General features: G+C 60.5%; 100 protein-coding genes, 2 tRNA genes and 6 pseudogenes (2 of these 108 running past the window's edge). 66 read left to right on the plus strand and 42 right to left on the minus strand.

Annotated elements, in window-relative coordinates; all coding sequences use genetic code 11:
• The 8 genes from ACERZ8_RS12540 to ACERZ8_RS12575 form a co-directional block, all read right to left on the minus strand.
• Window positions 1–602, minus strand: the 5' end (the start) of a protein-coding gene (locus ACERZ8_RS12540) for a hypothetical protein (protein WP_407592518.1). Its footprint begins 1,957 nt before the window's first position; 602 of the gene's 2,559 nt are visible here — the first part of the coding sequence; its start codon is at window positions 600–602; its stop codon lies off the left edge, out of view.
• 152 nt (window positions 603–754) lie between these two features.
• Window positions 755–2,047 (minus strand): O-acetylhomoserine aminocarboxypropyltransferase/cysteine synthase family protein, encoded by a 1,293-nt coding sequence (locus ACERZ8_RS12545; RefSeq protein WP_407592519.1) that lies wholly within the window; start codon window positions 2,045–2,047, stop codon window positions 755–757.
• A gap of 143 nt (window positions 2,048–2,190) precedes the next feature.
• On the minus strand, window positions 2,191–2,595 hold the full coding sequence (locus ACERZ8_RS12550) for a hypothetical protein (RefSeq protein WP_407592520.1): 405 nt from the start codon (window positions 2,593–2,595) through the stop codon (window positions 2,191–2,193).
• A 141-nt stretch (window positions 2,596–2,736) separates the two neighbouring features.
• Window positions 2,737–3,747, minus strand: a complete 1,011-nt coding sequence (locus tag ACERZ8_RS12555; RefSeq protein ID WP_407592521.1) for a hypothetical protein — start codon at window positions 3,745–3,747, stop codon at window positions 2,737–2,739.
• A 71-nt stretch (window positions 3,748–3,818) separates the two neighbouring features.
• A complete protein-coding gene (locus ACERZ8_RS12560; protein WP_407592522.1) occupies window positions 3,819–4,082 on the minus strand; it encodes a hypothetical protein in 264 nt (87 codons plus the stop codon).
• Window positions 4,079–4,834, minus strand: coding sequence for a hypothetical protein (locus ACERZ8_RS12565; RefSeq protein WP_407592523.1), 756 nt, complete (start codon window positions 4,832–4,834; stop codon window positions 4,079–4,081). The genes ACERZ8_RS12560 and ACERZ8_RS12565 overlap by 4 nt, the downstream gene beginning before the upstream one ends.
• Window positions 4,831–5,895, minus strand: a complete 1,065-nt coding sequence (locus tag ACERZ8_RS12570) for a Rieske 2Fe-2S domain-containing protein (RefSeq protein WP_407592524.1) — start codon at window positions 5,893–5,895, stop codon at window positions 4,831–4,833. Before ACERZ8_RS12570 ends, ACERZ8_RS12565 begins: the two co-directional genes overlap by 4 nt.
• A complete protein-coding gene (locus ACERZ8_RS12575; protein ID WP_407592525.1) occupies window positions 5,892–6,263 on the minus strand; it encodes a hypothetical protein in 372 nt (123 codons plus the stop codon). Before ACERZ8_RS12575 ends, ACERZ8_RS12570 begins: the two co-directional genes overlap by 4 nt.
• 239 nt (window positions 6,264–6,502) lie before the next feature.
• Between ACERZ8_RS12575 and ACERZ8_RS12580 the strand changes: the two genes are divergently transcribed.
• From ACERZ8_RS12580 to ACERZ8_RS12595, 4 genes are all read left to right on the plus strand, one after another.
• Window positions 6,503–7,468, plus strand: coding sequence for a glycine betaine ABC transporter substrate-binding protein (locus ACERZ8_RS12580; protein WP_407592526.1), 966 nt, complete (start codon window positions 6,503–6,505; stop codon window positions 7,466–7,468).
• A gap of 85 nt (window positions 7,469–7,553) precedes the next feature.
• Window positions 7,554–8,588 carry an ABC transporter permease gene (locus tag ACERZ8_RS12585; RefSeq protein ID WP_407592527.1) on the plus strand — a complete coding sequence of 345 codons (1,035 nt, stop codon included), beginning with the start codon at window positions 7,554–7,556 and terminating at the stop codon, window positions 8,586–8,588.
• Window positions 8,589–8,597: 9 nt separating this feature from the next.
• On the plus strand, window positions 8,598–9,635 hold the full coding sequence (locus ACERZ8_RS12590; protein ID WP_407592528.1) for a betaine/proline/choline family ABC transporter ATP-binding protein: 1,038 nt from the start codon (window positions 8,598–8,600) through the stop codon (window positions 9,633–9,635).
• Window positions 9,636–9,797: 162 nt separating this feature from the next.
• On the plus strand, window positions 9,798–12,833 hold the full coding sequence (locus ACERZ8_RS12595) for a patatin-like phospholipase family protein (protein WP_407592529.1): 3,036 nt from the start codon (window positions 9,798–9,800) through the stop codon (window positions 12,831–12,833).
• 6 nt (window positions 12,834–12,839) lie between these two features.
• Here the strand turns inward: ACERZ8_RS12595 and ACERZ8_RS12600 are convergent, their stop codons facing one another.
• The 6 genes from ACERZ8_RS12600 to ACERZ8_RS12625 form a co-directional block, all read right to left on the minus strand.
• Complete coding sequence (locus ACERZ8_RS12600) at window positions 12,840–14,747, minus strand: HEAT repeat domain-containing protein (RefSeq protein ID WP_407592530.1); 1,908 nt, start codon at window positions 14,745–14,747, stop codon at window positions 12,840–12,842.
• Window positions 14,744–15,706, minus strand: coding sequence for an nSTAND1 domain-containing NTPase (locus ACERZ8_RS12605; RefSeq protein ID WP_407592531.1), 963 nt, complete (start codon window positions 15,704–15,706; stop codon window positions 14,744–14,746). Before ACERZ8_RS12605 ends, ACERZ8_RS12600 begins: the two co-directional genes overlap by 4 nt.
• 20 nt (window positions 15,707–15,726) lie before the next feature.
• A complete protein-coding gene (locus ACERZ8_RS12610; RefSeq protein WP_407592532.1) occupies window positions 15,727–16,524 on the minus strand; it encodes an nSTAND1 domain-containing NTPase in 798 nt (265 codons plus the stop codon).
• Complete coding sequence (locus ACERZ8_RS12615; RefSeq protein WP_407592533.1) at window positions 16,506–16,745, minus strand: hypothetical protein; 240 nt, start codon at window positions 16,743–16,745, stop codon at window positions 16,506–16,508. The genes ACERZ8_RS12610 and ACERZ8_RS12615 overlap by 19 nt, the downstream gene beginning before the upstream one ends.
• A complete protein-coding gene (locus ACERZ8_RS12620) occupies window positions 16,742–18,502 on the minus strand; it encodes a toll/interleukin-1 receptor domain-containing protein (protein ID WP_407592534.1) in 1,761 nt (586 codons plus the stop codon). Before ACERZ8_RS12620 ends, ACERZ8_RS12615 begins: the two co-directional genes overlap by 4 nt.
• 164 nt (window positions 18,503–18,666) lie before the next feature.
• Window positions 18,667–19,569, minus strand: coding sequence for a peptidoglycan-binding protein (locus ACERZ8_RS12625; protein WP_407592535.1), 903 nt, complete (start codon window positions 19,567–19,569; stop codon window positions 18,667–18,669).
• A gap of 205 nt (window positions 19,570–19,774) precedes the next feature.
• Here ACERZ8_RS12625 and ACERZ8_RS12630 point away from each other — a divergent pair, with 205 nt between their 5' ends.
• The gene (locus ACERZ8_RS12630) at window positions 19,775–21,454 is read left to right on the plus strand and encodes an adenylate/guanylate cyclase domain-containing protein (RefSeq protein WP_407592536.1); all 1,680 of its coding nucleotides are present in this window, start codon (window positions 19,775–19,777) and stop codon (window positions 21,452–21,454) included.
• Between the two features lie 6 nt (window positions 21,455–21,460).
• On the opposite strand, the gene araD is transcribed toward ACERZ8_RS12630, so the two are convergent.
• Window positions 21,461–23,191 carry an L-arabinonate dehydratase gene (araD, locus tag ACERZ8_RS12635; protein WP_407592537.1) on the minus strand — a complete coding sequence of 577 codons (1,731 nt, stop codon included), beginning with the start codon at window positions 23,189–23,191 and terminating at the stop codon, window positions 21,461–21,463.
• 250 nt (window positions 23,192–23,441) lie between these two features.
• On the opposite strand from araD, the gene ACERZ8_RS12640 reads away from it, so the two are divergent.
• The 7 genes from ACERZ8_RS12640 to ACERZ8_RS12670 all read left to right on the plus strand — a co-directional run bounded on the left by ACERZ8_RS12640 (window position 23,442) and on the right by ACERZ8_RS12670 (window position 34,821).
• A complete protein-coding gene (locus ACERZ8_RS12640) occupies window positions 23,442–27,047 on the plus strand; it encodes a molybdopterin cofactor-binding domain-containing protein (RefSeq protein ID WP_407592538.1) in 3,606 nt (1,201 codons plus the stop codon).
• Window positions 26,933–27,997 carry a molybdopterin cofactor-binding domain-containing protein gene (locus ACERZ8_RS12645; RefSeq protein WP_407592539.1) on the plus strand — a complete coding sequence of 355 codons (1,065 nt, stop codon included), beginning with the start codon at window positions 26,933–26,935 and terminating at the stop codon, window positions 27,995–27,997. The genes ACERZ8_RS12640 and ACERZ8_RS12645 overlap by 115 nt, the downstream gene beginning before the upstream one ends.
• 27 nt (window positions 27,998–28,024) lie before the next feature.
• Window positions 28,025–29,017 (plus strand): nucleoside hydrolase, encoded by a 993-nt coding sequence (locus ACERZ8_RS12650; RefSeq protein WP_407592540.1) that lies wholly within the window; start codon window positions 28,025–28,027, stop codon window positions 29,015–29,017.
• Between the two features lie 43 nt (window positions 29,018–29,060).
• Window positions 29,061–29,804, plus strand: a complete 744-nt coding sequence (locus ACERZ8_RS12655) for a substrate-binding periplasmic protein (protein WP_407592541.1) — start codon at window positions 29,061–29,063, stop codon at window positions 29,802–29,804.
• A gap of 81 nt (window positions 29,805–29,885) precedes the next feature.
• Entirely contained in the window at window positions 29,886–30,638 is a 753-nt protein-coding gene (locus ACERZ8_RS12660) for a substrate-binding periplasmic protein (RefSeq protein WP_407592542.1), read from the plus strand.
• Between the two features lie 57 nt (window positions 30,639–30,695).
• Window positions 30,696–33,758, plus strand: coding sequence for a response regulator (locus ACERZ8_RS12665; protein WP_407592543.1), 3,063 nt, complete (start codon window positions 30,696–30,698; stop codon window positions 33,756–33,758).
• A 10-nt stretch (window positions 33,759–33,768) separates the two neighbouring features.
• Entirely contained in the window at window positions 33,769–34,821 is a 1,053-nt protein-coding gene (locus ACERZ8_RS12670; protein WP_407592544.1) for an adenylate/guanylate cyclase domain-containing protein, read from the plus strand.
• On the opposite strand, the gene ACERZ8_RS12675 is transcribed toward ACERZ8_RS12670, so the two are convergent.
• The 4 genes from ACERZ8_RS12675 to ACERZ8_RS12690 form a co-directional block, all read right to left on the minus strand.
• Window positions 34,818–35,492, minus strand: a complete 675-nt coding sequence (locus ACERZ8_RS12675) for a dimethylsulfonioproprionate lyase family protein (protein WP_407594262.1) — start codon at window positions 35,490–35,492, stop codon at window positions 34,818–34,820. The two genes, ACERZ8_RS12670 and ACERZ8_RS12675, sit on opposite strands and share 4 nt — an antisense overlap.
• A 183-nt stretch (window positions 35,493–35,675) precedes the next feature.
• Entirely contained in the window at window positions 35,676–39,008 is a 3,333-nt protein-coding gene (carB, locus tag ACERZ8_RS12680; protein ID WP_407592545.1) for a carbamoyl-phosphate synthase large subunit, read from the minus strand.
• Between the two features lie 203 nt (window positions 39,009–39,211).
• Window positions 39,212–39,586 carry a hypothetical protein gene (locus tag ACERZ8_RS12685; protein ID WP_407592546.1) on the minus strand — a complete coding sequence of 125 codons (375 nt, stop codon included), beginning with the start codon at window positions 39,584–39,586 and terminating at the stop codon, window positions 39,212–39,214.
• A gap of 157 nt (window positions 39,587–39,743) precedes the next feature.
• On the minus strand, window positions 39,744–40,508 hold the full coding sequence (locus ACERZ8_RS12690) for an alpha/beta fold hydrolase (protein WP_407592547.1): 765 nt from the start codon (window positions 40,506–40,508) through the stop codon (window positions 39,744–39,746).
• A gap of 196 nt (window positions 40,509–40,704) precedes the next feature.
• Here ACERZ8_RS12690 and ACERZ8_RS12695 point away from each other — a divergent pair, with 196 nt between their 5' ends.
• The 7 genes from ACERZ8_RS12695 to ACERZ8_RS12725 all read left to right on the plus strand — a co-directional run bounded on the left by ACERZ8_RS12695 (window position 40,705) and on the right by ACERZ8_RS12725 (window position 48,135).
• Window positions 40,705–40,962, plus strand: coding sequence for a hypothetical protein (locus ACERZ8_RS12695; protein WP_407592548.1), 258 nt, complete (start codon window positions 40,705–40,707; stop codon window positions 40,960–40,962).
• Window positions 40,963–41,718: 756 nt separating this feature from the next.
• A complete protein-coding gene (locus tag ACERZ8_RS12700) occupies window positions 41,719–43,035 on the plus strand; it encodes an ABC transporter substrate-binding protein (RefSeq protein ID WP_407592549.1) in 1,317 nt (438 codons plus the stop codon).
• Window positions 43,036–43,164: 129 nt separating this feature from the next.
• Entirely contained in the window at window positions 43,165–44,028 is an 864-nt protein-coding gene (locus tag ACERZ8_RS12705; RefSeq protein ID WP_407592550.1) for a carbohydrate ABC transporter permease, read from the plus strand.
• A gap of 18 nt (window positions 44,029–44,046) precedes the next feature.
• Window positions 44,047–44,877 (plus strand): carbohydrate ABC transporter permease, encoded by an 831-nt coding sequence (locus ACERZ8_RS12710; RefSeq protein WP_407592551.1) that lies wholly within the window; start codon window positions 44,047–44,049, stop codon window positions 44,875–44,877.
• Between the two features lie 11 nt (window positions 44,878–44,888).
• A complete protein-coding gene (locus ACERZ8_RS12715) occupies window positions 44,889–45,893 on the plus strand; it encodes an ABC transporter ATP-binding protein (protein WP_407592552.1) in 1,005 nt (334 codons plus the stop codon).
• A complete protein-coding gene (locus ACERZ8_RS12720; RefSeq protein WP_407592553.1) occupies window positions 45,890–46,654 on the plus strand; it encodes an L-iditol 2-dehydrogenase in 765 nt (254 codons plus the stop codon). Before ACERZ8_RS12715 ends, ACERZ8_RS12720 begins: the two co-directional genes overlap by 4 nt.
• On the plus strand, window positions 46,654–48,135 hold the full coding sequence (locus ACERZ8_RS12725) for a mannitol dehydrogenase family protein (RefSeq protein WP_407592554.1): 1,482 nt from the start codon (window positions 46,654–46,656) through the stop codon (window positions 48,133–48,135). The genes ACERZ8_RS12720 and ACERZ8_RS12725 overlap by 1 nt, the downstream gene beginning before the upstream one ends.
• Before the next feature lie 166 nt (window positions 48,136–48,301).
• Here the strand turns inward: ACERZ8_RS12725 and ACERZ8_RS12730 are convergent.
• Window positions 48,302–48,385 (minus strand) — tRNA-Tyr (locus ACERZ8_RS12730).
• 120 nt (window positions 48,386–48,505) lie between these two features.
• On the opposite strand from ACERZ8_RS12730, the gene rlmB reads away from it, so the two are divergent.
• The 3 genes from rlmB (at window position 48,506) to ACERZ8_RS12745 (ending at window position 50,295) form a co-directional block, all read left to right on the plus strand.
• Complete coding sequence (gene rlmB / locus ACERZ8_RS12735; protein ID WP_407592555.1) at window positions 48,506–49,282, plus strand: 23S rRNA (guanosine(2251)-2'-O)-methyltransferase RlmB; 777 nt, start codon at window positions 48,506–48,508, stop codon at window positions 49,280–49,282.
• A gap of 71 nt (window positions 49,283–49,353) precedes the next feature.
• On the plus strand, window positions 49,354–49,599 hold the full coding sequence (locus ACERZ8_RS12740; RefSeq protein ID WP_407592556.1) for a hypothetical protein: 246 nt from the start codon (window positions 49,354–49,356) through the stop codon (window positions 49,597–49,599).
• 222 nt (window positions 49,600–49,821) lie between these two features.
• Window positions 49,822–50,295, plus strand: coding sequence for a CoA-binding protein (locus ACERZ8_RS12745; RefSeq protein WP_407592557.1), 474 nt, complete (start codon window positions 49,822–49,824; stop codon window positions 50,293–50,295).
• Between the two features lie 15 nt (window positions 50,296–50,310).
• Here ACERZ8_RS12745 and ACERZ8_RS12750 read toward each other — a convergent pair whose 3' ends face one another.
• Together ACERZ8_RS12750 and ACERZ8_RS12755 are read right to left on the minus strand one after the other, a co-directional pair.
• Window positions 50,311–50,715, minus strand: coding sequence for a DUF2147 domain-containing protein (locus ACERZ8_RS12750; protein WP_407592558.1), 405 nt, complete (start codon window positions 50,713–50,715; stop codon window positions 50,311–50,313).
• Window positions 50,716–50,881: 166 nt separating this feature from the next.
• Window positions 50,882–51,262 (minus strand): DUF2147 domain-containing protein, encoded by a 381-nt coding sequence (locus tag ACERZ8_RS12755; RefSeq protein WP_407592559.1) that lies wholly within the window; start codon window positions 51,260–51,262, stop codon window positions 50,882–50,884.
• A 134-nt stretch (window positions 51,263–51,396) separates the two neighbouring features.
• Between ACERZ8_RS12755 and hisA the strand changes: the two genes are divergently transcribed.
• Entirely contained in the window at window positions 51,397–52,116 is a 720-nt protein-coding gene (gene hisA / locus ACERZ8_RS12760) for a 1-(5-phosphoribosyl)-5-[(5-phosphoribosylamino)methylideneamino]imidazole-4-carboxamide isomerase (protein WP_407592560.1), read from the plus strand.
• A gap of 2 nt (window positions 52,117–52,118) precedes the next feature.
• Here the strand turns inward: hisA and ACERZ8_RS12765 are convergent, their stop codons facing one another.
• A complete protein-coding gene (locus ACERZ8_RS12765) occupies window positions 52,119–52,571 on the minus strand; it encodes a DUF302 domain-containing protein (RefSeq protein WP_407592561.1) in 453 nt (150 codons plus the stop codon).
• Between the two features lie 231 nt (window positions 52,572–52,802).
• Between ACERZ8_RS12765 and hisF the strand changes: the two genes are divergently transcribed.
• The 6 genes from hisF to ACERZ8_RS12795 all read left to right on the plus strand — a co-directional run bounded on the left by hisF (window position 52,803) and on the right by ACERZ8_RS12795 (window position 59,806).
• Complete coding sequence (hisF, locus tag ACERZ8_RS12770; protein ID WP_407592562.1) at window positions 52,803–53,564, plus strand: imidazole glycerol phosphate synthase subunit HisF; 762 nt, start codon at window positions 52,803–52,805, stop codon at window positions 53,562–53,564.
• Entirely contained in the window at window positions 53,561–53,869 is a 309-nt protein-coding gene (locus ACERZ8_RS12775; protein WP_407592563.1) for a phosphoribosyl-ATP diphosphatase, read from the plus strand. The genes hisF and ACERZ8_RS12775 overlap by 4 nt, the downstream gene beginning before the upstream one ends.
• A 145-nt stretch (window positions 53,870–54,014) precedes the next feature.
• Window positions 54,015–57,461, plus strand: a complete 3,447-nt coding sequence (locus ACERZ8_RS12780) for a pyruvate carboxylase (protein WP_407592564.1) — start codon at window positions 54,015–54,017, stop codon at window positions 57,459–57,461.
• The gene (locus ACERZ8_RS12785; protein WP_407592565.1) at window positions 57,458–58,123 is read left to right on the plus strand and encodes a phosphotransferase enzyme family protein; all 666 of its coding nucleotides are present in this window, start codon (window positions 57,458–57,460) and stop codon (window positions 58,121–58,123) included. Before ACERZ8_RS12780 ends, ACERZ8_RS12785 begins: the two co-directional genes overlap by 4 nt.
• Window positions 58,124–58,233: 110 nt before the next feature.
• Entirely contained in the window at window positions 58,234–59,382 is a 1,149-nt protein-coding gene (locus ACERZ8_RS12790; protein WP_407592566.1) for an MFS transporter, read from the plus strand.
• Window positions 59,383–59,422: 40 nt separating this feature from the next.
• Window positions 59,423–59,806 (plus strand): VOC family protein, encoded by a 384-nt coding sequence (locus ACERZ8_RS12795; protein WP_407592567.1) that lies wholly within the window; start codon window positions 59,423–59,425, stop codon window positions 59,804–59,806.
• Here the strand turns inward: ACERZ8_RS12795 and ACERZ8_RS12800 are convergent.
• From ACERZ8_RS12800 to ACERZ8_RS12810, 3 genes are all read right to left on the minus strand, one after another.
• Window positions 59,803–60,288: a hypothetical protein gene (locus ACERZ8_RS12800; protein WP_407592568.1), complete on the minus strand. Its 486-nt coding sequence runs from the start codon at window positions 60,286–60,288 to the stop codon at window positions 59,803–59,805. The two genes, ACERZ8_RS12795 and ACERZ8_RS12800, sit on opposite strands and share 4 nt — an antisense overlap.
• Before the next feature lie 87 nt (window positions 60,289–60,375).
• On the minus strand, window positions 60,376–61,266 hold the full coding sequence (locus ACERZ8_RS12805) for a YHYH protein (protein ID WP_407592569.1): 891 nt from the start codon (window positions 61,264–61,266) through the stop codon (window positions 60,376–60,378).
• Between the two features lie 93 nt (window positions 61,267–61,359).
• On the minus strand, window positions 61,360–61,644 hold the full coding sequence (locus tag ACERZ8_RS12810; RefSeq protein ID WP_407592570.1) for a hypothetical protein: 285 nt from the start codon (window positions 61,642–61,644) through the stop codon (window positions 61,360–61,362).
• Between the two features lie 166 nt (window positions 61,645–61,810).
• On the opposite strand from ACERZ8_RS12810, the gene ACERZ8_RS12815 reads away from it, so the two are divergent.
• Both ACERZ8_RS12815 and ACERZ8_RS12820 read left to right on the plus strand, forming a co-directional pair.
• Window positions 61,811–61,885: transfer RNA gene (locus ACERZ8_RS12815), tRNA-Gly, on the plus strand.
• A 925-nt stretch (window positions 61,886–62,810) separates the two neighbouring features.
• Window positions 62,811–64,709 carry an acyltransferase family protein gene (locus tag ACERZ8_RS12820; RefSeq protein WP_407592571.1) on the plus strand — a complete coding sequence of 633 codons (1,899 nt, stop codon included), beginning with the start codon at window positions 62,811–62,813 and terminating at the stop codon, window positions 64,707–64,709.
• A gap of 199 nt (window positions 64,710–64,908) precedes the next feature.
• Here the strand turns inward: ACERZ8_RS12820 and ACERZ8_RS12825 are convergent.
• The 3 genes and pseudogenes from ACERZ8_RS12825 to ACERZ8_RS12835 all read right to left on the minus strand — a co-directional run.
• Window positions 64,909–65,580 (minus strand): annotated as a pseudogene (locus tag ACERZ8_RS12825) (IS3 family transposase); the annotation flags it as partial.
• Between the two features lie 63 nt (window positions 65,581–65,643).
• Window positions 65,644–65,895: a hypothetical protein gene (locus tag ACERZ8_RS12830; protein WP_407592572.1), complete on the minus strand. Its 252-nt coding sequence runs from the start codon at window positions 65,893–65,895 to the stop codon at window positions 65,644–65,646.
• Window positions 65,892–66,131, minus strand: coding sequence for an Lrp/AsnC ligand binding domain-containing protein (locus ACERZ8_RS12835; protein WP_407592573.1), 240 nt, complete (start codon window positions 66,129–66,131; stop codon window positions 65,892–65,894). Before ACERZ8_RS12835 ends, ACERZ8_RS12830 begins: the two co-directional genes overlap by 4 nt.
• Before the next feature lie 157 nt (window positions 66,132–66,288).
• Here ACERZ8_RS12835 and hisB point away from each other — a divergent pair, with 157 nt between their 5' ends.
• Together hisB and hisH are read left to right on the plus strand one after the other, a co-directional pair.
• Window positions 66,289–66,861, plus strand: coding sequence for an imidazoleglycerol-phosphate dehydratase HisB (hisB, locus tag ACERZ8_RS12840; RefSeq protein ID WP_407594264.1), 573 nt, complete (start codon window positions 66,289–66,291; stop codon window positions 66,859–66,861).
• On the plus strand, window positions 66,858–67,499 hold the full coding sequence (gene hisH, locus ACERZ8_RS12845) for an imidazole glycerol phosphate synthase subunit HisH (RefSeq protein WP_407592574.1): 642 nt from the start codon (window positions 66,858–66,860) through the stop codon (window positions 67,497–67,499). The genes hisB and hisH overlap by 4 nt, the downstream gene beginning before the upstream one ends.
• Here the strand turns inward: hisH and ACERZ8_RS12850 are convergent.
• The gene (locus tag ACERZ8_RS12850; RefSeq protein ID WP_407592575.1) at window positions 67,496–68,635 is read right to left on the minus strand and encodes an alpha-hydroxy acid oxidase; all 1,140 of its coding nucleotides are present in this window, start codon (window positions 68,633–68,635) and stop codon (window positions 67,496–67,498) included. The two genes, hisH and ACERZ8_RS12850, sit on opposite strands and share 4 nt — an antisense overlap.
• A 133-nt stretch (window positions 68,636–68,768) precedes the next feature.
• Between ACERZ8_RS12850 and ACERZ8_RS12855 the strand changes: the two genes are divergently transcribed.
• The 3 genes from ACERZ8_RS12855 to ACERZ8_RS12865 all read left to right on the plus strand — a co-directional run bounded on the left by ACERZ8_RS12855 (window position 68,769) and on the right by ACERZ8_RS12865 (window position 71,974).
• Window positions 68,769–69,251: a hypothetical protein gene (locus ACERZ8_RS12855; RefSeq protein ID WP_407592576.1), complete on the plus strand. Its 483-nt coding sequence runs from the start codon at window positions 68,769–68,771 to the stop codon at window positions 69,249–69,251.
• A gap of 87 nt (window positions 69,252–69,338) precedes the next feature.
• Window positions 69,339–70,940: an ATP-dependent helicase gene (locus tag ACERZ8_RS12860; RefSeq protein WP_407592577.1), complete on the plus strand. Its 1,602-nt coding sequence runs from the start codon at window positions 69,339–69,341 to the stop codon at window positions 70,938–70,940.
• Window positions 70,937–71,974, plus strand: coding sequence for a 3'-5' exonuclease (locus ACERZ8_RS12865; RefSeq protein WP_407592578.1), 1,038 nt, complete (start codon window positions 70,937–70,939; stop codon window positions 71,972–71,974). Before ACERZ8_RS12860 ends, ACERZ8_RS12865 begins: the two co-directional genes overlap by 4 nt.
• 580 nt (window positions 71,975–72,554) lie before the next feature.
• On the opposite strand, the gene ACERZ8_RS12870 is transcribed toward ACERZ8_RS12865, so the two are convergent.
• A complete protein-coding gene (locus ACERZ8_RS12870) occupies window positions 72,555–72,788 on the minus strand; it encodes a DUF1127 domain-containing protein (RefSeq protein ID WP_407592579.1) in 234 nt (77 codons plus the stop codon).
• 225 nt (window positions 72,789–73,013) lie between these two features.
• On the opposite strand from ACERZ8_RS12870, the gene ACERZ8_RS12875 reads away from it, so the two are divergent.
• The 8 genes and pseudogenes from ACERZ8_RS12875 (at window position 73,014) to mraY (ending at window position 82,481) form a co-directional block, all read left to right on the plus strand.
• Entirely contained in the window at window positions 73,014–74,087 is a 1,074-nt protein-coding gene (locus tag ACERZ8_RS12875) for an Mrp/NBP35 family ATP-binding protein (protein ID WP_407592580.1), read from the plus strand.
• A gap of 747 nt (window positions 74,088–74,834) precedes the next feature.
• Window positions 74,835–75,326, plus strand: coding sequence for a division/cell wall cluster transcriptional repressor MraZ (mraZ, locus tag ACERZ8_RS12880; RefSeq protein ID WP_407592581.1), 492 nt, complete (start codon window positions 74,835–74,837; stop codon window positions 75,324–75,326).
• A 1-nt stretch (window position 75,327) separates the two neighbouring features.
• Window positions 75,328–76,292, plus strand: a pseudogene (gene rsmH / locus ACERZ8_RS12885) (16S rRNA (cytosine(1402)-N(4))-methyltransferase RsmH).
• Window positions 76,292–76,648 (plus strand): cell division protein FtsL, encoded by a 357-nt coding sequence (gene ftsL / locus ACERZ8_RS12890; protein ID WP_407592582.1) that lies wholly within the window; start codon window positions 76,292–76,294, stop codon window positions 76,646–76,648. Before rsmH ends, ftsL begins: the two are co-directional and overlap by 1 nt.
• Window positions 76,645–78,432 carry a peptidoglycan D,D-transpeptidase FtsI family protein gene (locus ACERZ8_RS12895; RefSeq protein WP_407592583.1) on the plus strand — a complete coding sequence of 596 codons (1,788 nt, stop codon included), beginning with the start codon at window positions 76,645–76,647 and terminating at the stop codon, window positions 78,430–78,432. Before ftsL ends, ACERZ8_RS12895 begins: the two co-directional genes overlap by 4 nt.
• A 33-nt stretch (window positions 78,433–78,465) precedes the next feature.
• Entirely contained in the window at window positions 78,466–79,941 is a 1,476-nt protein-coding gene (locus tag ACERZ8_RS12900; protein WP_407592584.1) for a UDP-N-acetylmuramoyl-L-alanyl-D-glutamate--2,6-diaminopimelate ligase, read from the plus strand.
• A complete protein-coding gene (locus ACERZ8_RS12905; RefSeq protein ID WP_407592585.1) occupies window positions 79,938–81,386 on the plus strand; it encodes a UDP-N-acetylmuramoyl-tripeptide--D-alanyl-D-alanine ligase in 1,449 nt (482 codons plus the stop codon). Before ACERZ8_RS12900 ends, ACERZ8_RS12905 begins: the two co-directional genes overlap by 4 nt.
• A 12-nt stretch (window positions 81,387–81,398) precedes the next feature.
• Window positions 81,399–82,481 (plus strand): phospho-N-acetylmuramoyl-pentapeptide-transferase, encoded by a 1,083-nt coding sequence (gene mraY, locus ACERZ8_RS12910; RefSeq protein WP_407592586.1) that lies wholly within the window; start codon window positions 81,399–81,401, stop codon window positions 82,479–82,481.
• Window positions 82,482–82,642: 161 nt separating this feature from the next.
• Here mraY and ACERZ8_RS12915 read toward each other — a convergent pair whose 3' ends face one another.
• Window positions 82,643–84,289 carry a capsular polysaccharide export protein, LipB/KpsS family gene (locus tag ACERZ8_RS12915; protein ID WP_407592587.1) on the minus strand — a complete coding sequence of 549 codons (1,647 nt, stop codon included), beginning with the start codon at window positions 84,287–84,289 and terminating at the stop codon, window positions 82,643–82,645.
• A 579-nt stretch (window positions 84,290–84,868) separates the two neighbouring features.
• Between ACERZ8_RS12915 and murD the strand changes: the two genes are divergently transcribed.
• Window positions 84,869–86,263, plus strand: coding sequence for a UDP-N-acetylmuramoyl-L-alanine--D-glutamate ligase (murD, locus tag ACERZ8_RS12920; RefSeq protein WP_407592588.1), 1,395 nt, complete (start codon window positions 84,869–84,871; stop codon window positions 86,261–86,263).
• 238 nt (window positions 86,264–86,501) lie between these two features.
• On the opposite strand, the gene ACERZ8_RS12925 is transcribed toward murD, so the two are convergent.
• Window positions 86,502–87,677 carry a BaiN/RdsA family NAD(P)/FAD-dependent oxidoreductase gene (locus ACERZ8_RS12925; RefSeq protein ID WP_407592589.1) on the minus strand — a complete coding sequence of 392 codons (1,176 nt, stop codon included), beginning with the start codon at window positions 87,675–87,677 and terminating at the stop codon, window positions 86,502–86,504.
• Between the two features lie 218 nt (window positions 87,678–87,895).
• On the opposite strand from ACERZ8_RS12925, the gene ACERZ8_RS12930 reads away from it, so the two are divergent.
• The 14 genes and pseudogenes from ACERZ8_RS12930 to ftsA all read left to right on the plus strand — a co-directional run bounded on the left by ACERZ8_RS12930 (window position 87,896) and on the right by ftsA (window position 98,293).
• Window positions 87,896–88,501 (plus strand): DUF922 domain-containing protein, encoded by a 606-nt coding sequence (locus ACERZ8_RS12930; RefSeq protein ID WP_407592590.1) that lies wholly within the window; start codon window positions 87,896–87,898, stop codon window positions 88,499–88,501.
• A 284-nt stretch (window positions 88,502–88,785) separates the two neighbouring features.
• Window positions 88,786–89,951, plus strand: a pseudogene (gene ftsW, locus ACERZ8_RS12935) (putative lipid II flippase FtsW).
• A complete protein-coding gene (locus tag ACERZ8_RS12940; protein WP_407592591.1) occupies window positions 89,948–91,045 on the plus strand; it encodes a UDP-N-acetylglucosamine--N-acetylmuramyl-(pentapeptide) pyrophosphoryl-undecaprenol N-acetylglucosamine transferase in 1,098 nt (365 codons plus the stop codon). The pseudogene ftsW and the gene ACERZ8_RS12940 overlap by 4 nt, the downstream one beginning before the upstream one ends.
• A complete protein-coding gene (gene murC, locus ACERZ8_RS12945) occupies window positions 91,042–92,448 on the plus strand; it encodes a UDP-N-acetylmuramate--L-alanine ligase (RefSeq protein ID WP_407592592.1) in 1,407 nt (468 codons plus the stop codon). The genes ACERZ8_RS12940 and murC overlap by 4 nt, the downstream gene beginning before the upstream one ends.
• 5 nt (window positions 92,449–92,453) lie before the next feature.
• The gene (locus ACERZ8_RS12950; RefSeq protein ID WP_407592593.1) at window positions 92,454–92,774 is read left to right on the plus strand and encodes a hypothetical protein; all 321 of its coding nucleotides are present in this window, start codon (window positions 92,454–92,456) and stop codon (window positions 92,772–92,774) included.
• Entirely contained in the window at window positions 92,771–93,040 is a 270-nt protein-coding gene (locus tag ACERZ8_RS12955; RefSeq protein WP_407592594.1) for a hypothetical protein, read from the plus strand. Before ACERZ8_RS12950 ends, ACERZ8_RS12955 begins: the two co-directional genes overlap by 4 nt.
• Window positions 93,037–93,300, plus strand: coding sequence for a DUF2484 family protein (locus tag ACERZ8_RS12960; protein ID WP_407592595.1), 264 nt, complete (start codon window positions 93,037–93,039; stop codon window positions 93,298–93,300). Before ACERZ8_RS12955 ends, ACERZ8_RS12960 begins: the two co-directional genes overlap by 4 nt.
• Window positions 93,297–93,545: a DUF2484 family protein gene (locus ACERZ8_RS12965; RefSeq protein ID WP_407592596.1), complete on the plus strand. Its 249-nt coding sequence runs from the start codon at window positions 93,297–93,299 to the stop codon at window positions 93,543–93,545. Before ACERZ8_RS12960 ends, ACERZ8_RS12965 begins: the two co-directional genes overlap by 4 nt.
• Complete coding sequence (locus ACERZ8_RS12970; RefSeq protein ID WP_407592597.1) at window positions 93,542–93,814, plus strand: hypothetical protein; 273 nt, start codon at window positions 93,542–93,544, stop codon at window positions 93,812–93,814. The genes ACERZ8_RS12965 and ACERZ8_RS12970 overlap by 4 nt, the downstream gene beginning before the upstream one ends.
• A gap of 26 nt (window positions 93,815–93,840) precedes the next feature.
• Window positions 93,841–94,134 carry a hypothetical protein gene (locus ACERZ8_RS12975; RefSeq protein WP_407592598.1) on the plus strand — a complete coding sequence of 98 codons (294 nt, stop codon included), beginning with the start codon at window positions 93,841–93,843 and terminating at the stop codon, window positions 94,132–94,134.
• 16 nt (window positions 94,135–94,150) lie between these two features.
• A complete protein-coding gene (gene murB / locus ACERZ8_RS12980; RefSeq protein WP_407594265.1) occupies window positions 94,151–95,068 on the plus strand; it encodes a UDP-N-acetylmuramate dehydrogenase in 918 nt (305 codons plus the stop codon).
• A 136-nt stretch (window positions 95,069–95,204) separates the two neighbouring features.
• A complete protein-coding gene (locus ACERZ8_RS12985; RefSeq protein ID WP_407592599.1) occupies window positions 95,205–96,086 on the plus strand; it encodes a D-alanine--D-alanine ligase in 882 nt (293 codons plus the stop codon).
• The gene (locus ACERZ8_RS12990) at window positions 96,074–96,949 is read left to right on the plus strand and encodes a cell division protein FtsQ/DivIB (RefSeq protein ID WP_407592600.1); all 876 of its coding nucleotides are present in this window, start codon (window positions 96,074–96,076) and stop codon (window positions 96,947–96,949) included. Before ACERZ8_RS12985 ends, ACERZ8_RS12990 begins: the two co-directional genes overlap by 13 nt.
• A 9-nt stretch (window positions 96,950–96,958) precedes the next feature.
• Window positions 96,959–98,293 carry a cell division protein FtsA gene (gene ftsA, locus ACERZ8_RS12995; protein ID WP_407592601.1) on the plus strand — a complete coding sequence of 445 codons (1,335 nt, stop codon included), beginning with the start codon at window positions 96,959–96,961 and terminating at the stop codon, window positions 98,291–98,293.
• On the opposite strand, the gene ACERZ8_RS13000 is transcribed toward ftsA, so the two are convergent.
• A complete protein-coding gene (locus ACERZ8_RS13000) occupies window positions 98,294–99,055 on the minus strand; it encodes a VPLPA-CTERM sorting domain-containing protein (protein ID WP_407592602.1) in 762 nt (253 codons plus the stop codon). It lies immediately after the preceding gene.
• 565 nt (window positions 99,056–99,620) lie between these two features.
• Between ACERZ8_RS13000 and ftsZ the strand changes: the two genes are divergently transcribed.
• The 5 genes and pseudogenes from ftsZ (at window position 99,621) to ACERZ8_RS13025 (ending at window position 106,797) form a co-directional block, all read left to right on the plus strand.
• A complete protein-coding gene (gene ftsZ, locus ACERZ8_RS13005) occupies window positions 99,621–101,243 on the plus strand; it encodes a cell division protein FtsZ (RefSeq protein ID WP_407592603.1) in 1,623 nt (540 codons plus the stop codon).
• Window positions 101,244–101,439: 196 nt separating this feature from the next.
• Window positions 101,440–102,364, plus strand: a pseudogene (lpxC, locus tag ACERZ8_RS13010) (UDP-3-O-acyl-N-acetylglucosamine deacetylase).
• A 97-nt stretch (window positions 102,365–102,461) separates the two neighbouring features.
• Window positions 102,462–103,328 (plus strand): outer membrane protein assembly factor BamD, encoded by an 867-nt coding sequence (locus tag ACERZ8_RS13015; protein ID WP_407592604.1) that lies wholly within the window; start codon window positions 102,462–102,464, stop codon window positions 103,326–103,328.
• A 40-nt stretch (window positions 103,329–103,368) separates the two neighbouring features.
• Window positions 103,369–105,016 (plus strand): annotated as a pseudogene (gene recN / locus ACERZ8_RS13020) (DNA repair protein RecN).
• 92 nt (window positions 105,017–105,108) lie between these two features.
• The gene (locus ACERZ8_RS13025; RefSeq protein WP_407592605.1) at window positions 105,109–106,797 is read left to right on the plus strand and encodes a chloride channel protein; all 1,689 of its coding nucleotides are present in this window, start codon (window positions 105,109–105,111) and stop codon (window positions 106,795–106,797) included.
• A gap of 239 nt (window positions 106,798–107,036) precedes the next feature.
• Here ACERZ8_RS13025 and ACERZ8_RS13030 read toward each other — a convergent pair whose 3' ends face one another.
• The 5 genes from ACERZ8_RS13030 to cobS all read right to left on the minus strand — a co-directional run bounded on the left by ACERZ8_RS13030 (window position 107,037) and on the right by cobS (window position 112,873).
• On the minus strand, window positions 107,037–107,381 hold the full coding sequence (locus ACERZ8_RS13030; RefSeq protein ID WP_407592606.1) for a DUF427 domain-containing protein: 345 nt from the start codon (window positions 107,379–107,381) through the stop codon (window positions 107,037–107,039).
• 74 nt (window positions 107,382–107,455) lie between these two features.
• Window positions 107,456–109,246, minus strand: coding sequence for an aminopeptidase P family protein (locus ACERZ8_RS13035; RefSeq protein ID WP_407592607.1), 1,791 nt, complete (start codon window positions 109,244–109,246; stop codon window positions 107,456–107,458).
• A gap of 46 nt (window positions 109,247–109,292) precedes the next feature.
• Entirely contained in the window at window positions 109,293–111,170 is a 1,878-nt protein-coding gene (gene cobT, locus ACERZ8_RS13040) for a cobaltochelatase subunit CobT (protein ID WP_407592608.1), read from the minus strand.
• Window positions 111,167–111,871 carry an aspartate/glutamate racemase family protein gene (locus ACERZ8_RS13045; protein ID WP_407592609.1) on the minus strand — a complete coding sequence of 235 codons (705 nt, stop codon included), beginning with the start codon at window positions 111,869–111,871 and terminating at the stop codon, window positions 111,167–111,169. Before ACERZ8_RS13045 ends, cobT begins: the two co-directional genes overlap by 4 nt.
• A gap of 15 nt (window positions 111,872–111,886) precedes the next feature.
• Window positions 111,887–112,873 (minus strand): cobaltochelatase subunit CobS, encoded by a 987-nt coding sequence (cobS, locus tag ACERZ8_RS13050; protein ID WP_407592610.1) that lies wholly within the window; start codon window positions 112,871–112,873, stop codon window positions 111,887–111,889.
• Window positions 112,874–113,063: 190 nt separating this feature from the next.
• Between cobS and ACERZ8_RS13055 the strand changes: the two genes are divergently transcribed.
• Complete coding sequence (locus ACERZ8_RS13055; RefSeq protein ID WP_407592611.1) at window positions 113,064–113,525, plus strand: hypothetical protein; 462 nt, start codon at window positions 113,064–113,066, stop codon at window positions 113,523–113,525.
• Here the strand turns inward: ACERZ8_RS13055 and ACERZ8_RS13060 are convergent.
• Window positions 113,518–114,143: pseudogene (locus ACERZ8_RS13060) on the minus strand (J domain-containing protein). The gene ACERZ8_RS13055 and the pseudogene ACERZ8_RS13060 overlap by 8 nt on opposite strands.
• Window positions 114,144–114,217: 74 nt before the next feature.
• On the opposite strand from ACERZ8_RS13060, the gene ACERZ8_RS13065 reads away from it, so the two are divergent.
• Entirely contained in the window at window positions 114,218–114,475 is a 258-nt protein-coding gene (locus ACERZ8_RS13065; RefSeq protein WP_407592612.1) for a BolA family protein, read from the plus strand.
• A gap of 9 nt (window positions 114,476–114,484) precedes the next feature.
• On the opposite strand, the gene ACERZ8_RS13070 is transcribed toward ACERZ8_RS13065, so the two are convergent.
• Together ACERZ8_RS13070 and ACERZ8_RS13075 are read right to left on the minus strand one after the other, a co-directional pair.
• Window positions 114,485–114,679, minus strand: a complete 195-nt coding sequence (locus tag ACERZ8_RS13070) for a hypothetical protein (protein WP_407592613.1) — start codon at window positions 114,677–114,679, stop codon at window positions 114,485–114,487.
• A gap of 365 nt (window positions 114,680–115,044) precedes the next feature.
• A protein-coding gene (locus ACERZ8_RS13075; protein WP_407592614.1) for a thioesterase family protein crosses the window boundary here: on the minus strand, window positions 115,045–115,343 show its 3' portion. 175 nt of this gene lie beyond the right edge of the window; 299 of the gene's 474 nt are visible here — the last part of the coding sequence; the start codon falls outside the window, past its right edge; the stop codon is at window positions 115,045–115,047.

The following is a 115,343-nucleotide window of genomic DNA, read 5'->3' on the forward strand; positions in this document are numbered from 1 at the left end:
GTTTCCGTATGTATGACCTCGGTGGGCTCATCGACCGGCGCATCAGCTTCGGGCGGTTTTTCGACGATGACGACGCGGACGCCGTCGGGTTTCACTTCTGTGCCGGGTGGCAAAGCCTTGGCCGCATGTGCGGTCGGGCCAAAGAACGGCTCGCCCAGAAAATCCGCACCTTCACCGGCGGCGACAAAACTGACTGGCGCAAACCCGTGCTGAACGGCGAACCCTTCGGCCTCTTGCAGCGTTTCGCGCGCCACTGCGGCGATGTGCGTGGCGTCGCCATCGGGCGAAATGTCAAAGGACAGCGCATCAACCGGATAGGGGGTCGCGCCATCAAGGGCCGCGCGCGCGGCTTTCTTGCGTGCGGCATCATCCTGTCCGGGGGTCCGGATCGTCAGGTAGCGCACCTGTTCATCAGGGATGATCAGCTTGGTTGTGACGGGGGCGCTGCCAATCTCGTCAGCCGATTTGCGCAAGTCTGCAAGGGCACCCGCCAATTCAGGATCGGACACCGACACTTCGCCAAGAAGATGCCATCCACCGGCTGCACGCTGCAGCAGGCGTATCCCGTCAAAGGACAAGGAAAGCGCAAAGTTCGGCTTCATGTTCAGCCTTTTAGCAATTTCGGTGCTGGGATGAAACGCACCTGTCTGTCCTCCTTAAGATAAAGCAGGACTTTGCCCATGCAAAGAAAAAGCCGTGTGTTCTGATCAAACATGCGCGTGCGCCCGGGGGCGGGCACACGTGGAGTTGCGTCTTAGCTTGAGGCTTTGGACAGAGCCTGATCCAGATCCGCGATCAGGTCATCCACGTCTTCGGTGCCGATGGACACGCGCACCACTTCGGGGGCGGCCCCGGCGGCGCGTTGCTGGTCGGCTGTCAACTGGCGGTGCGTGGTTGAGGCCGAGTGGATGATGAGCGAGCGTGCATCCCCGAGATTGGCCACGTGGCTGAAGATTTCCAGCGCGTTCACCAGCTTGATACAGGCGTCATAGCCGCCCTTGACCGCAAAGGTGAACAGACCGCCTGCGCCGCGCGGACAGATCTTGGCCACGCGATCATAGTAGGGCGAGGATTTGAGACCGGCATAGGTCACATAATCGACCCGGTCATCCTTTTCGAGCCAGTTGGCGATCTTGACGGCATTTTCGACATGCCGCTCCATGCGCAAAGACAGCGTTTCGGTGCCCATCAGCGTGTAATGCGCCGCCTGCGGGTTCATTGTCATGCCCAGATCGCGCAGGCCAATGGCGATGCCGTGGAAGGTGAAGGCAAGGGGGCCGAACGTCTCGTGAAATTTCAGCCCGTGATAGGCCTGCTCGGGCTGGGACAGCGACGGGAATTTGTCATTCGCGGACCAGTCGAATGTGCCGCTATCGACAACGCAGCCCCCGGTGACCGTGCCGTTGCCGGTCAGGTATTTTGTGGTGGAATGCACAACCAGCGTCGCCCCGTGTTCGATGGGGCGGCAGAGGTAGGGCGTGGCGGTCGTGTTGTCGACGATCATCGGGATTTCGGCGGCATCGGCGATTTTCGCGATCGCGTCCAGATCGGTGATGTAGCCGCCGGGGTTGGCGATGGACTCGCAGAACACCGCGCGGGTGTTGTCGTCGATGGCAGCCTTGACCGCGTCCAGATCGTCAAAGTCGACAAATGTCGCCTCCCACCCGAAGCGTTTGATGGTGTGGCTGAACTGTGTGACTGTGCCGCCATAAAGACGGGTCGAGACGACGACATTCTTGCCGGGCGACATCAACGGAAAAAGGGCCATGATCTGCGCAGCGTGCCCGGAGGAACAGCACACGCCCCCCACGCCGCCTTCGAGGGTGGCGATGCGTTCCTGCAAAACGGCGACTGTGGGGTTGGTCAGGCGGGAATAGATGTAGCCGACTTCCTGCAGGTTAAAGAGGGCCGCGGCATGTTCGGCATCGCGGAAAACATAAGCGGTTGTCTGATAGATCGGCGTCTGGCGGGCGCCAGTGGCGGGGTCAGGCCGTGCGCCCGCGTGAATCTGAAGCGTATCAAAGCCGTATTTTGGACCATCGGTCATGTCTTGGGTTCCTTTGCCATAAGGCGCTGTGATTGCGCCATCGATAGGCAAAGGTGACGGTCTGGGCAAGGCGATCACGCAAATTTGGACCGCGCCCCGTCAGGATGCGCCGGGAAATCGCCGTTGTGTGCGTGCGCGCCTGCTCAGGCGATCTTGGCCATCGCAAAGCTGGCCGACACTTCGGGAAAGGCCATGGCCTTGTATTCCACCAGTTCAATCTTCGGGAACAGCGCGGAGTCATCGCGGTAGAGCACGTAATGCACCTGGCTTGTCCGCAAGCAGGTGCCTGACTGGTCAAAGTGATCCCACTCGATCCAGACATTGGAATACCCGTTCACGGGGACGCCTTCGGCCAGAACGCGGGGCACGATGTTGGTAATTCCAGCACGCACCGTGGCGTCGCGGTAAAGCGTCAGCGCCTCTTTCATCGTGCAGGGCGCCCCAAACACCTGTAATGTGTCATGCGCATAAAACGGATTGGGAAAGACGAAGTGTTCGGTCACTGCATCCAGCCGGTTTTCGATAAAATTCCGAGCGAGATTGTCCATAAATCTCTTGGTAATGCTGGCCATGAGAGCCCCCCAGGAAACGATTTTTTGACTTGACGATAAAATAGCACAACCGGTGAAGAATTTCACCTGCGTAAACACAAGTCAGGCGTGTAGAGGCCAGTTACGTCGCGTCAGATGCTAGCGCATCCAGAACCCGTTGGACTTGATCCGGTTTCGGATCGCCTGTTCCTTGCGTGGCATATTGTCCTGATCGAAAAGCGCGCGTACTTTTTCGCCGCGCCCCTGAAAAACCATACGCTTGATCGGGTCGTAACCTTTGAGCACTTTCTTGATCTTGTTGGGGCTGGACACTTCTTCGAGCGTGTCGATGACTCGCTGATCTTCGCGCGCGTAAAGAAGCGGCAGCACCCGGTAGTGGCAAGTGACCGGCCCGTCGAGATAGGCATGCACTGCACTGTCGCGCCCACCGCCCAAGGCGTGGATCACGAGGGGCAGTGCGACCTGATCCAGCCATGGATCGAGCGACTGACAGACCAGCGCATCGGGTGGCGTGTCGCGGATAAAAAGCGCGTAGTCGAGGAACTTTTTGCCAAAGACATGCGGACATTCCCCGAAAAAGAATCCCGCATTGAAATAGAGATACCGCTTCCAGTATTCGTCCGGTTCGCTCAGATCGAGGCTGCTTTCAAAATCCAGATCAAAGGCGTCGTAAAGCGATTTCCAGATCTCGGTATAGCCCGGCCCGTAGAGCTCCAACTGTGGCCACGTGTCGGTGCGGCGCATCGATGCAGTGGGCCGCGCGAAATCGAAAGGCACATCCGACAACTCGCCCGTGATCAGTGTGTCGCTGTCAAAGAAGACAAACGGCTCACCCTTGGGCAAGGCGGTCAGCATTTCGATCTTGTTGCCGGGGGGATAGCTTTTGCCAAAATGCTTTGAGGCGAAGGGTACGATTTCCGCCCCCAGATCCTCAAGTGCGGCCCGCACGTCTACCGCATCAATGCGCGGGTCCTTGGGCCAAAGCGGGCCGGGCTGCGGTTCGGCGATCAGCACGCGCCCTTTGAACTTCGGGCTTTTGGCGCGCAGGGAGGCCACGAACAGCAGCGCCTCGTAGCTCAGCCGCCCGGATTGCCCCACAAGGGCAATATTAAAGGATTTTGCCGCCTTTTTTGCGGTTTTGCCTGCCATTATGCCTGCTCTGCATCTGGATCATTTGCCCTATCTATACCCGCATAAGTGTTACGATAAAGCACTGTTGTCTATTCCGGCGGCGGGTTGAGCAGATCATAGAGCTTTTGCAGCACAGTGAGCACGAGGAACGCCCCCACCGCCCAGATCAGCAATTCGAAGGGCGCGAAATCGGTTCCGCGCAGCCACTGCCCCAACAGGCTGCCTTGCGGGCGCAACGCCTCGATCCCGAACAGCCCGCTGCGCGGCCAGAGCGAGAACGTCCAGAATCGCGACAAATAGAAGAACACAGCCGCCACGCAGATCACAATGGCCATCCAGATCAGGCGTTTCATTCTGTCACCTCGATCGTGTCAGTGTCGATTTCCCAGACCAGCAAATCGCCGCGCTTGGTGATTTCGCCCTCGGCGGTGATGAATTGCGCGACGTAGTCATAGGCGGCGCGGGGCAGGCGGGTGCCGTCCGGGCCGGTCACCAGCAGGAACTCTTCGCCCAGCACAGGTTGAGAGGACACGAAGATGGGCGGCACATCGCCCAGCAGGCAGAGGTTGGCGCAGGCCTTGTGGGCCAGTCCGCGCCCGGGCCGCATGGCACCCGCAAGGCATTTGCCGTCACAGATTTCGCCCGTCAGTTGCCAGCGCCCCTGCGGTTCGGCGGCCACCTCGGGGGCGTCACCTTCGGCGGCTTTTAACCCGTTGCGCCCGCCGCGCAGCTGCAACATGTAAAGATCACCGCGTTCCAGCACGACGCCCGAAACTTCGGCCAACTGCCCATTCAGCGGCATCGCGCGGCTGTCCACGCCGGATTTTCCGCCCGCTGTCATCAGGAAACTGTCACCCGGTTTGATGCGGTCATTGCCTTGGGTCACGTGGATGACCGGGTAGGGGGTCATTTCGACCACGCCCGTCACAGTCTGGCGCCCGTAGTCAAAGCGGAACGCGCCGGGGCCGGGATCGTCCTGTGCCGCGCCAAGGAAGTAGCCCGTAGCCGCCAGTCCGGCGACCAGCATAATGCAGACGGACCAGAGGAACACCCGCAAAGGGCCCGGGGCAGGCAGGTAACCGACGAAGAAGGGCTTGTCGCTCATGCCGGTTCTCCTTGGGGCGTGATGGGTGCGGGCAGGGGCAGGGGGTCGACATAGGTGCCGGGCGGGTTGGCGTCCGGGTGCACCTCGACCATGCCGTTTTCCAGCCGCAGGCGGTAGGTCGGCACCATTTCGGTGAAGGGCGCAGGCGAGCGGCCCGAGCGGACATCGTATTGAAACCCGTGCCACGGGCAGGTCACGAGGCAATCGATGACTTTGCCCTCACCCAAGGGGCCGTTCTGGTGCGCGCAGGCGTTCGAGATGGCGGACAGCTGTCCTTCCATCAGATAGACGGCGACGCGGTCCCCATTGGGCAGGCGGGTGATCTTGGCAAATCCGTCGCGGAATGCGTCAGGCCGTGCCACTTCGATCCAAGCCCCATCGCGCGCCGCAACATCCCCGCGTTCGGACCACCACGCCGCTAGGTGCAGCACGATGACGGCGGCGGCGCCGCCGATGAAGATCACGGTAAAGACGTGGTTCTGCTGGTCCAGCAAAATGCCAAGGCTGATATGGGCCGCGACCGAGAAATAGGCCGCATAGATCAGGTAATGCAGCCGCTTCCACACCGGTGGTGTCAGGAATTTGAGCCAGAAGTCATGGCTGGTCGTGGCAAGGATCAGCAGGCAGATCAGTGCAAAAATCCCAAAGACTTCAAAGGGAAAGCCCGCGATCTGGCCGAAACTTGAGTTCGCGTAAAGCAGGCCGACATATTTGTTCGAACTGGAAAAGTTGAAGTACCAGTTGAGGATGTAGCCGGCATGGGTGATGGCCACAAAGGTGGTCATGACGCCGAAATGCCTGCGATTGTAGAGCAACGGCAAGAAGCGTGTGTCGAGACGCGCCAAGGGACCGATGCACAGGATGATGGTCAGCATCACAAAGGCACAGGCGCCAAAGGCACGCGCGTTGTGGATCTGGGGATTGATCGCAGGGTCGTGGCCCAGAGCGTCCGGCGTGATGTATAGAAAGACCCACAGGAACGCGGCCACCCCGGCCAGCATCACGCCATCATAAATCCATTTGTTCCGGTTCCATTGAACGGGGGTGTATTTGACGCTCATTGCCCCGCTCCATCGCTCAGTTGCACGGGCACTGCGTCCGCTGGCCATGTCTGGCGGACCGACAGGCCGGTGATGATGATAACGACGATGGCGATGCTCATCAGGATGACGGTGGGTCCGTACCATGCGCGCACGGCGCGGTAGCGGGGCGCCCATCCGGCAGCTTCGGTTTCGATCTGCCACCAGCGCCACAACACAAGCGGCCAGATCAGCAAGACACCGGGGATCAGAAGCGGGCGAAAGATATAGGCCCCGCGCGCGTCTTCATCGATGCGGTCCATGCCGATGGTCAGAAAGACGGCGGCAACAATCGCACCGATGATGCCCCATGCCTGCATTCCCATCACAAGGGCCTGTGCAATATCCATGATGCGCCTTCCGTTCGTCCCGATATTGGTGCGACCCTACAAAGGCACAGGGCCGGACCCAAGTGCAAACTGTCAGTTGACCCTGACAGGGCGAAAAAGTGATCACGGCGCGCGTGCCACGGTGCATTTGACCCCTCCGATGGCGCGTGGCTGCAATTGGACTGTTACCTTGTGGTCGTTTGGGTCTATCACTTGGGCCATCTTGTTGCGATTATTCGAACAGAACAGGGAGCATACACATGAAAAAACTCGCATTTGCCGCCACACTGATGATGGGAACGTCTGCCGCGTCCATCGCCGCCGCCGATTGCGGCGAGGTGTCGATCACTGAAATGGACTGGGCCTCGTCGGCTGTGGTGACCTATGTCGCCAAGTTCCTGCTGGAGCAGGGATATGGCTGTGCCGTCAGCACGGTGCCGACCACAACCGAACCTGCCATGGCCTCGGTTGCCGAGACGGGCGAGCCTGACATTCTGACCGAACTCTGGACCAGCTACACCTCTGTCTATGAAGAGTTGCGCGATGAAGGCAAACTGGTCGAGCTGTCCAAGGTGCTGTCGGACGGCGGTGTCGAGGCGTGGTGGATCCCCGCCTATCTGGCCGAGGAACATCCAGAACTGACCACGCTGGAAGGCATCAAGGCCAACCCCGAACTGGTCGGTGGTTTGTTCCATGACTGTCCGTCGGGCTGGGGCTGTGACATCACAAACAACAACAATTTCAAGGCCGCAGGTCTGGGCGAGGCCGGGGTCGAGCGGTTCCAGCATGGATCGGGCGAGACGCTGGCCACGGCCATCGCTGCGGCTGCCGAGGCCAAGGAGCCATGGTTTGGCTACTACTGGGCGCCCACATCCGTTCTGGGCAAGTACCCGATGGTGCAGGTCGAGCTGCCCGCCTACGACCCAGACACCCATATCTGCAACGGGCTTGAGGATTGCGCGACACCCGGTCTGTCCTCTTACCCCGTGTCCAACGTGGTGACGGCGGCCACACAGGCCTTTGTTGACCGGGAACCCGAGGCAGCAGAGTTGATGAAGAATCTGACCTTCACAAATGCCCAGATGGGCGACGTGCTGGCCTGGCAGGAAAACAATCAGGCCTCTTACGAAGAGGCGGCGGTGTATTTCCTGACCACCTACAAGGACACATGGGGCGGCTGGTTGAACGATGACGCCCGCGCCAAACTGTCCGCGCTTTTGCAGTAAGCGTTGAAACCTGCCGCGCGCGGCCAATGCTGCGCGCGGGAACCTATGACAAGCCCGACAACGGGCGGCAGAACGGGGACATTGCGTGGCGCGCTACGATTCACTTTTTGACACACTTGGCCTGCGGGACTGGTGCGATGCAGACAAGGCCGATGCGCCGCTGTCCATGGCGCAGTTGCTGGCGCAGGCGCAGGGCGGCGAAGAGGCTGCCGAAACCGGCGGACTGCCGTTCCCGTCGCTGGACACGTTGCACGAAAGCTGTGCCCGGATCGGGCAAACCCGCGATCTGACCGAAGGGTTGGAGAACGGGTTCCTGTCCATCCGATCTGAGTTGAAATTCGTGCTCGACCCAATCACGCAGCCGCTGTCATGGATGCTGGATGGCACGCTGTTCGTGTTCGAATCCGCACCGTGGTGGGTGATGATGCCTGCGCTGCTGCTGCTGACCTGGGTCGTCAGCCGGTCGCGCAGCGTGACGGCCTTTGTCGCTTTTGTTCTGCTGTTCTTTGCCTTTATCGACCACTACGAGGTCGCGATGCAGACGCTGGCGATTGTGTTTGTGTGCACCGGCATTTCCGTGCTGTTCGGGGTGCCCATCGGCATCGGGATGAGCAAGTCGAACACCGCACAACGCAGCATCGTGCCGATCCTCGATCTGCTGCAGACATTGCCGACATTTGTCTATCTCATTCCGTTGATCTTTCTGTTTTCCGTCACGGAATCAAAGCTGTATGGCATTGCCATCATCCTTTACGCGATCGTGCCGGTGATCCGTCTGACGGACCTTGGCATCCGCCTTGTGGACAGGGACGTGATCGAGGCGGCCAATGCGTTTGGCCTGACGGCATGGCAAAAGCTGACGCGGGTGGAACTGCCCCTTGCCATGCCAAACATCATGGCGGGCGTGAACCAGACCATCATGATGAGCCTTGCGATGGTGGTGATTGCGTCGCTTGTGTCGGCCCCCGGTCTGGGCGTGCTTGTCCTGCGCGGCATTCGCGCGCTTGATCTGGGCGTCGGCATTGTTGCGGGCCTTGGCATCGTCTTGCTGGCCGTGGTGCTGGATCGCGTGTCCAAGGCCGCGCTGAACCGCGTCGACACACGCGCCAAGTCGAAATAGGGGCCTGCCATGACTGCCAAAGTCGCAATTCGCGGCCTCTACAAGATTTTCGGACCCAATGACAAAGCCCTGGTGTCACTGGTGCAGGACGGTATGGACAAGGCGACGCTGCTGGATCAGCACCGTCACGTGCTGGGCCTGCGCGACATCAATGTCGATATGCAACCCGGTGAAATCACGGTGATCATGGGGCTGTCCGGGTCGGGCAAGTCCACCCTGATCCGCCATCTCAACCGGTTGATCGACCCGACGGCGGGCGAAATCCTTGTTGATGGCACCGATGTGATGTCACTGGATGCGGACGCGTTGCGCAAGATGCGTCAGCAACGCATGTCGATGGTGTTCCAGAAATTCGCGCTGTTGCCGCACAAGACGGTGCTGGAAAATGCGCAATTGCCGCTGAGTGTGCAGGGGGCTGATGCCGAAACGCAGGACGCCGAGGGGCGCAAATGGCTGGCCCGGGTCGGCCTTGACGGGTTCGAAGGGCGCTATCCGGCGCAACTGTCCGGCGGTATGCAGCAACGCGTTGGGATTGCGCGCGCGCTGACGGCCAACACCGACATCATGCTGATGGACGAGGCGTTTTCGGCCCTTGATCCCCTGATCCGCACCGACATGCAGAACCTGTTGCTGGAGCTGCAGAAAGAGCTGCAAAAGACCATCATCTTCATCACCCATGACCTTGATGAAGCGTTGAAACTGGCCGACCACCTTGTGATCCTCAAGGACGGCGCGGTGGTGCAGCAGGGCGAGCCGCAGGGCATATTGCTCAACCCCGCCGACCCCTACATCGAAGACTTTGTGAGCGACATCAACCGGGCGCGCGTTTTGCGTGTGCGTTCTGTGATGCGCCCGCTGAGCGGCGCAAAGTTCGACGGGGATGTGCCTGCGAATGCCAATCTTGAAGACATGATCGCCCTGTCGGATGGTGACACGCGCCTGATCTACCGGGTGATGGATGGTGACGAGGCCGTGGGCCAGTTGGACATGAAGGATCTGGTCAAGGCGCTGGTGCCCCGCATTTCGGGCAGCGACACGGCGGCCTGACCGGGCAGAATGGCCGAAAATCTTTGGTGATCTGCGCAAAGCGTGTTTACACTTTCCATCGACGCGTGTGCTGATCCATTGCCTGATCGCGGCGTGCCATGACGCATTTCACGCCTGAATTTGAGACCGGGCACAAGCATTAAGACGCCAAGGATTTTTGATATGTGTGCTGATACGCCGCCAGAGGACCCGACCGACCCCGACCCCAACACCGTTGCAGCCCATGTCTACCTGACGGAAATCCTTACCCGCGTCTCTACGCAGCGGCTGCATTTCAGTGAAGGTGATGAAAAGGGCGCGCTTGACAGTCTGTATGAGCTGTTCGGGCTGGCGCGCAAGGTCATCGCGGACAATGCCGGGTGCGTTGAATTCTCTGAAAAGACAGTTGCCTTTCTGAACGGCGAATTCCGCGGGTTCATGGCAAAATGGCACCGCAAGCGTCTGGAAGGGGAGTTGGACACACGCGACGGTGCAGTCGAGTTTCGCACGGCGTTGCGTGGCATTCAGGATGAGTTCCGTGATTTCGCGACTGTCCTGCACCGGATGGCTTACCGGACGGACCTGCCCGTATTTCCTGCTGACCGCATGACACCGGGCTTTCCCGACGCACCACTCGTCTACGGCATTCCCAAGGACGACACGATCCCCAAAGAGGCGGGAGACAAAGACCCCAAGCATATTGTCGATCGCATCAATGCCTCGGAGACTGCAGCCATCGAGAAACGGCGGGCGCTTTATGAGACAGAGGCGGAAACCACCACTCAGAACCCGCAAGTGGGCAACGCCTCGAAAACTGACGATAAGAAAACTGGCGATGAACCGTTAGAGCTGAGCGACGTGTCGGGCCTTGCCTTGTCGGGTGGCGGCATCCGGTCTGCGAGTTTTAGTCTTGGTGTGGCGCAGGTGCTGGCCGAGAACGAAAAGATCATGAATAGCATCGATCTGATGTCGACGGTGAGCGGTGGTGGTTTCACTGGGGCCTTTCTGGCGCGCCGTATCGCCGAGAGCGGTACGAAAGAGGTCGCCAACCCCGAAGGCCCGGATACGGAGGCTGTGAAGTACCTGCGCAAAAGGGCCAATTACCTCATCACGGGAAATACGCTCAAGACCATTGGGCTGATCTTTAACCTGTTGGCAGGCATGGTCCTGAACTGGACTGCGCCCGCGGCATTGATCGCGGTTCTGGTGTCGATGATGCACCTTGTGGACGTGTTTGAACCACCGACGCTATGGGTCGGTCTCGTTGCGCTTGTTTTCTTGGGCATTGCCGCATTGACCAAGGCAAGAGTGTCCATGTCTGTTGAATGGATACGGGATTTCGGCATCTGGGTTTGTTCGCTTGTTGCAGTCGGTCTGCTTGCCATTGTTCTGGTTGACTTCGACTACGTCAGTCTGGTGATGTTCAGCGCGGTTTCGGTCACGTTGGCCTTTCTGGCCTATGCCTGGCTTCCGTATGAATTGGGCAAGTTGCGCCCCGTTGTCATGTGGGTTTTCGGTTTGGCATCGGTGTTTCTGCTTGGTCTGATTGTGGTGCATTGGGGCTACGTCCAATTTGTCGACATGGTGGAAAACGGAGGGGTGGGGGCCAGCGTGTCGATTGCCACCATCGCGGCGGCGCTGCCCGCCTTGTCCCGTGTGTTGCCAATGCTGGGCAAACCGTGGGTGCGCATGATCGGCAACCGGATCGTCATGATCATCGCCTCGATTGCGGTACCGGTGCTGGCGCTGATGTTTGGCTATGCGCTTTACTATCTTGGGACGTCCAAAGGCATTGTTGTGTCCGACTGGGCACCGGATGCAAAAGTCACGCCGGGCCTTTTTGTCCTGATGTGTATCGCGGGCGTATTGGTGGTGACGGCGCTTATCGCGGCAGTGCTGCCCGCCTTGTCCCGTGTTTTGCCAATGCTGGACAAACCGAAGGTGCGGGGGATCGCCAACCGGATCGTCATGATCATCGCCTCGATTTTGGCGCCGTTGCTGGCGCTGATGTTTGGCTATGCGCTTTACTATCTTGGGACGTCGAAGGGCATTGTTGTGTCCGACTTGGCCCCGGACGCAAAAGTCACGCCGGGCCTTTTTGTCCTGATGTGTATCGCGGGCGTCCTGGTGGCCACGGCGCTTGCGGTGATCAATATCAATGTAACGGGACCGCACTGGCTCTATCGAGAGCAGCTTGCCAAAAGCTTTGTGCGGCTGAACGAGGACGGTACACTGGACGTGCCGCTGTCCGACCTCGATCCAGATCAGCGCGCGCCCTATCTGCTGCTCAACGCCGTGGTGAACCTGCCCAACAGCGAAGCGATCGAGATGCGCGAACGGCGAGGCGACTTCTTTGTCTTTTCAAAGAACTGGTGCGGGTCGCCCGTGACGGGGTATCGCCGCACTGCGAATTGGCGGCGCTGGTATCAACAGGAGATCGATCTGGCGACGGCTGTTGCGACATCCGGCGCGGCCGTGGCACCGCATATGGCGCTGTTGTCGATGTCCTCGGCCCGTGCGCTGTTGTCCTTCCTCAACATTCGGCTTGGGTTTTGGGTGCGCCGCCCCGATGTGAACCAGGACGGCCCCGAGGGCACCGGCGGACGCCCGGGTGCGTGGATGCTGCTGCGTGAGATGTTCGGTTTTGGTCTCGACGAACATCGCCAATGGTTGATGCTGACGGATGGCGCGCATCTTGAGAATTCAGCGATTTACGAGCTGTTGCGCAGACGTTGCAAGTTCATCGTTGCAGTGGACGCGAGCGCGGAAGCCGCGGGTGGTTTTTCGACAATCCTGACAGTTGTGCGCCACGCCGCGGTGGATTTCGGCGTGCGCATCCACACCGACCTCAAAGAGTTGCGCGCAGACCCGGACACCGGGATGTCGCGCGCGCATGGCGTGCTGTGCGAGATCGACTATCCGGCTGTGGATGGCAAGCTTGAGGGCAAGGGCCTGCTTTTGATCATCAAGCTGTCGATGACGGGCAATGAAAGCGAGTTGATCAACGCCTATCGCCACGCCTATCCCGCGTTTCCCAATGTTTCGACAGCCGATCAGTTCTTTGACGAACACCAGTTTGAAGCATTCCGCGAGTTGGGTGTGCATGCGGCAAAATCGCTTCTGAAGCCCGCACTTGTGGGCGAAGGGCGCGACGTGGACAGCGTGGGTGACTGGTTGACCCGGCTCTACCAGCGCATTCCGCCGGAGCGCGATGGCTGAGGCGGGTCAGAAACTGGGGCCCGACTTTTTATCCACGGGCGCTGGGTTGGGCGCCCAATTGTAGACGGCACTGAACATCAGATCAGAGGCCGTCCCGTCCTGATTGTTGCGGGTTTCCATGTCCAGCGACAGAACTGTGTTCACCAGATAAGCGATCCTGGTCTGAAAATGGGACACCACGCTGTCCATGTTCACCTTGCGGGCGGGCACATCTGCAATCAGCGTGTTGCTGGCGCGTCTGATCTCGCCTTCGAAAAGTTCCGGATCGCTCCACGACCGTTCATCAATCATTGTGCCGTTCAGCCAGATGACCACATCGGTCTGACGTTCGTTCCGCGTCGCGGTCACCGACACGGCTAGGTAGCCCGGCGACGTTGCCTCGAATATGATCCGGCTCGTGCGGTCGAACACGACGGTCTGGCCAAGATTGACGGGCCTCGAAAACTCGATGACATCTGACAGTTGATAAAGCTGATTGGCGATGGTTTCAAAAGCGATCAGTTTTTCCGAGGGCAGGTTGGACACATAGACCGCGTCCAAAAGGCCGTCTGCCTGCGTCCGCAACAACCGGAAAGATGCGCTTGGGGTTATCTTTGGCAGCATTTCCTCGATGTAGGAAACGACCTGCCGGTTGCCGCCTTCCTCCGCGATGTCGACCATCAAGACTTGCAGCGCTGCTTTGATCTCGGAAACAAGGTGCTGACCCTCTTCCGACAGCGCGGGCGCTGTTGAATTGCCATTTCCGTCGATGCCCGCCAACTGGATGACCGTGCTTTCGCCACGCCCGGGCGGAGCCACCCCGGTTGCCGGAGCAATTGCGACGACGACAATGAATGCGGATGCCAGACCGGCAAACGACATCCAGTGCAACTTGTTATAGATCACCGATCTTGGCGTTTCGCCGGTCTGCGTCACCTGATTGCCGAAGCTGCCCTGATGGATGGCCATGAACAGCGACATCGGAACGATCATCGTCAAAAGCCCGCTCATGATGTTGCCGTACTCGTACCATCGCGGCGCAATCGCATCCAAAATCCACAAAAGGATCGAATAGACCGCCACAAGGACGCCCATGGCCACGAGACACAGCAACAGCGGATAGGCCAGCCGTTGCCTGACATGCGTCGCCACGTTCAGGGCCAGACGCACGAGGAAGAGCGGAAGAACGATGTAAAGGAGTATTGGCCCGAAAAACTGGGCATCAAGCGTTTCTCCGAACGCAACGCTGAGCAACCATATCAGGATGATCGGGACTGCGGCGAACTTCACCACGGTCATCGCGTCGACATAGGCAATCACGCTGCGCCGGAACGCCAGCGTGGGCGGTGCAAACATGACGGCCAGCGGTATCCCGGCCAGCACGATGCTGATCGCGCCGATGAACGGCAATCCCCACGACAATTCACTGTGCGGATTGCGCACAAGCAGCGCGAACATGATCATCGTCAGAGCGACAGCCGCAATAATCGAGATGAGCATGTGCCGGTTCAAAAGGCGCGCGCCGAGGCCGAACTCGTTCTTTCTGGACAAGAGCAGCCGACGGTTCAGTTTCCGTGTGGCGCGCACCTCTTGGCGCCATGTGCCCAAACCGGCAAACAGGGACGTGTGCGTTCCCTTTGCGATCCTGTTGGCACAGCGCACCCAGTTCAGGGTCTGGCCCTTGCCCTTTTCGGGTGAGAACCGTTGCGCAAGCGTTGGCTGCACGGCCTCCAGTTGTTTTGGGCTGAGCCCGGCGATCTGTTCGGCGGCCAGTGCGTTGACCTCGGCATCCGGGTCCTGCGTGGCAAGGTCAAGCAGTATGTCGGCCGCTTCCGGTGACCCGTCCGCCACCAGCGCGTCACACAGGTTGCGCCGCACAGCCGCATCCTTGTTTTGCGCGTAGTGCTGCATGATGGTAAGCAATCCGCTGCTCATGCGATGCCTTCCTCTCTCTCGACGCTCGGGAGGATGGGCTGCACGGTCGCCGCGCGGATATTGAACAGCGTGCTGAACCCTTTGACCGACAGACCCTTTTGAATGGCGGCATGCACGACAAGGTCCACGACTTCGGGCGTCCAATGGCAGCGTTCCGCATTTTCCAGCAAGGCCACGACTGCATTGCGCGTCAGGTTCTCGGCGCGCTGGGCAAGGTCCTGACGGGCCTGATCGCCGCGTGTCGCAAAGGCCCCGGCCACGGCGCGTTGGGCAAACCGGAACAGTTTTTCGGATTGCGTGACGTGTTGAACGATTTCGGACTGCAATGGTTCGATCAGGAATTCATGCGCAATTTCAACAAATTGACTGCCCATGCGTGCTTCTTGCCGCACGATCCCGCTGGCCTGCATGTCCAGGATCAGGGATGCGCGTTTGCCTGCGTTGCGCAAGGCCCCGCCGACAAGGGTGCTGTATTCCACGACATTGCGTTTGCTGCTTTGGGTCAGAAGGTCCGACAGCATGTCGAGAATTTCCAACTGATCGGCACGTTCGAATTTTTCCAGAATTTCCTTGAAATACTCTTGCTGAATCCGGACCGTCCCGCCGGTCTTTTTCATGAAGTCTTCGTATGAGATCTGAGGCAGGGATTTGCCCGGATGCTGTGTCAGTGCGCTGCCGAACAGCTCCCAGATCTTGTCGCAGACGATCTGAATGTGCGCAGGTTCGACAAATCGGTCTTCTTTCTTGAGGGCGTTGATCACCTCGTTGAAGATTTCGTCGCCATAGGTGTAGCCGAACGCCTCGGCAGGTTTCTGGATGGCGGCGCGGGCGTCCGAAATCGTGAGATAATCCAGCCGATAGCGCGAGGTCTGACGTTTGGCCGCAAGGTCGGGCACAGAGGCGAGTTGCCCGATATATTCGTCGCGCATCGACAGCACCACCGAGATTGGCAGCAGCATTTCGTGCGGCCCGTGCGGTTTCAGCAGGCGGCGCAGCTCGTCAAAAAACTGGGCCGCAGACGCCAGTCGGGCTTGTCCTCTTCGGCCACGCCGGGTTGTGCATCATCGGTGTAAAGCGTGAAAATCTGTTCGAACTGATCAATGACAAGGCACAGCGCGTAGCCTGCCTGATGATCCGCCCATTTTTCCCAGAAGTGTTTAAAAAACTGCACAAAACCGAATTCGGGAAGGTCGAGCGTGTCGATCCATTCGCGGTGCGCCGCCCGCGCATGGGGCGAGGCCATGAGGGTGTGGATTTCCTTGAGCGTGGCCCCTTTCCACAGGTCGCCCTCAATGCTTTGCCCGATCTCGTCGAAGGAAAAGAACATGTGGAAATGGCGCCAATAGGCCCGAATATCCATTGTTCCGGCCAGCAGCTTGCAAAAGAACGGCGTCGTGCGCCCGCCGCGAAAGCGGTAGGGGTCAAACCACAGTTTGCTGATCTCGAACGCGGCCAGCAGGTTGCGCCGGGCGGGGTTCTCGCTTTCGATGGCATCAAAGCGGTCCAGCACCGCTTCGAGCGGTTGATCGGCAAGGTCAGGTGCGAATTCCAGCATGGCCGCGATGGCGTCCGCTTCGCATTCGGGCGGCGGGATCAGTTGCAGGATCGAGGCGACGCGCACGGCTTCAAGTGGGTCGCTTTGTGGCGTCAGACGCACGGTGTGGATGCCGGTTTCCTCGATCCGCGGGATCACGCGGGCGTTCAGCAGCGAGGTTTTGCCCGCGCCGGACTGGGCATGCAGAATGCACAACTGACCCTTTAGGAACAGCGATGCCATTTCGCGCTCTTCACGCACACGTCCGAAAAAAGCGGCGAGTCCTCGAACTGGTAACTGTCGGTGCCTTTGTAGGGTTCTTCGCCCACCGTCGCGCGGGTGTATTCCAGCGGAAACTTGTCGGCGAGCGTGCCGTAACCTTTTGGGGGTGTCCGCAGCCCGTGCATACGATCGCCGGATGATGGCGGTTGCGTGTCGGCTTCGGACGACCGGGGTTCCATCACGCGGTCCGCGCCATGACCTGGTTGCCGCCGGGTCCTGCCGGAGAGGTGCCGCCGGGATCAATTTCCTTTTCCAGCGCATGCAGGAAGGCCTCTTGGCCCGGTTTTACTTCGATCAGGTTCAATGTGCTGGCGTGATGCTTGAGGTTTTCGCGCATCGCCTCTTCCATTTGCAGCAACCAGCCATCGCGCACGCGTTTGGTTAGGCCCTCGCGGTCGCGCGGGACCACGTAGCGGTTGATGCGGGTTGCGCGGAACGGAACGCGCCAGACGGCTTCGGCGGCCTGTTGGACTTCGGTCAGCAGAAAGGATGTGCCAAACACAACGGATGGCGCGATTTTCAACCGTTCTTCGACGGCGGATGGCACCAGATCCTCGATCCGGGTCAGTTCGAACAGCTGTTCATTGTTCACCACACAGCTGTCATCGACATCGATGGACCCGTGGTATTTGAACAGAATACAGCCTTCCATATCGTCAAAGCTAAGGTCGCGGGCAGTCGTGGGATGGGTGTAATCGTCGCCGGAGCCGCGAAAACTTTGGCGCGATGTTGTTGCATGTCGGCTTGTTGTTTCGGGCAGGGCATCGGCCAGGAAGTTCAGCGCCTGTTCTTCTGCATCTTCGCGGTCGCGGGGCAGGATCAGTGGCTGACTGCCTTCGTCGAAATAGTCGCTCAGAATAATCGTGTCGCCCTGCACCTGTGATCCAACGCTTTGAATGACCAGACAGTCGGGCAATTTGACGGTCACCCGCGTGAAGGGCACGCCATGATACATCATGTGCCATTCAAGGTTGGTGCCAAAGTTGGTCGTAAAGATCATCGGGGCAGGGGTGCGTCGCCGTCGTGTCGTCTCGGCGGTTTCAAGCAGCAGCCGCAGGACGCGGGCAAACTGGTCATAAAACCCGTTGTTGCGCTTGCGCCTGCTGTTCAGGATGGTTTTCAGGCGCGACTGCACAAGGCGGGAATCCCCCTTGCCCATGGACAGCCAGCTTGCCACCAGTTCCAGGGGCAAAATGCCGGAATCGTCATCATCATCCGGCAGAAAGTCACCTTTTTCCTTGATCAGATGCGCGACTTCCCACGGGCTTGGTTCGCCGGATTCCGGAAAACGCAGGTTTTCCTCTTCGCCGTAATCCTCGCCTGATGGCACTTCCATTCCAGTCAGGGGGCCCACCAGAAAGTTGAGGCCAAACTGGCGCACATCGCGGCGCAACTGTTCGGGGATGCCGTGATAGGGGTCTTCTGCGGTTGCGGCAGCGTCGTGGCGGTTCTGGCGTGACTTGCGCGCGGGCTGCGCATTGGGGGCTGTGCCATCGCCTGTATCGCGTGGCGGCAGGTTGCGATCACTGCGCACCCGGTCCACTACCCTGAGTATCTTGCCAATCGGTGCCGTGTCTTCGAGGTGGTTGAAGATGATGGGGGGAAAGCTGCGAAACCGCGCGCCCGGATCGGCCGGGGTGGCGCCGGGCAGGATCACTGTGATCAGCGAAAACTTGGGATCGATGGCAAAGTTGAACCCCATGTCCAGCTCGAACGTCTGGTAGCGCCCAACCCCCGCAGGCCCCCAACACCCGGCAAAAACCAGTGTCTTGTCAAAGGCTTCGTCGATTTCAGAACCTGCGATGCGGTCATTGTCCATGTCCCGGTCGTCAAAGAAAACCGAACAGCCCTTGGCGGTCAGCGCCGTACAAAGTGCGCGCGCTGCGGGTTTGTCTCTGGAATTATGCGACAGGAATACGTCGTAAAAATCTTCGGCCATAATGCGGATCGGTCCAAAAAATATTTCAACCTTAGGCAGAAGGTTAACGAAGATTTTTTGTTTTGCACAGCCCCAAGTGCAGGAGCCCAGGCTTCATTCGTGTCAGGCGCCGCGAATTCATCTCCGTCTGGTACCGTGTTGGTCGCCTTTGAGGCGATTTGGTTTTACGGATCCCAGATCTGCGGGATGCCAAGCCCCGGTTTGCGGTTGTTCAGCGCATCGATATAGGCATCCATGTCGTGGTTCAGCCCTGATTTTGGCGATGCGTGGCGTAGCGTCATGGACTGTCCGGTGCGGTGAAAACTGCTCGGCAGATAGCAGACGATATCGTCATCCCGGCAAATCGACAGCGACAAACCGTCCAGAGCGATTTTCCCGTGCGACTTGCGCGGGCGTGGGGCGGCAAAGCCGATGGCAGGTGCGGCCCATGTCTTGGACAAAATCTGCGCTGCAGCCGCGCCCAGCGAATGACCCACGATCACCTTTGGCCAATCACGTGGATTTTTACCGACCCAATGGTGGATTTTGTTGGCGTGTCTCAGAAACCCCTGGTGCCATATCGTGCGCGAGAACCCCAGCTTGGTGCGCTTGTCGACCTTTTGCTTTTTGGCTTCTTCGCGAAAGGTCAGCCTGCGTGTGCCCAACGCCCAGATCCGCAGATTGAAGCGCAGGTAGTCCGCCAGCGAGTTGCTGCCCGGGATCAGCAAGGTTTCGTTGTTCAGCATATAGGCTTCGACGCCCTTGACGGTGCAGCGTTTAGTGACGTGGAGGCCAAATTCGCGATCAAGCCTGGTGTCCCCGTCGGTCTCTTTGCGCGGATCTAGCTGGTAGGCGATGGCCACAAGATGCGCCGCCGTCATCACCGATTGCGCCGAGGCGGGGCTTTTGCCGAACAAGGCGCGATAGGTCTTGTTGCCGACGATGCCGTCCGCGACAAGGCGGTACTTTTTCTGAAACGCGCGAATGGCGGCGATTGTTTTCGCCCCCCTGATCCCGTCAACGGGGCCGGGCGCAAAGCCAAGTTCCTTCAACCGGCGTTGAATTTTTGCCCAGTCAAGCTGTGCCATATCCGCCCACCCCTTGTTGATCTGTCGCGCGGACAGTACGGACGGCCCTGCCATATGGCAACGTATGGTCGTTCTATTTGCTGCGGTGCGGGACTTGTCCGAATTACCCCCTCGCTCCAGCGTTACAACTTGCGCCGTGGGGCAAATATGGTCACTCTGCCACTGGGAAATGTGGCCAAATCAAATTTGGCACCGGGGGAACGAAATGCAACGCAGTCTGGCTGCGGTCCTTGTCGCGGATGTGGCGGGCTATTCCGAATTGATGGGCCACAATACGGAGGCGACGCTCAGCGCCCTCAAACGCCTCCGCTCCGAGATTTTTCGCCCCGCCGTCGCCTCACGCAGTGGCCGTGTCGTCAAAAGCATGGGAGATGGTTGGATCGTCCTGTTTTCGGCGGCAGCAGATGCGGCGACCTGTGCCTTGCAGATACAGGAGTTGCTGGCCACCGACCCCAGCCACCAGGACCCCAGAATGCTGCTGCGCCTTGGTGTGCATCTGGGTGACGTGATCGAGGATGAAGAAGACGTGTTCGGCGACGGTGTGAACGTCGCCGCCCGCCTCGAAGAGTTCGCCAAACCCGGGACGATCGCCATTTCGGATGCGGTGTTTGGCAGCCTGGATGGCACATTGCGTCCGTCATTTGATGATGCGGGTGAGCGGTTGCTGAAGAACATTGCCAAACCGGTGCGCGTCTGGACGGGCGGCAGTTCACCGGAGGCATCTTATGGCGGAACCGCCAAGGCCGACCGCCCCCACGTTGTCATCCAGCCCGTCCAGACCTCGGATGCGCGCACCGAAGTGATCGAGCTGGCCGATGCCCTGACAGGCGACGTGCTGACCTATCTTGGCGCGACACATTGGCTGTCCGTCACCTCGGGCGCCAGTCACGATCAGGCCTATACCCTCACTTCGCGATTGCGCGCCAGCGGTGCGCGCTTGCGTCTTGAGGTCCGTTTTGTCGGGCCGAACGGGACCGAGTTGTGGGCAACCAAGATTGACGGGGAAATGGAGGATGCGTTTGACTGGCAGGACAGTTCTGCCGAAACGATGGTCTCGCACGTTCTGGCAGCCACGTTTGACGCCGAACGCCGTGTTCTGGACAAGCTGAGCCTGGAGGAGATGAGCGCCAACCAGTGTGAATTGCGCGGGCAACTGGCGCTCGATCATCTGGACCCGGATGCCTTTGCGGATGCCCTGACCTATTCAAGTGCGGCCATCGAAAAGGATGCGCAATCTGCCCCGGCCTATGCGCTGGCCCTTGTGTCTTACCTTTCCGCTGCGGTCATGGGGTTTGATGCCGTCACCGCGCCCCATGCACGCTCGATCCCCAAATGGTGCGCGGCGGCCGCCCCATTGGCCCCGGACCATGCCCACCTGCACCTTGCCCTTGGCGTGACCGCCTATGCAGAGGCGCGCGATCCGGTCGCCATGCGCAAAATCATCGACAAGGCGCTGCGCCAGTCCGCATCTGACTACGTCACACTGACCATGAGCGGTTGGGCCTATGTCTGGATCGGCGATCACCGCACGGCGGTTGAATGCTTCAGCAAAGCGTGGACATTCGGCAAGCAAAGCCCGTGGGCGCTGGCGATCAAGGGCGGTCTGGCCTTTTCGCTGCTGCAGACAGGTGATGACAAAGGGGCCATTTCCCATGCCCGCGACGGGCTAGAGACAAGTGCGGATTACGCCACGCTGCACCGCATACTGGCCGCCGCCCACGCCCATTTGGATGAAGACGCCGCCGCACAAGGCGCGCTGCGGGCCGCCCTGGCCGCGGATCCGCAGGATTCCATCCGTGCGATCCGGGCGCGCAACCTGTTTGCCGATCACGATTCCGGCAACCGTTATTTGGACGGGCTGCGTCTGGCCGGAATGCCTGAATAACGTGACCTAGTGGATGTCCGGCTCGGGCACCGGTGCGCCAAAACCCGTTTCGAGATAGTTAAAGTCACAGCCCTTGTCCGCCTGCTGAATGTGGCGCGCAAACATCCACCCATATCCGCGCTGGTAACGCGGGGCGGGGGCGACCCAGGCCGCGCGGCGCTGGTCCAGTTCTGCCTCGCTCAGTTGGACGTTCAGCGACCGGTTCGGCACGTCCACTTCGATGATGTCACCGGTTTCGATCAGGGCAAGCGGGCCGCCGATGAACGCCTCGGGGGCCACGTGCAGGATGCAGGCCCCATAGGACGTGCCCGACATCCGCGCATCCGACAGGCGCACCATGTCCCGCAGACCCAGTTTCAAAAGCGCTTTAGGCATCGGGATCATCCCCCATTCCGGCATTCCGGGTCCGCCCTGCGGCCCGGCGTTGCGCAGCACCAGAACGCTGTCCGGGGTCATGGGATAGTCTTCGTCGTTGATGATCTCTTTGAGCGCATCATAGCTGTCGGCGACGATGGCAGGCCCCTTGTGGGTCTGGAATTTCGGATCCATCGCGGCGGGTTTGATCACCGCCCCATCGGGCGCAAGGTTGCCGCGCAGCACGGCAAGCGACCCTTCGCTGTAGACGGGGTTGGACAGGGGGCGGATCACGTCCGCGTTAAAGTTCTTGGCCGGTGCGATGTCATCGCCAAGGGTCTGGCCCGTGACCGTCGTCACGGACAGATCCAGTTTGTCGCCAAGCTCCTTCATCAATGCGGGCAGACCGCCTGCATAGAAAAAATCCTCCATCAGATACGTGTCGCCAGAAGGGCGGATATTGGCGATCACGGGCGTTGTGCGGCCGATGGCGTCTATGTCGTCCAGGGTCAGCGGGACGCCTGCGCGCCGGGCCATTGCGATCAGATGGATGATGGCGTTGGTCGAACAGCCCGTGGCCATTGCAACCGTCACGGCGTTGCGGGTGGCGGCGGGGGTGATGATCCTGTCGGGTGTCAGATCGTCCCACACCATGTCCACGATGCGCCGCCCGCAGGTGGCGGCCATACGCTTGTGACTGGCGTCCGGAGCAGGGATGGACGAGGCACCCGGCAGTGTCAGCCCGAACCCTTCGGCAATCGACATCATGGTAGAGGCCGTGCCCATCGTCATGCAGGTGCCATAGGAGCGCGCGATGCCGCCCTGCACCCCTTCCCATTCCGCGGCGCCAATGTTGCCCGCCCGCCGTTCATCCCAGTACTTCCAGACATCCGTGCCTGAGCCGAGCTTTTGCCCCGCATAGTTGCCCCGCAGCATGGCCCCGGCAGGCAAAAAGATCATTGGCAGGCCCATCGATACGGCCCCCATCACCAGCGCGGGCGTGGATTTGTCACAGCCCCCCATCAGCACGACGCCGTCGACAGGGTGGCTGCGCAACGTCTCTTCGACTTCGATCGCGCCAAGATTGCGGTAGAGCATGGATGTGGGTTTCAGGAACTGTTCGGCAAAGTCGTGCACAGGCAGCTCGGCAGGCGTGCCTCCGGCCTGCAATATGCCGCGTTTGACCCATTCGGCGCGGTCGCGCAGGTGGTGATGGCAGGGGGAAAGATCGGACCACGTGTTGATGATCGCGATCACCGGTTTGCCCTCCCAATCCTCGCCCGACCAGCCCATTTGCATCGCCCGGCTGCGGTGGCCCATGGAGCGTAAATCGTCGGGCGCGAACCATCGGGCGGAACGCAGGTCTTTGGGATCTTTGGGCATGGGGGGCTAGGGCTCCGGTTTTTGGTCGTGATCTTGGCTGACAGTGGAACCTAGCATTGCCGTGGACAAGGGGTCCATTGCTCTCGCCCGGCTTGGGATGACGTGAAAACTGGCACCTGAAGTTGTACGATTGGGCGGCCTGATCTTTGCTCTGCGCTGATCCAATTGATTTATTGCAATATTCTGACGGACCTGTACCACTTTGGGCTGTATACTGTTTTTGGGGGAAAACATGGTGCGCCGGGACGATATGACGACGGGTTCAGGGGATGACACGCCTGTGCAATTCATACTGAACGGTGCCCACGTGACGCTCAAAGATGTCTCACCCCATGACCTGCTGATCGACTACCTGCACACGCCAGAGGTCGGTTTGAAAGGCCCCAAGCTGGTTTGTGGCGAGGCTGGATGCGGGGCCTGCACGGTCATGGAAACGTCCTGGGATGAACAGGCGGGCCGCTTTGTCAAACGGGCCATCAATTCCTGCGTGCGGCCGTTGGCTTCGCTTGATGGCGCGATGATCACCACGACCGAAGGCATCGGTTCCACCCGCGACGGACTGGACAAGGTTCAGTATCAGCTTGCCGCCCACAACGGGTCGCAATGCGGCTACTGCTCGGCCGGGTTCGTGATGAACATGTATACGCTGCTGCAGAACGCGGCCGACGGGCTGAGTGAGGCCGAGATCGAACAGAATTTCGACGGGCATATCTGCCGCTGCACTGGCTACCGCCCCATTCTGGACGGGTTCAAGACCTTTGCCGACGACTACGTTCCCCCCGCCAACCCGCAGGACATCGAGGTCGCCAAAGGCTGGCAACCCGCCGTCAAACTGTTCGATGCCGCCCCGCCGCCGCCCGAGAGTTTCGCAGGCTACATGCAGACGCCGAACTTTGCACTCTATGAAAACGGGCAACACAGCTATGCGCGCGTGACAGATCAGGACACGCTGTTTGGCATTCTGTCAGACCCTGCACCTTATCCGGGCGGGCGGCGGCTGGTGTCGGGCAATACAAGCATCGGCATCTACAAGACGGTCGCGATCTATGGCGAAGAGGCGATCAGCCCGCCCAACCTTGTTGACATATCACGCGTGGCCGCGTTGCAGGGTGTGACCCCATGCGCCACGGAAATCGATGGCGTCAACACGCTCGACATCGGGGCAGGGGTCACGCTGGCCCAACTGATTGACATGCTGGAACAGCAAATTGCCGCCGCCCCCGAAGGGCATGTGCGCGCCTATGAAGGCATGTTGCGGCATCTGCACGTGGTGGCAAACCTTCAGGTGCGCGCGGTGGCGACTGTCGGCGGCAACATCGCGATGGCTGTCAATTACGGCTTTCCTTCGGATGTGATCCTGCTGCTTGCCGCATTGCGCGCCACCGTCACGGTCAGCGCAGGCGGCGAACCGCATGAGATCGACATTCTGGACCTGCCCCGGCAAGACGCCGAAGCGGATGATTTCGTGGTCTACCTCCGTTTTGCGCCCACAACTGGCATCGGCCCGGATTGGTACTTTTCCAGCCATAAGGTCCGCGCGCGTCCCGACAATGCCCACGCCATCGTCAACGCGGCGCTATCGGTCAAAATGACCGGCGGGCAGGTGACAGACGCTTCCCTCGTCTTTAACGGTCTTTTTCCCGAGGTCGCCGACCGTGTCCTGCGCAGCTTTGGTGGCAACCCGGCCTTTCAGGCCGTGCGGATGGAAGCAGTGGAAGAGGCGCTGATCGGCAAAGCGTGGGATGACGACGCCTTGCAGGCCGGTCTCGCCGCGCTGGAGGATGAACTGGACCGCGTCGTGCCTGCCGACATGCCCCCAGTCGAAGCCGTGCCATGGGACTACCGCAAGTCGCTTGCGCGGGCGTTGTTCTTCAAATCCTTTGTCGAGATCGCGGATCAGGCGGCGGTCGAGGTGGCGCAGTCAAACCAGAGTGCCGCAGGACCGATTGCGCGCGGCGTTTCGGGCGGGCAGCAAAGCTACAACGACTACCCTGAGGAACTGCCGCTGTCGGCCCCGCTGGTCAAGTTGTCAGCCTTCATGCAGACGACCGGCGAGGCGGAGTACACCCAGACCCTTGAGGCCCCGAGTGCGGCGTGGGAGGGGGCCTATGTCTATTCGCGCAATGCGCTGGGCCGCTTTCATTTCAAAACGTCCGATGGGGTCAAGGCGACACCACAACAGGTGGTCGCCGATATGCAGGCGCAGGGTTTTGACCAGCTTTTGGGCATGGTGACCTATGACGACGTGCCCAACAAAGAAGGCAACTGGGCCGGTATGGGCTTTGACGAACCCATCTTTGTGCCCCGGGAAGGTGCCGACATTCCCGCATCGGTCACGACCGCTGCCGCAGAACAGGCGACGTTCCAGCCGACTTTCTTCACCTCGTCCGGTGCGCCTCTGGCAATGGTCTTTGCCAAGGACGCGCAAACGGCCCGCCAGCTTGCCGCCTACATCCGGTTCAACCATGTGGCCGAAATCCCAGAAGGTGACGCGATCCTCAGCCTTGAGGACGCGATGGCGCAGGACAAGGTGTTTCCCGACGACCCGGCCACAAGCCCGACACTGAGCCATATCCAGTCCATCACGCGGCCCGGCAGTGATCGCGATTGGCTGGACGCGCCCGAACGCCCGATGCCCGGATGCACCACCATCACGGGCACGCACAGTACGGGTGCGCAAAACCACTTTTACCTCGAAACCCAGACGACGCTGGCCATACCTGGCGAACACGGGGCGATGACGCTGTTTGCCTCCACCCAGAACCTTGCCGACAACCAATACAGTGCGGCCCACGCGCTGGGCGTGTCGGCCAACAAGGTGGCGGTCAAGCTGACCCGTGTGGGCGGTGGTTTTGGCGGCAAGCAGATGCGCACCGCCTTTACCTCGACGGCGGCGGCAGTGGCGGCGGCGGCGCTGAACCGGCCCGTGCGCCTTGCCCTTGATCGCAACACCAACATGATCATGCAGGGCAATCGGCATCCTTTCCACGCCGATTACCGTGTCGCTGTGAACCCCGATGGCCGCATTCTGGGGATGGAGGTGGATTTCAAGTCCGACGGCGGCTGCACCTACGACATCTCGTTCAACGTGATGGATTTTGTGCAACTGCTGGCGGAGAATATCTATGACATTCCGACATGGCGCACGACCGGTAACGTGTTCCGTACAAACAAGATTTCATCCACTGCTTATCGTGGGTTCGGCATCATCCAATGCATGAACATCATCGAGGGGATCATTGCGCGCGTCGCCCATGAAACGGGCCTGTCGGTCGAAACGATCCGCGCGCAGAACATGTATGGGCGCGGCCGTGCGGTTGCCGGACCGTTCGAGGTGAGCGCGCAGGCGCTCGAAGCCCTCACAACCATGGACATCTTTGAACCCGCGCAATTGGACGCATTGTCGGACATGGTGCATCAGACCTATCCCAGTGAAACAGAGTTTCGTGCCGCCATCGCAGAGGTGATCACCGCCACACCCGCGCAACTGATGCTGATGCTGGATTTCTGCACACAGGCGCACGGGTTCACACCCTATATGCAGGCCCTCGACAAGTTCAACATCGACATGACCTATCAGGAACTGGTGCGTGCGCCGGAATACGCCGAACGGGTCAAGGCGGTCGAGGATTTCAACGCCGCCAATCGGTGGAAAAAGCGTGGCATATTCTCGATGCCGCTGAAATACGGCAATGCGTTTACAGGGCCACGCGGCGCGCTCAATCAGGGGGGGCCTATGTCGTGGCTTACTCGGACGACGGCTCGGTTCTTGTCCGGCACGGTGGTGTCGAACTGGGGCAGGGGCTGCAAACCCAGATGGCGCAGATCGCGGCGCGCACGCTGGGCATTCCGCTGACCAAGATCCAGATGGGATCGACCACGACCGAAGTGGTCGCTGACGCCTCGCCCACCGCCGCCTCGACGGCCTCTGACCTCAATGGGGGAGCGGTGGAACTGGCCTGTCGCGACCTGCGCGCCCGGCTTGAGGATTTCTGCCGCAATCTGGAGCAGTTCAGCTACCGCGACATCCAGCACAACCGCACCCCGGCCGAGGCGGGTTACAAGGACATGGTCGAGGCGGTGGTGAACAACTGGCGCACGCGCTGGGAGGACTGCTGGGATATGATCGTCAACCTTGCCTTCCAGAATCGCATCAATCTCGCGTGCAGCGCGCGTTATGCGGTTCCAGACTATACGGCGGTGGATGGGCGCCATCCCATTGGCAACCCGTTCCTGTACCACCTCTATTCGGCGGCGATTTCCGAGGTCGAACTCGATGTACTGACCGGCGAGTGGAACTTTGTGCGCGCCGACATTCGCGGCGACATCGGCAAATCGCTGAACCCGCTTTTGGATGTCGGCCAGATCGAGGGCGCATTCATTCAGGGCCTCGGGTACCTCACCACCGAAGAGATGCTGTGGCAAACGGCAGATCAGGCCCCCATCGAAGGGTTCGAGACAGGTGCGCTGCTGACCTATGGCACGTGGGCCTACAAGCCCCCGACGATCAATTCGATTCCCGAAGATTTCCGCGTCAGCATCGTCAACAACGATGGCACCAACGCCACGGGCATGAACGAAACCGGGCCCGCACCTGCGGATTCCGGCGTCAAGGCCTCCAAAGGGGCAAGCGAGTTTGGTTTGGTTCTGGCCAACTCGGCCTTTTACGCCCTGCACGCCGCGGTCATGGCCGCACGCAAAGACGCTGGGATCACCGACTGGGCCGACATTCCGGCCCCGGCCACCGTGCCACGCCTCTTCATGGCCTGTAATCCGACCCGTGACCAGTTTTCCATCGGCACATAAGCCGCAATCCATTTCCGGAGACGAGATATGACCAAAACGCCTTTGCTTGTGACCCATGACGGGTCGGTGGATGAATTCGCCTCGATTGCATTGCTGTGCGGCGCTGATTTTCAGGCGCGCTATGACATCAAGGGTGTTGTGGTCATCAACGGGGACACGCTGGGTGTGCCTGCCTATTTCTGCACCAAACGCATTCTGAACATGTGCGGCCAGGCCCATGTTCCGGTGGGGTTGAGTGCGGCGCGCGCCATCAACGGGTTTCCATGGGCCTATCGCCAGTTCCCCCTGATCCTGAACACCCTGCCGGCCTTGCCTGAAATTGCGGGGCTCGAAGGGCAGACACCTCGGGATGGCGACGAGTTGCTGGCCAATATCATGCAAGAGGCGAGTGACGGCGAATTGGTGGTCCTGAACCTTGGCGGACTGACGCCCTTTGCGCAAGTCGCGGGCAAGTTGAACCTGTGGCACAAGGTGAAGTCGATGTTCTGGATGGGCGGTGTGCTGGACCCCGAGATGGGCAATATCGATCCAGGGATCGTGCCCGGTGCGCCGATGCATTCGGAATGGAATGTCTTCTTTGATCCTCCGGCGGTGCAGGAGGTTTACGACAATTGCAAACCAGCCGAGATTTACCAGTTCCCGCTGAACGTCACCAATGCTTATCCCAACAGTGCGGATTGGATACGGGGCAGCCTGAATCCGTCAGCCCGCGCGGGTCATCAGGTCGTTGATTTTCTCGCCAACGCCTATGCGGCGGTGGTCCCTCAGGGCGGCGCGTCGCTTTGGGATGTGGTCACCACCATCGGTCTGATGAATACGGAAAACTCAGCCGGTGTGACCTTCTATGACTACACGCAGGCCGATGTCTGGGTCGAGATCCGCCTATGGGGCAAACGAGGGGCGCCTGATGCCCGCCACCACCGGCGGCGGTCGCACCATCAATGTGGCCCAGCAGCACGAAACGGCGGACGCAGTCCGCGCCTACGCGCTCCAGCAATGGGAGAGTATCCCCAACCATGATATGTAAGGGTCAGGTTCATATGAAAGCGGGAAGGGACGCGTGATGCGCACAGCACTCAGAACCGTATTGGGGTCTGTTGCTGCCCTTGGGTTGGCCATAGGGGTTGCCCACGCGGCAGAGATCACAATGACATTCGGGGATTCAACGCCGCCATACGCGTTCAGCGACACCGGCACCGGCCTTGAGGTTGATATCGTGCGCGAGGCACTGGCCCATCGCGGGCATGTGCTTGTGCCCAGCTTCGTGCCCGCCGCGCGGGTTGAACGACAGTTCAAGCAGGGTCTGGTCGATGCCGCCTCGAAAGATCCGGGGCGCACGCTGGAAGGGCCGGATGCCCATTACGCGGACGTATCGGTTGAATTTTTTGATGTCCTCATCACGCTGACCGAACGCGATCTGGAATTGACGTCGCCATCGGACCTTGACGGCTTGAAGGTGATGGCATTTCAGAATGCATGGATGTTCTTTCCTGATTGGTTGACGCGGGTGCGTGATGAGGGGCGGTATTCGCAAACGTCCGATCAGTCCGAACAGGTGCGCGCCCTTGCCAGCGGTCTGGTCGATGTGGTCGTCGCTGATCGCAACATTTTCAACTACCACGCCCGCGCATGGGCCAAAGACAGTGGCGAGGCGTTGCCCGCCATGACGATGAGCGAATTCCAACCCCCGTTGCGCGTGCAGCCGGTTTTCCGGGATGCAGACATTCGGGACGATTTCAACGCAGGTCTTTCGCACCTCAAAGAAACGGGGCGGTATGATGAACTTGTCGATGCATATCTTGAATAATCATGGCACGCGCACCGGTTCTGAGTGTGAAGCGGGCACAAGCCCACGTAGGTCGGCGTCCGGCCTGACAGGAGGGACATCATGACCTTTTCAACGCGCATGATCACCATGGCCGCCGCAGGTCTGATCGCAATGGCGGCTTGGGCACAAGACGTCACCGCCGAAGTCCTTACCATGACCTTTGGTGCGTCGATCCCGCCTTATGCCTTTCCCGATACCGGGCGGGGCATTGAGGTCGATATCATCCGCGAGGCGCTGGCCCAATCCGGGATCGAACTGGACCCCGTCTTTGTCCCGGCCCGCCGCATCGCCTTCGAGTTCATTCAGGGCAAGGTCGATGCCGCCTCAAAGGATCAGGGCGAGGATCTGACCGCACATGGTGGCATCTACGGGGATGTGTCCGTGCAGTTTCAGGACGTCATTTTCACGCTGGAAGAACGCGGATTTGCCCTTGCGCAGCCGGGCGATCTTGAGGGCCTTCGCGTCGTGGCGTTCCAGAATGCGTCCAAACACTATTCCGACTGGTTGTCACCGCTGGAAGGCAGTGCGAATTACACGGAAACTGCGGATCAAAGCCTTCAGGTCAAGATGCTGCACCGGGGTCGGGCCGATGCCATCGTGGCGGACCTCAACATCGTACAGTACCTGACCAAACTCGTCGCCGAAGAGGGCAAGATCGACATCAAGCCGGTGACGACCACCAATTTCGCCGATCCTTGGGGTTATCGCCCCGCTTTTCGCACCGAAGAGTTGCGCGACAAATTCAACGCCGGGCTCAAAACGCTGATCGACTCAGGCCGTTATCAGGAGATTGTCGATAGTTACGTCAACTGACCCCCCAAGACGCGTGCCCGGTTCCGCAGTCTGCGGGCCAAATTCCTGCTGTTCATCGTGCCGCTGGTCCTGTCGGCAGTTGTGGTGGTGTTTGGATTGTTCGAGTACAGCGCCAACCAGCGCGCCAGCCAGCAGCTTCTGAACCGGCTGGATCAGTTGCTGACCATGCAGGTGCAGGTCCTGTCTCGGCCATTGTGGAACCTGTCCGAGGAACAGATTGAACTGATCGTGTCCGCCATCGAAGTGGACGAGGACGTGCTGGGCGTCGCCGTCTATGACGAGGTCGGCGACCTCATGGCCTACAAGGGTCAGATCGAGGGAATGGAAGACAACCGCTTTTTCGGGCAGCGCGACATCGTGCAGGCCAATGCCGCCGCCGATCAGGTGATTGGCAGCCTCGCCATCGCGCTGACCCCCGCGGGCGTGCGCGAGCAGCGCAATACGCGCCTTGTCTTTGCCGTTGGTCTGGCGGCGGTGTTGATGGGGGCCATCATCATCAGCGCGCTGATCGCGAACCGTCGCACCATCGGCGTGCCGCTTGATCTGTTGCTGGGGTCGATAAACCAGCTGCGGCAGGGCAATGGGCGCAGGCCCGTGAACTGGAGCAGCGATGACGAGATGGGCGAGGTGATCGTCGCCTATAACGAGATGCTCGCCCGGCAGGCATCAGACGAACAAAGCCTGCTGACCGCCAATGACGAACTTGAGGCGCGGGTCGAGATGCGCACTCACGAACTGTCCGTGGCCAGCCAACAGCTGACCGACGCCATCGAAAGCATGTCCGAAGGTTTTGCGCTCTACGATTCCGATGACAAGCTTGTGCTGTGCAACACAACCTACCGGGAAAAAATATACACCGCGCCGTCCGATACTCTGAAGCTGGGCATGTCGTTTCAGGATGTTGTGGCGCAGATCGCCAGTTCCGGTGAAGTGCGCAAAGCCGCAGAAGACCCCGACGCCTGGGCCAGCCAGCGCCTCGCCCATCACCGTGCGCCCGGCAAACCCCTGCTTGAGCAGCGCCGCGACGGCAGTTGGATACAGATCACCGAATACCCGACCGCAGATGGCGGTGTGGTCGGAATTTACTCGGACCTGACGGAGCTCAAACGCCTGTCGGTCGAGCTGGAAGATGCCAAGAACGTGGCCGAGGCCGCCAATGACGCCAAAAGCACTTTCCTTGCCACGATGAGCCACGAAATCCGCACGCCCATGAATGGGGTGATCGGCATGTCCAACCTGTTGCTGGATACCGAGTTGGACGACGAACAGCGTGATTTCACCGAAACCATCAACAAGTCCGCCGAAGACTTGCTGAACATCATCAACGATATCCTCGATTTCAGCCGGGTGGACAGTGGCAAGCTGGCGCTGGAACGGCTGGCCTTTGATCTGCGCACCTGCATGGAAGAGGCGGTGGACCTTGTCGCGGTCATTGCCGCCGAAAAGGGTTTGGACCTCGCCTACGAAATGGGACCCGACGTTCCTGTGATGATCGTGGGTGATCCGATGCGCCTGCGTCAGATCCTTTTGAACCTGCTGAACAACGCCATCAAGTTCACCAAAGAAGGGGACGTGGTGCTGGCCGTGACACTGACCGGCAAGGGCGCTGCCGCTGGAACACGGACCTTGCAATTCTCGGTGCGCGATTCCGGTATCGGCATTCCAGCGGACAGGATGGACAGCCTGTTCCAGTCCTTCAGCCAGGTCGATGCGTCGACAACGCGGCGCTATGGTGGCACCGGTCTGGGTCTTGCGATTTCCAAGCGGCTGGTCGAGCTGATGGGCGGGCGGATCTGGGTGGACAGCGCCGTTGGCAAAGGCACGACGTTCCATTTCGCGATTGATTTCGAAGTCGCGGCGGCCCCCGCGCCGGAAGACGAAGGTAAGATCAGGGACGGGCTGGAAGGCCGCCACGTGCTGATCGTCGATGACAATGCCACGAACCGGCGCATTCTGGACGTGCAGACGCGCGACTGGGGGATGCATCCGAGCGTTGTGGCCTCTGGACGCGAAGCGATGGACCTGCTGCGCGGGGCAGGGCGGTTCGACGCCGTCATCCTTGATTTGTCGATGCCGGATGAGGACGGGCTGACCCTTGCCAAACATATCCGCGAGATACCCGAGCGGCGTGCTGTCCCGTTGATCCTGCTGAGCTCGATCGGGCGCTCTGTCGTCGGGCGACAGGACGAATTTGATGCCGTGGGCTTTGCAAGCGTGCTGCAAAAACCGATCAAACCCTCGCCGCTGCTGAATGCCCTGATGTCGGAGTTTGGGATAAAAACTGCGGGACCGGGTGTGGATGCAGCCGCGGCCCGCACGACACTGGACACCGAGATGGCCCAGCGGTTGCCGTTGCGCATTTTGCTGGTGGATGATCACCCGACGAACCAGAAACTTGCGCAAATGCTGCTGTTGCGCTTGGGGTACCGGGCGGATGTTGCCTCAAACGGAGTTGAAGCGCTGGAGGCCCTGCGCCTGCAGGTCTACGATGTGATCCTCATGGATATCGAGATGCCCGAGATGGATGGGATGGAGGCAACCCGCCGCATCCAAGACGAATGGGGCAAACGCGCCCCGAAGATCGTTGCGATGACGGCCAACGCAATGCGCGGAGATCGCGACAAATACCTGTCGCTGGGCATGGATCAATACATTTCCAAACCGATCCGGGTGGCCGCCCTGGTGCGTGCGCTTGAGGCCGTTGCGACCTCAATCGCGCCGGTCCCTCCGCCAAAACCCGCCGGTGAAGACATCACTGCCGTGCCGCGTGATACCAGCCGCTGTCTGGATGATGCCGCGCTCAAGAACCTGCTCGACGTGATTGGGGGGGACAAAGCGGCGCTGACTGAATTGATCGACAGTTTCCTGTCGGAATGCAACAAGCTGGTCGCGACCATGCGCACCGCCTACGCCGAGGATGACACCGACACCTTGCGGCGCAGCGCCCATTCGATGAAATCCAGCAGCACCGATTTCGGCGCCAAGACCCTTGCCGGACTGGCCCGCGAACTGGAAATGCGGGCGCGTGAACTGGACCTGACAAACTGCGACGTGCTGCTTGACGACATCGCTGCTGCATTCCAGCGCGTCGCGATGGCGCTGCAAAAGCTGCGGGTCTAGGGGTGGCGCGATGACACAAAACCAACTGGCCGCATCGATCCTTGTCGTGGACGACAACCTGACCAGCCGCATGAAAATGTCTATGGCTGTCAAGCAGTTGGGCCACGTGACAGAAGCCGCGCAAGACGGAAGCGAGGCGCTGGCGCAACTGGCAGATGGCAGTTTTGACCTTGTCCTGCTGGACATCGAAATGCCTGTTCTGGACGGCTACGGCGTGTTGGAGGCGATGAAGGCTGATCCAGCCTTGCGCGACATTCCCGTGATCGTCATCTCTGCGGTCGAGGATATGGAGGCCATCGTCAAAGGCATCGAACTGGGGGCGCAGGATTTTTTGCCCAAGGATTTTGACCGCGTTCTTTTTGCTGCCCGTGTCGGTGCGTGCTTGCAGCAAAAGCAATTGCGCGATCAGGAGGCGAGCTATCTGGCCCAGATCGAAACCGAACGCCGCCGCGCGGATGATCTGTTGCACGCCACCTTGCCTGCACGCGCCGTCAGCGAACTAAAGGCCACGAACGAGGTCAAACCGCGCCGTTATGAAGATGTCGTGGTGATGATGGTCGACGTGGTGGCCTTCACCGATTACTGCGACAAGAACCCGCCGGAACTGGCTGTACGCCATCTGCAAAACCTAGTCGCGCGGTTCGAAGAGATCACGTTTTCCCATGGGCTGGAAAAGATCAAGACCATTGGTGATGCCTATATGGCGACCGCTGATCTGTTGCAGCCTCACGCTGATCCGGCCCTTGCCACCGCGCGCTGCGCGCTAGACATGACGCGCGTTGCGGCCAGTGTAACGGATGGCTGGCATGTGCGCATCGGGTTTCACATCGGCCCGGTCGTGGCCGGGGTGATCGGACGCCACCAGCACCTGTTCGATCTGTGGGGGGATACGGTCAACACGGCGGCGCGCATTACCTCGATGGCCGCACCCGACACCGTATACGCCAGCGCGGATGCCTGGGCACGTTTGCAAGGCAGGTGCACAGGCACAAGCAAGGGTGCGCTGCCCGCCAAGGGCAAGGGCGCGATTGACGTCTTTCAGATCGACGGATTGGTGGATTAGGAGCGCGCGCGTGCCTTGCGGGTCGCCGTCAGCTTCATGTCTGGGGCGGCAAGACGCGCGGCAGGTCCACACCACGCATAAGCCAGAAGGCAGGGGTCGCGATCACCCGTGGTGATGCGATGTTCGTCGCCCGAGCGGTTGAGGATCAGTGAACCGGGCGCAAACACGGCAGCATTGTTTTCTGACCAGGCCCCCGCGATCGAGATATAGCTTTCCTCGATATCGGAATGGCTGTGTTGTGGATATGTGGTGCTGGGTGCAAACAGGACAAAGCCAAGGATCAGGTTGTCGCACTGCACAGGACCTTTGGGTCCAAGAACTTCGCAATAGGCGTATTTCTGGGCCAGTGATTTCGACAGTTTTTCGTAACCATATTCCCATGTCAGGCTGTCGCGCACTTCGCGCAGCGCACGTGCCATGCCCTGCATCGCGCCCCGTTCGCCCAGATCGAGAGCGCGGGCAAAATGTGCGGTGACGGGCTTGGTTTCACCCCCGTTGCTCAGCACTGCGGGGTTCTTGGCCATGGCGGCCGACAGGCGGTCGCGCACCCGTTTGCGATGCCCGCGGATCGCCGCGCTGCCTCCGGCAGAGCCATAGCGATAAAGCGCATCGAATTCGCGCAGCAGGTACAGCCAGTCGGGCGCATCGGTCAGGCGCACTGACGCTCCCATCTGATCACCACCAAGGGGTTCGGGCCTGTCGGACAAATCGCAATCTCCGCATTGCGTGGGGGATGTTTGATCTCCGCGTACACGACATCGCGCGGTTCGCGCAATCCATTGCACTCACCTTGTGCAACGGGACATCGCAGACGCGCGCAGCCTGCCGGTTTCCGCGTCAGCGCTGCGCAGTTTCTAACCCTGCAGTGCCTTGACGCCCACATCCCCCTGCGCCTGCTCGCGGATGGCCAACGTGGCGGCGTAAGACCCCGCAGCTGTCGTGAAATAGGGGATCTTGTCATAAAGCGCGATGGACCGGATCGACTTGGAATCCTCGACCGCCTGCGCGCCTTCGGTGGTGTTCAGAACCAGTTGCACACGCCCGTCCTTCATCATGTCGGTGACGTCCGGGCGGCCTTCGTACACTTTGTTGACGGTGGCACAGTCGACACCCTGGCTTTCGTACCACGCAGCCGTCCCACGCGTCGCAACGAGGGTAAAGCCAAGGCCGACAAGGATTTGCGCGGCTTCCAGCATATCGGGCGTCTTGTCCGCATCCTTTATCGAGATGAAGGCACAGCCCGCATCCGGCAGCACCATGCCCGCCCCCATCTGCGCCTTGAGGAAGGCGCGCGCGAATGTGCGATCCCACCCCATGACTTCGCCGGTCGAGCGCATTTCGGGCCCCAAAATCGTGTCCACACCCGGGAAACGGGCAAAAGGCAGCACGGCCTCTTTCACCGAGAACCACGGCATGTTGGGGTCAGCCAGCGTCATGGGATCGCCAAGCGGCAGGACCGCGTCATAGCTGGCGGTTGCATCATAGGGCGCGCGCAACGGGAAGTTGCTGAGCGGCTCTCCGGCCATGATGCGCGCGGCGATGGAAGCGATCGCTGAGTCCGTCGCCTTGGCGACAAATGGCACAGTGCGCGAGGCACGCGGATTTACCTCGATCAGGAAAATATCGTCGCCCTGCACTGCGAACTGGATGTTCATGAGGCCCACGACGTTAAGCGCAAGAGCAAGGGCGCGCGTTTGCACCTCCACTTCGGCAATAACGTCTTTGGAGAGCGAATAAGGCGGCAGGGAACAGGCGCTGTCTCCGGAATGCACACCGGCTTCTTCGATGTGCTGCATGATGCCCGCGACGTGCACGTCGGTGCCGTCACAGAGCGCATCGACATCAAGTTCCACCGCGCCGGACAGGTAGCTGTCGAGCAATACGGGACTGTCACCTGACACCACGACCGCCTCTGCAATATAGCGTTTGAGCTGGCCCATATCCCGCACGATTTCCATTGCCCGCCCGCCCAAGACGTAAGAAGGGCGGATCACAAGCGGAAAGCCGATGCCTTCAGCGATTTCAAGGGCTTCCGCGTCAGAATGCGCGATGCCGTTCTTGGGTTGTTTCAGGCCAAGGTCCTGCACCAGCTTCTGAAAGCGTTCGCGGTCTTCGGCCAGATCAATGGCATCGGGCGTGGTGCCCAGGATGGGAATACCTGCATCCTGCAAGGCGTTGGCAAGTTTCAGCGGTGTCTGTCCGCCGAACTGCACGATGACACCGTGCAGCGTGCCTGCCTCCTGCTCGACGAGCAGGATTTCCATCACATGTTCGAACGTCAAAGGCTCAAAATAAAGCCTGTCCGAAGTGTCGTAGTCCGTGCTGACCGTTTCGGGGTTACAGTTGATCATGATCGTCTCGTAACCGGCATCTGTCAGCGCGAAACATGCGTGACAGCAGCAGTAATCGAACTCGATCCCTTGTCCGATCCTGTTGGGACCACCGCCAAGGATCACCACCTTTTGCTTGTCCGACGGGCGCGCCTCGCATTCGACCGCGCCGAATACGGGCGTCTCGTAGGTTGAGTACATGTAAGGCGTTTGCGCTTCGAATTCTGCGGCGCATGTGTCGATGCGCTTGAACACTGCTGTGACGCCAGTGTCATGGCGCAAACTGCGCACGTCCTTTTCCGTTGTGCCGGACAACGCCGCAAGCCGCGCATCGCTAAAGCCCATCATCTTGAGCGCGCGCAGACCGTCCGCATCCTGCGGCAAACCGTTCGTGGCAACATGCGCTTCGCTTTGGACAATCTCGCGAATGCGGGCAAGGAACCACGGATCGAACATGGTCACGCCATGGATTTCGTCGTCTGACAGCCCGTGGCGCATGGCCTGCGCGATCAGGCGCAACCGGTCCGGGGTTTGTGCGGCGATGGCCTTGACGATGGCGGCATTGTCCGGCGCGCCGGGGATGTCGATTTCATCCAACCCGGTCAGGCCGGATTCCATGGATGCCATCGCCTTTTGCAGGGACTCGTGGAAGGTGCGGCCCACCGCCATGACTTCGCCAACGGATTTCATAGCTGTGGTCAGTGTCGCCTCTGATCCTGGGAACTTCTCGAAGGCGAATTTCGGAATTTTAGTGACCACGTAGTCGATGGTCGGCTCGAAGCTGGCGGGCGTCACCTTGGTGATGTCGTTGTCAAGCTCGTCCAGTGTATAGCCCACGGCCAGTTTCGCCGCGATCTTGGCAATCGGGAAGCCTGTGGCCTTGGACGCCAACGCAGACGAGCGGGAGACGCGCGGGTTCATCTCGATCACGACCATGCGCCCGTCTTCCGGATTGATCGCCCACTGAACGTTTGATCCACCCGTTTCCACGCCGATCTCGCGCAGCACCGCGATGGAGTGGTTGCGCATGATCTGGTATTCCTTGTCCGTGAGCGTCAGGGCAGGGGCCACGGTGATGGAATCCCCGGTGTGCACGCCCATCGGGTCCACGTTTTCGATGGAGCACACGATGATAGCGTTGTCAGCGGTGTCGCGGACCACCTCCATCTCGTATTCTTTCCAGCCCAGCAGGCTTTCGTCGACGAGGATCTGACCCACCGGACTGGCATCCATGCCCGAGCGGCAGATGGCCATGTAATCGTCGCGGTTGTAAGCAACGCCGCCGCCTGTGCCGCCGAGGGTGAACGCAGGGCGGATGATCGCCGGAAGGCCGATATCCTCAAGCGTTTCAAGGGCGATGCTGACCCCTGCATTCAGGTCCTTCTTACCGTCGTCATCCTTGGGGGCGGTCACGATTGTGGCGCGCGGGTTTTCGATGCCCAACCGATCCATCGCCTCGCGGAACAGCTTGCGGTCTTCGGCCATTTCAATGGCTTCGCGCTTCGCCCCAATCATCTCGACGCCGAACTTTTCCAACACGCCCATTTCTTCGAGCGCCAGGGACGTGTTGAGACCGGTCTGCCCGCCCATTGTGGGCAGCAGCGCATCGGGGCGCTCTTTTTCGATGATCTTGGCGACAACATCCGGCGTGATGGGTTCGATATATGTGGCGTCGGCCAGCCCGGGATCAGTCATGATCGTGGCCGGGTTCGAGTTGACGAGGATGACGCGATACCCTTCTTCGCGCAGCGCCTTGCAGGCCTGTGCGCCGGAGTAGTCGAATTCGCATGCCTGACCGATGACAATGGGACCCGCGCCGATGATCATGATCGACTGTATGTCGGTACGCTTTGGCATCCTTGGCCCCCCGGATATGAGGTCAGTCTGCGCCGCCGGGCGCAAGCAAATTGTCTGCGTTATAGGGATGGCTCGGGAAGGTGCAAGGGGGGCATGCGCAAACGGCGCGCGGTCATGGCGATGCGGCGCGGAACAAATGCAAAGAGGGCCCGGAAGGCCCTCGATTGTCGTCATTTGGTGTCTGCTTCTGATCGGGTGCGCGATTACCGGCGGATCAGGCGGGACAAGAGTGAACGCGACTTTTCAGCGGAAACCGCAGCGGGCATTTCGACGGGCGCGGGTTGTGGCGCGACCATTTCGACGGGTTCGATGGGCTTTGGCTTGGGGGCGCTCATCGCACCGCGCATATGTGGCGGGCGCTGCACACCGTTCTTTTCGGCGGCACAGGCGGCTGTTGCGGCACCGGGCATCGGGCGCGGTGGCATTGTTGCAGCTTCGCTGGCGGATTCAAAATTTGCGGCGTCCAGAAGGTGGGCCTGACCCTGCTCTTCAAGGATTTCGCGCACCGAACGCATCATCCGTGTCGTGCGCTCGCTTGCGTCCGCGCTTTTCAGCTCTTGGCGGTGTCCATATTCCATGATCTGCAACCTCCGTTCTGGATGGACGGGGCGATTGTCCTGTCCGATTGAAAAACCATGGCCGCAAAAAAAGGCAATTATGTGGTCAAAGCGGGGTTTATGCGTGCCCTTTGTGCCGGATGCCCGGCACTGTCGTTTACGGGGCGCTGCCGAAACGTCATAGGTCCGCCGCATCCAGATAGGCGCGCACCGTTGCTTCAAAGGCGCGCGGACTGTCGGCGTGCAGCCAGTGGCCCGCATCCGGTATCTTGGCAAAGCGCGCGTTGGGAAACAGCGTCTGGATGCTGGGGCGATAGCTGCGATCCACATAGTCGGACGTCGCACCCGACAGGAATAGCACGGAACCCTCATGACTGGCCGCAAGATCGGGAAAGCCGATGATCTGTGCCATGTTGTCCGCCAGCGCATCCAGGTTCAGCCGCCAGCGCTTGGCCGAAACATCAAGCGATTGGGTCAGAAAGCTGGTCAGGGCCGCGTCCACACCCAGTTCGGCAAGTTGGTCATTGGCGTCTGACCGTCGGGTCACAATAGACAGGTCCACGCCGCGCATGGCCTTGATGTATTGTATCTGGGAATGGGAATAGCCCACGGGTGCAATGTCGCCCACTACTAGGCGGCGCAGGGTGTCGGGGCGGGTGAGGGCAAGCACCATCGCGGCCTTGCCCCCCATCGAATGGCCCAAGACATCCATGGGGCCACCGAGGTGGTCGATGACCTCTGCCAGATCACCAGCCAGCGCCGCATAACTGTTGTCATCGTCCCAAAAGCTGGTCCCGTGGTTGCGCATGTCCACGGTCGTCACAGGCCTTGTGTCCGACAGGCGTTTTGCGATCACACCCCAGTTGCGCCCCGACCCGTAAAGGCCATGGGCAATCAAAAGCGGTGTGCCGGGGCCGTCCCCGTGGGTGGTATAGGCGAGCATGACGGGATGCTTAGCCCGGAAAACCCGTGTGGACCAGAGGGATTGAAATCGCGGCTTGCGCCGGGTTAATGCGTCATCGATGGAGACTGAGGACAGCATAAGCAGACGCAGCGCACGGGTGCAAAGCGCCCTGGAGGGGGCATTTGGCGTACGCGCCAAGAGCCTCGCCGCGGCGTTGCGCAAAACGGGGCGGCGCATGCCGCGCCGACTGCACGCGCAGGCCCAGCACATCGTGGATGCCGAAGGGTTTGGAGGCCATCCAAAACTCCTGCGACAGGTCGACAGTGCCACATTGGCTCAGGCGGAAAGTGCAGTGGTGTCGTGGCTCGACACAGTTGACCGGGCCGATCAGCGCAAGGCGTTCTGGATTGGCATCGGGGCGACGCTGGGGTTCAACATTCTGGTGATCGTAGCCGGCGTCGTTTTCTGGATGTGGTCGACCGGGCGGGTCTAAGGCGTCTGTTGGCCAAACGCGTATCGGGCACGTGGCTTGAGATCAAATGCTATGGGCGCTGGCCTGGGGAGGTAGGCATGACCCGCCGACCTTGCGGCGGTTCACGTTCTAACCTTCATTGCCTGCATAGCCAGTCCATCGTTCGGAGACGATGCCGAAATCGCACCTGTGGCGTTGATCGAGATATATTCATGTGTTTGACGATAAAGGGATGCGATTTATCTCATAACTGGAATGCGAAACACTGGCCTTTTTTGCACTGAATTCATGCGCCGGGTGTTCCGTCGACGTACATGCTGGCGCGTTGCAGGCTTCTGAAGCAATGCCTGCAGGTTTATTACGCATGTTAAAATCCGGACAGCTCGGTCGGCAACTCCTCATTCCTAAAGTTGTATCCTGAGCGTGTGAATTGCGCAGTTTCACCTTTGAACCTGTGGAATTTTGTCGCGGCGAAAGGGGCGTTTTCTGCAGTGCCGCATGAACTTGCCAGCGTTTCCAGGGGATTCGCGGCAGGGCACATTTTTCACCTGCAAACGGGAAAGGTGTGCACAGACTGATTTTCGAGGCGCTGGTGCGGAACGGTAGGCTGGCCCGCACTCAATCCGAAGTCTGCCTTTAAAATCAAGGACTCGCACATGATCAAATCCTGGGCGGTTGGAGGTCGGGTTTGCTGCAATCCTGAGCGTTAAGAAAAACTGTTGACCTGTTGTCATCTTTACGCAATTGTTTCCGTGTGTAAAAAATGGGAGGACACTAATGTCTATCAAACGCACTCTGCTGAGTTCGGTCGTCGGCCTTGGCCTGACAGCCGGTATCGCAGCAGCCGACGGTCACTCGGCCACCATCACAATCGCCACTGTCAACAACGGCGATATGGTGCGCATGCAAGGTTACACCGACAAGTTCACCGAAGAGACAGGCATTGCCGTCGAATGGGTGACACTGGAAGAAAACACATTGCGCTCGCGCGTCACCACGGACATCACCACCAAAGGTGGCCAGTTCGACATCATGACAATCGGCATGTACGAAACGCCGATCTGGGGTGCCAATGGCTGGCTTGTTCCGCTGGACGATCTGTCCGCAGAATATGACGTCGATGACATCCTGCCCGCCATGCGCAACGGTCTGTCCAACGATGGCACGCTCTATGCGGCACCGTTCTACGGTGAATCCTCGATGGTGATGTATCGCACGGACCTGATGGAAGCCGCTGGTCTGGAAATGCCTTCCGACCCGACATGGCAGTTCATCCGCGAAGCCGCGGCTGCAATGGACAACCCTGCCGAAGACATCAACGGCATCTGCCTGCGCGGCAAAGCCGGTTGGGGTGAAGGTGGTGCGTTCATCACAGTCACAGGCAACTCGTTCGGCGCACGCTGGTTCGACGAAGACTGGAATGCACAGTTCGATCAGCCACAATGGGCTGATGCGCTGAACTTCTACGTCAACCTGATGAACGACTATGGCCCAGAGGGCTATGCGACCAACGGTTTCAACGAGAACCTGTCGCTGTTCAACCAGGGCAAGTGCGGCATGTGGATTGACGCGACTGTTGCGGCGTCTTTCGTGACGGGCGATGACTCCACTGTGGCTGACCACGTCGGTTTTGCATTGGCACCCAACAACGAAGGTGTCGAAAAGCGCGCCAACTGGTTGTGGGCATGGGCGCTGGCCATCCCTGCAGGCACACAGCAAGAAGCTGAAGCCAAGCAGTTCATCGAGTGGGCTACAAGCAAGGACTATATCGAGCTTGTTGCAGCCAACGAAGGTTGGGCAAATGTTCCTCCGGGTGCACGTACATCGCTGTACGAAAACCCAGAGTACCAAAAAGTGCCTTTCGCACAGATGACCCTGGATTCGATCAACGCGGCTGACCCGACCGACCCAACAGTCGATCCGGTGCCATATGTTGGTATCCAGTTTGTTGCGATCCCTGAATTCGCAGGCATGGCCACAGAAGTCAGCCAGGAATTCTCGGCTGCTTATGCCGGTCAGCAGACCGTCGAAGAAGCACTGGCGAAAGCGCAAGCGATCACCAACGAAACCATGGAAGCCGCCGGCTACCGCTAAGCCGACGCCTTCAAGCGGAGGGCGGCCGACACTTCTGTCGCCCTCCGCGTACCCAGTTCCCAAGAAACGTTACCCACCCGAACTGGCGTCGCCCTGACCGGCGGCTGCCCACAGAGGAGACGTGTCAAAATGGCGACCAAAGCTTCCCGATCCGCTGCCCGAGTGATGATGGCACCCGCCGTGATCCTGCTGCTGGGCTGGATGTTAGTACCCCTAATCATGACCTTGTGGTTTTCATTCCGTACCTACCTGCCATTGCGTGGTGGTGACCAGGGCTGGACCGGTTTCGACAACTACGTCCGATTTGTGACCTCAAGTTCATTCTGGCCCGCAATCGCGACGACGCTGACCCTGTTGATCGGCGTTCTTGTCATCACCATCGTTCTGGGTGTCCTTCTGGCGATCCTTCTGGATCAGCCGATGTGGGGGCAGGGCGTTGTCCGTATCCTTGTGATCGCGCCGTTCTTTGTCATGCCGACCGTGTCCGCGCTGGTGTGGAAGAACATCTTCATGGATCCCACCAACGGGCTGTTTGCGCACCTGTGGCGGTTCTTTGGGGCTGAACCGGTCAGTTGGCTGTCGGATGCGGCTATGCCGTCGATCATCCTGATCGTCAGTTGGCAGTGGTTGCCCTTTGCGACACTCATCCTGCTGACCGCGATCCAATCGCTCGACAGTGAACAGCTTGAAGCCGCCGAAATGGATGGCGCATCTGTTCTGTCGCGCTTTTTCTACATCGCACTGCCGCACCTTAGCCGGGCCATCACCATCGTGGTGCTGATCCAGACGATTTTCCTGCTGGCGATCTTTGCCGAAATCTTTGTCACCACTGGCGGCGCATTCGGCACCCGAACCTTGTCTTACCTGATCTTCCAGCGTGTGCTTGAAAGTCAGAACATCGGACTTGGGTCTGCGGGCGGTGTCTATGCCATCATCCTTGCCAACATCGTTGCCATTTTCCTGATGCGCATCGTCGGCAAGAACCTCGATTAAAGAAGGGAGGACGATATTATGGCACGTGCTGTTACAAACCAACGCAAGGCGATCAATACGACCGCTGCGTGGATCATTGGTCTGCTGATCTTCTTCCCTATCCTGTGGACGATCCTGACCAGCTTCAAAACCGAAGCACAGGCGATCAGTGACCCACCGGTCTTCCTGTTCTTCGACTGGACGACCGAAAACTATTCCACGGTGATGGAGCGGTCGAACTATGGCCGGTTCCTGTGGAACTCGATCTTCATCGCCGGGGGCTCGACCCTGCTGGGGATCATCATCGCGATCCCTGCGGCGTGGTCGATGGCCTTTGTGCCCTCAAAGCGCACCAAGGATATCCTGCTCTGGATGCTGTCGACCAAGATGCTGCCAGCGGTGGGTGTGCTTTATCCGATCTACCTGCTGTTCATCCAGTTCGGGCTGCTCGACAACGTCTATGGCCTGACCTTTGTGCTGATGCTGATCAACCTGCCGATCATTGTGTGGATGCTTTACACCTACTTCCGCGAAATTCCAGGCGAGATTCTGGAAGCGGCGCGGATGGACGGTGCAGGGCTGAAATCCGAGATTCTCTATGTGCTCACGCCCATGGCGATCCCGGGGATCGCATCAACGGTGCTGTTGAACTTTATCCTGGCGTGGAACGAAGCGTTCTGGACACTCAACCTTACCGCGGCCAAAGCCGCCCCACTCACGGCCTTTATCGCCAGCTATTCCAGCCCTGAAGGTCTGTTTTATGCGAAACTGAGTGCGGCATCGACAATGGCCATCGCACCTATCCTGATCATGGGCTGGTTTAGCCAGAAACAACTCGTCCGGGGCCTGACCTTCGGCGCAGTCAAATAAGGAGCACGACTATGGGACGCATTGAGCTCAAGCAGGTTCAGAAGAAATTCGGTGATGTCGAAGTCATCCCACCTCTGGATCTTGAGATAAATGACGGCGAGTTTGTCGTCTTCGTTGGCCCCTCGGGCTGCGGAAAATCCACCCTGTTGCGATTGATCGCGGGACTGGAGGACACCACCGCAGGCAACATCGAAATCGATGGGGCGGACGCCACCGCATTGCCGCCTGCCAAGCGCCGTCTTGCGATGGTGTTTCAATCCTACGCCCTTTATCCGCATATGTCGGTGCGCAAGAACATCGCGTTTCCGATGAAAATGGCGGGCATGGATCAGGCCGAGCAGGACAAGCGGATCGAGAATGCCGCAAAGGCGCTCAACCTGACCGACTACCTTGATCGTCGCCCGGGGCAATTGTCCGGCGGGCAGCGTCAACGGGTCGCCATTGGCCGCGCCATCGTGCGTGAACCTGCGGCGTTCCTTTTTGACGAACCTTTGTCCAACCTTGATGCCGCCCTGCGGGTCGGGATGCGGATGGAAATCTCCGAGTTGCACAAGAAGCTGGCGACCACGATGGTCTACGTGACCCACGACCAGGTCGAAGCCATGACAATGGCCGACAAGATCGTGGTGTTGCAGGCCGGTGTAATCGAACAGGTCGGCAGCCCGCTTGAACTCTATCGCACGCCGCGCAACAAGTTCGTCGCCGGGTTTATCGGCAGCCCCAAGATGAACCTGATCGAAGGGCCAGAGGCCGCCAAGCACGATGCCCATACCATCGGCATCCGGCCCGAACATATCGAGGTGTCCACGACCGAAGGTCAGTGGCAGGGCACCGTTGGTGTCGCCGAGCACCTGGGATCGGACACGTTCATCCACATCCACGGTATTCCGGGCTGTGATCCGATGACGGTGCGTGCCAGCGGCGAGGTTACGGTCAAGCATGGCGACACTGTGTACCTCACACCGTCGGCGCCCCAGATCCACAAGTTCGGGGCTGACGGTCTGCGCATGTCATGAGGACGCTGGACGGCAAAGTTGCCATCGTCACAGGCGGAGCGCGCGGCATTGGCCGCGCGATCTGCGAGGCGATGGCGGATGCCGGGGCCAAGGTGGCCGTGGCTGATCTGCGCCTGGAAGACGCCAAGGAGACCGCTGAGGCGATTGGCGGTCTCGCCGTCGCACTGGATGTGACTGACTTTTCCAGCCTTGCGAGTGCCGCAGATGAAGTGGCGCATAACCTTGGCGGGATCGACATCCTTGTGAACAATGCCGGCATTTTCAACATGGCCTCGATCGACCGCATCACGCCCGAGGACTACCGCCGCCAGTATGACGTCAATGTCGGTGGCACCATCTTTGCCTGTCAGGCGGTTGTCGCGCATATGATCGAGCGCGGCGGCGGGTCGATCATCAACTTCTCTTCGCAGGCCGGGCGACGGGGCGAGCCGAACATTGCCGTTTACTGTTCGACCAAGGCGGCGGTGATCTCGATCACCCAATCGCTGGCCCTTGAGCTGGCGGGCGACAATATCCGGGTCAATGCCATTGCCCCCGGCGTGATTGACACCCCCATGTGGGATATCGTCGATGCACAATTCGCCGAATACGAAAACAAGCCCAAGGGCCAGAAAAAGCGCGAAGTGGGCGAGGCCGTTCCGCTGGGCCGCATGGGCGATCCCCGCGATGTCGCCGACCCCGTTGTTTTCCTTGCCTCTGATGCGGCGCGCTATATCACAGCCCAGACGTTGAACGTCGATGGCGGAAACTGGATGAGCTGATGTTGGACGACATACAAACACTCTCGAATGCCGCCCTGAAGGACCTCGCAACCGCGATCAGTGTGCCCGTCTATGATCGCAGCGCGATCACGCCCGGCATCGTGCATATCGGTCTGGGCAATTTCCACCGCGCCCATCAGGCATGGTATCTGCACCGCCTCATGCAGCAAGGCGACGCAATGGACTGGGGCATCATCGGTGCCGGTGTGCGCGCAGGCGACGAGGCACAGCGCAAACGTCTTGCGGCGCAGGACTACCTTACCACCCTGATCGAGCTTGACCCGACTGGACGCTCTGCCGAGGTGACCGGAGCCATGATCGGCTTTGTTCCGGTCGAAGAAGACAACGCTGCCCTGATTGCCCAGATGGCGGACCCGGCCATTCGGATCGTTGCACTGACGGTCACCGAAGGGGGCTATTACATTGATCCCGTGACCAAGGCCTTTGACAGCGCTCACCCGGATATGGCGCATGATGCAGCCCATCCCGAGCGTCCGCGCACGGCGTTCGGTGCGATGATTGCAGCGCTGCGCATACGGCGTGACGCGAGCATTGGCGCGTTTACCGGGCAAAGCTGTGACAACCTGCAAGGCAACGGCGCAATCCTGCGCCAGACGCTCGTGTCGCTTGCGCGCATGTCCGATCCGGAGCTTGCCGACTGGATCGATGCACAGTGCACCTTCCCGGATTCCATGGTCGATTGCATCGTGCCCGCCACAGGGCCGAAAGAACTGGAGTTGGTCAAATCCTTTGGCATCGAGGATGCCGCCCCCGTGACCCACGAGAATTACCGCCAATGGGTGATCGAGGACAGGTTTTGCGCCGGGCGACCGGACTGGGACAAGGCCGGGGCGACCTTTACAGATGATGTGCACGCCTTTGAGGCGATGAAGATCCGGATATTGAACGGCGGGCACCAGTTGATTGCGGACGCAGGCGAAGTCCTGTCGGTCGAATTCATCGCAGGCTGCATGGCGCATCCATTGATCGGCGATTATTTCAGAAAAGTGGCCGGAACCGAGATCGCACTGCAAGTGGATGCCGTGCCGGGCATGACCCCGGAAACCTACGTGTCCCTCATCGACCGGCGGTTTTCCAACCCGGAAATCGTAGATACCGTGCGGCGCGTGGCCTTTGACGGATCATCTCGCCAGACCGGGTTTATCCTGCCAACCCTGCGCGACGCCCTTGCCAAAGGCGATCCGGTTGAGGGCCTCGCCCTGTCGCAGGCGATCTGGGCGCGTATGTGCGAAGGCACGCGGCAGGACGGCAGCGCCATCGCGCCAAACGATCCGATCTGGGACAGCTTGAACACGGCTGCCAAGGCTGCGCGGACGCGCCCCGAAACCTGGCTGGGGCAGCGTGCACTCTATGGTGATCTCGCTGATAACGCGGTGTTTCGTGACAGTTTCGTGCGCTGGCTGGCGTTGATCTGGGATGAGGGCGTCGAGGCGGCGTTGACGGCCTATCTGAAAGGGTAGAGGTTCAGTTTTGTTCGACCATCAGTCCATTCGTTGCAAGACGATGTACGAACGAAGTACGTAATCGCGAAACACATCGACCGGGCTACTCGCAGGAGCTCGGAGCGTTCATTTCCAAAGTTCGATCCGCCGGATCGGACTTTTTGCTTCACAAAATGGAAATGAATGGTGGGCGACCCTGGAATCGAACCAGGCGTGCGTCTCCGCGAGGGAGTTACAGTCCCCTGCCACACCTTGCGGCCTGTCGCCCACTGCGCCATTAGGGGAACAACCCCGGCAGCGTGAGCGCGTGAGTATCGCCCCCCAATTCAAGGGTCAAGGCAGAAAATCGAGCCATCCGGAACGCAGGGCTGACTGAATTGAGGACACCATGAAAAAACCCAAATGGGTTGTTCAGAAAGAGCAGGCGAAAAAGGCTGATGCGGCAAGCACCGTGTGGCTGTTTGGGCTCCACGCAGTGCGCGATGCGTTGATGAACCCAGCGCGCACCAAGCTGCAACTGATCGTGACGCTGAATGCCCAAACCAAGCTGGCCGATGCCATCGAGGCCGCCGGGATCACGCCGCAGGTTGTCGATGCGCGCAAGTTCACGGCGCCGCTCGATCCCGGCTCGGTCCATCAGGGCGCGGCGCTTGAGGTCAAGCCGCTAGAATGGGGCAGTCTGGCAGATGTGGCCATAGGCGCTGAAAATCCGCGTCTCATCCTGCTGGATCGCGTGACCGACCCGCACAACGTGGGTGCCATCCTGCGCTCTGCCGAAGTGTTGGGGGCATCCGCCGTCATCGGGATGCGCCATCACGCAGCGCCTGAGACCGGCGCGCTGGCCAAGACGGCCTCGGGCGCGCTGGAACGACAACCCTACGTGCGGGTGCGCAACCTCGCCGATGCCATCGTCGCGCTTCAGGGCATGGGCTACCTCGTGATTGGTCTTGACGGCGAAGCGGACCAGACCATTGAGACGGCCCTTGGAGGCCAAAAGGATCGCCCGGTTGCGCTGGTTCTGGGGGCCGAAGGCCCGGGCCTGCGCCAAAAGACTCGTGAAACCTGCGATATGCTGGTCCGTATTGACGCAACCAGCGGGTTCGGATCGCTCAATGTCTCAAATGCGGCTGCAATCGCCCTATATGCATCCAAGGATCACACGTAAGAGGCCGCACCATCGCTTATCCGACCAAAATCGCCACCTGCTGCTATTGCGGCACCCGGGCTGCCCTCGTGATGGGCGGCAAGGGGCGGCACGAACTGGCGTGCTCGAAATGCGGCGCACCGCTGCACAATCTCAAGATGCTGCCGCGCGACAGATCGGGCGACCGGGAGGTCGTGCGGCCCTCGCGGGTGCATCGGCAGCCAGAACAAAAGGCCAGACCGGTCAAACCGATCAAGAAAAAATACAAACGCAAAAAATCCCGCTGGGGCGACTTTTTCGAAGACGCCTTTGACATTATTGAGGATATTTTCGATTGAGGGTGCATTTGGGCGGAAAATTGCCGATCCGCTTTAAGGTTTCGTTCACAGATTTGCGAGACACACTTTCATAGAGCCGAGATGTCCTTATCTCGAGTTGTGAGCTGCAGGTTTGGAACTCCTGCAGATATTCACTGTCCCTCGTTCCACACCTTGCGCGCCCCTTTCGCTTTGCGATCGGGGCGTTTTTTTGTCACATGGTGCCAGAAACAGGGGGCGTGTGTGACAGAAACCTATTCAGATCAGCATCTGCGCGATGTTCTCAAGGGGACGTCATCGGTTGCAGTGGTCGGCGTATCGGGCAATCCGGTGCGCCCCAGCTATTTCGTGGCGCGCTATCTGGCGTTGAAGGGATTCAAGGTTCACCCCGTCAATCCGGCCTATGCCGGGCAAACTTTGTTCGGCGCACAGGTAGTTGCGCAGCTGGGCGATTTGAGCACGCCCATCGACATGGTCGATATCTTTCGAAGGTCCGAAGCGGTTCCCGAGATCGTGGACGAGGCACTGGATGCACTGCCCGGCCTGAAAACCATCTGGATGCAGATCGGCGTGACCCACCCCGAGGCGGCGGCCAAGGTGCGCGCCAAAGGTATCACGGTCATTCAGGACCGGTGCCCCAAAATCGAATATCAGCGTCTGTTCGGTGAATTGCGCATGGGCGGTTTCAACACCGGGATCATCTCATCGAAACTGTGAGTCGGGCAGGGGCGTCTATTGCAGGCGCGTCCATACCTGGCTTTGGCAGACCGGGCCAAGGCATCCGCTGACTTTCATGCGGTCCCCCTGCACGGAAATGCGCCCGGCATATTCGCGTTGATGGGCCGGAACAAAGGCGCGCCCGACAAAGTCTGACCCTTTGGGCACCATGTCCCAGAACACTTTCTGACCGACAGTGGGGGCTGCGACCGGTGCGCCGGCCTTGTCATAGACACGCACGATGGTGCCACAGATCGCGGAACCGCAGGTCTCGGCACGGACATTTGCCACCTGACCCTTTTGATCGGGTTGAGTTCGCCACAGCCCGACAGGATCAGCGGCAAGTGCCGCATTCGCACCTAGGGCCAGAGCGGTGGCGAACACAGGCAAAGTGATGTTCAATTTCGGCGTACAGGGCATAGCTGTGATCTCCTCTTGCTTTGACCGGATGTGTTGGTGCGCATTCGCGATGGCAGCGTGCACGTTTAGTAAAGCAAAGTAGGTGGCTGGCCAAACCGTTCAAGTCAGACGGAAAAAACCCGCACCAAAGGCGCGGGTTTCAGCCGATCCGTCATGGATCAAAGGTTTAGTTGACGCGTGTCCACGTCTGTTTCTTGCAGAACGGTCCGACGCAGCCTGACACGTTCAGGGTATTCCCGCTCAGCGACATCTTGGATTTGAACACCTTGCCGGTGGAGGGTTGCCAGATTTTGCCGGACCCATAGCTGCCGTCGCCGCCGGGCACCATGTCCCAGACCAACTGCTTGCCGATGTTTTCCGAGTCAATCGGGCCGCTGGCATCAAACGCCTTGGCAATCGTGCCGCAGATATTTGCGCCGCACGGTTTCATGCTGATATGGGCATAGGCCCCGTCATCGACTTCGGTCTTCCATGTTCCCGCAACCGGATCAGCGTGTGCGGCCCCGGCCAGAACCGTCATCGCCGCTGCGATCATCATTTTTTTCATGCGTGTTCTCCTCCACTATGGCGCAGACTTTGCGATATGGACGCCGTCCAGATCAACAATGACCTAGGGTCGCGTTGCAATTCGTGACGCAAGGTGACAGATGGCGGGCGACATCCGAAAAAGGCGCAAGAACGATGATCCTTTACCCCGCCATCGACCTCAAAGACGGACAGGCCGTGCGCCTTGTCCATGGCGATATGGACCGTGCAACAGTGTTCAACGACGATCCTGCCGCGCAGGCCAGTGCATTTGTTGCCGCCGGGTGCGCATGGCTGCATCTGGTCGATCTGAACGGTGCATTTGCCGGTGCCCCGGTCAACGCCGCCCCGGTCGAGGCGATCCTCAAGGCCTGCCCGGTGCCTGCCCAATTGGGTGGCGGCATCCGCGACATGGCCACCATCGAGATGTGGCTCGATAAAGGGCTGGAACGGGTGATCCTGGGCACCGTGGCCGTTGAAAACCCCGACCTCGTGCGGGAAGCGGCCCGTACGTTTCCCGGCCATGTGGCCGTCGGCATTGATGCACGTGGAGGCAAGGTCGCGACCAAGGGCTGGGCCACTGAAACGGACGTCGATGCAACAGACCTTGCCAAATCCTTCGAAGATGCCGGGGTGGCGGCGATCATCTACACCGACATCAACCGGGACGGCGCGATGGGCGGGCCCAATATCGACGCAACCCAAGCCTTGGCGCGCGCCGTGTCCATTCCGGTCATTGCATCCGGGGGCGTGTCATCGATGGATGATCTGAGCGCGCTGAAGGCGACAGGCGTGATCGCGGGCGCGATTTCCGGGCGCGCCCTTTATGACGGGGCCATTGATCTGGCCGCCGCCTTGTCAATGCTGCAGGACTAGTCCTACTGCGCCACGGCCCCGGTGAACTTGGCCAGCGCGCCGGTCATCACCGCCAGATAGGGGGCATCCTCTGACACGCCGCCCAGTCGGGTCAGCATCTCGGTCGGGTCTTCGTAGGCGATCATGGTCTTGCCGGTGCCATCTTCGTAGACCAGCACCTTGAGGGGCAGGAACAGGCCCGAAACAGGATCATCCTTGATCGCGGGTGTGCCGACCTTGGGATTGCCAAAGATCAGCAGTTGGGACGCGCCCACGTCATCGCCGATTGAGGCCGCACCTGCGCCATGATCCACGCGGGCAAAGATGTTCAGCCCGGCCCCTTCCATGGCGCTGACCAGTTGGTCGACGGTTTCCGTCACGCTTGCTGCGGCCTCTTTGCGTATGATGCCGTTGTCGCCTGCTATCGCCGCACCTGCCATCGTCATTATCACCGCCACTGTTGCCAGAATTTTCATGGGTCACGTCCTCCTTGTATGATGGCGATAATGACCCATTGCAGTGTGGCCGCCAGCAAATTTCGCGTGATCGGTGTGACATCGCCGATACCCGGCTTGCACAAAGGGCGCGGATCAGGGCTTGCACGCCTGAACATCGGCCCCTCTTTGGTTGAAAAATCCCGAGGTTAGTCCCCAGGGCGCGGGGCAGAGCCCCTTTCCACGCTCACCAAAGCGCACTATCACCGCCCCATGTTGAAAACGCGCATCATTCCCTGTCTCGACGTCGCTGATGGCCGCGTGGTCAAGGGCGTGAACTTTGTCGATCTGGTGGACGCTGGCGACCCGGTCGCCGCCGCGCAGGCCTATGATGCGGCGGGCGCGGACGAGCTGTGCTTTCTCGACATCCACGCCACCCATGAAAACCGCGGCACTATGTTCGATCTGGTGCGGCGCACGGCCGAGCAGTGCTTTATCCCCCTGACCGTCGGGGGCGGGGTGCGCAGCGTGGCGGATGTGCGCGCGCTTTTGCTGGCGGGTGCGGACAAGGTCTCGTTCAACTCCGCCGCTGTGGCCGACCCGGACGTGCTGAGCCGTGCGGCGGACCAGTTTGGCAGCCAGTGCATTGTCTGCGCCATCGATGCCAAGACAGTCAGCCCCGGCAAATGGGAAATCTTCACCCATGGCGGGCGCAAGCCGACAGGCATTGACGCAGTGGAATTCGCGCACACCGCAGCCACAAAGGGGGCAGGGGAAATCCTGGTCACCTCGATGGATCGCGACGGTACGCGCGCGGGCTTCAACCTTCCGCTCACCCGCGCCATTTCGGATGCGGTGCCGATCCCGGTGATCGCGTCGGGTGGTGTTGGCACACTTGATCACCTCGTGGATGGGGTGACTGAGGGCGGCGCCTCGGCTGTGCTCGCCGCGTCGATCTTTCACTTTGGCGATTTCACGATCGCTCAGGCCAAGGCCCATATGGCCGCTGCTGGTATCCCGATGAGGCTGACATGACGCTCGACGATCTCTTTGCCACGATTGAAGCCCGCAAAGGTGCCGACCCAGACACGTCCTGGACGGCCAAGCTGCTGTCCAAAGGCCCCGAAAAGTGCGCCGAAAAGTTCGGAGAAGAGGCCGTTGAGGCCATCATTGAGGCCGTCAAAGGTGACAAGGCTGCGCTCACGAGCGAGGCTGCGGATGTGCTTTATCATTTGTTGGTCATGCTGGCCGCACGCGGTGTGGCCCTGTCGGATGTGATGGACGAACTGGCCCGCCGTCAGGGCACGTCTGGCGTGGCCGAAAAGGCCGCGCGGGACTGAGGCGCGCCTGCATACCCAATACTACCCGGTTGTCTGATTTACATAATCGTCATAACAATTGCTGCAACTGCACAATCGTGCCCCTATGGGGCAACAATATCACGCCCCTGAGGGGCAGCCGAGTACCGCCCCGGGGGGATGCACCATGTCGGAATTCAAGAAAATTCTCATCGCAAACCGGGGTGAGATTGCCATCCGCATCATGCGCGCCGCCAACGAGATGGGCAAGAAAACCGTCGCCGTTTTCGCCGAGGAAGACAAGCTGGGTCTGCACCGCTTCAAGGCGGACGAGGCGTACCGTATCGGCGAAGGCCTTGGACCGGTCGCGGCGTATCTGAGCATCGACGAGATGATCCGCGTGGCGCGCGAAAGCGGGGCGGATGCGATCCACCCCGGCTATGGCCTGCTGTCCGAAAACCCCGAGTTCGTGGACGCCTGCGAAAAGAACGGCATCACCTTCATCGGCCCGCGCGCAGAAACAATGCGCGCCCTTGGCGACAAGGCCAGTGCGCGCCGCGTGGCGGTCGAGGCGGGTGTGCCCGTGATCCCGGCGACCGAAGTGCTGGGCGACGACATGAAAGCGATCAAGGCCGAGGCCAAGGCGGTCGGCTATCCGCTGATGCTCAAGGCGTCCTGGGGCGGGGGCGGGCGCGGCATGCGCCCCATCATGGCCGAGGACGAAGTCGAGGAAAAAGTGCTGGAAGGCCGCCGCGAGGCCGAAGCCGCCTTTGGCAATGGCGAGGGGTATCTGGAAAAGATGATCCTCAAGGCGCGCCACGTCGAGGTGCAGATCCTCGGGGATAAACACGGCGGAATGTATCACCTGTTCGAGCGCGACTGCTCGGTCCAGCGCCGCAATCAGAAAGTGGTTGAACGTGCACCCGCGCCATATCTCACCGAAGAACAGCGCGTCGAGATTTGCGAGCTGGGCTACAAGATCTGCAAACATGTGAATTACGAATGCGCCGGTACCGTCGAGTTCCTGATGGATATGGCGGATGGCAAATTCTACTTCATTGAGGTGAATCCGCGCGTACAGGTCGAACATACTGTGACCGAAGAAGTCACCGGCATCGACATCGTGCAGGCCCAGATCCTGATCGCCGAAGGCAAGACGATTGCCGAGGCCACCGGCAAACCCACGCAGGATGACGTCAGGCTGATGGGTCACGCGCTGCAGACCCGGATCACGACCGAAGATCCACAGAACAACTTTATCCCCGACTACGGCCGCATCACCGCCTACCGCGAGGCGACCGGCATGGGCATCCGTCTGGATGGCGGCACGGCCTATGCAGGGGGCGTCATCACGCGCTATTACGACAGCCTGCTGACCAAGATCACGGCCAAGGCGCCCACGCCCGAAATGGCCATCGCGCGGATGGACCGCGCCTTGCGCGAGTTCCGCATTCGCGGCGTGTCGACCAACATCGCCTTTGTCGAGAACCTGCTGAAGCACCCCACATTCCTCGACAACACCTACCACACCAAGTTCATCGACGAGACGCCGGAACTCTTCACCTTCAAGCGGCGTCGGGATCGCGGCACAAAAGTGCTGACCTATATCGCCGACATCACCGTGAACGGGCACCCCGAGGTCAAGGATCGACCACGCCCCCGCGCTGATCTGAAACAGCCCAAGCCGCCAAAATTGCAAGCGGACCCGTCCCATCAGATGGGCACCCGCAACCTGCTGGAACAGAAGGGTCCGCAGGCGGTGGCGGACTGGATGAAACAGCAGCAACAATTGCTGATCACCGACACCACCATGCGTGACGGGCACCAGTCGCTGCTGGCCACGCGGATGCGCAGCCACGACATGATCAAGGTCGCACCCGCTTATGCCGCCAACCTGCCGCAACTGTTCAGTGTGGAATGCTGGGGTGGGGCGACCTTCGATGTGGCCTACCGCTTTTTACAGGAATGCCCCTGGCAGCGCCTGCGCGATCTGCGCGAACGGATGCCGAACCTGATGACGCAGATGCTGCTGCGCGGCGCGAACGGTGTGGGATACACAAACTACCCCGACAATGTGGTGCAGGAATTCGTGCGCGTTGCGGCCAATACGGGCGTGGATGTCTTCCGTGTGTTCGACAGCCTCAACTGGGTGGAAAACATGCGCGTCGCCATGGACGCGGTGATCGAGAACAACAAGATCTGCGAAGGCACGGTCTGCTACACAGGCGATATCCTGAATCCGGATCGCGCCAAATACGACCTGAAATACTATGTCGACATGGGCAACCAGCTGAAAGAGGCTGGTGCGCATGTTCTGGGCCTCAAGGACATGGCAGGCCTTTTGAAACCCGCCGCTGCGCGCGTGCTGGTCAAGGCGCTGAAACAAGAGGTGGGCCTGCCCATCCACTTCCACACCCATGACACCGCAGGTATCGCGTCGGCCACCATTCTGGCGGCAGCCGAGGCCGGCGTGGATGCAGTCGATTGCGCGATGGACGCGCTGTCGGGCAACACCAGCCAGGCCACCCTTGGCACGGTTGTCGGGGCCTTGCAGCACACCGACCGCGACACAGGCCTGTCTGTCGATGCGATCCGTGACATCTCGGATTACTGGGAATCGGTGCGCGATCACTACGCAGCCTTCGAATCCGGCATGCAGGCCCCAAGCTCTGAAGTCTATCTGCACGAAATGCCCGGCGGTCAGTTCACCAACCTCAAGGCGCAGGCGCGCAGCCTTGGCCTTGAAGAACGCTGGCACGAGGTCGCACGCACCTATCGCGACGTGAACCAGATGTTCGGCGATATCGTAAAGGTCACGCCATCGTCCAAAGTGGTGGGGGATATGGCGCTGATGATGGTGTCGCAGGGGCTGACCCGCGATGATGTCGAAGACCCGGACAAGGATGTCGCCTTTCCGGACTCGGTCGTAGACATGATGCGCGGCAATCTCGGCCAACCTCCGGGCGGGTTTCCGTCCGACATTCAGTCAAAAATCCTCAAAGGTGAAAAACCCAACGTGAACCGCCCCGGCGCAGATGTACCGCCCGTCAATCTGGAAGCCACACGCGCCGACCTGACCAAAGAGCTTGAAGGGCGCGAAGTCGATGACGAGGATCTGTCAGGGTACCTGATGTATCCCAAAGTGTTCCTCGACTACATGGGCCGTCACCGCACCTATGGCCCTGTCCGTGTGCTGCCGACCAAAACGTTCTTCTACGGCATGGAGCCGGGCGAGGAAATTACCGCCGAGATCGACCCCGGCAAGACCCTCGAAATCCGCCTTCAAGCAGTGGGCGAGACCAATGAAGACGGCGAGGCCAAGGTGTTCTTTGAACTCAACGGCGCACCGCGCGTGATCCGCGTTCCCAACCGCCTGGTGAAATCAACCACCGTCCAGCGGCCCAAGGCCGAAGTCGGCAATGCAAACCACATTGGCGCGCCCATGCCGGGTGTCGTGGCAAGCGTTGGCGTGCAGGTGGGCCAAAAGGTCAGCGAGGGCGATCTGTTGCTGACCATCGAGGCGATGAAGATGGAAACAGGCATCCACGCCGAACGCGACGCTGTTGTGAAGGCCGTGCATATCGGCCCCGGCGGTCAGATCGATGCCAAGGATCTGCTCGTCGAGCTGGAGTGACGCCGCCGCTGGCCGCGTGGGGTCTGTCGGGTGACATCGTCCCGCTGACGGGTGGTCACCGCAACACTGCGCTGCGCGTCGGCACCCATGTGCTGAAAACGACCCGGCGCAGCGAAGCGGCGTTGCACTGGCTGGGTCCGGTACAGGATGTGGCGGCGAGGTGCGGATTGTTTGCGCCACGTTTGATCCCCAGCCTGAGTGGAACCCTGTGCGTCGAGGGTTGGACGTGTGAGCCATTCTGCGAAGGGACTGAAACGCCGCCTGACGACATCGCCGGGCAGGTCGCCGCATTGCACAAGCGGGGTCATGATTTACCCCAACGCCCGGGGTTCGCGAGTGCGCGCGATCTGGTGAGCGCCGACAGGGGTGGCGACATTGATCTTGCTGAGATGCCCCGCGATTTGGTTAAGGCGTTGCGCGCGCAGTGGGCGCAGCTTGAGAGGCCGGAAACAGCAATCCATGCCGATCTCAACCCAACCAACATCCTGCGCGATGCCGATGGGCGCGTGACCCTCGTCGATTGGGACGAGGCGCGCCGTGATGTTGCGCTATTCGATCTTGCTGACCCATCGCATCCGGCGCGTCGCGCGTGGGAAATCGCGTGCTGCTGGCAAATCGAACCAGAACGGGCCCGCCATCTCGCACATCTGTTTGCAGTCTGAAACAAACGGCCAAAGCGGTTTGAAAGCCTCTTGTGCCGACGCATTGCCTCGGCAAAGGCTGCACCATGGCATCGCGATCCCCGACGCCATCAGCACGCAGGACTGTCCACATGCAGCCACATACCAATCGCGCCACTTGGATGGCCGTCTCTGCCATGTTCATCCTGAACGGCGCGCTTTACGGAATTTGGGCGTCGCGCATTCCTGCAATGGCGATGCGCCATGACCTTGATGCGGGCGAACTGGGGCTGCTCTTGCTCCTTCTTGCTGGCGGCGCAATCGCGGCCTTTCCGCTGGCGGGGCGGTTTGCTGATCGCCTTGGGGCGGCGTTCATCACCTTGCGGATCGCAGTGGCCTACACCCTTGCGCTGGCCCTGACGGCCCTCGCACCGAACGTGGCGCTGCTGGCCGTGGCACTTGCGCTTTTTGGCGCGACACACGGCGCGATGGACGTGGCCATGAACACGTGGGCCGGTGAGGCAGAGCGGCATATTGCGCGCCCTGTCATGTCGTCCTTTCACGCCATGTTCAGCCTTGGTGCGGGCCTTGGTGCAGCAAGCGGGTTCGGGGCCGAGCAGTGGGGTGTTTCAATACCCTTGCACTTCATCGCGGCTGGAACCCTTGTCGCCGTGCTGACCCTTGCCGTGGCTTGCATCGGGTGGGTGTCGCCAACTCAGGACAGGGTGTCGGGCACGCCCTTGTTTCCGCTGCCCAAAGGGCCACTGATCCTTGTCGGCCTCATCGCCTTTTGCACCTCGATGGGTGAGGGCGCGATGGTGGATTGGAGCGCGCTGTTGCTGATCGAAACCGCGGGGGTGAGTGCAGCGCACGCGGCCCTTGGATATTCCGTGTTTTCAGTGGCCATGGTGATCACACGGCTGCTTGGGGATCAGGTCACGCGCGCGTTTGGGCCCACCCCGACAGCGCGCATTGCAGGGGTCGTCGCAACCACAGGTGCTGTAAGTGCCATCGCCTCGACCAGTTACGGTGTGACGCTGACTGGGTTCGCGCTGATGGGGGTCGGGTATGCGGTGATCATGCCTTTGGCCTTTTCGCGGGCGGCGCGCGATCCGCATTTGCCGCCGGGCACCGCCATCGCCTCGGTATCGACGCTGGGTTATGGGGGGCTGTTGCTGGGCCCGCCGCTGATCGGCTTTGTCGCCTATGCATGCACATTGCGCACCGGTTTTGCGTTGCTGGCTGTCCTGGCCACCTTGATCATCGTGCTGGCAGGGGCAGTGCGGGCGCAAAAGGTCTGAAGCTCTTGCACGCGCGGCAGGCTTGCGGCAGGTGAAGGGGATGCAGCTTGCCTCCGTTTCCCTGATCGTGCCCGACTATGATGCGGCCATCGCCTTTTATTGCGGGCAGATGGGCTTTGATCTGGTGGCCGACATCGATCAGGGACGCAAACGCTGGGTCGAGGTGCGCCCTTCCGGGGGCGGTGCATCCTTTGTGCTGGCCCGCGCGGACGGGTCCGTGCAAGAGGCGGCGATCGGTGCCCAAGGGGCCGGGCGCGTGTGGCTGTTCTTGCAGACGGACGATTTCGAACGCGATCATGCCCGTCTGATGCAGGCCGGGGTTACCTTCGAGGAAGAGCCGCGCCACGAAGTCTATGGCACGGTTGCCGTGTTCCGCGACATCTTCGGCAACCGCTGGGATTTGATCGAACGGCGCGACGCCTAGTTGCCTTGTGCCTCGCTAAAGGCCTGCATCATTGCCGCCGTGAACCCGCTTTCCTGCATCCGTCGCATGCTCAGATCAATCATCCCGCAGGACCGGGCGATCTGGATCGATTGATCCTCGCTTACACCTTCAGGTCTGACATCCATGTTCTCAAGGCTCTCCATCGTGGCCGTCTCAAGCTGGGGGATCATCGCTTCCATCTTGTCGAGCATACTGTCGGTGCCTTGGGTGCCTGCAGCGGCGTTGTACTGGTTCAGCATGCATGTGCCCGCAGCACGATACTCGTCATCCCAGCTGGTGTCGGGCAACGCCGCCATCACCGGGGCAGGATCGCCCCCATTGGCCGAAATTTCCCGCGCCATCATCTTGGCCATCTCAAGGTTCATCTGTTCAGACACGGCCTCGAGCCGTTCCAACTGGCTTTGGGCGAAAAGGGCGGAGGGGCACAACAGCAACAGGGAGACAAGGGCAGCGCGGATCATAAGGTTTCCTTTGAACAAAAGTGGTCGCAACGACCATGTACTGTCGCGGATGCTCTCCTGTCCTTGCTGTCTTGGCAAGTAAGGTATTCAGCGCTTGCCAAACCCTTGCCCCGGTGTACCGCGCAAGCAGCGCGGGATGGTCGGGTAGGCATCCGTCAGGAAATAGGCATAGGTGCCTCGGGGATAGTCGGCGGTGACAACACGCGCCCCGTTGCATTCATCCAGCGTGCCTGAGCCAGCCACATATTGGTAATCCTGTTTGAACGCGCCGTCATGCGGCCCGCCGGGCTGTGTGCCGCCTGGACGGCGACCCGGCTTTAACTGGTAGGACGAGGTCATGCGCACCACCTGTCCGTCAACTTGCGCATTCAGCGCATAGATCGGAAAACCGTCCGCCGCATAGCCGATCAGCGGCGAGGGACGGCTTGCGCTCCAACCCAGCTGCTGCATCAACCCAACGGGCAAGCCATGGTAGTGGTAGGCACCACTTGGCTGCACATGGGCAAAATTTGCATCGAATCCGAGGGATACCGCGCCCCCCAATGCGTTGTAATCCCATCCCGAGCGCGGATTGCCTAGCCAGAACTCGGCCGCATTCGGGTCAAACGGAACACCGTTGATTGCAACGCCAAAGGATGCACCGCGGGCCAGCGCACGTGCGGCCCCGACCTTTGGGGACACGGGCACAACAAAACGGTGGGATTGCGCCGAGATACGGTTGGGATTGCCCCGGTTGGGAAAGGAGCCCACCGCATGTGACGGCAGCCCATTCGAGGTGATGATCCGGCGCGCGCCGCTCGTGGTGATGGCGACTTTGTTGCCGGGGACGGTACGATTTGCCGAGGTCAGCGCGACCTGCGCAGCGGTGGTCGCCGTGTGCTGGCGTAACTTGGGCTGGGCTTTGGCATTTGCCACAAGACCAAGGATGATGGCCGCTGCGAGTGCGAGTGTTTTGAAGGGAAGGACATGCTGGCTCATTGCAAAACTCCTTTGATCAGTCAGGCGCGGACAAGGGGCCTGGAACAGGTGTGACTGCAACTGCGCCCGTACCCGTGGGGCCGAAATCCAGCATCAGCGTAAAAATGCCGGGGGGCGTCTCGGAAAAGTCAGGCGCGTGTCCACGCGCACATCCTCGGCAAAATTGACGTAGACAGGCGCCATAGGCGCAGCAGTGGCACCGGGAGTGGACACAGCGACCAACACCAGCGGCCCGCCAAGCCCGGTCAGCTCAAGCGTGACAGCAACCTCGTTTCCGCTCTGAACGGCCGAGATGACGTGGGCCAGCATGTCGGGCGTATGCGGTCCGTCATGGGCATTGAGCCGTCCGGTCAGGATCAGGATCAATAGAGGTGTCACCAGACACAAGCTGTATCGCAGGGCGCGTTGCATGGGTTTGTTACGTATGTGCTTTACCGTTCCGTCGCTGTTGCCCAGCATATTGCGAAAAGATTTTTGTGACGCGACGCGATTTTCCACTTGCAGGGCAGGGCGCGGATAAGTATCTCACCGCTTACCCAAGGAAGCGGGCGTAGCTCAGGGGTAGAGCATAACCTTGCCAAGGTTAGGGTCGGGCGTTCGAATCGCCTCGCCCGCTCCAAAAAACTAAGGCCTTGCAGATAGTTATTAAACTGGTCTGTGAGGCCTTTGTGTTTTCGCACACCAAATTATTGGTGAACGTTCACGCCTACATGGGTTAACCACTCCTAGATTCGTAGCAACTCGGATAGGCGAGGTGCACAAGCATAGCTTCACTATCGCTGCTCTTCCTTTGAGCTTCGCCCGTTGCTCGAACACAAATATTCTATGACCACCGAGCGTTGAGCGGAGTTAGAAAATATCCAACCGCAAAGTCACCAAACCAATCAGAAAACGAAAAGCAATGAATGGCCCCCTAATCCCCAGCGCAATGGCCGCTAGCGCACCCAGCATTTACAAGCACAGCCACGCAAGCACATCAGCTGAGATACCATCGAACCAACCAGCGGAGAGAGTCGGTCAGAGGATACATGGCAACGTTGCCAGCGCGAACGGCGACCACAGATTTGAATGGGGCAATCCGATCAGTGTTACCAAAACAGGTTAAGTCACAGGGTCAGTCAAGGCCCATATCTTTGATCACAATACTAATTCCCGGCGTAACCGCAACGGTCTGACGACTGACAATGAGTTCGTTGTGTCGATGGTTTGGGAATGGCTTGATGACTGTGAAGCTTGTGGAAAGCGGAAGTTCTCAGATGAGCAGCGAAGAAAGTGTTTTCAGACTTGTCTTTGCTTATAGCGGACTTCAACCACAGACTTGGTTGCACATGACAATCAGGATCTTGTAACTGAACCTGGACACGCGCGACCGGGTAGTTGCCGAGACATGACCCAATTTCTACCCCTCGTGACCGATTGATTTAGGTTGGAAAATGAGCAGAGCACTTGCAGAAAAAAATGGCAGCCGCGGCGCTCTTTAGCTTGAACTTTCTTCTCACTATCGCGAGTTCAACGAAACAGTCGAAGAAACAAAGGCCGATTGAGTGACCGCACATCCTTACCGCTCGGACATCGACGGCCTTCGCGCATTGGCGGTGGCTTCTGTTGTCTTATTTCATCTGTCCGAAGAAATTCTGCCAGGCGGATACCTCGGTGTGGACATTTTCTTTGTCATTTCTGGGTATCTGCTGACGGGGATAATCTGGAAGGAACTGAAGGCGGGTTCATTCTCCATCGCGCAGTTTTATGTGCGAAGAATAAGACGGATTATACCTGCCCTTCTCATACTTCTGATAGCGGTCACCGGCTTGAGCACGATCGTGCTTCTGCCTAACGATCTGGGTGGATTTGGTCGTAGCGTGATCGCTTCCTTGCTGTTTATTCCCAACATATATTTTTGGCGAGACACCAACTATTTTTCGTCTGCGGCCGACGAAAAACCCCTTCTGAACCTGTGGTCTCTGGGAATCGAAGAGCAGTTTTATTTGTTGCTACCACTTGTCCTCTTGTACCTCACGAAAGGTGTTTCAAGGCGCGCAATCCTGGTCATCTCCTTACTTGTCGTTCTCTCTTTTGCATTGAATTGGGTTGCGATCCTAGTTGGAGCGTCTGGTCCAGCGTTTTATTTGCTGCCCACGCGCGCGTGGGAACTTGGCATTGGCTCTGCATTGGCGCTACTGCCTAAGGGTCCGGCTCGGCCGTGGTTGGCTATGTCTGGATGGGCGATCATGATCTGCTCCATGGCTTTACCGATACGAGGTTTTTTAGGCAGTCCGGACGGAATACTCTCCGTCTTTGGAGCAACGCTGGCGATTTGGGCTGGAGCGCCACAGGAATCTGCCTTTGGACAGGTTATCGCTAGTCGTCCGGTAAACCTACTCGGTAGGATTTCCTATTCTTTGTATCTCTGGCATTGGCCGCTCATCGTTATCTACAGTTATTACATTGTGCGCGAGCCGTCGCCTATCGAACTTTCCGGTGTCGCGGCGGTATCTTTGCTAGTGGCCTACATTAGTTGGGCATTCGTCGAACAACCCTTCAGAAACCAGAGCATGCCCTTTCGTCGTGTCGGCGTCATTCTTCTAAGTGGAACGGCTATCACTGCTCTCAGTTCAGTTCTGCTCATTTCTTCGCAAGGGCTACCGAACCGCCTGCCGGAGGAAGCGGCACGAATTAACGCCGCCGTCGGAACACATTATCGTTGCGAGGTCAGCCGCCTGTTCCCATTTGGTGCATCCAGAGCCTGTGACTTGTCTTTGGGGGAAGACGGGATTGAGGGTGCACGCATTGCTCTTTTAGGGAACTCGCATGCCCAGATGTATGCGCCACTGTTACGAGAATATGGACAAGAAAACGGACTTTCAGTCGCTCTAGTGCCGTTGAACGCGTGTTTGCCCACTGTCTCCTTGAACATTAGCATTCGCTGCCTCAACCAGGCGAAAACAAACCTTGCTAGCCTTTTGGAGTTGCCACATCTTGAGACTGTGGTCATTGCCCACAACTGGCCAACGGAAGCGCTGCTCGTGTCCGCTGATGGAAGCAAGATCGAAGGCGCAAACCTCATCGCGGAGGCAACCATTTCTCTTGCAGATCGATTACACGAAAAGGGCATTGAAGTTATCATAGTTGGTCCACTTCTAAGGCCGATGTTCGATGTCGCGTCCATCTTGAGTCGCCAGATTGCATTTGGTCACGATGAACGCGTGTCTCGTGATGCGCCCAGACGGGAATGGGAATTAAACTATCGAAGTTCGATGGCGGTTCTGGGGGATGCTTCACACCAGATTATCAGGCCGGATCTGGTTCAGTGCAGCGCAGATCGGTGTGTGTTTGTAGGTGAGCGTGGTTCTCTCTTTGCCGACAGCGGGCATCTTTCGCAATTGGCTCTGCCAATGTTTCAGCGTACATTTTATGATGCGTTGAATAACAACCTTTTAAAATAGCAGTCATCCGCATTTTTTGCTCGGGAGTCTGGCTTGGTGGTCATTGTCTAGAGCACGTCCCAGTGACGTTCTGGTTTGAAAGAAGCATCACCGAAGATGGCATTTACTGACTGTCCAACGTGCATTGTTGTGACAAATAGTGTAGCATGAAGCATCAAAATGAGTGTAGCCGCCTTCCGGCACGTTAGTTTGCAGGTCATTGGACGCACGAACCATCGTTCAGCCAGAGCGTTCCCTTCTTAGGCTGTCTCATCGGTACTTTTAGCCCTTCACGCCGCCACAGGCGCTCGACCATTGCCCAGCAGGCGATTGGCATGGCAAATCTGCCGAGAGGGTTGTTTGTCGTAAATCAGCCATCCAGCGTCTCTGAGCAACGTGGCGATCGGGCGGTAGCCGTATCTACCATAGTGGCGCGTCAGCTCGATCATGTCTGCCACCAGGCTTTCTGCGTCCGCACGTCCAACCGGCACCCGCCTTTGTGTGGAGCGTTGCAGCCGCAAGACACGGCAGGCGCGACGCTCTGTGACGTGAAACTGGCTTCGAACATGCTCAATGCAGGCACGACGATGTGAAGGGCTCAGTAGATTCCCCGTGCAACTTGCGACAGGATCAGATCATCCAGCGTCAGGTCTGACACGGCTCGACGCAACCGGTCATTCTCCTTCGTTGGTCAGTTCCCATACCGCATTCGCTATTGTCGTCGGACCAATGACGGACAAAGGCGCGTTGCTTATGCCAGCAATAGAATATCTGGTCCGTGATTTGCACCTGTCTGATTGCATCAACACGCGGCATCTCTGGGTCGCACAGCACTTCAACCTGCCGTAACTTCGTGACAATTTTCTTCCGGCTGGTGTCTTTTGATTCCCATGGTTGACCCTCCGTTTCCTAGCTATAGCGGCGGACCGCTTCAGTGGGGGAGGATCAAAGCATCCTACCGGTTTCGGCGATCCGGCAAGGCCAGACAGACATAACGCATGAAATTAGCGCGCTGGGGCAGAACGTGATCGCCGTCGCGATTAATAAGCCAGTCGTGGTCGGTTTGCGGGCTGTGAACGATTTCTTGCAGGCACAGGACGTCCGGCTGCGCCGCGGACAGGTAGGGCAGCAGCACATCGCTCAGCTTGCCGCCCCATCCGTTAGGCACATGATCCGCACCGAGTTGCTCCTTTTCCGCGCGCCTCAAAACACCTTGAACGTCATTGTCGTCAGCGACCGTTCGATCCCGTCGATGTCCAGCAGATTTTCATTGATGAACTTGCCCACGTCCTCGCCCGCCGGAATGTACAGCTTCATCAGCAGGTCGTATTCACCGGATGTGGAATAGAGTTCCGAGTGGATTTCGCGCAATGCGATGTCTTCGGCGACCTTGTAGGTGGTGCCGGGACGGCAACGGATCTGGATAAAGACGCATGTCGACATATGGCCCGGGCCCTTTCGCAACAGGTGTGGTGCCGTTTAAGTGACACGACCGGACCGGCCTGCACAAGGGGGTGCGCCGGGACTTGGCGCGCAAGGCCCACCCGCCTATAGAGAGCGCGACGTGACTTTTTGAAAGGGCTCCCATGCGCCGCGCGACCTGACCCGCACCACGGCCGAGACAGACATCTCGGTCAAGCTGAACCTGGACGGCACTGGTGTCTATGACAACCAGACCGGTGTCGGCTTCTTTGATCACATGCTGGACCAGTTGGCGCGCCATGCGCTGATCGACATGACAGTGCGCTGTGCGGGCGATCTGCATATCGACGATCACCACACGGTCGAGGATGTGGGGATTACCATCGGGCAGGCGCTGGCCAAGGCGGTGGGCGACAAGAAAGGCATCCAGCGCTATGGGTCGTGCCTGTTGCCGATGGATGACGCGCTGGTGCGCGTAGCCCTTGATCTGTCGGGCCGTCCGTTCCTTGTCTGGAACGTCGATCTGCCCACCCACAAGATCGGCACCTTCGACGCCGAACTGGTGCGCGAGTTCTTTCAAGCCCTGTCGACCCATGGCGGCATTACGCTCCATGTGGACATGCTGCACGGCCTCAACAGCCACCACATTGCCGAGGCGGCGTTCAAGGCGGTGGCCCGCGCGTTGCGTATGGCGCTTGAGGTCGATGCCCGCGTGGCGGACGCAATCCCGTCAACCAAGGGCGCCTTATGAGCCTCACGGCCCTGATCGATTACGAAAGCGGCAACCTGCATTCGGCGGAAAAGGCGTTCCAGAAGATGGCCGCCGATCTGGGCGAGGGCACGGTCGTCGTCACTTCGGACGCAGATGTCGTGGCCCGCGCGGACCGCGTTGTCCTGCCCGGCGACGGCGCCTTTCCGGCCTGCGCGGCGGCGCTGCGCGGTACCGGGGGCCTTTATGAGGCCCTTGTCGAGGCGGTCGAGGTCAAGGGCCGTCCGTTCCTTGGCATCTGCGTCGGCATGCAGTTGATGGCGACCTGGGGGCGGGAATACTCCGACACACCCGGTCTTGACTGGGTGGGAGGCCAGGTGGTGCCGATTGCCCCCTCTGATCCCAAGCTGAAAGTGCCGCATATGGGCTGGAACGATCTGGTGCTGGGCGCGGCCCACCCCGTGTTTGACGGAATTGCGTCCGGCGATCACACCTATTTCGTGCACTCCTATCATTTCGAAGTCGCTGATCCGGCCCTGCGGTTGGCCCACGTGGATTATGGCGGCGACGTCACGGCAGTGATCGGGACGGGCACGATGCTGGGGATGCAGTTCCACCCCGAGAAGAGCCAGGATGTCGGCCTGCGCATGATCCGCAATTTCCTGACCTGGACACCTTAGGCAAGGTCGAATGGTTCGGGCAGGTCGCGCAAACTCCGCGCCCCCAATTGCCCCATGTTCGAGATCAGGTCAGCCTTGAGGATATGGGCCAGATGCGCTGGGCCTTCTGCACCCAAGGCCCCGAGGGCATAGTGCCACGCCCGCCCCAGCATCACGAAATCCGCTCCCGATGCCAGCGCGCGCAGAATGTCGAGGCCGCCCTCGATCCCGGAATCGAAGATGATCGGCAGCGTGGTGGCCGCACGGATGTCCGGCAGCACTTCGATACTGGCGGGGGCCGCGTCAAACTGGCGGCCTGCATGGTTGGAGACCCAGATCGCATCTGCACCCAGCTTTTCAAGCCGCGTGGCATCTTCGCATCGCAGGATGCCCTTGACCACAAATGGCCCGTCCCACGCATCGCGCAACCATTTGACGTAGTCCCAGTCGGGTGACGTGCGCAGCAAATATCCCACATGGGCCGTGACCGGCAGGTTGTTTGTCGCCGCATTTGTGTAGGCATCCAGCATCCGCATATGCGGCATGCCCCGCTGCGCCATGCCAAGTGCCCAGGCGGGGCGCATCGCCACCTGCGCCAGCAAGCGTGGTGTCAGGCGTGGCGGGTTGGTCAGGCCCGAGCGGGTCTGGCGTTCTCGCCGCGAGGCCACCGGAACATCTACCGTCAGCACAAGCGTTTTGAACCCGGCCTTCCGCGCGCGGGCCAGCATGTCATGGCGGATCGCCTCGTCACGGGGTGGGTACATCTGAAACCAGCCATGCGCACCCAGATCGCCCGACACATCCTCGGGCGATTGGGTGGCGACGGTTGAGATGGTGTAAGGAATATCCAGTTTTGCCGCTGCTCTGGCCAGCAGGCGCTCTGCATCCGGCCACATCAACCCCGACATGCCCACAGGCGCGATGCCAAAAGGCAGGGGCAACGTGTCGCCCAGCAACTCGATGGTTAGGTCAGGCTCGAATTCCCCATGCAGTACCGAGGGCATCAACCCGATGCGGTCCAGCGCCATGCGATTGCGGTTGCGCGTCGCCTCTGACCCGGTACCGGAATCGAGGTATTCCCACACGAATTTCGGGATGCGTTTTTGCGCGTACTCGCGCAGGTCACTGATGGCGGGAAAACGGGTATTGAGGTCCATACCGTCATCTGAAGGGTCCGGTACCGTTCTGTCCAGAGGGCGGGTGGAAAGCCACCGCAGTAAATCCTTTTTTAATTGCATTTTAGGTAAATGGGATTCGTCACGTAGCCACCAACCTAATGGAGAAACGCCCATGCAAGCCCTGATCATCGACACGCAAGCCGCTCGACTGGACCACAGCCTGATGGCGCTTATGGAGGCGGGCATTCACGTGACGGGTACGGGCAGCCTTTTGGTGGCGGAAACCTGCATTTCGCGCCTTGGCGTGGACTTGCTGGTGATGGACAAAACCACTGTGGGCGATGCGCTGGGTGACACGCTGGGCATGGCCGAAGATCGCAATCCGCATCTGGTGTCGATCTTGCGCACATCCGACGTGGCCGCCGATCAGGATGAATTGTCACCACATTTTCCGTCTCTGCATTGTGTCGTCGGGCAGGATGTATCCAATGAGGTTGCGGTCAAGCTTGGTCTTGCGTCGTTGCGTGCGCAGGTGGCCCGTGCGGTATCCTCGCCCCGCACTGTGCCATTCGTCCGCTCGCGCTTTGCAGGTCTCAAGACGCCGATGATGGCGCGTGCGGCGACCCCCGTTTCGACCCTCGCCGAGGCTGTCTAGTCGCAGGGGTGATCGGCGGCATCAGAGCCGCTGGAACATAGCAGGAACAGCTTTCTCTTTTTTCATGTCCGCGTTAAGATGCGGTCCATGAGCAGTTTTGACGAATTCGACGCCTTTGAGGGCGCATCCCTGTCGGCGCGCGCGATGCCGCGGCAAGCTGGGGCTTATCTCGAACAGCTTAATCCTCCACAACGCGAGGCGGTTGAAACGCTGGATGGGCCGGTTTTGATGCTTGCCGGAGCCGGAACCGGTAAAACGAGGGCGCTGATGGCGCGAGTTGCCCACCTCATCGTTACCGGGCGCGCGCGCTCCAATGAAATCCTTGCTGTGACGTTTACTAATAAAGCCGCAAAGGAAATGCAGAAGAGGCTAGGTCAAACGCCATTCGAGCTGAGAGAACCGGTTCGTTGGATGGGCACCTTCCATTCGATCTGCGTCAAGCTGCTGCGCCGCCATGCGGAACTGGCAGGGTTGAAGTCCAACTTCACCATTCTGGACACGGACGATCAGATCCGTCTGATGAAGCAACTGATCCGGGCCGCCAATATCGATGACAAGCGTTGGCCGGCACGGATGCTCGCCAACATCATCGACGGCTGGAAAAACCGCGCATTGACGCCCGACAAGGTGCCTGCCGCAGATGGTGGTGCGTATAACCACAAGGGCGTCGAGCTCTATGCGCAATACCAGGCACGCCTGATAGAGCTGAACGCCTGCGATTTTGGCGACCTGCTCCTGCATATGGTCACGATATTCCAGACGCACGAGGATGTGCTGGCCCAGTACCAGCGCTGGTTCAAATTCATCCTTGTGGACGAATATCAGGATACCAACGTCGCCCAGTACCTCTGGCTGCGCCTGCTGGCGCAGGGGCACAAGAATATCTGTTGTGTCGGCGATGACGACCAGTCGATCTATGGCTGGCGCGGGGCCGAGGTGGGCAACATCCTGCGCTTTGAAAAGGATTTTCCCGGCGCGCATGTGGTGCGGCTGGAACAGAACTACCGCTCGACCCCGCATATTCTGGGCGCGGCCTCGGGCGTGATCGCAGGCAATCAGGATCGGCTGGGCAAGACGCTGTGGACTGCTGCTAAAGAAGGAGAACTTGTTCGACTGATCGGCCATTGGGACGGCGAGGAAGAGGCGCGCTGGATCGGAGATGAGATTGAGGCACTGTCAGCTGGTAGCTCATCGATTGCTCAAAGAAGGGAAAACTCTCGTTCCGAGCAAATGATGCAAGAAATCGAGCGCTTGCATGATCGCGATGTTTTTCGTGGCTTGAACAGTAGAGAACAATTGGTAGGTCGCCTAAAAGAACACGAGACCTTTCTGGTCAATGAAAGCAATACAAACTTGCTTTGGGAGCTTACCACCAGACAGCAAGAAGGTCTTTCTTTAGAACCAGCTTTCACCAAATTCAATTTGGATGAAATGGCCATCCTTGTGCGCGCGTCCCACCAGATGCGCGCCTTTGAGGACCGGTTTCTGACCATTGGGTTGCCCTATCGCGTCATTGGAGGTCCGCGGTTTTACGAACGGCTCGAAATTCGTGATGCCATGGCCTATTTCCGCGTCGTCGTCAGCCCCGAGGATGATCTCGCCTTTGAGCGGATCGTAAACACGCCCAAGAGGGGCTGGGTGACAAGGCGCAACAGACCATTCAGGTGGCCGCGCGCGCCAATGGTGTGAGCCTCGTTGAAGGCGCGCGCATCGCAGTCGACCAAGGGCTGATCAAGGGCAAAGGCGGATCCGAGCTGCGCACCCTTGTCGATGGTATTGCGCGTTGGAACAGCAAGCTGCGCGGCCCGCGTATCGAAGTGGTGGAAGATGACAACGTGATCGACGAGGGGCTGGCGCCCTTGCGCACGGAATATGGGCCACCGCCCATCAGCCATGTTGAACTGGCCGAGGTCATTCTGGATGAAAGCGGCTATACCGCGCACTGGCAGAACGACAAGACGCCCGAGGCCCCGGGGCGGCTTGAAAACCTCAAGGAACTGGTCAAGGCGCTGGAGCAGTTCGAGAACCTGCAAGGTTTCCTAGAACACGTGTCGCTGATCATGGACAATGAGCAGGACGATGGGGGGGCCAAAGTGTCGATCATGACCCTGCACGCTGCCAAGGGGTTGGAGTTTCCCATGGTCTTTCTGCCGGGGTGGGAAGACGGCCTGTTCCCATCGCAGCGCAGCATGGATGAAAGCGGGATCAAGGGGCTCGAGGAAGAGCGCCGCCTCGCCTACGTGGGCATCACGCGCGCCGAAGAGGTGTGTACCATTTCCTTTGCCGCCAACCGACGGGTTTTTGGGCAGTGGCAGTCGTCGATGCCGTCGCGGTTTATCGACGAGTTGCCAGAGGATCATGTCGATGTCCTGACCCCGCCCGGTCTTTACGGTGGCGGTTATGGGGCCGCTGCGCCGACAATGGAATCCAATCTCCACAAGGCGGCCGCCGATGCGAATGTCTACAACTCGCCCGGTTGGAAGCGTCTGCAAGCTCGCGCGAATACACGGCCCATTTCGCAACCCAAGGAAAGCCGCAACACGGTGATCGACCTCACTGCCGTGTCGAGTTTCACCATGGGCGAGCGGGTGTTTCACCAGAAGTTCGGCTATGGCGCGGTCGTCGGGATCGAGGGCGACAAGCTGGAGATTGATTTCGAGAAGGCCGGGGTCAAGAAGGTGGTGTCCCGGTTTATATCGGGCTGTGACGATATTCCGTTTTAAACTGCGCATTTCCCGCAGGTGAGTGCGCCAGGTGGCAAAGGGTACTTTTCGCGGAAAAGCGACCAGCCACTCAAGTGATCCATGGGGCGCATCCGGGCAGACAACTCCAAAGATCGACATACGGCCAGCTTCGACCCATGCCAATCAGATATTAACTGTATCTGCCATCTAAGGATCATCCGTGTGGCTGGTCTCTTTGACGTGCACAGCAACCCTTGCCACGCGTCGCGATCACATCCGCCGACATAACGAAAAACGGCGACCCCTGGGAGGAGGGGTCGCCGTCTCTTCTTCATCATGCGGCCAGTCAGGGAGGAGGAGGACCGGGCGCGTGATGTAAACGATACGCCCGAGCGGGCGCGGAAAGGGTGATACGGCGGCCCCGGGAGGAGGTGGGACCGCCGCTCAGTCAACACCGCTTTGGTCAGGGAGGAGGAAAGACCTATCGCGATGTATTCTGGTACATGCGCCTTTCAGAGGCGCGGAATAAAAAGGCGCGGCGACCCCTGGGAGGAGGTAGGAGCCGCCGCTAATTTCAGATGCCCCAGGGAGGAGGAGAGGGACATCTGATCCGTTGGGCTTACGCGGCGTTAACGCCGTAAGCTGCTTCCCATGCCACGCGCTTGAGTTCTGCGCGGTGCATGCCCAGATCCGCCAGTTCGCGGTTGGACAAATCGCTCAGTTCGTTCAGCGTGGTCTTGTAGACGCGGCGGGCAGCGTGACGCGCCGCCGCGGCTTCGAAATATTGTGCCAGCGTTGCAAGCGTCCGTTCGACCAGATCGCTGCGCTGTGCCAGTTCGTTGTAATAGGCCATGTTCTTCGCCTCTTGCTCGTTTTCGTTAGCCCAAACATAAGCCAATGCTGCAGGTGCACAATAGACACTGAAACAATGCTGCCATGCAGCAATTGCATAGGGTAGGTGGTCAAAATGCAAGCATTGCGCACAGTCTTTTGGCACGGCCCCGCGATCAGGTACGCCCCCCTTGCCCTCGCGCTGAAATCTGCCAGTTAATGCAGCACCCCAGCGGAGAAATGCGCCATGTCTGTAACCAAAGATGACATCCTGTCTGCCTTACGTCGGATCGAGATGCCCGACGGTGGTGACCTCGTGAGCCGCGATTTGATTCGGGCGGTGCAGGTACAGGGTGATACGGTGCAATTCATCATCGAAGCACCAAGCCCGGAACTGGCCGCACTTATGGAACCTGTGCGCGCGGCGGCAGAGGCGGCAGTGGCCGGGATGGCTGGCGTTGCGCAGGTGCGCGTTGCCTTGACCGCCCACGGGCCTGCGCCCAAACCGGCCGCGCCGCCCAGCCTGAAAATCGGCGGACATCCCAAACCCCAGGAGGGACCGACCAAGCCTGCAGGCGTGCAACGCATTCTTGCCATTGGTTCGGGCAAGGGCGGGGTGGGCAAATCCACCGTGTCTTCTAACCTCGCCGTGGCCTTGGCGCGGGCAGGGCGCAAGGTCGGGCTGCTGGATGCAGATATATATGGACCCTCGCAACCCCGCATGATGGGTGTGAACAAGCGCCCGGCCAGCCCCGATGGCAAAACAATCATTCCGCTGCATGCCCATGGCGTGACGCTCATGTCCATCGGTTTCATGATGGAGGAAGGCAAGGCCGTGGTCTGGCGCGGCCCGATGCTGATGGGGGCGCTGCAACAGATGCTGGGGCAGGTGCAGTGGGGCGAGCTGGACGTGCTGATCGTCGATCTGCCCCCCGGCACGGGCGACGTGCAACTGACCCTGTGCACCAAGTCCGAATTGAGTGGCGCCATCGTGGTCTCCACCCCCCAGGACGTGGCGCTGATCGATGCGCGCAAGGCGCTGGATATGTTTGCGACCCTCAAGACGCCTGTGCTGGGGTTGATCGAGAACATGTCGATGTTTGTCTGTCCCGATTGTGGGTCCGAGCATCAGATATTCGGACAGGGCGGTGTTGCGGCGGAGGCCGAGAAAATGGGCGTGCCCTTGCTTGGCGCGCTGCCGATTGATCTTGAGACCCGGCTGGCAGGGGATGGCGGCACGCCGGTGGCTGCGGGCGACGGACCAATGGCGCAGGCCTATGCGCGCATTGCCGAAGGGCTGATCAAAGGCGGAATGGCCTGAGCCGTTTCCAAACGCCCGCTTGCGCGACGACATTATATAGAAAGAAGGGGCTCTGCCCCGTCCTTCGGACCCGCCCGGGATTTTTGAAATCCGAGAAGAGCGACTTGTTCACGGCGTTAGACGTGGCATGGGAATGCATGGGCGATTGCCCGAATTTCGATTTGATTCAGAATCAATTTTGGCTTCGAATTGTGGAATTTTCCTTTCTGTATTGAGAACATAGAATGAACACGCTAAGTTCGTGATAGCGGTATGCGCACTTTTTTGGGATTTTATGGGTATCGCTTAGTTCAAGCTACAACACACCACATTTAGTGGCTGAGGCTGATAGACTCACACGATAGGCTCAAATCACCCCCGCTGCACCCACCATATGTTGTTTTCAGGCGACCTAATTCACAAGGTATAGTCACCTCTGACCACAAAAAACTATTGTTTCCCATCAATTCCCATGGCATCCCTATTGCATCGGATGAGAACGAGACCGGGGCACCAAACGACCCCACGCAATAAAAACTCAAGCAGGTTTCATACAGGCACCTCGATTTCATCAGACCAAGAGATCCGGCGCGCGAGCGAGCAGACATCCCCCCAGGTGGCGCGCGCAGCTGGACATCCCGCAAGTCGGGACGAGGGCGGCGGGTTGATCAGTGGCAGCAGATCAACCCGCCGTTTCCATTTCAAAAGACCGGGGAACGCACAGGCGCGTGGGGACGCGAAAGGTATTAAGAGGGACGGGCCGAAACAGTGGCACGCAGGTTCAGAGGCGAAAGCGACCACAAGGTGGACGCGAAGGGCAGGGTGTCTATCCCGGCCTCGTTTCGCCGTGTGATCGAATCCTGCGACCCGGACTGGACCGACGGCCTGCCGCCGCGCATCATTATCGTCTATGGCGGCGACACCCGCGACTACCTCGAAGGGTTCACCATTGAGGCCATGGACGAGGTGGACGAAAAAATCTCAAAACATCCCCGCGGATCGGCGAAACGTAAGGCGATGGAGCGCTTGTATAGTGCACAATCCGTCGAGGCAGTTGTCGATGACACGGGCCGCATCGTCCTGCCCGCCAAATTGCGCGACAAGATTGGCCTTGATGGCATGGCGCGCTTTGTCTCCTCCGGCGATACGTTCGAAATTTGGAAGCCCGAGGCCTATGATGCCAGTATCGCCGCGTTGGATGACGATGGGTATGACCCGGATGTCGACCCGTCAGTCTACCTTGACGGAGACCTCGAATAAAATGTCGGCTGGGGGGCCACATATACCAGTTCTGATCGACGCGATCCTGTCGCATTGCGCGCCCATTGAAGGCGTCTGGCTGGATGGCACCTTTGGCGCGGGTGGCTACACGCGCGCTTTGCTTGAGGCGGGGGCCGAGAAGGTCATTGCGGTGGATCGCGACCCCGTGGCCTTTGAGATGGCTGCCGATTGGGCCAGCGCATATGGCGACCATATCCAGATGCAGCCCGGCGTGTTTTCCAAGCTGGATGAATACGGAACCGGCCTTGACGGCGTTGTCCTCGACCTTGGGGTCAGTTCCATGCAGCTCGACCAGGGCGAACGCGGATTTTCCTTTCAAAAAGACGGCCCTCTCGACATGCGGATGAGCCAGGACGGTCCCTCTGCCGCCGACATCGTGAACGATGCGGACGAGAGCGTGCTGGCCGACATCCTGTTCCATTACGGTGAGGAACGCGCCAGTCGGCGCATCGCGCGCGCCATCATCACCGCGCGCCCCATCACCACGACGCTGGAACTCGCAGCCATCATCGAAAAATGCCTGCCACGCCCCAAGCCGGGGCAATCCCATCCCGCAACGCGCAGCTTTCAGGCGCTGCGGATCGCGGTGAACCATGAATATGACGAGCTGTATCAGGGCCTGATGGCGGCTGAGCGGGCTTTGAAACCCGGTGGCAGGCTGGCCGTCGTCACCTTCCATTCGGTCGAGGATCGTATGGTCAAACGCTTTTTGACCGCGCGGGGGGGCGTGCCGCCAATGCCAACAGATACGCGCCGGAAACCGCGCAGGAGGCTGCGCAATTCACGCTCAAAAGCCGCAAGGCGATTGCCCCCGATGCAACTGAACTGGCTGCAAATCCGCGCAGTCGTTCGGCCAAGTTGCGCATCGGCATTCGCACCGATGCACCGCCAGGTGCCATTGAGGCGAAATCCATCGGCATGCCGCAAGTCAAAGGGTTCATGTAATGCGCAGTGTTCTTTATGTGCTGACAACTCTGGCTGTGATCGGCCTCGCCTTCTGGGCCTACCGCGAGAATTACGCCACGCAAAGCTCCCTTGCCAAAACCGACCAGTTGCACCGCGACATCCGCACAGCCCACGCGCGCCTTGCCGTGCTCAAGGCCGAATGGGCCTATTTGAACCGCCCCAACCGCCTGCGTGATCTGGCGGACATCAACTTTGACCGGTTGGGCCTGTTGCCCTTCCGCCCGGATCAGTTCGGGCGCGTGGATGAGGTCGCCTATCCGGCGCCTGCGCTGCTCGACATAACCAACAGTGTCGAAGTCTCCGGCACCCTCCCAGCCGAGGAGGGCACGGAATGACCCGCACGCCTCTGCGCCCCCTGGCACGCATTTTGCCTGCCCGCGCCGCGGGCCAAAGCCCGGATGATATCGAACGCGAAAACCGCGCCGTGCGTCATGAAGAGATGCGTGACACCGCCCGGCAGCGCGCCGAAGGACGTCTGCTGGTGCTTGGCGTATTCTTTTTCTGCGCCTTCATGGTGGTGGGGGTGCGCATGGGGATGCTGGCCACCTCTGATCCGGTAGAGCCGCGCGCGAGTGCGCAAGGGGCGGCGATTTCCGCCGCGCGCGCAGACATCGTGGACCGCAAGGGCCGCCTGCTGGCAACCAATTTTGAAACCCACGCGCTTTATGCCCAGCCCCCGCACATGATCGATCCCGTCGGGGCGGCCAAAAGCCTCGCGGCGATCTTTCCCGATCTGGATGAAAAGGACCTGATCAAGGATTTCACCGGCAAGCGTAAGTTCCTGTGGATTCGCAAGAAAATCAGCCCCGAACAGATGCAGGCCGTCCATGAAATCGGCGATCCGGGGCTGCTGTTCGGCCCGCGCGATATGCGCCTTTATCCCAACGGCTCGCTCGCGGCCCACGTGATGGGCGGGGCCTCCTTTGGCAAGGAAGGCGTGCACGCGGCCGAGGTGATTGGAGTTGCAGGCGTTGAAAAGCAGTTCGATGACTATCTTCGTGACCCGGCCAACGGGCAGCGTCCGCTGCAGCTTTCGCTTGATCTGACCGTGCAGGCGGCGGCCGAACGTGTCCTTTACGGCGGGATGAAGATCATGAACGCCAAGGGGGCCACATCCGTGCTGATGGATGTGCATACGGGCGAGGTGATCTCGGTGGTCAGCCTGCCCGATTTCGACCCCAACAACCGACCCCGTCCCGCAACCAGTGGGGACCAGTCAGACAGCCCGCTGTTCAATCGATCCGTACAGGGCGTTTACGAGCTTGGCTCGACCTTCAAGATTTTCACTGCGGCTCAGGCTGTCGATCTTGGCCTTGTATCGCCCACGACCGTCATCGACACCAAGGGTCCGATGCGCGTGGGCGGTTTCCGGATCGGAGAGTTTCGCAACAAGAATTACGGCGAACTCACAGTGTCCGACATCATCGTCAAATCCTCGAACCGCGGCACAGGGCGCATGGCCCTGCAGATCGGCGTGAAACGGCAGCAGGACTTCCTGAAATCCCTCGGCTTCTTCGACGCAACCCCATTCGAGATTGTTGAGGCGCGCACCGGCAAGCCGCTTTTGCCCAAACGCTGGACGGACCTGAGCGCTGTGACTGTCAGCTACGGACACGGGCTGTCTTCGTCTCCGATGCATCTGGCGGCGGGGTACGCCGCCATCGCAAACGGCGGATTTGTGGTTGCTCCCACCATTCTGAAACAGGACGGCCCGCGTCGCGGCGAACGGGTCATGAGCGCGGCCTCGGCCAAAGCCGCTCGCGAGATGTTGCGCGCCGTCGTGACAAGTGGCACCGCCAGCATGGGTGAAGTGCCGGGTTATGCCGTGGGCGGCAAGACAGGCACAGCGGACAAGCCGAAACCGAAGGGCGGGTATTATGACGACAAGGTCATCGCGACATTCGCCACCATCTTTCCCGCGCATGATCCGAAATATGTGCTGATCGTCACGCTTGACGAACCGGTCGAAACATCCGGTGACAAACCCCGCCGCACGGCAGGTTGGACTGCCGTGCCGGTCGCCGCCGAGATGATCGGGCGCATCGCTCCGCTTTTGGGGCTGCGTCCGGGCGTTGAACCGGCGACACTGACTGATATAACGCTGACCAGCAGCAACTGAGGTGCCACCGGCACCCGAGCCAAAGGCCGATCCATGGGCGCGCAGGCACGACCATTATCATCGCTGGGCCTGACCGCCCTTGGCGGGGCAAATCCCGACGTTACCGACATTGCGGTCGACAGCCGTCAGGTCAGGGACGGGACCCTGTTCGCCGCCATGCCCGGCACCCGCGTGCACGGGGCGACGTTTATCCAATACGCCGTGCGCATGGGCGCAGTTGCCGTGCTGACCGATCGGGCGGGTGCCGACATCGCGGCCGGTCACCTCGACGGTATCGCCGTTGTCCTGACCGATGATCCCCGTGCCGCGCTCAGCCGGACTGCGGCGTTGTGGTTTGGCGGGCAGCCGGACACGATGGTGGCCGTGACGGGCACAAACGGCAAAACCTCGGTGGCCACATTCGTGCGCCAGATCTGGATTGAGATGGGGCTGTCCGCCGTCAATCTGGGCACCACCGGGGTCGAGGGCGCGTGGACCGCACCGCTCGCCCACACAACGCCCGAACCTATCACCTTGCATCGCACATTGGCCGGTGCCCGCGCCGCAGGCATTACCCATGCCGCGATGGAGGCGTCCTCTCATGGACTTGACCAGCGGCGCCTTGACGGGGTGACGCTGACAGCCGCCGGGTTCACCAATTTCACGCAGGATCATCTGGATTATCACGAAACCTTCGAGGCCTATTTCGACGCCAAGGCGGGCCTTTTTGCCCGTGTGCTGCCCGAGGAGGGCATCGCGGTGATCAACATCGACGACCCGCGGGGTGTCGACATGGCCGCGATTGCGCGCGCCCGCGGCCAAACGGTGCTGAGCGTGGGCCGTGACGGCGGCGATCTGCACCTGACAGCGCAACGCTTTGACACCACGGGGCAGGATGTGCGCCTCTCCTTTGCGGGCAAAAGCTATACTGCACACCTGCCGCTGATTGGCGGATTTCAGGCGGATAACGTGATGCTGGCCTGTGGCCTTGTGATTGCCTGCGGGGCCGAACCGCAGGCCGTGTTCGAAACCCTGCCGCATCTCGGCACTGTGCGGGGCCGTATGCAACTGGCCGCAACCCGCGAAAACGGCGCGGCCGTGTTCGTCGATTACGCCCATACCCCCGATGCCGTCGCCACCGCCCTTGCCGCGATGCGACCGCATGTGATGGGCAAGCTAGTTGCCGTGGTCGGCGCAGGCGGTGACCGCGACGCGGGCAAACGCCCGTTGATGGGGCAGGCGGCGGCCCAAAACGCCGATGTGGTGTTCGTCACGGACGACAACCCACGCTCCGAAGACCCGGCACTGATCCGTGCCGCCGTCATGGATGGCTGCCCCAACGCCCACGAGGTTGGCGACCGGGCCGAGGCGATCCTGCGCGCAGTGGACGCATTGGGCCCCGGTGATGCCCTGCTGATCGCAGGCAAGGGGCACGAAACGGGGCAGGTCGTGGGCGATGACATCCTGCCCTTTGACGACGCCGAACAGGCCAGCGTCGCTGTGGCCGCACTCGAAGGAAGACTGACATGACGCTTTGGAGCGCCGCTGACGCCGTTGCAGCAACAGGTGGCCGCACCGCAACGGATTGGAGCGCAAGCGGCGTGTCCATCGACACCCGCACGCTAGAGACAGGCGATCTGTTTGTGGCGCTGAAGGACGTGCGCGACGGCCATGATTTCGTCGCTCAGGCACTGAAAAAAGGGGCCGCCGCCGCCCTTGTCAGCCATGTGCCCGACGGCGTTGCACCGGATGCGCCGCTGTTGATCGTGGACGATGTGCTCAAAGCCCTCGAAGCGCTCGGCGCTGCCGCCCGCACCCGCACCGAAGCGCGTGTTGTGGCCATCACGGGCTCGGTGGGCAAGACCTCAACCAAGGAAATGTTGCGCGCCATTCTGGGCGATCAGGGTCGCACCCACGCATCGGTGGCCAGCTACAACAACCACTGGGGCGTGCCGCTGACATTGGCACGGATGCCCGCCGACACGGAATACGCTGTTATCGAGATCGGGATGAACCACCCCGGCGAAATTGCTCCGCTCGCGCGTCTGGCGCGCCCGCACGTGGCGATGATCACCACCGTCGCGGCAGCGCATCTTGAGGCCTTTGACAACATCGAAGGGATCGCAGTGGAAAAGGCCTCGATCCTTGAAGGCCTCGAACATGGGGGCACCGCGATCCTCAACAACGACTGCTCCACCGCCGCCATCCTGCAGGCCAAGGCGCATGACATGAAACGGCGCGATATCGGATTTGGCGAACATGGGTTTGATTTTGTTCTGAAATCTGCCGATCTGGGGCGCGAAGTCACGGTGGTGCAGGCCACGGCCCATGACGCACCTCTGCTGTTCAAGATCGGTGCCGTGGGCAAACATTATGCGATGAACGGGCTTGGCGCGCTGGCCGCCGCCGAAGCACTGGGGGCCGACCTCGCCTTGGCTGCGCAAAGTCTGGGCCGCTGGTCACCTTATGAGGGGCGCGGGGCACGTGAGATCATCGCGCTGGACGCCGTAGACACCCACATGACCCTCGAATTGATCGACGACAGCTACAACGCCAACCCGACATCGATGGCCGCAGCCCTCGATGTGCTGGCGGCAGCACAAGTGACACATGACATCGGCAGGGTCAGCAAGGGGCGGCGCATCGCCTTTGTCGGGGATATGAAAGAACTTGGGTCCGACGGCCCGGACATGCATGCCGAGCTTGCCGAACTTGATGCGATGCAAGCCATCGACGTTGTGCACTGCATCGGCCCGCTGATGCAAAACCTGCATGCCGAACTGCCGGGCGAAAAACAGGGCATGTGGGCCGAAACCTCGGCCGAGATGGAAGCCCGCGTCGCGCGCCGTCTGGACAGCGGGGACGTGGTATTGGTCAAAGGCTCCCTTTCGATGAAACTGAGCGTCATCGTTGACGCGATCCGCAAAATGGGCCATCCGAAGATAACGGGCGCAGACCCACAAGATAATGCGTAAGGATAGGCCGACATGCTCTATTGGTTGACAGCACTTTCGGACGGGGGCGATTTTTTCAACCTGTTCCGCTACATCACCTTTCGGGCGGGCGGTGCGTTCATGACGGCGCTGGTTTTTGGGTTCATGTTTGGCCGCCCCTTGATCGCAGTGCTGCGCAAGACGCAAGGCAAGGGCCAGCCGATCCGCGACGACGGCCCCGAGGGGCACTTTGTCAAGGCGGGCACACCCACCATGGGGGGCCTCTTGATCGTCGGGGCGCTTGTGACCTCGACCCTGCTCTGGGCGCGGCTCGACAATCCTTTTGTCTGGATCGTGCTTGGGGTTACACTGGCCTTTGGCCTGATCGGATTTGCTGATGATTACGCCAAGGTGTCCAAGCAAAATACTGCCGGTGTTCCGGGCAAGGTGCGCCTGCTTCTGGGGTTTCTGATTGCCGCCATCGCCGCCTATTTCTCTGCCGTGGCGCACCCGGAGGGCTTGCAAAACCAGCTTGCCGTGCCGGTGTTCAAGGACGTGCTGATCAACCTTGGACTCTTGTTTATCCCGTTTTCCATCATCGTGATCGTGGGCTCGGCCAATGCGGTGAACCTGACAGATGGCCTTGACGGGTTGGCGATTATGCCAGTGATGATTGCTGCCGCGACCCTCGGCGTGATCGCCTATTTCGTGGGGCGCGTCGATTTCACCGAAGACCTTGGGCTGCACTACGTCCCCGGCACAGGGGAGCTCTTGATCTTCACCATGGGGATCATCGGCGGGGGCCTCGGGTTCCTGTGGTACAACGCGCCCCCTGCGGCGGTGTTCATGGGCGATACTGGCTCGTTGGCTTTGGGCGGGGCTTTGGGGGCCATCGCGGTCGCTTCGAAACATGAAATCGTGTTCGCCATCGTCGGCGGGATTTTCGTGGTTGAGGCGCTGTCGGTGATGATCCAGGTTCTCTATTTCAAGCGGACGGGCAAGCGGGTGTTTCTGATGGCCCCGATCCACCACCATTACGAAAAAAAGGGCTGGGCGGAGCCTCAGATTGTCATCCGGTTCTGGATCATCGCGCTGATCCTGGCGATGATCGGGCTGGCCACGTTGAAGGTGCGCTAAATGGGGTGTCCCACGCTGGGACATTTTTCGGCTCCATAGATTTCAAGCACTTACAGAGGCGGTTTAACCCTTTGGTAAGGTCTAGGGGCAATACGAATACGCAACCGGGATCTGGCGCATGAGGCAATTCAGGAGGATCGCCGATCCCGACGCATATCACCTTACCGATAGCTGCTGATATAGGCCTCAATTGCAGCGCGAGTATTCTCTCGGATATCTTGACGCTCATAGCTTTCGACATACCGACCATACAATTGTTCACCGACGAAAAACGGCAGGGTCGTCTCGTGCTCCGCTGCGGGCAAAACGCCAACGGACAGGAACGCCGTCCAATCGTCTGCATCAATGCCGGCATGGCGTCGTTCGGGGCGATTTGGGTCGTGCACCTGCAGCCAAACCAGAAAACGCGCCGCTTCTCGTGCGATTGCCAACCAACACTCGCCTTGAATATCAACGCCATAGATCACGCCCGCATGGTAATGCGCATTGATACCGACAAAGTCCCCATGCGTCGCGGCTTGAACGACAGGGCTGCCCATGACCCTGTCCCTTTGTGATCTCAACGCGTCGATAAGATCACGCAAAAGCTGCAAATCAGCCGGTGTGTCGATGTGGCTGAGGTCTTTGCCCAGAAGTTGCTTTATCCAGAAGCGAGGTCCGAATGTGCTGTCGCGCCGGCGCGGTGCTGTGTAGGTCGCAAGCCATTTTGCGCTATGGGCCATCAGCGCGCGCCGCTTGGGCCCTCTTGAGGCGGCAATCTTGTCGCCCAACCTTGATCCCGGCACAAAGCTGAGGACAACGACTCCGTCTTTGGGCCACGACATCAAGCAGCGGTTTGCCTGGCAATCCCCATCACCAAAGACAGTTTCGAGATAGTCCAATTCGCCCTTGAGGCTGCGTACGGTATGCTCTGCATTCTGTTCTAGAAATCGCTTTACCACAACTTTTTTGCCATTGATCTGCGCTGCAAATACCCAGCTTTTGTCGGTCACTTTCAGGGCCTTGAATTTGCGCGCCCTTTCGACCTCAGGGCGGTCCAACAAATAGGTTTCAAGCGCCTGTGCGGCGTTCTGTTTGGTCAGTAGCTTTTTCATCCAAGGAGAAGGATCGGTCAGCCCGAGCCGTTTGGGGGAAAACCCTATTTCATCAAACCGGTTCAGGATCGCGTCATCGACATGCGGGTCGTTTGGAGAGAAACAGAAGGTCGTGAAGTACCAGTAGAGGAAGAGCCGGTAATCCCAACTACGTGTCAGCGCCCTGTCCAGCGCATCCGGAAAATCGTCAGGTTTTTGCACTGTTTCACAGCAGTGATGAAAGTCGGAACGCCCAAACAGGACCGCTGGTTTGTTGTGCAGAAATCCCTCGATTGCGACCGCTGAATTGAATGATACGGTCACAGCGCATTGTCGCAGGATATCGTGAATGTTGGCATCGGTAAGAAACAAGTCCAGACCTTCGTGCATCAGACGCAGCAGCATCTTTCTTTCGTTTGAAAGATCGCTGGCAGGATGTGCCTTGACGACAACCGGCCGTCCTTGGGCATGCGCCACAACGGTGCGGATCATAGTTTCGGGATCACAGTACGCCGTACCCCATCGTTGTGGATTGTCGCCCTGAAGGAAGATTGCAATGCTCTCTTTGGGGATGTCCTCGACGTCAATAGGTTGACTGTATCTTGAGTGCCGTTTGGCGACAAATCGGGTTTGGAGGTTCTGCCAAAAGTGTTCTGCCTTGGCCTTGTCCACATCGTGCATGCCGTTCGGCGTTTCGGCGGCCGAACTGTTGGCAAGCGCGCCACGCGGGTCCAAGTGGTAATAGGGGGTAGATAAGCAAGCGCGGTGTTCAAAACGGACGGATGTCGCACAAGGCCGTTCTCAACCAGATGAATGTTGTTGGTCTCAAACAGGTCAGACCAGTCTGTTTCTTCCGGATTTCGGCAACGCTCATCTCGTCGTCTGACGTCGACAATCCCGCCACGTCCTGTGATGAGTTTCTTGATCCGTGCCTGAAGCTTCAGGTGTGGACGAGTCTCGAAGTTGTCGAGAAATCGGCCAGAAAGATGCAGCACAACGCGAGCTGTCACGTGCCGGATCCAATATCAGGGATCGCTTGCGCTTCGAAAAACATATGCTAACCCAAGCCGTTGGATGCTTTGCCGCTGACAATCTTAAAACATCAATTAGCATCGACCTCAAGCGGCCGCGCCTACACGCCCTCTTGCGACGTCTTGGGGATCGTGCGACCTCTAGCCGCCAAAGGATGGAGTGTGTCATGGGGCAGGTTTCCGAGACGAGCGGGGCGCGAGTTCCTCTGTTTCTTCTGACCAGAAATACGACGGGGGTCTGGGGTCTGGCCCCAAGCTGGCCGCTTGCTGCAGGCGGTACCCCATGATCCCGGTCCAGGGCCTGTCGGGCAAGCGTGTCGCGGTGCTTGGCCTTGGCCGTTCGGGCCTGTCGGCGGCGCGGGCATTGGACGCGGGGGGCGCGATGCCTGTCTGTTGGGATGACAATCCGGAGGCGCGCGACCGCGCGGAGGCCGAAGGGTTTGACTGCCTCGATCTGCGCAAACAGGGGGCCTTTGACGACATTGCCCGTCTGATCGTCTCGCCCGGTATCCCGCATCTTTACCCGGCCCCCAATCCTGTGGTGGCTGCTGCCCTTTCGGCAGGTGTGCCGGTGGACAATGACATCGGCCTGTTTTTTCAGTCATTCGCCACGCAGTCATGGGACAATTTCGACACTGCCCCGCGCGTCATCGCCGTTACGGGATCGAACGGGAAATCGACGACCTGCGCCCTGATCCACCACATCATGGAAGCCGCGCATCGTCCCAGCCAGCTTGCAGGCAATATCGGGCGCGGGGTGCTGGACATTGATCCGCCCCATGATGGCGAGGTGATCGTGCTGGAACTGTCGAGTTATCAGACCGATCTGGCGCGCAACCTGACCCCGGATGTGGCCGTGTTCACCAACCTTACCCCCGATCATCTGGATCGCCATGCGGGTATGGGTGGGTATTTTGCGGCCAAGCGTCGCCTATTTGCCGAAGGCGGACCTGATCGCGCCATCATTGGTGTGGACGAGGCCGAAGGGCAGTATCTGGCCGGACAGCTTAGCGAGGGGGCATCGGATGATCGCGTCATCCGCGTCTCTGCCGAGACCAAGCTGGGCGGGCCGGGCTGGTGCGTTTATGCGCGCAAGGGGTATTTGTCGGAGTTTCGCAAGGGCCGTCAGGTCGCCTCCATCGACTTGCGCGACATTGCGGGTCTGCCGGGCGCGCACAATCATCAGAACGCCTGTGCGGCCTATGCGGCGGCGCGCAGCGTTGGCATCGCGCCCAAGGTGATCGAGGCTGCGTTTCGCACCTTTGGCGGCCTGCCGCACCGCAGCCAGACCATCGCCGAGGCGGATGGCGTGCGCTATGTCAACGACTCCAAGGCCACCAATGTGGACAGCGCGGCCAAGGCACTGGCGGCCTTCTCGGACATCCGCTGGATCTGCGGCGGCTTGCAGAAAGAAGGTGGGTTGGGTGCGCTCAACGCGGCCACGGCGTCTGTGAAAAAAGCCTATGTGATTGGCCGCGAGGCGGCGCAGTTTGCCATGCAGCTTGAGGTCGATGCGCAGGTGTGTACGAGCATGGCCGAGGCTGTTGCGGCGGCCATGGATGAGGCAGAGGCGGGGGATGTCGTCTTGCTTGCGCCCGCTGCGGCCAGTTTCGATCAATATGACAGTTTTGAGCGGCGCGGAGAGGATTTCGTGGCCGAAGTGACCAAGCGGCTGTGATCCGGCGGAGCGCGCATAAGCGCGCACGACATTTTTTGTCTGATGCCGCTTCAGGACTCACCAAGACAGAGATCTGTCCCGCGTCCGCCATCGCCTGATCCCGTGCCTGACAGATGCCGTGCGGTCCGCCAAGCAAAATAGCCGTATCCCCATTCTGGGGCCCCTCGGCGATTTGGCTTGTCTGCCCACCCGCCTCTCGTCCGTTCGGTGTCAGGCGACGGCGGCTCCGAGACGGAGATCAGTCCCGCAAGGCGCGCGCGGCCGCCATCGCCGAGGACCAGGCCCATTGAAAGTTGTAGCCCCCGAGCCAGCCGGTCACGTCCACCGCTTCGCCAATGAAAAAGAGGCCCGGCGTGGTTTTGGATTGCATGGTTTTGGAATCAAGCGTGGCCGTGTCGATGCCCCCCCGCGTGACTTCGGCCGTGCGGTAGCCTTCGGTGCCGCCGGGGGTGAGGCGCCATGCGCTTAGCATCTGCGTGATCTCGGAAATGCGCGTGTCCGAAATGTCGCCCAGTCGGCCGCTGAGGTCGAATTCTGTGCTGAGGTGATCGACGAGGCGGGCAGGCAGGTGGCGCGCCAGTTCGGTGGTCAGCGCCTTTTTCCCATCGCTTTGCCGTTTTTCCCTGAGCAGGGTTGCGAAGTCCGTGTCGGGGTTGAGCGTGATCGTGATGGCCTCGCCTGCGTTCCAGTAGCTGGAGGCTTGCAGCACCGCAGGGCCTGACAGGCCGCGATGGGTGAACAGCAGCGCTTCGTCGAAGGCGGGGCCGTTGGCGCTGATGCGCGCGGGGCAGGCGACGCCCGAGATGGCCGCAAAGCGCCGGTCGGGGAAGGTGAAGGGCACGAGTGCCGCCTCAAGCTCGGTCACGCGGTGTCCGAACTGGCGTGCGATGTCGTAGGCAAAGCCGGTTGCCCCCATTTTGGGGATCGATTTGCCGCCCGTGGCGATCACGGCGCGCTTGGCCGTGACGTGCTGTGTGTGTCCGTCCCGGATCAGCGTGGCCTTGAACCCATCGGGCGACCTGGCAAAGTGGCTGATTTCGGTTTGCAGGTGCAGATCGACGCCTGCGTCCTGCATCAGCGTGCGCAGCATCGCGGTGATGTCCTTGGCCGAGGTGTCGCAGAACAACTGGCCCAGCGTCTTTTCATGCCATGCGATGCCGTGCTGATCGACCAGCGCGATGAAATCCCACTGGGTGTAGCGGGCCAGTGCGGATTTGGCGAAATGGGGATTTTCGCTGATGAACGCCTCGGCGTCGCAATACATGTTGGTGAAGTTGCAGCGTCCGCCGCCGGAGATGCGGATTTTCTCGCCCGGGGCGCGGGCATGATCCACGATTAGCACGCGGCCCCCCGCATGGGCTGCGCACATCATGCCAGCTGCTCCGGCCCCGATAACAAGCGTGTCGTAATTCATGAGGTGGGGCGTGCAGGAATGCACAGTCGGGGTCAAGGGCAGGGCGGGCTGGTCTGTGATCTGTTGAAGATCGGGTCTGGGCGAACACCAACTGCCAGCAAGGTGCTCGGTCACACACGGCGACTGGCACTTCGGGCCCATTTTGCGGGATGCCCGCAGTAGAGTAAACTGGGGCCTCTGGATGGAACGGAGGATTTGCAATGCCCGCAACTCTCAGAGTGACGCCGACAAAATTCAGAAGCTACAAAGTGTCGGGCGATGACCTGATGGCGGTTCTGAAAGACTTGAAAAAGAAGGGGCCGAAAGACCCCAATGACGGAAAACGCGTCGCAGCCCTCACCACCACAACGCTGGACGTCAGCGCCGCTGTTTCAAGCGCGCGGTTCGAGGGTGACGGCGCGATCACCACGCGCAGGGACGGGAAATTCGAGGCGATGGCCAAGATCAAATCTATGCCTGTTGTTTACACAAGCGAAACCTTGCTGCCCGAGATTGGCGCCAACAAGCTGTCGGTAAGTGCGTGGATCGAATGGGCCCGCTTCAAGCTGAAGCTGGGCATTCACGAGAACGAACACGTCAAGAAGGTCAAGAGCGACGCGGTGACCATCGTGGCTGATATCAACGCGATGCGCGGAACGGGTGTGGATGCCGACAAGGGCAAGGCGGCGATGGCCGCGGCGGGGGATCTGCAAAAGCAGATCGTGAAAAAGTACAACGCCACGTCCATGGCCAAGCGGTTCAACGCGATCCACAAGAAGCTGGACAAGCCGAAGAAGCGCGGGCGGCCCGGGCATGGGCCGGTTCTGGATGCCACTGTGAAGTGATGTGCCGTCGAGCCCATGGCGCTGCCTTGGCGGGCTGGTGCCTTGACGGAGCCTGCGCGGATGTGACCGGAGAGGGGCAAATACTGCCGGTCCATAATCGCACGGTTCCGCAATTCTGCGGCACGGATGTCCCGCCAATGCCCACTCGCGCAAAACCGCTCAACCGCTGCGCGGCCCTTGAGAACAAGGGCTAGCCCGCAGGCGTTTTTGCCGCTATGATCGCGCGCAAGCACCTTGGGCAAACCGGGGGCATGAGGCAGTTATAGGCAACAAGGCGGCAGATCATGACAGAGATGGTCTATGGCGCGGTCCCGGTGCGGGACGGCGAACCCATACTTCCAAAATGGTGGCGTACCATCGACAAATGGTCGCTGAGTTGCGTTCTGATCCTGTTTGCCATCGGGCTGTTGCTGGCCTTGGCCGCCTCTGTGCCGCTGGCGGAAAAGAACGGCTTTCCCCCTTCTATTACGTGACCAAGCAGGCGATTTTCGGGGTCGCGGCGTTGATCGCGATGATCCTGACCTCGATGATGTCGCCCCTGCTGGTGCGCCGTCTGGCGGTGCTGGGCTTTCTCGTGGCCTTCGTGGCGCTGGCCTTGCTGCCCTTTTTCGGGACGGATTTCGGCAAAGGCGCGATGCGCTGGTATTCGCTTGGCTTTGCGTCGATCCAGCCCTCTGAATTCCTGAAACCCGGATTTGTCGTGGCAGCGGCCTGGATGATGGCCGCGAGCCAGGAAATCAACGGCCCGCCGGGCAAAACGTGGTCCTTTGCTTTGTGCGTGTCCATCGTGCTGATGCTGGCCTTGCAACCAGATTTCGGGCAGGCCTGTCTGGTCCTGTTTGGCTGGGGTGTCATGTATTTCGTGGCCGGAGCGCCGATGCTGCTGCTGGTCGGCATGGCTGGGCTGGTGATCTTTGGCGGCACGATTGCCTATTCCAACTCTGAACACTTTGCCCGCCGCATCGACGGGTTCCTGAGCCCGGATGTCGATCCGCGCACGCAGCTTGGCTATGCCACCAACGCCATTCAGGAGGGCGGTCTGTTCGGTGTCGGCGTGGGCGAGGGGCAGGTGAAATGGTCGCTGCCCGACGCCCACACCGATTTCATCATTGCCGTGGCGGCCGAAGAATATGGCCTGATCCTCGTGCTGTGCATCATCGCGCTTTATACCGGGATTGTCGTGCGCTCGCTTATGCGGTTGCTGCGCGAGCGTGATCCGTTCATCCGCCTTGCGGGCACGGGGCTGGCCTGCATGTTCGGCGTGCAGGCGATGATCAACATGGGTGTCGCAGTCCGTCTGTTGCCGGCCAAGGGCATGACGCTGCCTTTCGTGAGCTACGGTGGGTCGTCCGTCATTGCGTCGGGCATTGCGGTGGGCATGTTGCTGGCCTTCACCCGCACGCGGCCGCAGGGCGAGATTGCGGATCTGCTGGGACGAGGGCGGCGATGAGCCAGCCCTTGCTCCTCATTGCCGCGGGTGGCACGGGCGGGCACATGTTCCCGGCCCAGGCGCTTGCCGAGGCGATGCTGGTGCGCGGCTGGCGGGTCAAGTTGAGCACGGACGCGCGCGGGGCGCGCTATACTGGCGGGTTCCCACATACCACCGAGATCGAACAGATATCATCGGCCACCTTTGCCCGTGGCGGGCTGCTGGCCAAGGCCCTCGTGCCATTTCGCATTGCGGCAGGCATTGTCGGGGCGACCCTCAAGTTGCTGCGGGACCGCCCCACGGTTGTTGTGGGCTTTGGCGGCTATCCAACCATTCCGGCGATGGCGGCGGCGACACTGTTGCGCCTGCCACGCATGATCCACGAACAGAACGGGGTGCTGGGCAAGGTCAACCGGATGCTGTCCAAACGCGTTGATACGGTGGCCTGCGGCACGTGGCCCACGGACCTGCCCGAAGGGGTCGAGGGTGTGCATGTGGGCAACCCGGTGCGCAGTGCGGTGCTGGAACGCGCCGAGTCCGGCTATATCGCGCCGGGGGACTACCCGATGGAGATACTGGTGATTGGTGGCTCGCAAGGTGCGCGCATTCTGTCGGACGTAATACCGCCCGCCGTTGCCAGCCTGCCCATGGACCGTCTGAAAAACCTGCGTGTCAGCCATCAGGCGCGCGGTGAGGATGAAGCGCGCGTGCGCGCCTTTTACGACGAACATAGCATTGCGGCCGATGTGCAGCCCTTTTTCACCGACGTGCCGCGCCGCATGAGCGAGGCGCAACTGATCATCTCGCGCGCGGGTGCTTCATCCGTGGCCGACATCTCGGTCATTGGCCGCCCGTCGATCCTGATCCCCTATGCTGCGGCCACGGGCGATCATCAAAGCGCCAATGCCCGCGGGCTGGTCGAGGCAGGGGCCGCCATCCTGATCCCCGAAAGCCAGCTGACCCCCGAAAACGTCGCGGAACAGATCGCAATGGTGCTCGACAACCCGGATGGCGCGATGCAGATGTCGCGCGCCGCGTCCGGTTTTGGCAAGCCGGAAGCGACGGAAAACCTTGTCAGCCTCGTTGAAACCCTCGCACAGAAAGGGACCGCATGAACGCCGCCACCAAACTGCCCGGAGACGTGGGCCCCATTCATTTCGTCGGCATTGGCGGGATCGGGATGTCGGGCATCGCCGAGGTGCTTTTGAACCACGGGTACGTGGTGCAGGGGTCGGATTTGAAAGCGTCCAAGATCACCGACAGGCTGGCCGAACTGGGCGCCCACATCTTTGTCGGCCAAAAGGCCAGCAATATCGATGACGCCGAGGTGGTCGTGATTTCATCCGCCATCAAGCCGGGCAATGCGGAACTGGACGCGGCCCGCGCCCGTGGCCTGCCCATCGTGCGCCGCGCCGAGATGCTGGCCGAGCTCATGCGCCTCAAATCCAACATCGCGATTGCAGGCACCCACGGCAAAACCACCACCACCACCATGGTTGCGGCCCTTCTGGACGAGGGCCGGTTTGACCCCACGGTCGTGAATGGCGGCATCATCCACGCCTATGGATCGAACGCCCGCAAGGGCGAGGGCGAGTGGATGGTGGTCGAGGCGGACGAGAGCGACGGCACCTTCAACCGCCTGCCTGCGACCATTGCCATCATCACCAATATCGACCCCGAACATATGGAGCATTGGGGCACCGAAGAGGCGCTGCACCAGGGGTTCTATGACTTTGTCTCGAACATCCCGTTTTACGGGCTCGCCGTGTGCTGCACCGATGATCCGGATGTGCAGGCGCTGGTGGGCAAGATCACGGACCGCCGTGTGATCACCTATGGGTTCAATGCCCAGGCGGACGTGCGCGCGATGAACCTGACCTACAAGGCGGGCGTGGCGCATTTCGACGTGGCCCTGCAGGCCGAGGACATGATGATCGAGGATTGTTCGCTGCCGATGCCCGGTGATCACAACGTTTCGAACGCGTTGTCAGCCATTGCCGTGGCCCGCCATCTGGGCATGAAGGGCAACGAAATCCGCACCGCTCTGGCCAATTTCGAAGGGGTCAACCGCCGCTTTACCCGCGTGGGTGAGATTGATGGCGTGACCATTATTGACGATTACGGCCACCACCCGACGGAAATCGCCGCCGTGCTGAAGGCCGCGCGGCAGGCCACCGAAGGCCGCGTGATCGCGGTGCACCAGCCGCACCGCTATACCCGCCTGCACCATCACTTTGACGACTTCTGTTCGTGCTTCAACGATGCCGATGTGGTCGGGATCACCGATATCTTTGCCGCCGGAGAGGACCCGATCGAGGGGGCATCCCGCGACGATCTGGTCGCGGGCCTGATCCGTCATGGCCACCGCCACGCGCGCGCCGTGGTCAGCGAGGACGATCTGGAGCGCCTTGTGCGCGAGCAGGCCCGTCCCGGTGATATGGTGGTTTGCCTTGGAGCCGGGACGATATCGGCATGGGCCAACGCCCTTCCGGGGCGGTTGCAAAAGGGGGCGGCATAAGGGCGATGGAGGTTAACCTGTTCAGCATTCTGGTCGTCGGTGTCCCGCTTGTTGCGGTGCCCGTCGCGCTGATCTGGGGTTTGCGCAAGACTTTGCTGGGGGTGCTGGGCATCGCCGCCCTGATGCTGGTCGCCCCGTACGTCTATTTCGGCATCTGGGCGATCAGCGCAGGTGAGAACCTCATGGAAACCATGAAAGCGGTTTCTGTTTCATTCCCGGCCGTGATCGTGGTTTTGGGCTGGATGCTGGCATGGACGGCCGCCTATGGCGCCGTTGCCGCAGGAATACGTCTGGGGTGGTTGCATTGGAAAGGACTGCGCACATGATGGTGATTTGTCTTGGAATTCTGGCCCTGTCGCTGGCCTTTGGTGTGGCGTGGATCAACACGCGGATTGCGGGGCTGTTCTGGGTCTCGGCCAATTTTCTGGGCTATCAGTGGACAGTCGAGGCGACGCGGATGGATCCGCAGATGATGGCCATGGCGGCCAACCTCACCCTGTTTGTGCTGATCGTCTACCTGTCGGTCATGGCCCTGTCGGGGATCGGGGCGGCGCATATGGTCAAACGGGCACGGGCGAGGCGGATGGCATGATGTTGCTTTGGGCCTGTATCGGGTGGGTGTTTGCGGCAACGATTGTCGCCATGCTGCCGATGCGTCACCAGTACGTGCCGGGCGTTGCGCTGCTGATCGCCGCACCGCTGCTGATCCTGTGGATCGGCATTGCTGTTGCGTGGTGGGCGGGTGCACTGGCCCTGGCCGCGTTCGTATCAATGTTCCGCAACCCTTTGCGCTATTTCTGGGCCAAGGCGCGCGGTCAGAACCCAACTTTGCCGCCGGAGCTGCGCTCATGAGCCTATCGATCATTCTTGCCTGTCTCTGGGCGCTGATTGCCAATGTCATGGCGATGTTTCCCAGCAAGGACAATCACTGGACCAACGCCTATGGCCTCATCGCCATCGGCATTCCGATTGTGGGTTATGTCACATGGCAACACGGGCCGTGGATCGGCCTTTTAGTGCTGGCGGCGGGGATGAGCGTGCTGCGCTGGCCGGTCATTTACCTCACCCGCTGGATCAAGGGACGGGTGGCGCGATGATTATGCCGATTGCCCTTGCCGCACTGTTCATGGGCACGCTGGTGGGCTTTGTCCTTGCCCGCCGGTTCATGCTGCGCAGCCTAGTCGGGCTGATCCTTGTCATGATCGGCCTCGTGTTCTTTGTCTCTTGGACCCCGACCGAGGCGTTGCCGGGGGATGGCTATGCCATTGTCATCGCGGCCTACCTGATTGCCCCGCCCTTGGCGGCGGGTCTGTTCGGGGGCGGCGTGTTTGCGTGGCTGTTTCGCACGCGGGCCAGCGCGACGTGACGCCGCGACGGGTATAGAGCCCCCAAATGCCCGAATACCTGACACTGGTCCTGATCCCCGTCATTGGATATTTCAGCTGGGTTTGTGCACGCAGTTACGGGTGGTGGGGGTACTCCATCTTTGCTTTGGCGCTGATGGTGGTTGGCCTCGCTTATGTGTTCACGGCGACGGAAGGATCGGTTGAACCCGGTCTGCCCTTACTGCCTGTCCTCGTCATGGGGCCGTCGGTGCTGCTTGCGCTGATCACCGGCGCTGTGGGTGTTGCAAAATGGCGCGGGGCACGGCAAGGGGCTGCAAGGCACGACCCCGACAACGGATGATCTGGTGACAAGCGGCATTTCCCTTCCCCCGGTGCGCGGCACCCTGACGGCGCAAAAAGACCTCTCGACCCTCACATGGCTGCGTGTGGGTGGCCCTGCCGACTGGCTGTTTCAGCCTGCCGACGTGCAGGACCTGTCCGATTTTCTCGCCGCCCTTGATCCGTCCGTGCCGGTGTTCGTGATGGGCGTGGGCAGCAACCTGATTGTGCGCGATGGCGGTTTGCGCGCCGTGGTGATCCGGCTGGGGCGTGGCTTCAACGGGATCGAGATTGACGGTGACACTGTGCGGGCAGGGGCGGCGGCCCTTGATGCCCATGTGGCGCGCCGGGCAGCGGATGCCGGCGTCGATCTGACCTTTCTGCGCACCATTCCCGGCACGATTGGCGGGGCGGTGCGCATGAATGCAGGCTGTTACGGCAGCTACACGGCGGATGTCTTTCAAGAGGCGCGGGTTGTGCTGCGCGACGGGACCATCAGAACGCTGACCGCCGAGGCCCTCAATTTCCGCTACCGTCAGAGCGATCTGCCTGAAGGGGCTGTGCTGACGGCTGTTTCCTTGCGCGGGCCATCGGGCGATCCGGATGCACTCAATGCCCGGATGGCGGATCAACTGGCCAAGAGGGATGCAACCCAACCGACAAAGGATCGCAGTGCCGGGTCGACCTTTCGCAATCCGGCGGGCTTTTCATCGACGGGGCAGGCCGATGATGTCCACGATCTGAAAGCGTGGAAGGTGATTGATGACGCAGGCATGCGCGGCGCGCGTCGGGGCGGCGCGCAGATGAGCGAAAAGCACTCCAACTTCCTGATCAACACCGGCGATGCAACGGCAGCCGACCTCGAAGGATTGGGCGAAGAGGTGCGAAAAAAGGTTTACGATTCAAGCGGTATCACGCTAGAATGGGAAATCATGCGCATCGGCGAACAGGCTTAAGTCACCGGCGCGCAAGGCAGGCCGAAAAAACGATTAAAACAACGGCATTACAAATGAGGGTTCGCTAAAAGAACCCCGGAACCAGAGGCACATGGCGGGTCAGTCGAGCGGGACGACTCCGAAAGTGGCGGTATTGATGGGTGGCCCTTCGGCTGAACGCGAAGTGTCGCTGTCCAGTGGGAAACCTTGCGCTGCCGCGCTGCGGAGTTTGAATAGGTATGAGGTGGTCGAGGTCGATGCAGGCCCCGATCTTGCTTCTGTTTTGCTATCCGAAAAGCCGGACGCCGTTCTGAACTGTCTGCATGGGCGGTGGGGCGAAGATGGCTGCGTGCAGGGTATTCTTGAGTGGCTGCATATTCCTTACTCCCATTCCGGCGTTCTCGCCTCGGCCCTTGCCATGGACAAACAGCGCACCAAGGAGGTCTACCGCGTCGCCGGATTGCCGGTGGTCGGCAGCATCATCGTGCCCGCAGCGGACGTGAAGGCCGATCACGTGATGCCGCCGCCTTATGTCGTGAAACCCAACAACGAAGGGTCGAGCGTCGGCGTCTACCTTGTGCATGACGCCGCCAATGGCCCACCCCAATTGGGCGAAGAGATGCCAGATATGGTCATGGTCGAAGCCTTTGCCCCCGGGCGCGAGTTGACGACGACCGTAATGGGCACGCGGCCTTTGGGCGTCACCGACATCCTGACCGATGGCTGGTATGACTACGATGCCAAATACAAGCCCGGCGGGTCGCGCCACGTGATCCCGGCGGATGTGCCAACCGAAATCACCGAATTGTGCCTCGACTACGCCGTGCGTGCCCACAACGCGCTGGGATGCCGGGGGGTCAGCCGCACCGACTACCGCTGGGACGAAAGCAAGGGGGCCGCGGGCCTGATCCTGCTGGAAACCAACACGCAACCCGGCATGACGCCCACATCGCTGACCCCCGAACAGGCGACGGCGGCAGGCATCTCCTTTGCCGAATTGTGCGCGTGGATGGTGGAGGACGCCTCATGCAACCGGTAAACCGCCGCCCCAACCGACCCGATCCCGCCCCGTCGCGCTGGTCATGGCGGATGCAGCGTCTGATGCTGACCCCGCTGTTTCGGTTTGGACTGCGGGCCGGTCTGCCCTTTGTGGCCACTCTGTCCGTGGCGACATGGTTCCTGTCGGATCCGCAAAATCAGGCCGCCATTCAGGACACCGTGGCCGAGGCGCGCGCGGCCATCGAACAGCGCCCGGAATTCATGGTCAACCTGATGGCGATTGACGGCGGGGACACGGATCTGGATGCGGCCATCCGCCAGGCCATCCCGCTTGATTTTCCCGTCTCGTCCTTTGATCTGGACCCGAACGCCATGCGCGCCCGTATTCTTGAGATGCCCCCAGTGAAAGAGGCCAGCGTGCGCATTCGCCCGGGCGGCATTTTGCAGGTCGACATCACCCCCCGCGTGCCGATTGCGATCTGGCGCACTGCCGAAGGGCTGACGCTGATCGATGGCGAAGGCGCGCATATTGCCGAAATCGCGCGGCGCGGCCTGCGCCCGGACCTGCCCGTGATCGCCGGGGACGGCGCGCCCGAACATGTGGGCGAAGCGCTTGAGTTGATGGCCGCAGGTGCGCCGCTGGGCAACCGTCTGCGCGGCCTTGTGCGCCTTGGCAACCGGCGCTGGGATGTGGTGCTGGACCGCGATCAGCGCATCCTTTTGCCCAGCACCGGAGCGGTGCGCGCGCTGGAACGCGCCCTTGCGCTGGATCAGGTGGACGACGTGTTGCGCCGCGATGTGGCCCGTGTCGATCTGCGCCTGTCCGAACGCCCGACCGTGCGCATGAATTCGACCGCCACCGAAGAATGGTGGCGCATCCGACAATTGAATTCCGAACAATGAGTAGCAGCCATGACTGACCTTTATCAAAACCAACGCAGCATGCGGAATATGCGCAAGATCGCGATGCAGCGGGGCGTGGTGGCCATTCTGGATGTCGGCAGTTCCAAGATCGCCTGCCTCGTGCTGCGCTTTGATGGCACGACCAAGCTGGGCGAAGAGGGCGAGATCGGATCCCTTGCCGGGCAGTCGGGTTTTCGCGTCATCGGGGCGGCGACGACGCGGTCGCGCGGTGTGCGCTTTGGCGAGATTTGTGCGATGCAGGAAACCGAGCGTGCGATCCGCACCGCCCTGCAAGCCGCGCAGAAGATGGCTGGCATCCGCGTCGATCATGTCATCGCCTGTTTTGCCGGGGCAGAACCGCGCAGCTATGGGCTGGACGCGCAGGTCGAGTTGGAAGGGCAGATGGTGTCCGAACAGGATGTCGCGCAAGTGCTGGCCCGCTGCGATGTGCCGGACTATGGCGAGGGGCGCGAAGTGCTGCACGCCCAACCAGTCAACTTTGCGCTCGATCACCGCTCGGGTCTGTCTGACCCGCGCGGGCAGTTGGGCAACGAACTGGCCGTGGACATGCATATGCTGACCGTCGATGCCCCCGCCGTGCAGCATCTGGCCCATTGCATCAAGCGCTGTGATCTGGAGCTGGCGGGCATTGCGTCCTCGGCTTACGTGTCGGGCATTGCCGCGCTGGTCGAGGATGAACAGGAATTGGGCGCCGCCTGCATCGACATGGGCGGCGGGTCGACCGGTGTGTCGATTTTCATCAAGAAACACATGATTTTTGCCGATGCCGTGCGCATGGGTGGGGATCACGTGACATCCGACATCTCGATGGGGCTGCAGGTGCCCACGGCCAATGCTGAGCGCATCAAGACGTTTTACGGCGGCGTGCACGCGACAGGGATGGATGACCGCGAAATGATCGAGATCGGTGGCGATTCAGGCGATTATGAACATGACCGCCGCACGGCGTCGCGCGCCGAGTTGATCGGTATCATGCGCCCGCGGGTCGAGGAAATCCTTGAAGAAGTACGTCAGCGTCTGGACGCGGCAGGCTTTGACCACCTGCCCAGCCAGCAGATCGTGCTGACCGGTGGGGGCAGCCAGATTCCGGGGCTGGATGGGCTGGCGAGCAAAATTCTGGGCCAGCAGGTGCGGCTGGGCCGTCCTTTGCGGGTTCATGGTCTGCCACAGGCGGCGACGGGGCCATCCTTTGCCTCGGCTGTGGGCCTAGCGCTGTTTGCGGCGCACCCGCAGGACGAATGGTGGGATTTCGACATCCCCCATGACCGCCACTCGGCGCGCAGCTTGCGCCGCGCGGTCAAGTGGTTCCGCGAAAACTGGTGATCAGCGCACGCGGCGGCGCAGCCCCAATGCGGCAATCCCGCCCAACAGCAACAGACCCGAAGCTGGCAGTGGCACTGCTGGCGGCGGTGGCGGCGGGGTCATGTACGTATAGGTGACACTTGCGCTGACCGAGAAGTTGAACGTCGTGCGCGCCGAAACGTCACAGTCTGTGATATCGGTAAATCTGCTGGGTGTGCAGTTTGCCTGCGCCGAATGAAAGAGGGAAACCCGCCAGGGCACCACAAAGGTTCCCGTTCCGATCAGGTCAGCGAATTGAGCTGGGCTGATAAGTGTATTGAAGGACAACCCATAGCCCTGGCTATCGAACGGATTGTCAATGTTTGCGTTCCCGCTCGACGATTGGCTGGCCGACGAACTTGCACAGTTGCTGTTTACCAAACCATCGTCTCTGCAAAAGACCGAAACATTGCCTATCGAGCGGGTAAATCCGACGGTTCCGCTGATCCGCACGGACTGAAGGATCCCGAGTGTGGGGTCGAATTTGTTCAGCCTCAACGCGGTTTGATCGGAATTGGTGACGGACCGCGATGTGCTCGTGCCTCTGCTGCTGGATTGTTTTGTCAGACTGCTGATAAAACTGTATCTGTCGGAATCCGTGTCCGACACTGTCATCGTCGCGGCCTGCGCGGTTGCCGCGCCAAGCGACAGGGCGGCAAACAGGCCAAGCGCTACAGTGAGCGAGCGTATCCGGTGGCGGCTTGTCCGCAGAACGCGCCGAGACGGTGTGATGGTATTGCGCAATGAAATGGTCGGCATGTGACCCCCCGAGTTTAATAGGTTTGGGGGCACTGCCCCGGAATGAATTAGACAATACGTCTCAGTATGCGGGCAAGATATCCGCGCTTTTTCGCAAAATCCATGAAATTCGCCTGCAGTCCGGCTGACGGTGGGGCTGACACGGATGCAAAAGTGAAATCGTGCCGCAATTCTTTGCCGATGCGCCGCGTTTCGCGTGATCGAATCGCTTGGGTTTTTGCGTGTCTGCGTATAGACTTATCCACAAGGCCCGTCAGAGGCCCGGCGGCAAAAGAGAGCAGTCGCACCTGAGCTTGAAACTACCATTGCGTGTACTTCGCAATGCGTTCGGCGTGGCCCTGTGGTCCGCGCCCGTGGTAGCTTTGCCCTGTAAGCCCCCTACATCTGGTCGTTTTTGCCAAATCCCGTAGCGACAGGCAGAGCTTTGCCTATATTTTGTGGATAATTTGCGTTTTTTGGGTGACCTTGGGGCCGCAGAACGATAGGATTGCGGAAATTTAGGCACAAGAACACCCGCGAATGCGGCCAACCAAACAGGTGGAATTGACCCATGACTCTGAACCTTTCGATGCCCGGCAATGACGAGCTGAAACCCCGGATCACCGTCTTTGGCGTGGGTGGTGCTGGCGGCAACGCTGTCAACAACATGATCGAAAAAGAGTTGGACGGCGTCGAATTCGTTGTGGCCAACACGGATGCGCAGGCATTGCAGCAATCTGCCGCCGGCAACCGGGTCCAACTGGGCATCAAGGTCACCGAAGGTCTTGGGGCAGGGGCCCGCGCCAGTGTCGGTGCGGCTGCCGCCGAAGAATCCATCGAGCAGATCGTCGATCATCTGGCCGGTGCGCACATGTGCTTTATCACCGCCGGTATGGGCGGCGGCACCGGAACAGGTGCGGCACCGATCATCGCGCAGGCAGCGCGTGAGCTGGGCGTTCTGACCGTCGGCGTTGTGACCAAACCCTTCCAGTTCGAAGGGGCCAAGCGGATGAAGCAGGCCGAAGACGGTGTCGAGGCCCTGCAAAAGATGGTCGATACGCTGATCATCATCCCCAACCAGAACCTTTTCCGTCTGGCCAATGAAAAAACAACCTTTACCGAGGCGTTCTCGATGGCGGACGACGTTCTTTATCAAGGCGTCAAAGGGGTCACGGACCTGATGGTCCGTCCGGGCCTGATCAACCTCGACTTTGCGGACGTGCGCGCTGTGATGGACGAGATGGGCAAGGCGATGATGGGCACAGGCGAGGCCGAGGGCGAAGATCGCGCCATCCAGGCCGCCGAGAAGGCCATCGCCAACCCGCTGCTGGACGAGATTTCCCTGCGCGGTGCCAAGGGCGTGCTGATCAACATCACCGGTGCGCACGATCTGACCCTGTTCGAACTGGACGAAGCGGCCAACCGCATTCGCGAAGAAGTCGATCCGGACGCCAACATCATCGTCGGCTCGACCCTCGATACGGCGATGGAAGGCATGATGCGCGTCAGCGTTGTGGCCACAGGCATTGACGCCACTGACGTCCATTCCGAAGTGCCCGTGCCGCGCCGTTCGATGGCCGCACCATTGCCCGCGTCATTCTCGACATCCGACGCTGACCAAGCGCCTGAGCCACGGCAGATGCCCGAACCGGCACCTGCACCCGTGGCCGCCGCCGCAGAAGAGCCCACGCTGTTCGAAGAGCTGGACGTGAACCGCGCCGCAGCCGAGGACATGGCCGAAGACATCTTTGCCGAGGAAGAGCCTGCATCCTCCGATGACGGCCTGCCACCCCCGGCATATCGCCCCGAAGTGGCGGCGTTTGAACCAACGCCTGAGCCTGAAACATTCGTCGCACCGCGTGCGCCTGCACCGGGCACACCGTCGCCCGAAGCGCTGGCACGTTTGCGCGCGGCCACGCAAAAGGCCGCGCCCAACCGCGCACCCCAGCCACAGGCCGCCGCACCCGCACCACAAGGCGGGGAAAAGCCCCGGTTCGGCATCAATTCGTTGATCAACCGCATGACCGGCACCAACGAAGCGGCCCCCGGCGATCAGCGCCCTTCGCGCCAGCAACCGCCCGTTCAGGCCCGTGCCGCAGCGGCCCCGGCGCCCGCGCCCAAGCCTGCAGAAGCGGTGGACCCGGATCAGGAGCGGATTGAAATTCCCGCCTTCCTGCGGCGTCAGGCGAACTGATTTTCGCTCACAATCCCAAAAAGAGGGTCGCCAGCAGGCGGCCCTTTTTTCGTTTCAAAACAGCCTATTGCAGATTCGCTGCCGCGCAACCGGAAATCACGTTGCGGCATGTTTCAGACCGTTACAAAGATTGAGTTGAGTGTTCCGCCTGCAGTCCATAAATCTCGATCTCAACAAACGTAACGGGGTGGGCCCAGTGCAGGCGACAGTCAAAGGACCAATCTATTTTACAGGACGCGGGCTGCATTCCGGCAAGCCAGCGCGCCTGACGATCTCGTCCTGCCATGGCGGAACACGGCATCTGGTTCTGCCGAACAGACATCGAAAACGGCGACACAATGATCCCCGCGCGTTACGATGTGGTGCGCCAATCGCCCTTGTGCACAACCCTCGTGAACGAGGCTGGCGTGACCGTTGGCACCGTGGAACATGTGATGGCCGCCCTTGCGGGCTGCGGCGTGCACAATGCGCTGATCGAAATTGATGGTCCCGAAGTGCCGATCCTTGACGGGTCTGCCGTGCCGTTTGTGCGTGGTATCATGCAGCGCGGTCTGCGTCGCCTTCCCGCGCGCGTGCGTGCGTTCGAAGTGATGAAGACCGTGACCGTCACCCAAGGTGATGCAAGCGCGACCATCGCGCCCTCGCTAGTGATGCGCATCGACTTTCACATCGACTTTGAAGACGCAGCCATTGGCCGTCAGTCCAAGTCGCTGAACATGTCCAACGGCAGCTTTGCCCGCGAACTGAGCGACAGCCGCACATTCTGCCGCAAGGGCGACGTTGAAAAGATGCAGGCCAGCGGCCTGGCCCTGGGTGGTGCGCCCGGTGTCAATGCCGTTGTGTTTGACGGCGATCACGTGGCCAGCCCCGGCGGGCTGCGCCACCAGGACGAACCTGTGCGCCACAAGATGCTGGACGCGCTTGGGGACCTCGCACTGGCCGGTGCACCGCTGATCGGGCACTACACCGGCGTGCGTGCAGGCCACACCCTGACCAACCAGTTGCTGCGCGAATTGTTCGCCACACCCGGCGCGGTGCGTATGGTGACATGCGATGCTGAAATGGCGGCATTGCTGCCCGGTGCGGGCCTTGTCTGGGACGAGATTCCAGAAGTTGCCTGAGCCGGAGAAAATCGGCGTTTTATCCCTTGATCAGTTTGTGTTAAAGAACCTCAAACAGCCCGAAACAGGGCGGTGTTGAGCGTCGTTTGGGGGTAGCATGATCCGCGGCAAATCCATTTCGCGACTGGCCACAGTTCTGGCATGTACGGCGATCCTTGCCGCGTGCGGCAACTCCGGGCGTCCAACGACAGGTGGCTTCTTCAATCAACAGGAAGTCCCGCTTGAAAACTTCACCGCGCAGCAGATTTTCGAGCGCGGCGAATTTGAGCTGGAACAGGACGATCTGAGCGAGGCGGCGTTCTATTTCTCCGAGATCGAACGCCTTTATCCCTATTCCGACTGGGCGCGCCGGGCGCTGATCATGCAGGCCTTTGCCTATCACCGGGACCGGGACTATCCCAATTCCCGCTCCTCCGCGCAGCGCTTCATCGATTTTTACCCCGATGACGAAGATGCGGCCTATGCCCAATACCTGCTGGCCCTCAGCTATTACGACCAGATTGACGAGATCGGGCGCGATCAGGGCCTGACATTTCAGGCGCTGCAATCCTTGCGTGAAGTGATCGAACGCTATCCCGACAGCGAATACGCCAAATCCTCGATCCTGAAGTTTGATCTGGCCTTTGACCATCTGGCTGCGAAAGAGATGGAAATCGGGCGCTTCTACCTGCGCCGCGACAACTTTGCCGCGTCAATCAACCGGTTCCGCGTCGTGGTCGAGGATTTTCAGACCACCACGCATACGCCCGAGGCGTTGCACCGGCTGGTTGAGGCCTATCTGTCACTTGGTCTGACAGACGAGGCGCAGACGGCGGGTGCCATCCTTGGCTATAACTACCAATCGACCGAGTGGTACGATGACAGCTACAAGTTGCTGACCGGGCGCGGCCTTGAGATGCGCGCACGCGGCAACAACTGGCTGGCGCAGGTCTATCGTCAGATGATCAAGGGGCGTTGGCTCTAGGGTCATGGCGGGGTGACCGTCTTATCATGGACAGGCACTGATGCTGCGCGGGCTTGATATTTCGAACATGCTGATCATTGACCGGCTGGAGCTTGAGTTTCAGCCCGGTCTTAATGTGCTGACAGGCGAGACCGGGGCCGGTAAATCCATTTTGCTGGACAGCTTGGGATTTGTGCTGGGCTGGCGCGGGCGGGCTGAGTTGGTCCGTCAGGGCGCATCGCAGGGCGAGGTCACCGCGTCCTTCGACATCGGGCCCGATCATCCGGCCCACGCCGTTTTGCAGGATGCGGGCTGGCCTGCGGCGGACGAGTTGATCCTGCGCCGCGTCAACACGGCCGATGGGCGCAAGACAGCGTGGGTCAATGATCGGCGCTGTTCGGGCGACGTGCTGCGCGCCTTGAGTGAGACGTTGATCGAACTGCATGGCCAGCATGACGACCGGGGCCTTTTGAACCCACGCGGGCACCGCGCCATTCTGGATGCCTTTGCCGGAAACGAGAATGCCCGCGAAACCACCCGCACACGCTGGCGCGAGATGGGCCGCGCCCGCAAGGCGCTGGCCGATGCCGAAGCGGCGATGGCTGCCATCCGCGCCGAAGAGGAGTTCTTGCGCCACGCAGTCGCCGAATTTGACACGCTTGATCCGCAACCGGGGGAAGAGGCCGAACTCGATACGCGCCGCCGCATGATGCAGGGGGCCGAGCGCATCCGCGAAGATGTGCAGCGCGCCCATCAGGGTCTGGGCCATGACGGGGCCGAAGGGGCGCTGAGCGATGCGATCCGCTGGCTTGATGGCGTGGCCGAACAGGCCGAGGGGCAGTTGGATGCGCCGCTCGCAGCCCTGGGGCGCGCGTTGGCCGAACTGGACGAGGCAAGCGATGGCATTCTGCGCGCCCTTGAGACGATGCAGTTCAACCCAACCGATCTTGAGGACACCGAAGAACGCCTTTTCGCCATTCGCGCGCTGGCCCGCAAACACGGGGTGGTGCCCGAGGCGCTGAACGGGTTTGCCGAAGATTTGCGGGCCAAGCTGGCGGCCCTTGAGGCGGGCGATGCGGATCTGAGCCGCCTGACGCGCGAACTGGCTGATGCCGAGGCCGCCTATGACGCGGCCGCCGCTGACTTGCGCAAGACGCGCACCCGTGCCGCCAAGGACCTTGATGCCGCCGTCATGCACGAACTCGCCCCGCTGAAAATGGAGCGGGCGGTCTTCGCCACACAAATCATGGACGAGGCCGCAGGCCCTGAAGGGCAGGACGCTGTCGCGTTCTCCGTTGCCACCAATCCCGGCGCACCTGCGGGGCCGCTCAACAAGATCGCGTCGGGTGGTGAACTCAGCCGCTTTTTGCTGGCGCTCAAAGTGTGCCTGACGCGCGAACAGTCGGGCCTGACCATCATCTTTGACGAAATCGACCGCGGCGTGGGGGGCCACGGCAGATGCGGTCGGGCGGCGTTTGTCCACACTGGCCTCGGGCGGGCAGGTTTTGGTGGTCACCCATTCGCCGCAGGTCGCAGCCCTTGGCGCGCACCACTGGCGGGTGGAAAAACAGGTGTCTGGCGATATGACAACCTCGACTGTCGTGCCATTGGCGGCCGATGCGCGGGTCGACGAAATCGCGCGGATGCTGGCCGGTGACACGATCACAGACGAGGCGCGCGGCGCTGCACGTGCGCTTTTGACCCCTTAGTGCCACAGGTTTGATCCGCTCTGGGGTTACGCAGGTGCAGCATTTGGCCTAAACCTAGGTATTCCTTGCGCATTGCGACCCGCAGCTGACCCATGGCCGACCCCAAACGCCCCCTGATTGCCCAGCAATTTGACCTCGCGATGAACGCGTGCCGGGACGGGTGGCTGGTGTTGCGCGATCGCGGACCGTCACAGATCCAGTTCTGGTTCATCGCACTGGCCATCGGGATCGCCGCAGGCTTTGCCGCGCTGTTTTTCCGCAAGGGGATCGAGGCGACACAAGCCTGGCTTTATGGCACGGACGATGTTCAACACCTGCACAGTTTCGCGTCCTATTTGCCGTGGTACCTGATCCTTGTGATCCCGATTGTCGGTGGCCTGCTGACCGGGCTGATCCTGCACAATTTTACCCGCGACGGCACGGCGCGCAGCGTCGCCGACGTGATCGAGGGGGCGGCATTGCGCAATGGGCAGGTGGGCACAAAGGCGGGGATCGCCTCTGCCTTTGCGAGCTTCATCACCCTGTCTTCGGGCGGCTCGACAGGGCGGGAAGGGCCAGTGGTCCACATTGCCGCCGTCATTTCCACCAAGGTGTCGCGCTGGATCAGTGCGGACGGGATCACCGGGCGCGATCTGCTGGGATGCGCCGTCGCAGCCGCCGTTTCAGCCAGCTTCAACGCCCCCATTGCAGGCGCTTTGTTCGCCCTCGAAGTCGTGCTGCGCCATTTCGCTGTCCACGCCTTTGCGCCTATCGTCATCGCGTCGGTCGCAGGCACCGTGATCAACCGTCTGGAGTTCGGCGATGTCACCGAATTCATGCTGCCCGAACAGAATGAATTGGTGTTTTATCAGGAACTGCCCGCCTTTTTGTTGCTGGGCCTTGTCTGTGGCCTAGTTGCCGTTGTGCTGATGCGCGCGATTTTCTGGACAGACGATGTCGGCACGGCGTTCCAGAAATACACAGGCATCCCGCGTTGGCTGCGCCCGGCCATGGCGGGTGTCCTGCTGGGTGGCATGGCGATCTTTTATCCCCACATCATCGGGGTGGGCTATGAAACGACATCGCTGGCCCTGACCGGGAAACTGGCCCTGAACGAAGTCATGGTGTTCGTGGTGATGAAGACGGCGGCCGTTGCCATCACCATGGCGGGCCGCATGGGGGGCGGGGTCTTTTCCCCCTCGCTGATGATCGGGGCCCTGTCAGGGCTGGCCTTTGGCTTGATCGCAACATCCGTGTTCCCGGATGTGTCGGGGTCGGTATCGCTTTATGCCTTGGCGGGCATGGGGGCGGTGGCCGCTGCGGTCTTGGGCGCGCCGATCTCGACCACGCTGATCGTGTTCGAGTTGACGGGCGACTGGCAGACGGGCCTCGCTGTCATGGTCGCCGTGTCAATGTCGACGGCGCTGGCCTCACGTCTGGTCGATCGCAGCTTTTTCCTGACCCAGCTTGAACGCAAAGGCGTGCATCTGGCCGCCGGACCGCAGGCCTATCTGCTGGCCATGTTCAGTGTCAGTTCCGTTATGCGCAAACCAGATCACGCACGGGCCGCGGATGAGGCGCGATGTTGGGAACTGATCGGAGAGGGGATTTACGTGGACGCGGTGGCCACGCTGGAAGTGGCCCTGCCGATCTTTGACCGGACGTTGGTGCCCTTCATTCCAGTGGTCACTTTGACGGGCAAGGATTCCGCGCCGGAACTGAAGGGGGCGGTGTTCCACGTGGACGCACTCAAGGCCTATAACCGCGCGTTGGCGGCAACGGCAGCGGAAGAGCATAGTTGAGGCGTCGGGCGGCTCTATTTGCCTGACGGCAAAGGCGCCCGCCCGCCGACCCACTCCGTCGTGCCCTTTGGATCGTCTGTGTGGCTGGTCGCTTTGCGGTGCAAAGCAACCCTTGCCACCGGTTGCGTTCACCTTCGTGAATTGCAGCGTGGTCTCTTTATGGATCGTCTGTGTGGCTGGTCGCTTTGCGGTGCAAAGCAACCCTTGCCACTGGTTGCGTTCACCTTCGTGAACGCAACCTAAATCTTCTCAACCGCGATGTTTTCGCTGGTGTAAAACGCAAGATGGTCCTTGATCCGGGCCACACCGTCTTTCGGGGCCTCATAGCTCCAAACCGTGTTTTCCAGCGTCTGCGATTTGGTCACGACAGAGAAATAGGTGGCATCGCCCTTGTGCGGGCAGTGGGTGACCTTGTCCGTCTGGTCCAGAAATGCCATCGCGATGTCGTCGCGCGGGAAATAGATCACACTGGGATAATCCCCTTCGCTCAGTTCCAGCGCATTCTGGCTTTCGCCCAGAACGGCCCCGCCTGCGCGCACAGTCCAGGTGCCTTCTGCTTTGCGGATCGTGATGTGATCGGCCATGGAAAGCCTCCTTTTTGCGCGTGTGCATCGTGATGAACGCTACGTGTAACAGATGCGTGACGGTGCTGCCAGAGTTAGAGCGGGCGACACGCCTCGACAAGCCACGCGTGGGCAGTGTCGGACACGCGGGGGCCAATCAGCTCGAGCGTTTCGGCGTGATAGGCATTCAACCAGTCGCGTGATGCGGCGTCCAACATGTCCGGCACGATCAGGTTGCGGTCGACGGGCGCATAGGTCAGCGTGCGCCACTTCAGCATCTCGCGGTGTGCGTCTCCACCCTCGGGCGGCGGGGCCTTTTCCACAACCAGCAGGTTTTCGATGCGAATACCGAACGCCCCCTCGCGGTAATATCCCGGCTCATTGGACAGGATCATGCCCGGCTGAAACGGCACGTGGCTGGTGCGCGCCAGCCGTTGCGGGCCCTCATGCACCGACAGATAGGCCCCGACGCCGTGACCCAGCCCGTGATCGAAATCCTGATGGGCATACCACAGCGGGGCGCGTCCGATGGCCTCGATATCGCGCCCCGCCAGCCCTTTGGGCCAGATCAGGCGGGACATGGCGATCATGCCCATCAACACCCGGGTAAAGGCGGTGCGCGCCTCGTCGGGTGGAGTGCCGATGGCAATGGTGCGGGTGATGTCGGTGGTGCCGTCCAGATACTGCCCGCCGCTGTCGAGCACGATCAGGTGTCCGTCCTGCAGGGTCGCATCCGTCACGTCGGTCACGCGGTAATGCATGATCGCGCCGTTGGGGCCGGTGCCCGCAATGGTTTCAAAGCTGATGTCCTGCAGTGCGTTGTCGCGGCGGCGAAACCCTTCCAACTGGCTGACGACCTGCGTTTCGCGCAAGCTGCCCGGGGCTTGGGCGTCGAGCCATGCCAGAAGTTCGACAACCGCCGCGCCGTCACGCAAATGCGCCTCGGCACTGCCTGCGATCTCGGCTGCGTTCTTGCAGGCCTTGGGCAGGGCACAGGGGTCATCCCCCCATTGCACGCGATCACCGATGGTGTCCGCCACGATGACGGGCACAGTGGATTTGTCGAGGCGTATGGGCCCCTCAAGCGCCTCAAGGGCGGCCAGAAAAGCATCGGGCATGTGGCAGGTGACGCCGTCACCCAGATGATCCACCACGTCGTCGAGTTTGATACCCGCCATGAAAAGATCGACCGCGCCGTCGCGATGCAGAATGGCAAAGCCTTGGGCAATGGGATTGCGCGGAATGTCGGCGCCGCGGATATTGAGCAACCAGCACAAGGAATCCGGCAGGGTGATTACGGCGCAGGCAGCACCGGCATCAGACAATGCCGCACCAAGGCGCGCGCGTTTGTCTGCATGGCTTTCACCTGCAAATTCAAGCGGGTGGACCTTGGCCGGAGCTGTCGCGGGGGCGGGCTGGTCGGGCCAGACACGGTCCACCAGATTGGGGCTTTGCACCAGTTCGACACCGCTGCCTGCCAGCGCCTCGCGCGCCTGTTCCATCTGTCCCGGTGTGTGCAGCCACGGATCAAATCCGACGCGCCCACCCTCGGGCAATTGCTCTTTCAACCACGCGGCAAGGGTGACATCGGGCCAGGGCACCGGTGTATAGACATCGGCCACCTGCGCCTTGACTTGCGTGCGATAACGCCCGTCGATGAACACGCCCGCCACGTCGCGCAAAGCAACGCAAAACCCCGCCGACCCGGTAAAACCCGTAAGCCACGCCAGACGTTCATCCCGGGCCGAGACATATTCGCCCTGGTGCGCATCCGCGCGGGGCACAAGGAATCCGGCCAGCGCTTCAGCTTCCAACTCGGCGCGCAAGGCCTCAAGGCGGGGTGGGCCCTGTTCGGGCCGGGCGGTGACCTCAAATGACTGAAACATGATCCACCTTCATCTCGCCAAATAAACTCCCCCCGGAGGGCCGGTCTCAGCCTGCGCGCTTCATACCCATGACGCGTGCCCGCGCCCGTGGGTCACTGTCAAACAGGGCCGCCAGTTGCTCGGTCATGGCACCGGCCAGTTGTTCCACATCCGTGATCGTCACCGCACGGTCGTAGTACCGGGTCACATCATGGCCGATGCCGATGGCCAGCAACTCGACGGCGCGCTTGCGTTCCACCATCGCGATCACGTCGCGCAGGTGCTTTTCCAGGTAGTTGGCGGGGTTCACGGACAGCGTGCTGTCATCGACGGGGGCGCCATCAGAAATCACCATCAGGATCTTGCGCGCCTCTGGGCGGTGCACCATGCGGCGGTGCGCCCATTCCAGCGCCTCACCGTCGATGTTTTCCTTCAAGAGGCCTTCCTTCATCATCAGCCCCAGATTGGGCCGCGTGCGCCGCCATGGGGCGTCGGCGGATTTGTAGATGATATGGCGCAGATCGTTCAGACGGCCGGGCTGGGCCGGGCGGCTATCGTTCAGCCAGGCCTCGCGGGCCAAACCACCTTTCCATGCGCGGGTGGTAAAGCCGAGGATTTCTACTTTGACGTTGCAGCGTTCCAGCGTGCGGGCGAGCACGTCGGCGCAGATGGCGGCGATGGAAATAGGACGACCACGCATCGAGCCCGAATTGTCCAGCAACAGCGTCACGCAGGTGTCGCGGAACTCGGTGTCCTTTTCGACCTTGAAAGACAGGGGCGTGGTCGGGTTGGCCACGACACGCGCCAGACGCCCGGCATCCAGTGTGCCTTCTTCCAGATCGAATTCCCAAGACCTGTTCTGTTGCGCCTGCAAACGGCGCTGCAACTTATTGGCAAGGCGGCTCACCGCACCTTTCAGCGGCTCCAACTGCTGGTCGAGATAGGCGCGCAAGCGCTCCAGCTCTACTGGTTCGGCCAGATCCTCTGCGGCAATTTCTTCATCGTGCTCAGACAGATAGACCTGATAATTCGGATCGGCCTCTGACATGGGCTGCGGGGGTGGGGGCTCCAGCGGGGCCTCGCCGTCAGGCATCTCGGCCTCTTCGCCAAGCTCCTGATCGGCCATGTCATCCATCGACACCTGGGCCTGGGACGCATCCTGCTGCTCTTCCTGCGAGGATTCGGGGGCGGCATCCTCGTCGTCCTGATCCTGATCGTCCTGACCTGTGCTGTCGGGGTCCTGATCCTCGTCCGAGCCTTCTTCGGCCTCGTCTTCCTGATCCTCGTCGATCTGGTCCGGGTCATCGCCCAGCTGATCGCCATAGCCCAGATCGGTGATCACCTGCCGCGCAAAACGGGCAAAGGCGGCCTGATCGTCCAACAGATCGTCCATACGATCCAGCGTTCCGCCCGCCTGATCCTCGATGAACCCGCGCCACAACTCCATCGCGTTCTGCGCACCGCCGGGCAGATCGCGGCCAGTGGCAAGATGGCGGACAAGGTAGCCTGCAGCGGCGGCCAAGGGCACGTCGCTGGCCTGTTTCACCTGATCGTAGCCGCGGCGCATCGCGTCATTCTTGATCTTGGCATCGATGTTGCCTGCCGTGCCCGGCATGTCACGCGCGCCCATCGCCTCGCAACGTGCGGTTTCCATCGCCTCGTACAAATCGCGGGCCATTTCCCCCTGGGGGTTATAACGGGCATGGGTCTGCCCGTTGTGATAGCGGCGGTGGAGCGCAAGGGCATCCGCCGTGCCGCGCGCCAGTAACACTTCGTCCCGCGTCATGCGGCGCGACACCTGCGGCAAGCGCATCGCATCGCCCGACACGCCCGACGGGTCGACCGAATAGCTGACGGTCAATTCCGGGTCATGGGCCATGACCTTGGTGGCCTCGGCCAGTGCCTTTTTGAACTGATCGGCGGGGTTGTCGTTTTGGGTGCTCATGCAGAACCGCCTACGGAATGGTCAGACAGGGTGGCGCGCCCGGTTGCGAGGTCAACCAGCACAGCCACATGAATATCAAGGGCATCGACGACTTCATAGCCCACGTCGCGCCCGTCAAAGGCAAGATTGAGGTCCGTTCCGGCCAGAATGACAGCCTGCGCGCCCTTGTTGGCCACCAGCTTGCGCCCCTCTTCGACAAAGAAGGCGCGCTGCGCATCGGTACACGCGCCGGTGATGGCCATGTCGGTGTACATCTTTCCAACACCATCGATGTCGTCCGGTACCACGGCCCCTGTGCTATCAAGCTGGCCATAAAGCTGCGTGCGCATGACAACGCCGGTGCCCAAAAGCCCTACGGTTTCAAAACCTTGGCTGGCAAAATGCGCATCCAGCGGCGTGACTGCACTGACAAGGGGCAGGCTGGACAGAGGGACCGTCTGATCAAAGCAGAAATGCCCGCCCAGCGACGTGATGGCGACGCAATCGGCACCCGCAGCCTTCAACCGGTCAATCAGCCCCGCATAGACCCGCGCCTGCGCATCCGTGTTTCCGGCCGTGTTGTTGGCCAGCAGCGTGTCCACATCCGCGTTGACAATTGTCAGCTCCAGCGGGGTCCCGGCGGCGCGCATCGCAGCACTCAGCCGCTGGTAATATGAAATTGTGGCTGCAGGACCAATGCCGCCAATCAGGCCGATATGCATCCCGCCCCCGCCGCTTTATCCCAGGCTCACACTGGCCGCTGATTCCGGCAGTTCCTCGTCAAACAGGCGCTGGTAGAACTCGGCCACCGTCTGGCGCTCCAACTCGTCGCATTTGTTGAGGAAAGACAGACGGAACGCATAGCCCACGTTGCGGAAAATCTCGGCGTTCTGGGCCCATGCGATCACCGTCCGCGGTGACATCACGGTCGAGAGATCACCGCTCATGAAGGCCGTGCGGGTCAGGTCGGCGACAGTCACCATCTGTTTGACGGTTTTGCGCCCCTCGGCGGTGTTGTAATGCGGGTTCTTGGACAGCACGATGGCGGTCTCTGCATCGATGCTCAGGTAATTGAGCGTGGCCACCAGCGACCAGCGATCCATCTGGCCCTGGTTGATCTGTTGGGTGCCGTGATAAAGGCCCGTGGTGTCGCCAAGCCCGACTGTGTTGGCGGTCGCGAAGATTCGGAAATAGGGGTGGGGTTCGATCACCTGGTTCTGGTCAAGCAGGGTCAGCTTGCCGTCCACTTCCAGCACGCGCTGGATCACGAACATCACGTCTGCGCGGCCCGCGTCGTATTCGTCAAAAACGATGGCGCATGGATTGCGCAAGGCCCAGGGCAGAATACCTTCCTGGAAATCAGTGACTTGCTTGCCGTCTTTCAACTTGATCGCATCCTTGCCGATCAGATCGATCCGGGAGATGTGGGAATCAAGGTTCACCCGCACGGCAGGCCAGTTCAGACGCGCAGCGACCTGTTCGATGTGGGTCGACTTGCCCGTTCCGTGATAGCCTTGGATCATCACGCGGCGGTTGTGCGAAAACCCGGCGAGGATGGCCAGCGTGGTATCGGGGTCGAACTTGTAGGTTTCGTCGACGACGGGCACACGGTCACTGGCCTCGGCAAAGCCTTTGACCTTCATGTCCGTATCAATGCCAAACACCTCGCGGACGGAGATGTCTTCGCTTGGTTTTGCATTGATATCCATCGCGCCGTCCGCCATTTCGCCGTTCCTTAAAGCTGTTTGCGCGCCCGGTTTGGGCGCGCTGATCGTGGTGCAACATAACGCGGGGAAGGGCAAGGGGAAGGGCAGGCCGGAGACCATAAAGTGCACGAACGCTGCGCAACTGGTCCTGCGCAAATGCACAATTGCCGGGCAGACAGGGCGGGCAATCAGTCAAAGGATCATTGAAATGCAGTTTCTCACTTACGCGCCCCGTCTGCGATGTGCCGCCCTTACCGCCATGGCCGGAGGTGCGGTGGCCCAGACCATGTCCTTGTGGGGGGGTCATTTGGCGCGGTTCTTGCCGCCTATGGCCGTGATGATGGGGGCAGGTGCCGTCGGAGCCGGGATCGCCGGATTGATCCTTGCCGATGCCTTTGGCCGGGCGGGACGCCGCGGCGCGTTTTGCGCGCTGTTGGGCTGGCCCATTGCAACGCTGCTGGGGGCGGTGATCGGGGCGACACTGGTCGTGATCGAGGCCATGGAGTTAAGCGCTGCAACCCTCGCACATGCTGTGTCCGAGGGCGCGCCCTTTGGCATCATGGCATTGATGGACGGGATCAGCACCAGCCCGGCTGTTGCCGGGATCTGGCTGTTGTCAGGTTGGGCGATGCACGTTGGTGCACGGGTCGAACGTCGTGCAACTATTTGAAATTACGACTGTCCTTGATCTGGTCCCAGGCCCAGACGACTTCTTGCAGCTGTTCTTCCTGACTGCGATCCCCGCCGTTCATGTCGGGGTGCAGCACCTTGATCAGCGCCTTGTAGGCCTTGCGCACATCAGCCTTGGTGGCATCTGCGGTGGTCTCAAGGATTTCGATGGCCCGCTTTTCGGTGGGGGGCAGTTTGCGGGCGGCTGCATTGCCGCCGCGCCCCGGATTCTGGGTCGCATTCTTGCCCAGCACCTGATGCGGGTCCTCGATGCCCAAACGGGCCCATGCGCGGGCCTCGGGGTCGGTCATGGGTTTGGTGGCACGTTCCCACACCTTGTCCTTGGACTGCTGTGCGTTAATCTCGGCCTCGGTCGTGCCGTCAAAGAAATTCCATTTCAGGTTATATTCGCGCACGTGCTGCTGGCAGAACCAGAAAAAGTCATCCAGCACGTCCGGTGCCTTGGGCGCGCGGAACTTGCCGGCCTCTTCACATCCCTCATGATCACAGATCCGGGTTGAGGTTTCGGATGCCCCCGACATGCCGCGACGGCCGCGCGGATTCTTCTTTTTGCCGACGAGACGGACATATCGAAACCAAATGGATCAGACTTGCGCATGGGTTGGTCCTTTTCGACTCAGGCGCTCAAGTTTAGGCTATGAGGGCGAGGATTGAAGGGGGTCAGGGAAAAAAATGTCAGTGCGGCAGGAAATAGAAGACAAGTTGCGCGCTGCGTTCGAACCGCGCGAGATCGTCGTGGTGGATGACAGCGCCAGTCACGCAGGGCACGCCGGGGCACCGGCGGCAGGCGAAAGTCACTTTAACGTCATGCTGCGCAGCGCTGAATTCAAAGGGAAAAATCGCGTATCACGTCACAGGTCGGTGCATGCTGCATTGGGGGCGGACCTGATCAGTCGCATCCATGCCCTGGCGCTTGACCTCGACGTTTAAGAGCGACTTTTAAGCATCTGATTTCGTTTTATTGCCGGGTCCGGACAGCCCCTTGAGCGAGGCCGTGACATCCAGGATGTCCTTGGGGCCGTCCGTCTTTTCATGTGTCTCGGAATCGTCCGCTGCGTCGGTCGGTTCAACGGGCTGTTCTGCAACCTCTGGTGTTGCCGCGACAGGCTCAGGCTCAGCGTCTTTTTCCTGCACGGGGGCCTCGGCGACGGGGGTGGCAGCAGTTCGGGTTCGAAATCGTCCATCGGTTGCACGACCACGCGGCGGAAGATCAGCATGTTGCGCCATTCCGTCGTGCTGCCCGTCAGGCCCGCACGCTCGACCGAAGGCAGGGTTTCGGCGCGCTGATATTCCCAGCCGCTGGCCCCCATCTCGTTCATCAACCCCTCAAGCGCGTTGGCAAACCGCCCTTCGGGTCCTTTGATGCCGCGCCCCTTGACGCCCTTGGTCGGGGCCGGGACGACTTTGTATTCCCACGCTGACATAACTTGCCTCTCTCATACTTTGTGCGCGTATAGCGAGGCGAAAGGCCCGTGAAAAGCCCACGCGCGGCACGTGGTTCACCGCCGCCGGATGCCGATGCTGGCCCCGACGCGGGGCGGGCGGGGCAGTTTGCTATGTCCGGCACCCAGGGCCGTAACTTTTTCAAAAATATCGTCGGGCATCGGCGCAACACGCGGTCCCGATTGATCGACATGCAGCGTCAGCGCCTCGCCCGTGGCGGCCAGCCAGCCGTCCTCGTGCCAGATTTCCTGATACGAATGAAACCGCTTGGAATCGAAATCGATCAACTGAAAGGTCACCCGCACCGGGTCATTCACATGCAACTCGCGCACATAGGCGAGGTGAAATTCGGCCA

The organism is Tateyamaria armeniaca (assembly GCF_045797845.1).
Classification (GTDB): domain Bacteria; phylum Pseudomonadota; class Alphaproteobacteria; order Rhodobacterales; family Rhodobacteraceae; genus Tateyamaria; species Tateyamaria armeniaca.

Bases quoted from the DNA above. Each gene is read 5' to 3' on its own strand.
- ACERZ8_RS12545 (WP_407592519.1), bottom strand. From the start codon at position 2,047: ATGACCGATGGTCCAAAATACGGCTTTGATACGCTTCAGATTCACGCG.
- ACERZ8_RS12550 (WP_407592520.1), bottom strand. From the start codon at position 2,595: ATGGACAATCTCGCTCGGAATTTTATCGAAAACCGGCTGGATGCAGTG.
- ACERZ8_RS12555 (WP_407592521.1), bottom strand. From the start codon at position 3,747: ATGGCAGGCAAAACCGCAAAAAAGGCGGCAAAATCCTTTAATATTGCC.
- ACERZ8_RS12560 (WP_407592522.1), bottom strand. From the start codon at position 4,082: ATGAAACGCCTGATCTGGATGGCCATTGTGATCTGCGTGGCGGCTGTG.
- ACERZ8_RS12565 (WP_407592523.1), bottom strand. From the start codon at position 4,834: ATGAGCGACAAGCCCTTCTTCGTCGGTTACCTGCCTGCCCCGGGCCCT.
- ACERZ8_RS12570 (WP_407592524.1), bottom strand. From the start codon at position 5,895: ATGAGCGTCAAATACACCCCCGTTCAATGGAACCGGAACAAATGGATT.
- ACERZ8_RS12575 (WP_407592525.1), bottom strand. From the start codon at position 6,263: ATGGATATTGCACAGGCCCTTGTGATGGGAATGCAGGCATGGGGCATC.
- ACERZ8_RS12580 (WP_407592526.1), top strand. From the start codon at position 6,503: ATGAAAAAACTCGCATTTGCCGCCACACTGATGATGGGAACGTCTGCC.
- ACERZ8_RS12590 (WP_407592528.1), top strand. From the start codon at position 8,598: ATGACTGCCAAAGTCGCAATTCGCGGCCTCTACAAGATTTTCGGACCC.
- ACERZ8_RS12595 (WP_407592529.1), top strand. From the start codon at position 9,798: ATGTGTGCTGATACGCCGCCAGAGGACCCGACCGACCCCGACCCCAAC.
- ACERZ8_RS12600 (WP_407592530.1), bottom strand. From the start codon at position 14,747: ATGAGCAGCGGATTGCTTACCATCATGCAGCACTACGCGCAAAACAAG.
- ACERZ8_RS12605 (WP_407592531.1), bottom strand. From the start codon at position 15,706: ATGCTGCTGCCAATCTCGGTGGTGCTGTCGATGCGCGACGAATATATC.
- ACERZ8_RS12610 (WP_407592532.1), bottom strand. From the start codon at position 16,524: ATGGCATCGCTGTTCCTAAAGGGTCAGTTGTGCATTCTGCATGCCCAG.
- ACERZ8_RS12620 (WP_407592534.1), bottom strand. From the start codon at position 18,502: ATGGCCGAAGATTTTTACGACGTATTCCTGTCGCATAATTCCAGAGAC.
- ACERZ8_RS12625 (WP_407592535.1), bottom strand. From the start codon at position 19,569: ATGGCACAGCTTGACTGGGCAAAAATTCAACGCCGGTTGAAGGAACTT.
- ACERZ8_RS12630 (WP_407592536.1), top strand. From the start codon at position 19,775: ATGCAACGCAGTCTGGCTGCGGTCCTTGTCGCGGATGTGGCGGGCTAT.
- araD (WP_407592537.1), bottom strand. From the start codon at position 23,191: ATGCCCAAAGATCCCAAAGACCTGCGTTCCGCCCGATGGTTCGCGCCC.
- ACERZ8_RS12640 (WP_407592538.1), top strand. From the start codon at position 23,442: ATGACGACGGGTTCAGGGGATGACACGCCTGTGCAATTCATACTGAAC.
- ACERZ8_RS12650 (WP_407592540.1), top strand. From the start codon at position 28,025: ATGACCAAAACGCCTTTGCTTGTGACCCATGACGGGTCGGTGGATGAA.
- ACERZ8_RS12655 (WP_407592541.1), top strand. From the start codon at position 29,061: ATGCGCACAGCACTCAGAACCGTATTGGGGTCTGTTGCTGCCCTTGGG.
- ACERZ8_RS12660 (WP_407592542.1), top strand. From the start codon at position 29,886: ATGACCTTTTCAACGCGCATGATCACCATGGCCGCCGCAGGTCTGATC.
- ACERZ8_RS12670 (WP_407592544.1), top strand. From the start codon at position 33,769: ATGACACAAAACCAACTGGCCGCATCGATCCTTGTCGTGGACGACAAC.
- ACERZ8_RS12675 (WP_407594262.1), bottom strand. From the start codon at position 35,492: ATGGGAGCGTCAGTGCGCCTGACCGATGCGCCCGACTGGCTGTACCTG.
- carB (WP_407592545.1), bottom strand. From the start codon at position 39,008: ATGCCAAAGCGTACCGACATACAGTCGATCATGATCATCGGCGCGGGT.
- ACERZ8_RS12685 (WP_407592546.1), bottom strand. From the start codon at position 39,586: ATGGAATATGGACACCGCCAAGAGCTGAAAAGCGCGGACGCAAGCGAG.
- ACERZ8_RS12690 (WP_407592547.1), bottom strand. From the start codon at position 40,508: ATGCTCGCCTATACCACCCACGGGGACGGCCCCGGCACACCGCTTTTG.
- ACERZ8_RS12695 (WP_407592548.1), top strand. From the start codon at position 40,705: ATGCCGCGCCGACTGCACGCGCAGGCCCAGCACATCGTGGATGCCGAA.
- ACERZ8_RS12700 (WP_407592549.1), top strand. From the start codon at position 41,719: ATGTCTATCAAACGCACTCTGCTGAGTTCGGTCGTCGGCCTTGGCCTG.
- ACERZ8_RS12705 (WP_407592550.1), top strand. From the start codon at position 43,165: ATGGCGACCAAAGCTTCCCGATCCGCTGCCCGAGTGATGATGGCACCC.
- ACERZ8_RS12710 (WP_407592551.1), top strand. From the start codon at position 44,047: ATGGCACGTGCTGTTACAAACCAACGCAAGGCGATCAATACGACCGCT.
- ACERZ8_RS12715 (WP_407592552.1), top strand. From the start codon at position 44,889: ATGGGACGCATTGAGCTCAAGCAGGTTCAGAAGAAATTCGGTGATGTC.
- ACERZ8_RS12720 (WP_407592553.1), top strand. From the start codon at position 45,890: ATGAGGACGCTGGACGGCAAAGTTGCCATCGTCACAGGCGGAGCGCGC.
- ACERZ8_RS12725 (WP_407592554.1), top strand. From the start codon at position 46,654: ATGTTGGACGACATACAAACACTCTCGAATGCCGCCCTGAAGGACCTC.
- rlmB (WP_407592555.1), top strand. From the start codon at position 48,506: ATGAAAAAACCCAAATGGGTTGTTCAGAAAGAGCAGGCGAAAAAGGCT.
- ACERZ8_RS12740 (WP_407592556.1), top strand. From the start codon at position 49,354: ATGGGCGGCAAGGGGCGGCACGAACTGGCGTGCTCGAAATGCGGCGCA.
- ACERZ8_RS12750 (WP_407592558.1), bottom strand. From the start codon at position 50,715: ATGCCCTGTACGCCGAAATTGAACATCACTTTGCCTGTGTTCGCCACC.
- ACERZ8_RS12755 (WP_407592559.1), bottom strand. From the start codon at position 51,262: ATGAAAAAAATGATGATCGCAGCGGCGATGACGGTTCTGGCCGGGGCC.
- hisA (WP_407592560.1), top strand. From the start codon at position 51,397: ATGATCCTTTACCCCGCCATCGACCTCAAAGACGGACAGGCCGTGCGC.
- ACERZ8_RS12765 (WP_407592561.1), bottom strand. From the start codon at position 52,571: ATGAAAATTCTGGCAACAGTGGCGGTGATAATGACGATGGCAGGTGCG.
- hisF (WP_407592562.1), top strand. From the start codon at position 52,803: ATGTTGAAAACGCGCATCATTCCCTGTCTCGACGTCGCTGATGGCCGC.
- ACERZ8_RS12775 (WP_407592563.1), top strand. From the start codon at position 53,561: ATGACGCTCGACGATCTCTTTGCCACGATTGAAGCCCGCAAAGGTGCC.
- ACERZ8_RS12780 (WP_407592564.1), top strand. From the start codon at position 54,015: ATGTCGGAATTCAAGAAAATTCTCATCGCAAACCGGGGTGAGATTGCC.
- ACERZ8_RS12790 (WP_407592566.1), top strand. From the start codon at position 58,234: ATGCAGCCACATACCAATCGCGCCACTTGGATGGCCGTCTCTGCCATG.
- ACERZ8_RS12795 (WP_407592567.1), top strand. From the start codon at position 59,423: ATGCAGCTTGCCTCCGTTTCCCTGATCGTGCCCGACTATGATGCGGCC.
- ACERZ8_RS12800 (WP_407592568.1), bottom strand. From the start codon at position 60,288: ATGATCCGCGCTGCCCTTGTCTCCCTGTTGCTGTTGTGCCCCTCCGCC.
- ACERZ8_RS12805 (WP_407592569.1), bottom strand. From the start codon at position 61,266: ATGAGCCAGCATGTCCTTCCCTTCAAAACACTCGCACTCGCAGCGGCC.
- ACERZ8_RS12835 (WP_407592573.1), bottom strand. From the start codon at position 66,131: ATGTCGACATGCGTCTTTATCCAGATCCGTTGCCGTCCCGGCACCACC.
- hisH (WP_407592574.1), top strand. From the start codon at position 66,858: ATGAGCCTCACGGCCCTGATCGATTACGAAAGCGGCAACCTGCATTCG.
- ACERZ8_RS12850 (WP_407592575.1), bottom strand. From the start codon at position 68,635: ATGGACCTCAATACCCGTTTTCCCGCCATCAGTGACCTGCGCGAGTAC.
- ACERZ8_RS12855 (WP_407592576.1), top strand. From the start codon at position 68,769: ATGCAAGCCCTGATCATCGACACGCAAGCCGCTCGACTGGACCACAGC.
- ACERZ8_RS12860 (WP_407592577.1), top strand. From the start codon at position 69,339: ATGAGCAGTTTTGACGAATTCGACGCCTTTGAGGGCGCATCCCTGTCG.
- ACERZ8_RS12870 (WP_407592579.1), bottom strand. From the start codon at position 72,788: ATGGCCTATTACAACGAACTGGCACAGCGCAGCGATCTGGTCGAACGG.
- ACERZ8_RS12875 (WP_407592580.1), top strand. From the start codon at position 73,014: ATGTCTGTAACCAAAGATGACATCCTGTCTGCCTTACGTCGGATCGAG.
- ftsL (WP_407592582.1), top strand. From the start codon at position 76,292: ATGCGCAGTGTTCTTTATGTGCTGACAACTCTGGCTGTGATCGGCCTC.
- ACERZ8_RS12895 (WP_407592583.1), top strand. From the start codon at position 76,645: ATGACCCGCACGCCTCTGCGCCCCCTGGCACGCATTTTGCCTGCCCGC.
- ACERZ8_RS12900 (WP_407592584.1), top strand. From the start codon at position 78,466: ATGGGCGCGCAGGCACGACCATTATCATCGCTGGGCCTGACCGCCCTT.
- ACERZ8_RS12905 (WP_407592585.1), top strand. From the start codon at position 79,938: ATGACGCTTTGGAGCGCCGCTGACGCCGTTGCAGCAACAGGTGGCCGC.
- mraY (WP_407592586.1), top strand. From the start codon at position 81,399: ATGCTCTATTGGTTGACAGCACTTTCGGACGGGGGCGATTTTTTCAAC.
- murD (WP_407592588.1), top strand. From the start codon at position 84,869: ATGATCCCGGTCCAGGGCCTGTCGGGCAAGCGTGTCGCGGTGCTTGGC.
- ACERZ8_RS12925 (WP_407592589.1), bottom strand. From the start codon at position 87,677: ATGAATTACGACACGCTTGTTATCGGGGCCGGAGCAGCTGGCATGATG.
- ACERZ8_RS12940 (WP_407592591.1), top strand. From the start codon at position 89,948: ATGAGCCAGCCCTTGCTCCTCATTGCCGCGGGTGGCACGGGCGGGCAC.
- murC (WP_407592592.1), top strand. From the start codon at position 91,042: ATGAACGCCGCCACCAAACTGCCCGGAGACGTGGGCCCCATTCATTTC.
- ACERZ8_RS12950 (WP_407592593.1), top strand. From the start codon at position 92,454: ATGGAGGTTAACCTGTTCAGCATTCTGGTCGTCGGTGTCCCGCTTGTT.
- ACERZ8_RS12955 (WP_407592594.1), top strand. From the start codon at position 92,771: ATGATGGTGATTTGTCTTGGAATTCTGGCCCTGTCGCTGGCCTTTGGT.
- ACERZ8_RS12960 (WP_407592595.1), top strand. From the start codon at position 93,037: ATGATGTTGCTTTGGGCCTGTATCGGGTGGGTGTTTGCGGCAACGATT.
- ACERZ8_RS12965 (WP_407592596.1), top strand. From the start codon at position 93,297: ATGAGCCTATCGATCATTCTTGCCTGTCTCTGGGCGCTGATTGCCAAT.
- ACERZ8_RS12970 (WP_407592597.1), top strand. From the start codon at position 93,542: ATGATTATGCCGATTGCCCTTGCCGCACTGTTCATGGGCACGCTGGTG.
- ACERZ8_RS12975 (WP_407592598.1), top strand. From the start codon at position 93,841: ATGCCCGAATACCTGACACTGGTCCTGATCCCCGTCATTGGATATTTC.
- ACERZ8_RS12985 (WP_407592599.1), top strand. From the start codon at position 95,205: ATGGGTGGCCCTTCGGCTGAACGCGAAGTGTCGCTGTCCAGTGGGAAA.
- ACERZ8_RS12990 (WP_407592600.1), top strand. From the start codon at position 96,074: ATGCAACCGGTAAACCGCCGCCCCAACCGACCCGATCCCGCCCCGTCG.
- ftsA (WP_407592601.1), top strand. From the start codon at position 96,959: ATGACTGACCTTTATCAAAACCAACGCAGCATGCGGAATATGCGCAAG.
- ftsZ (WP_407592603.1), top strand. From the start codon at position 99,621: ATGACTCTGAACCTTTCGATGCCCGGCAATGACGAGCTGAAACCCCGG.
- ACERZ8_RS13015 (WP_407592604.1), top strand. From the start codon at position 102,462: ATGATCCGCGGCAAATCCATTTCGCGACTGGCCACAGTTCTGGCATGT.
- ACERZ8_RS13025 (WP_407592605.1), top strand. From the start codon at position 105,109: ATGGCCGACCCCAAACGCCCCCTGATTGCCCAGCAATTTGACCTCGCG.
- ACERZ8_RS13030 (WP_407592606.1), bottom strand. From the start codon at position 107,381: ATGGCCGATCACATCACGATCCGCAAAGCAGAAGGCACCTGGACTGTG.
- ACERZ8_RS13035 (WP_407592607.1), bottom strand. From the start codon at position 109,246: ATGTTTCAGTCATTTGAGGTCACCGCCCGGCCCGAACAGGGCCCACCC.
- cobT (WP_407592608.1), bottom strand. From the start codon at position 111,170: ATGAGCACCCAAAACGACAACCCCGCCGATCAGTTCAAAAAGGCACTG.
- ACERZ8_RS13045 (WP_407592609.1), bottom strand. From the start codon at position 111,871: ATGCATATCGGCCTGATTGGCGGCATTGGTCCTGCAGCCACAATTTCA.
- cobS (WP_407592610.1), bottom strand. From the start codon at position 112,873: ATGGCGGACGGCGCGATGGATATCAATGCAAAACCAAGCGAAGACATC.
- ACERZ8_RS13055 (WP_407592611.1), top strand. From the start codon at position 113,064: ATGCAGTTTCTCACTTACGCGCCCCGTCTGCGATGTGCCGCCCTTACC.
- ACERZ8_RS13065 (WP_407592612.1), top strand. From the start codon at position 114,218: ATGTCAGTGCGGCAGGAAATAGAAGACAAGTTGCGCGCTGCGTTCGAA.